Below are 98,826 nucleotides of genomic sequence, written 5' to 3'. Positions count from 1 at the left end.
TCGACATATCCCCATGATCCACCTCCAACGAGGTTGAATCACAAACTTCTCCGCTTGGGAATCAATCGATTCACAAAATCAGCGCGACGCTCTAGCGCTCCCTGATTCCTCCCCGAGCTTGCTCGGGGAGGAATTCCCCCTCGCTACCCGCGCGCGGCGGCGGCGAGTTCACCATTACGCCGCGCCGAAGCCGCCAGCGTGTCGCGCAAGAGCACCTTCAATGCGCCGTCAGCATCGAGAACATTGAGCCCTTCGCGCGTACTACCACCCGGGCTGGCAACGCGATCGGCCAGCACGGCCGGGCTTTCGGAGGATTGAGCGGCCAACAGGCCCGAGCCCTTGACTGTTGCTATTGCGAGCCGCGTCGCCTGATCGGCCGGCAAACCGAGCGCCGTACCCGCTTCAGCCATCGCATCGATGAAACGGAACAGGAAACCGGGTCCACAGCCCGACAGCGCCGTGACCGCATCGAACAGGTTTTCATCGGTGATCCACTCGATCAGGCCCAGTGGCGCGATCAGCGCCGCGGCATCGCCTCGCGTCGCTTCATCCGCATCCTTGCTGAACAGGGCGCTGACCCCCTCGCCAATCGAGACCGGCAGATTGGGCATGACCCGAACGGTCGCAACAGCCCTGAAAGCCGCGGAAAGCGTCGCGGTCTCGACGCCCGCGAGAATCGACAGCAGCAATCGTGGCGCGCCGGTCTTGGCCGCGAAGAGATCGCGGATCACCCCCAATTGTTGCGGCTTGACCGCCAGCACCATTGTATCGGGCTGCGCATCGCCTGCCGGCACCTCGCGCAACAGGGTCACGCCACCGGGAACGTCGGCGATATAAGGATCGATCACGACAATCTTCGTCGGATCGATGCCGGCCGCGATCCAGCCGCGCAGCATCGCGCCGCCCATATTGCCCGCGCCGACCAGCCACAGCGGACCGTTCACTGCCAGACCCGTCATGTCGTCGTCCCGTTCGATGAAAAGAGGATCAGGCCTCACCCTGCGTTTCGATCAGCGCCGACGCGATCGCGTCCTGCGGGCTCTTGTCCGCCCAGAGCACGAACTGGAACACCGGATAGAAGCGCTCGCATTCGTCGATCGCCGCTTCGACCAATGTCTCCGCCTGCTCCAGCGTCAGCGCGGCATCGCCCTGACCGTCGAGCAGTGCCGCGTGGCGGAACAGGATCATGCCCGAACTCGCCCACATTTCGAAATGGCCGAGCCACAATTGCTCGTTGATCAACCCCAGCGTTTCATAAATCGCCACGCGTTTGTCGCTGGTTACGCGGATGTCCGGCAGGGCCAGGAATTGCAGGACGCGATCTTCGTCCCGCCATACGGCGCGCAGCTCATATTGCGTCCAGCTGCCCTGAAAATGCGCGACGATTTCCTCATCACCCGCGCGTTCGCATTCCCAACCATGCGCCGTGAAATATTGCTCGAGCATGTCGATGGGGGCACTGGCATCGCGCACGGATTCGTAATCATCCACGTTCATATGGGCTACTCCGCTGCCCTCTATCCGACCCGTGACGCGAAATCAGCCCGGTTTCAAGCGGTAAGCAGGGAACTGGCCGATGAAAGCTGTGGATAGTACGCAAAAAGCAGCGGCTGAATTTCACGCTTTCTTCGCGATACCGGCCTCCAGGGCCTCGATTCGCGCTTTCAGCGCATCGGCTTCTTCGCGGGCCGCGACAGCCATGGCCTTAACGGCATCGAATTCGTCACGGGTCACGAAATCCAGGCCGCCGATCCAATCCTTGGCACGCTCTTTAACCGACGCCTCGGCCTCCCGACCCATCCCGGCCAAAGTGCCGGCGGCGCCGTTCATCATCTTGACGAGATCGTCGAAAATTCGGTTCTCGGATTGCATGATCAGATCCTCTGACTAAGTTCTTAAAGGGAGATTTGGGTATCGCCGCCCTGCGGCACAACCCCGGCATCGGGGTTGAGGGCGTGGATCTGCCAGTTGAGCAGCGCCGCGAAGACCAGCCAACCCAGATAGGGTAGCAGTAATATGCCCGCCATCCTGCGTATCCGGAAAAACAGAACCGCCGTTATCACCGCCAGCACGAAAATCGCGAGAATCAGCCCGAATGCCGGCATCACCCGATGCAGGGCGAAGAACAAGGGCGACCAGCACAGGTTCAGCAGCAACTGGAGCAGGAAGGCTGTGATTGCGGCAACGCGCCCCCGCGCCCCGCGCGCATTGAGAATGACGGCAAGAGCCAGCCCCATCAGAATGTATAGGATCGTCCACGCAACGCCGAATGCCCATCCAGGCGGCATGAAGCCCGGCTTGGCCAACGCGGCAAACCATGAATTGCCATTGCCCGAATTGGCGACGACTCCGGACAACGTGCCCAACAGGACGATCCCCGGCACCGTCACCAGCGCCCACCGCAGGTAAGATACGCGCAGTTGCGCGGCCGAAGCTATTCCGCCCATTACGAATTCCTCATATGTTCGCGTTCCATGCGACAGCGACGCTAAGGAGTCGAGTTTGGATTAGCGTCGCCGCGCGCCTCATCGGCAGGTTCACCTTATTTTCGCGCCGCCAGCAGAAACTCGACATTGCCTTCGGGCCCCGTGATCGGACTGGGCACGACACCCTCGACTTGCCACCCCAGTCCCGCGATCCACGCGACAGCCGCATCGCAGACACGAGCGTGAACCACCGGATCCCGGATGACCCCCCCCTTGCCCACCTCCTCGCGACCCGCCTCAAATTGCGGCTTGATCAAGGCCACCAGTCGCGCCGCGGGCGCAGCGAAGCTGAGCGGCTTCTCGAGCACCTTGGCCAAAGAGATGAAACTGGCATCGCACACGATGACGTCTATCGGTTCGCGGACCTCGTTTTCGGTAAGATAGCGGGCATTGGTCCGCTCATGCACGATCACCCGTGGATCCTGGCGCAATTTCCAGGCGAGCTGGTTGGTGCCGGAGTCGATCGCATAGACGCGCTTCGCACCACCGGCCAGCAGCACGTCGGTAAAACCGCCGGTCGACGAGCCGACATCCATCGCAACCGTATCGGTTACCCCCCAAGCGAAATGATCGAGTGCGTGGGCGAGCTTCAGGCCGCCGCGCGATACCCAGGGATGGTCGCGCCCACGCACCTCGATCATGGCATCGGCGGGCAGTGACTGGCCGGCCTTTTCGATCTTTCGCTCTCCCACGAAGACCAGGCCCGCAAGAATCAGCGCCTGGCCCCGCGCCCGGCTTTCGACCAGCCCGCGATCCATCAATAATTGATCGGCGCGAATGCCAGCGGCCATGATCGCTTATGTCTCCGGCGGCTGCGAGGTGCCATCCTGACCATGGTGGGCGGTGACGGGCTCGAACCGCCGACCCTCTCGGTGTAAACGAGATGCTCTACCAACTGAGCTAACCGCCCCCGACGTGGGGATGCCGGCCGAATAGCCGCGCTTTGGCGATGCGGAAAGCAAAAAATATTTGGGCGCGTATATCGATCGCCTCGCCCCGCGCCAGATAACGCCCACAAATCGATTTGATCGTCACGTTGCTGCACCGCCGCAATATAAATAGGATTGTTTGCAAAGCATTTGCTGGCAGGAAAAGGCCATTGTCCTTTTGCGCCGCACTATGTTAACGCTTCAGCCATGCGAGCGCTTTGAGATGGGGGCAGGCTCTTGCGGTGGGCTCGCGGCTGATGCCGAACAGGTCCGGCAACCGCGGCGGCAAACCCACAGATGATCCCGAAGCTGCATGCGTTGACCGGCGAATGCCGCCGACAGTTCGGGATGACGATGTTAGTATATTTGCTTTCGCACGCCGGAAAATTCCCCGGATCCACCATTTCCGCTTTCTGTCAAAAGCCTACCGTTAACGCCAAATTCGGCATCGCCTGCCATGGCTGCGCTTCCCATCGGTCAGGTGACTTGTTAGTCGGTGGTGAAGGCGGGAGACTGAAGGCATGACCAAGGCAGCGCGAGGCACGACGATTGATGCCGCTGCTGCGGATCTTGCGGCCATGAAGGCTGCAGATGCCAGTACCGATGATGCGGCTGCCGCCGCCGATACCGAAGCCAGCCTGACTCCCGCGGCCGAAGGCGGAAACCGTGTCACCAAACGCGTTTTTTCTAAGCCATTTTCCATCGACAGCATGCGTCAGTTCGGTTCGCATCTGGTTGTGCGACTATGGGCGGTCGATGCGACTGAATTCATTCGGATCATCGTTCGGACAAAAGGCGAGGCATCGGGCCTGACCCGCGTCAGCACATTATTCTATGCCCGCCGCGACGCCGAAGAGGCAGCAGGGCCGACGGCTCTGGGCCTGACAATCCTGCTGAAAGACCCTTCATTATCCGCCGGGGGCGAAGTGGAGGTGATGCTGGTCACGGTGCGCGACGAAATTCTCGTCCTGCGCGGCACGCCGGTTCGCGACAGCTTCCAGGATTTCTTCGCCGGCATCATGTACGATATACAGCGTGCCGGCCGGCCGATCGAGCAGCGGCTGCTCTTCGATCGTTCGCGCGCTTTGACCGAGCTGCTGCAGTCGAGTTGGGGCGAGTATCTGGCCGTTCAGAAAAAGGCCTATATCAGCTTCGGCAAAACCTATCGGCCCGCAACATTCTCGGTGATCACCGTCTTCTATCGCCGCCCGTTCATCGCAAGCATCTACGCGCTCATCGCCAAGATCCTCGAACTGCCGCCCGGTGCGGAGGTCGTGCTCTGCTTTCAGCAAGCGGCGGTATTCCAACAGCAGATCGATTATCTGGAAGGGCTCTTCCGGATGTTCCAGATCAATCACCGCTTCGTTCTGTTCGAGGAAAATGTCGGATTTTCTGCCGCCAACAATGTCGGCGTCGAAGAAAGCACCAGTCCCCGCGTCCTGCTCGTAAATCCCGATATCTGCTGCAGCGATGCCGGCGTCTATGCCCGGATCGCGCAGGCGGCCGACGATGGCAACGTTTATGGCGCCACCCTGCTGTCCGACGCCGACGAAGTGATGCACAACGGCATCGAATTGCTGGATCAAACGATCGTGTTCAAGACGAAGGCGCTCCGGGTGCTGCGGACCTCGCATATCGGCCGCCACTCGCCGGTCGACCTGATCGAGGAAGGGGAGATCACCGACGCAGAGGCCGTCAGCGGCGCGCTGATCGCCGTACGGCGCGACGTTTGGGACGAGTTGGGCGGCCTGCCCGAACATTTCGTGCTCGCCCATTTCGAGGATGTCGAATTCTGCCGCATGGCAACGAGAGCCGGCATGAGGGTGAAAGTGTATAATAGCCGGAAGCTGATCCACCTCGAATCCTATGGCGCGGGGGAAGATTCGCTGCTGCACGCGATCAAGCAGGTCAATTCGGCCATCTTCAACGCCGGAGCGAAGTGATGCGGGCGCTGATCCTCTCATTCCTGCATCCGGATATTGTGCCTGGCGGGGCCCAGCAGGTCGCCTACAACCTTCATCTCGGGCTCCAGCGCGCCGGCCATCAAAGCTTCTTTACTGCCTTTCACGACAAGCTGCCCGCGCGGTTGCGTTCGGATGCCACGCCGATCGTCAAGATGCCGCAACGCGACAACGAATATATCGTGAATGTCGCGGGCTTCGACTATGATCGCTACGTATCATGCAGCCGCTGGTTGCTCGAAGCCTATGTGCGGTTCGCGCGCGGCATCAAGCCGAACGTAATTTTCGTCCATCATTTCGTGCTCGTGGGTATCGATTTCCTGGTAGCGCTGCGCAAGGCGCTCCCCGAAGCGCGTTTCGTCTTCACGGCGCACGAGTTTCTGCCCATCTGCAAGCGCGACGGTCATCTGGTTCGGACCAACAACCAGCTTTGCACGAGCTATACGCCATTCGATTGTATCGGCTGCTTCCCCAATGCCGAGCCGAAGGACTTCTCGGTCCGGTACAAACTGTTCCAGAGCCTGTTCGACGCCTGCGACGTGGTAGTCACCCCCTCGCTGTTCCAAGGGGAGATATTGGCCGGCCACTTCGCGTTCGGCGACCGCCTGACCGTCGTCCCCAATGGCAGCTTCGATCAGGTCAGCCACTCGTATAATGGCGATGACCGCAGGCCGCGCGGCGATACCATCGCCTTTTTTGGCCAGGTGCTACGGGACAAGGGTATCGAGTTTCTGCTCAAGCAGATCCCGGCGATGCTATCCAATCACAAGCAGCTGACGATCCATATCTGGGGCAGCGGCCTCGACATGAATCCACCCGATTTCCAGCAGCAGGTCGAACAGGCGATGCTGCAGATCGGAGAGAATTTCGGCAAGGACCGGGTTGTATTGCGCGGCAGCTACGACAATCGCCGGGTCGTCGAGATCATGGCATTGTATGACTGCGTGATCTTCCCCTCTTTATGGCCCGAAACCTTTTCGATGGTATTCAGCGAAGCGCTGATTGCCGGCTGCAAGGTCATCGCCCCATCGGTGGGGGCGTTCAAGGAAAGACACGGCGAAGCCGGTGGCAATTGCCACCTCTACGAGCTTGGAGATGCCCTGTCATTTTCGGTCGCGATCAACACCGCCCTGTCGGCGCCGTACAAGCCATTGTCAGCGACCGCTGGCGATAATCTGGCGATCGGCGCGATGACCGAAGGCTATCTGGCGACCGTGCGCACGCAGAACGATGACGTTGCTGCTGAATTACGATCCGGTACCGAGCCGGGCGACGTGATTTCGGCCGCCGCGCCGCGCGTGCGGCCGCCGCTTGCACCAATCGACAACCCCCTTCCGGAAACAAATGCACCGGACATTTTCTCGGAAGATGAGCCCGCTATTCCTCGCCGCGTTCGAAAAAAGATCGCGGTCGATGAGGGCGAGCAGAAGAAAAAGCGTTCGCGGCTCGGCTCCACAACCTTTTGATGGCGGCTTTCGATAACAGGCATTTGGCTACTGGATTGTACATATGGCGACAGGCCCGGCGATGACAGGACATAGAGCGAGCGTGAGGCCAAGACTGATATCGGCATCGCTGTTCGACGAGGCGGACGAATCCATGCGGGGGCAGATCGACCGCTTCGATCCGGTCACGGGGATCGAAGGCTGGGCAATAGACCTCACCGATCCAGGCAGGATCCTGACAGTCGAACTGCTCATTGGCGACGCGATCGTTGCGGCCGTGCAAACTGATCATGTCAGGCAGGATATTGCCGAAGCACTCAACACCCAGGTGTTTGCAGGCTTCACATTCGACGACAACATTGGCGACATCATCTGCGATATGGCCGAAGGCGGCGTTCGGGGAGCGTTGCGGATTCGTATTGCCGAAACACCCTATCTCTTGCAATCAGTGACCCCGCCACCCGACGTCGACATCCTGACGTCAGGCCTGCGCGGCCTGCGCACCGAAGGCTATCGTGGTTTCGACATGATCGCGCGGCTGTCCGATCTGCGCACTCAGACCAGCCACCTTCTCCGCCAACCCCTCCGTCCGCTTCCCGAAAACTCGCTGGGGTTCATCGAATCGCTGGCGATCGACGATGCCGGACTGGTTTGGATCGGAGGCTGGATGAAGCGTTCGGTCGCCGCAGATCAGCCAGTCGTCATTGTCGACCGGCAAAAAATATCAGGCGCGATCGCGCTGACGATGTTCGAACGCAAAGACCTGGGCAGTGATGCTTATGGCATCATCGGCGTCCTGCAATCGGACTGGCGCCCGACCGCGACGTCCGAGTTGTTCATCTATCTCGCAGATGGAAAATCTTATCTCGAAAGCCTGCGGCCGCTCAACATCGTCACCAAGAAAAGCTTTGTCGAATATTTCGCGCATCACTGGGCGGCCTCCCACACCGGCCACAGCGCGACGCTCCGCTATCTCCTCGATCATCCCGAGAGCTGGCAGCCGACCGACGGGGGCGCCGGAGCGCAAGTCCGGGCTTCACTTGAAGAAGTTCTCGTTCTGCCCTCATTCGGCTGCATCGTAATCGGCTGGGTGCTTAGCCCGCTGAAGCAGATCGACACATTCGGAATGCGTTTCGGCTCGACGATTTTGCGTTGTGACGAAAATTCACTGGCCTTTCGATCGCGCCCCGATCTGAGTGGAATCGCGCCGGGCTGCTATCAGCTTACCGAACGTGCCGGCTTCGTGGCTGTCTTTCGCGGCGTCATCCCCCCGCGAGACCTGGAAGGCCCGGTGCTCAAAGTGCTGCTTGCCGATGGATCAGCCACCAATCACACCGTCGACATGAAGGTCGTCCGACGCCTGGGTCATGCGACGTCGATCGATCACATCCTTACACTCTATCCGTCGTTGAAATCGGAGTCCTTCTTCCGCGACTTTGCGGCCGCCGTACGACAGGATGCGCGTTCGCAGGCGGCCATATGCCGATCGTTCAAAGCGGCGCCTTGCAGCCGCGCCATCGTCTTGGGGGTTCCCGAGGAGCGCAGCGATGCCATGCTTCTGTTCGACCAGATCGGCCGTCGCGTCGAAGGCCGCAGAAACGGACCCGGCCTCGTTTTTGTCGCCGGCCGAGGCGTGGCGCGCACGGCAGTGGTCAGCCAGTTTCATCAGCTCGCCGCCAGAACCGGCCTTCCCTGCAGCCTCTTCTTCGCCGAGGACACCGCGGCGTACAACTACGCCCTCCCCACCATATTGAGCGAACTTGGCGCAGAGCGATTCATGTATTTTGCAGCGGGGCTTATCCCCACTGACGAAGGCTGGGCAACGGCGCGAGCGTTCGAAGACGGACTGACGCTGATGACGATCGCCGATGCTGCGAGCCCAGGATTAAATGGCCGACGATCGCTGGAATGCTTCGGCTGGAATCGCGAGAGCCTAGTGGACTGGCTGCGAATCGCGCCGTCGTTCCTGGGGGGACTGGCGGAAGAGGCCGCGCAAATGCTTGAGGGCGATGCCGCGAGGATCATTGAGGACGGAGCGCATTTCTTGCGCCCGCTGACAAGTTCTCCACTCGAACGGGCGATCAACAATATCGCGATGGTGGCATGAACATGGACGATTTTCTCCTCCCGGATACGCACGGCATTCGTCAGCGAAACTGCATTGCCATCGTCAGTCATGCCCACCCTTCAATTTCGAAGGGTGGTGCCGAGATTTCGGCTTATGCAGTCTATCAGGGGCTGCTTGCGCTGGGGCATGATGCCATCTTCATCGCCGCTGTGCCCGAAAACCAGGCGAAGCGCGTCGAGCTTGGATCCCGCAGGGAATATGCGATCTCCGTCGATTCAGCGGATTATGATTATTTCTACCACATCGGATCGTCGACGGTCACTGACCAGCTCGTCGACATTATCGAACGAAATAGTGTCAAGACGGTCAATTTCCACCACTTTATGAATTTCGGAACCAACAGTCTTCGAGCGGTAGCCGAGATGCCCGACATTCACACAGTGCTGACGATTCACGAATTTGTCGCCATCTGCCACCACCATGGACAGATGATCACGCGGCCCGCCCAGAATCTGTGTGAGAAATCATCAACCGCAAGCTGCGCCAGTTGCTTTCCCGAGAATAGCGGCCAGCAATTCGCCATGCGGCGGCGACATTTTCTCACCTGTTTTGCGGCTCTGGACGGCTTCGTGTCGCCCAGCAGATTCTTGGCACAGCGGTTCGTCGAGTGGGGTGCGCCCGTCGAACGAATGCGGGTCGTGGAAAACGGACTGGCGCATGTTCCCCCCACCGCCCCGCCCAGGCGAAAACGGGCCGGCGACGAACAATGGGTCTTTGGCTATTTCGGCCAGATCAACCCGTTCAAGGGATTGTCGACCATTTTGGATGCCGCCGATCTCATCGCCGAATATGAGGACCTGCCGGAGACGTTGAAGATCCGAATCCACGGTAATATGGTCGGGCAGAGTCAGGAATTCATCGACCGGTTTGAAGCCAGTGTCGCCAAGCACAGCTTTCTCACTTATGCCGGGGCGTATGATAATAGCGCAGTATCGCGGTTGATGTCGGATTGCGATTATATCATCATCCCCAGCAGTTGGTGGGAAAACTCGCCCGTAGTGATCCAGGAAGCCTATGCCGTCGGCCGTCCGATCATCTGCACCGGCATCGGCGGGATGGCGGAAAAGGTGGTCGATGGCGTGACCGGCCTCCACTTCAGCCTGCGCGACCATGTCGACCTGGTTCGCGTCATCGAGATTGCGGCGACGCAACAAATGAACGCCAAGCTGCGCTCCGGATTGCCGAAGGTTCCTGACTCGACCGAGATGGCCCAGAAATATCTGGAGGTTTTCGAGGGGCTTCCTCAAGCAGACAAGCCCTTTGTCGAGCTGGACGAACCGGAGCTTGAGGCCTCAGAATCAGATATTATACCTAGCGATGCCGTGGAAGCGCCCGAGCATATTGTGCAAAGCAGCGATCGCGGGCAGAGTGTTAACATCGATGGATTCGTCGAAGAGGAATTGCCGGCAGCAAAACTGATCCTGGCAGAGGATGGTCAGAACGAGGCAGATGTGATTGTGCCGAAGCGGAGTAAGGGCCGTGGTGCCAGACGCCGATAGGAATCGAATGACTGTAGATAGGGTGGGCACGAGAATATGATACGCGGAGCGATTGACTATACATCTTCGGATCGGATCGGCGGATGGATATATTCGCCGGAAAATCAGGTCCGCGGAAAGACGGTATTGGCATTTGTCGATAATACCTGCGTCGGCGCCGGATCGATCGACCAGTTCCGGGAAGACCTGGCCAAGGCCGGTCTCGGTGATGGATTCATCGGCTTCAATTTTGGTATCACGCCCGCAAAAGAAGAAGATCTGGGCAAACTGATCGTTAAGATTGAGGGCAGCGATTTCGCGCTCCTGCAAGCAGACAGCTTGGTCGCCGGGTCTGGTGGCGGAATGGGACCGTCAAGCGCCGCCGATCGCCCCATCGCATCGATCGAATGGATGCGGTCGCAAGGCTGGCTGGATCAACCCGAATATGACTTCCTGAAATTCCTCCGCCAAAGCGGTATCTACGATCGATCGTTGCGGCGGCCTCGCACGGCGACCACCCTTGGTGGACTGGATGAGCCAGATGTCGCGGCCACGAACCTGTTTTCTCTGATGACTCAGAAGCCGGTCCAGCCAATAACAAGCACGTTCAGCGACGCGGAAGATTTTGCTGTCCGACGCACCGAATTGCTTTCCGCGCTGGCGGAGCCAATTGTCGCAATCTGGGGTGCGAGCGCCGGCGAACTGCTCGTCGTGGAAGGCTCCCATATTGAATCGCCGGACAAGACTCGATCTTTGACGGGGGCGATCGCCCACAGCTTTGGGCCGGATCGCCTGCTGTTCATCGACCTGCGGTGTGACTTCGGCTCAAGCGGCAATCCGGGCGGCGAATTGCGGGTATTGGGCCTACCCGCTGAGTGAAGCTGGAACGGCGGCCGAATGAACTGCCGCCTGGCCAGAATATAAGTGTCAATTGCGGAGCGCCAACCGGCGCTCCGCCGGAGGGTTTCCATGGACGCGGTTCACATGGCCGAGGATATCCTGCCGGCGCTTTCTCAATGCATTTCCGTAACCGCCAGCAGCGATGGCGACGGCTTTTTTGAGTTCATGGCGGAAGCGACTGCCCTCGAGGAGCGCTTCGCCGGCCAATCGCTGGCATTGTTCTGCGGCACTACCAAGGTCATGGGCCTTAAATTTCCGTCGCCCCTCTCTCGACCGGACCGGCATTTCGGCCCCGCGCGCATTCCTGTCACCTCCCTTCGTCGAAATACCGGCTTCGCGCTCACTATTGTCGAAGAAGCCAGCGGCCAATCGTTGGAACTGCTCCCACAGCAAAGCGTGGGTGACCTGTTCGACGCGACGAGGATTGATACCGAACAGGATTTTCTGCACCGTATCCAGAATAACTTTACCAAATTTGCGTCACCGGACGTGCTGATGATCGGCGCGAAAAGCTATTATCATCGCAGCGAGTCGATCGAATTGCGGGCCGCCTGCCTCACCATCATGTTTCACCGGCTGATCTGGAAGGATCCAAAGCAGATCGGCAATGACGACCACAGCTTCATCCGCTGGCTGGTCGGCCAATCACGTTCGCTGCTGAAGGCCTGCCGAACCGAACTGAAGACGAAGCCTCCATCATGGTCTCTCGTCCGCTGGATGGTGTCGCTGGCAACGGTGGCGGGCCATGGCGCGCTGATAAATGGCGATGCTACCATCGCGCGCGATTGTTATGCAATTGCCGGCAGCCAGACAAACAATTTGAAGATCTCGCCCGTGTCGGGCCTCAACGTCATCAACGGCTGTTTTTTCAGCGGACTGCTGGCTGCGGCCACCGATAATATGGAAATGGCGAGCAAACAGTTGCGCAATGCGGTAAATGGACTTCGGGCCATGGTCCATGCGCAGGATCTGCTGGCCAACATATGGGTGACAGGCGACATATTGGACGCGGGGCGAACATCCCGTCAGGCCATGATCGCACTGGTACGGCTCGGGCTCCTGCCCCATCAAAACGAACCGAAAATTGGCCCTGCGCATCAACTCGATCTGAAAGCAGCGAAGTCGCCGGTCGGCAAGCTGGCCGAGGCCGGGTTTTGCCGAGAAGCTTGGGAAAAGCTGGAATCGATGCTCGACCGGGAAGTCACCTGATGTCGATCGCCATCAACTGAACAGGCGCAACAGCCCTGGATTGCTGACCTTTCCATCGTAGCGCGAACGCGCGCGCAAATGATAAAGCGTTCGATCGGCTGCCTCCGTCGATTGCCCCTCTTTATCCCAATCGACCTCTACCATGACCGCCGCCGGATCATAACGTAACAGTTGCTGCTGCATGGCGATGATCGTCAGTTCGGCATCGGCATAATGCCTCTTATATTCGGGCAAGAAGAAATCGCCGTCGTAATTCTTCAGCGCCCACGCCCGGGATGCAAGCCCGAACGCGGCCAGCGCTCCGTTCCATTTGCCATCGTTGAAGGCCAGCAATCCGCCATCCTTTTGCGCGAGGGCCGCGGATCCGATGGCCAGCCAGTTTCGGCCGGCAAAACTATCTTGCGCGACATAGGCGACCGTCGGCGCCAACGAACGGCGGAACACCGCATTCATCATCGCGACGAAGCCGAGCCTGCGATCGTCATAGACTGCGTATAGCAGCCCTTTCATTCCGGAACGCCGCGCCAGTTGAACCGCCGACCTTTTGGCGAGTTCGGGTACGATGAACGGCATGACCACCAACGGCGCATCCGCGCTGCCGATCTGATCGGGCAGCGCGGAATAGGCCTTGAACATGATCTCCAGCATATCCTGTTCAGGGAAACTTGATCTGCGTCGGCGTAATCGCGCGCAGATATTTCTGGCACCATTCACGTCCATGATGCTGACTGAAATATAGCGACCGATAATTAACCCAACAGGCCGCCAACCAAGGCGATTTGGTACGGATCGCTACGTCCTTCATATCCCGCAGCAAACGCAGGTGAATATTGAGCTCCTGTTCCTTGGTTGGCAGCACGATCCGGTGCCCCTTCAGCTTGGCGCCGATGGTCCGCATGAACAAAGGGAACAGGCGCTCGACAATGAACGGCAGATAGGTCGATCCGCCATGCAGTCCTCGATCATCCGCCGCCTGCGAATGCAGGAACTGCCGGACATTCGGCGCCAATTTCTGTTCGGCCAGGGTGATGACCTTGCGGATGAACGGCAGATAAGCCTCCCAGAACGCCGGTCGCGCGATAAAGTAATTGGCGGACGAAAAGCTCGCCGATGGCAAAATGAGATCGAACTCTGTGGTCGGCAGGCCTGTCGCTGTGAAGAGTGCCTTCGATATTTCGAGAAAGTTCACGTGGCAGGTTTCGCCCTGTACCCACATGTTGTGAAAAAGCGCCTCGTTGTTGACGTGCGGGTTGCAATAGAAGACGTCGACATCCGGATGCGCCTCCATGATCTTGATAAGGTCTGCACCCGTGAGGCCGGTCTTTTCGGTAAAGCGCCACGAAAGCGCCCCCCAATAGTCCGCCCCCTTAATGGCTGTGGATCGTGAGATGCGTTCGAAAACATCGAACTCCATCAGTTCGGCGGTGACGCCACAATTATCGAACGGCTCGAACGCGGGATCCAGCAGGTCGCGATGCCACGGCTCGTAAAAGATCTGGAAGATCCGCACCGGGCTATGCGGCGGAACAGCAGCCTGCGCCGCCACCTCGGATGCGAAGGCACTGTCGTCATTTTCGGGCGGTATCAGCGACGCTTTGGTTTTCACTGGCCGCTTGCTGATTGCGACCGCCGCGCTTCCCGCCGCCGCAGGAGCAACGGTGCCGGCCAGCGCCTCTCGGGACGCGGTGCCGTTGATCTTTACGGCCGGCTTGGTCACGGGGCGTTCGTCCACCGCGTCCTTGGCGGACCTGACCCGCGTGGCGCGAACAACCTTGGCCGGGGGCGATTGCTCGACCGCGGGTTTGTCTCCCGCTCCCGCCTTGCCCTTGGACCCCGTTGGTTTTCTGCTCATATTGCCCCCGATACGCGCGTGACTCTGATTCGATATTCGGCGCAAACGCCGGCCGAACACCAGCTAATTCATGACAAGATTCATTATCGCGCCGGCCAGTGCGGGATTGCGCCCCGCAGTAACGCGATGTGACAGATGGTGGCGCTCGCAAAACAGCTTGCCTTCACCGGGCTGAGTGATGATCTCCACGCCCAGTGCCATCGCCTCGATCGTCGTAAGCCCCCCGCTATAGGGCGCTGTGTTGATCACGGCTTTCATGCCGGCCAATGCCTTGAGATATTCGGAGTGCCCCTGCGGTACGATGATATCATCGGTACGCACGCCGGCGCTTTCGAGCAGAGCGGTCACCCGATCGCGAGTTCGCTGATGAACATATCGGCGATCGATCAACGTGACGCTAGCGATCTCTGCCGGCCACGCCGCGACAAGGCGATCGCCGATCTTGCAGGGATTGCCAACGAGACCGATGGCTTCACGTCGCCGGGGCGCACTGATGGCCTTCAGTTCGGCCGGCATCCGATAATCGCAATAACCACCTGCGATGTTGACGACCGGCTCGGCATAGAGGTGGGCGAAGGCGGCTGGCGATTGCCAGGCGTCGCCGATCCACCCGTCGAACATCTCCAGCCCGGTGGTCGCTGACTGGCCACCAACCCACGTGTACATGCGGGCTGCCGGGCGCGATGACAACGCGGCAAGCGCCACCGCATCGGTCCACCCACCCAGATCGAACAGAATGTCGGCCTCGGTATCGCGAATGGCGCTCGCCAGCGATACCGCATCATGGTGCGGGACATCACGCCATTCGGTGGCGATATCCGCGAAAGCGCGCGTCCCTGCATCCAGTCGTGTCCCACGATTGAAGCAGATGAGGTCGCACCGCTCAGCCAGCGCCTCGAACGCATTGAAGGTCATGAAATAGACTGGGGACAAGGAGAATAAGGGCGAGATCAGGGCCACTCTCGGTCGCAGCGGCGCGGTGCGAACCACCGATCGTTGACTCGGCAACCGCAGATGCTGGCGCGAGAAGGTGACAAGCCGCCGGGAGAGAGCCTCAGCGCTTTCTTCACCGAGATAGAGGTCGGCCATCAAGGTGGTCAGTTGCGCATCGACCGTCGTTTCTGGTCTCGACAATAAGGGGCGAACCCGCGCCACCGCTGACGCCGGATCGCCAAATTCATTGATCTCGAGATCCGCTAGCGCGACAAGAGCTGCAGCATTTTCGGGATCGAACCGAAGCAGTCTGAGCAACGCCGATTCCGCATCGGTCACGGCGCCTCGGGTCCGGTGCACCTTGGCTTCGATCATCATGCTCTGCCACAGATCCGGCTGGATCCGAACTGCATCGCGCGCATATTTGAGCGCGTCGTCGAGAGCACCGGCAGCGAAATGGCATAAAGCGAGATTATGACGCAGATGTCCTGACACAGGATCAAGCGCCACTGCCGTCCCGTATAGCCCGATCGCCTGCCGCCACTGCCCGGCATCGCGCGCCGCCTGCGCACTGGCTATGATCGAGTTCAGGCGCGCCGACATGTGCGCCCGCCCTTATTTGCCGAACAGGAATTTTTGCGTCACGTCCATCGCATCTGCCGTGTCGTCACCCGATACCAGCAGCAAAGTCAGCAGGTTGACAGCAACTTGCGTCGCCGATGTGACATAGGTGCTTCGCACGGTGTACAATGTCTGGATGGCGTTCACGACATCGACGGTCGTTCGTACGCCGCCCTCGAAGCTTTTCGTATTGGCCTCGACGCTCAACTGCGCACTCTCAATTGCTTTGGCGCTGATAACCAGGGCTTCCTGGCCACCGTTCACCTGTTCATAGAGGCGTTCGAGATCGACGCGCGCTTGCTGAACCGCTTGGCGCCGCTGCTCTACGGCGCTCCGAGCGGTCGCATTTGCGGCACGGACCTGGAAGAAACCGCCGGGTGCGATCGGAGCGGAAATCGAAAAACCGGCATATTTCGACGATCCGGTATTGCTCGCATTTGTATAGGTAGCCGACAAGCCAATCGTTGGAAGCAGCGATCCCTTTGCTTTCAAAGCCTCGAAGCGCCCGACCCTTTCATTCTGCAAGGCGACAATAATCGCCGGATTGTCACGAAGCTGCCGCTCGACATAAGCGGACAGCGAATCGAGGTGAATCGTGCCGAGCTTCTCCGGGAAACGGAAATCCTGCGGGCCGACCTTCTTGCCCGTTATTGCGGCAATGCGCGAGGCCGAAGCCCGTGCCGCGGAGGCCAACAGAATGCCGTTGGCCTGCGCCGCTTCATATTGCACCTGAATATCGCGAGCATCGGTAATCGTGCCCAGCCCGCTCTGATACATCTTCTGCGACCGATCGGCCTGCTTCTGAAGCGCATCGATCTTCGCATCGTTGGCGCGCGCATTTTCGACCGCCGCGATATAGGTCGTGATTTCGGTGAGCAGCCGACTTGCCAGGCTCTGGTCGGCCACCGCCAGCGTCGCATTAGCGAAACGTTTGCGCGGGGCGATCTCGCGGACTGTTGCGTAACGGTCGACGCTGAACAGCGGCTGCGTCAGCGTCACGATCTGGCGGGTCGTATTCTCTGTAGCGACGCTCGTCATCTGATAACTGGCCGACGGCAGATATTGCGTCAGCGCCTGATTCGCCGTCGCGATATTGACCTGCCGCTGCGCCACCGCTGACCGGTATTGCGGATCATAATCCCGCGCGCTGCGCCACGCCTCGACCAGATCCGACTGAACCGCCCCCTGCTGAGGGGCGGCCGCGGGATCGGGCAATCTGGCGATCATCTGGGCCTGGCAGTCCGCCATCACAGGCACGAACGCCACAGCCGATGCAGCAACGTGCATCAACGGCTTCATCATACGCAAACGGCCGTACCCCTTATTTGAACGCCAATGCGAATTTATCCGTCAATGGCTTCAAAAGATAGCTCATGAACGTACGCTCACCCGTCTTCACGATCACATCGACGGGCATTCCGGTCTGAACCTTCAGATCCGCAATTTTCTTGGCACCCTCTTCCGTTGTCTCGATTTGAGCGAGGTAGAAATCATCCTGCCCTGGTTTGGGTTCCTGCCCGGGCACCGATTTCAGGCGATCCACGCCGACGTTGAGCACCCGGCCATCCACCATCGGTGTGGTCGACGTATTGAACGCGCTGAAACGCAAACTCACGGGCAAGCCCACCTTGACCTTATCGATCGACTTCGACGGCACCTGCGTCTCCACCACAAGCTTACCGTGCGATGGCACTATCTCGGCCAGGACAGTGCCGGCACCAATCACTCCACCGACAGTATAGACCTGAAGGTTGACGATCGTACCGTCAACGGGCGCGCGCAGGGCTGTATTTGACTGGTCGAACTTAGCCGCCTGCAATTTGGCCACCGCCGCCTCGCGCGATTTCTGGACCGTGGCCGCCTCGTCACTGATCTCTTTGGCAAAAGCGGCATCAAGGCCTGCAATCTGGGCCTGAATGCTTCCAATCTGCGACCGCGTGCTCGCCATGGCAGCATCCTGATCCGCCTTCGTCCGCTCCGTCTGGTTCACCTGTGCCTGTGGCACAAAACCATCCTTCGCCAAGCGTCGCGTGTTATCGAGCTCCTGCCCTAGGGTGCGCAACTGCACCTGATGCGACACGATCGCCGCATTCAAACCGGCCGACTGTTCGCGCAACCCGGCGATCTGCTGCGCCTGAACATTTCGCCGCGCATTGAACAGGCGGACCTGAAATGCCTTGGCATCCTCGATCTGCCGATTATGGCCAAACTGCTCGAGTTCTGGCGCCCAACTGATCGAGGATGCCCCCGTACTCAATGCCCTGAGACGCGACTCGCGCACCAGCACGTCGACATAATCGGATTCCGCACCGGCCAGATTGGCATCGGCGGTGAGCGGATTGACCCGGATCAGCACCTGGCCCGCCTTCACCTTCTCACCTTCGTGGATCAGAATCGCCTGCACCACGCCGCCCGAAGCCGATTGAATCGCCTTGCGATAGCCAGCAACGGTCACATTGCCCTGCATCGTCACGCCACCATCAAGCGGGGCAACGCAGGCCCAGATGAAAAACAGCGTTGCCGCGATCATGATGAAACGCGTGACCTTCACTTTGACGACTTGTTCGTCGATCCGCATCGGTTCGATGTCGCGCGACATCAGCCGTTCCGGTCGATACGGATTCCAGCCCTGAATCCACTGATCGAATCGATGATCTGCACGCCGCACAAGCGCCAGCACGCCTTTGGAAGGCGTAACGGGCTGAAGGGAGTCGAGCTCTTGAGCCATGTTCAGCGCCCCGCCAAATTCGTAACATTGCCGCTCGCGACGGCCTTATCCGGTGACGGGACAGCGTCCCCTCCCGACTGCAGGTTACGCAGGGCGTTGATCATTTCACTTGCAGGCCCGTAACCGACCTGTCGGCCAGCGCGCAGAACCAGCAGATTGTCTGCCACGCTCACGACGCGCGGCCGGTGCGTGGTGACGACGAATGTCACGCCTCGCTCCTTGAGGGTAGAAATCGCCTCGATCAGGAAATTCTCACCTACGTCATCGAGGCTGGCATTGGGCTCGTCCATGACAATATATTTCGGATCGCCATAAAAGGCTCTGGCGATCCCGATACGCTGCTTCTGGCCGCCCGACAGCGCGAACCCGCTTTCGCCCAGCATCGTATCATAGCCCTCGGGAAGACTAAGGATGCTCTCATGCATCCCGATCAAGGTCGCGGCCTCTACAACCTTGACAGGATCGACCTCACCCAAGCGCGCAATATTCTGGGCAATCGTTCCTTCAAAAAAACTGACACTCTGGGGCACATATCCGATGTGGGGGCCGAGTTCATCGTGATTCCACTCGGAAATCTCGACCCCATCCAGTCGAACCGAGCCACGCGCCGGGGCCCATACACCCACCAGCATGCGAGTCAGCGATGTCTTGCCCGAGGCGCTCGGGCCGATGATCGCAACCGCCTGGCCAGGCTCGACCGAAAAGCTGATATCCTGAACGACGGCCCGATTGGACCCCGGTGGGACACCGATAGCGGCCAATACATCCAGCTTGCCCTTGGGAGCAGGCAGGGACATTTTCGCGGCCATCTTCCGGTCTTCGGACAGGAGCTTGTTAATACGCGCATAGGCGACCCGCGCGTTAACAATGGAACCCGCCTGATGCAGCAATGCCTGAATAGGGGATACAGCGCGCGTAATCAGCATACTGCCGGCGACGACCATGCCACCCGTAATCTCACCCTCGATCGCCAACCACGCACCCAGACCGATCTGGAGTGAAGGCAAAGCCCGGCTGAGAAACTTGGACAAACCTCCGACGAAGCCGCTCGCCTCGGTGGCGTTCACCGTATATTCGAGGAACTGCTTGTGGCGCGCATACCAGGTGCGGCGGATCGCCGGCATCATCCCCAAGGCCAGAGACGCCTCGGCGTGCCGCAGGCTCGCCTGCGCGACACGCTGGGCTTCTGCGCTTTCATCATTTGCGGCTTTGAGGATCGGCGATGAGATGCGCTGCGCCATATACGCGGAGAACGTCATCAAAACCGAAGCTACGGTGATGAACACCGCAAGGAACGGATGGAAAATGTAGCCGACGATGATGAACAGCACCGCAAAAGGCGCATCCATCAGCGCCAGCAGGGCCGGACCGGTAAGCATCTGTCGAATGGAGACCAGATCGTTCATCATCTGGGCGACATTGACATTTTGCCGCTTCACATGCCGCCTGAACGAAGCATCGAAAACTTCCGGTGCAAGGTCCCAATCGATTCGCATCGATACACGAATGAGCAGACGCGTCCGCAACCAGTCGATCGACTGCCAGAAAACATAAATGCCCATCATCAAGACGGTCATCGAAACGAGCGTGATGCCGCTTCGCGTGTTGATCACACGATCATAGATGCTCAGCATATAGAGCATGGGTGAGAGCTTCAGAAACTGAAGAGCCGCAGACATCCAGAAAGCAAGGTAAAAGGAATACCTGCACTGATCGAGCAGTTTGCCTACCGGCGATTCCACGGCCAGGCCTCGTTCTGCCGACGCCGCCATACACGATACTCCCTACGATTCACCGGTGACCACATATCGGTCACCGGTGAATATATCACTTATTGATGATGCAAGTGATCGTAAAGTTCCGCCGTATCGCCATCCGGGCCGATAATCTTGATCTCGACGTGCGGATCGTTGGCCAGTGCGTCCGGAACCTTGGTGCCATCGAGCACGTCAATCTCGGTAAACCCGAGATCAGCCAAATGTGTCAACGAACCGCTAACGCCCGCGAGCGCATCAAGTGAAGCCTGATCAACGACGAGGCCGACATGTGTGGCACCCGAGAAGAGTGGCTCATGCGCGCCGGCCGGATCGACCGTGTTCAGCAACTGCGTGAGTTCTGCCGTGGTCGGCGTCGCCGTGCCGAAGCCGAGATCGACATAGACCGGAGCATCGCCATGCGGGAGAAGAACACTATCGACCCCGAGATCGCCCAGCGATTTCAGCGACGTGAGCATCTTGTCGCCCGAGTCGGTTGCATCGACCACCAGGGTTTCGCCCAGGAAGGACTGCAGCGCACCCGACTGGATGAGCGACGCAGTAGCGGCATCCGATACCGCGACCACACCAGCAACGGTCGGTTCAACAGGCTGGACACCTTCAAGCAAGGACACCAGCGAACCGAAGTCCGGTGTCGCCGCCGCCGGTGTAGGATCATAGACGAAATTCAAGCCCGTATCGTGCTGGATCTGCGCGATGGTGGCCAGCTGATCGGCCGTAAGCGTGTCGAGCGGCTGCTCGATCCCGATATGATCGATACCAGCGGCCAGCAGCTTGTTCGCCGAGTCGGTCAGCGAAGCGATGTCCCCGTTGAGGAAATCCGTGCTGTGCGTATCCAGCGTGACATCGAGACCGCTGGCGAATTGCGGCAGGGCACTGTCGAGCGAAAAGTCGCCTGCATCCAGCTTGATGATATTGTGAATACCATCGCCCACCACCGTATCGACATGAAGCGCTTGCAGGCCACCCAGCGAAGTCGAAAGGTGCGTACCATGCGCCTGTACGGTAATATCGTCGGCCGTCGCGAAATCGAGCCCGTCGCCGATCAGCGTAGCCGCCTGCGTATCGTCAAGAACGACGTGGCCGGAGACATCGAGATGGTCGACATTGAGCGACGCAAGTTCACCGGCACTACCGATCGCCGCAGGCAGATTGGCCGCCGTCAGCGACACCGTAATGTCGGCCGCCGATGCGAAGTCGACGCCGGAATGGACGAAATCAAGCGCCTGCTCCGCGCTCAGAGTCAGATGGCCATCGCCCGACACCCCAATGTGGTCGATGCCTGCTGCGCCAAGCGCCGGCGCCAGGTGGAAAATATCCGTCGACGCTGGCAACGTACCGTCATTGATGGTGAGCGTGACATCAAGCGCCGCATCCGACTGGGCGATCGTGAAGGAAGGAAGATTGTCTGCCGATAGCGGACCGCTGCCGGCATCGATCGAAACGAAGCTGACATTTTTGACAGCGACGCTGTCGACATGCAGATCCTGAAGGCCCTTCAGGCTGGTCGAAAGATGAGTGCCGTCTACGCTCACCGTAACATCGTCGCCGGTCACGAAGTCGAGGCCCGCAGAGACCAGCGAGGAAGCCTGACTATCGTCAAGCGTGATATGATCACCGGTGACGTCGATATGATCGATATGCGCCGCACCAAGTGCGGAAGCACCGCCGACGACGGCAGCGATCTGATCGGCACCCGTCGTGATCGTGATATTATCGCTGGCGACGAAATCGACGCCGGCATGGGCAATATCCAGAGCCTGGCCCGCGCTCAGCGTGAAGTCACCGCTTCCGGTCACGTCGATATGATCGATACCGGCGCTATGCAAAGCAGGCGCCAGATCACCAAGACTTACGTCAGAACCCAGGGTTCCCGATGCGATATCAAGCGTAACATGCGCGGTCGCACCGCCATCCGTTACGAACTGTGGCACCCCACCTGCGCTGAGACCGCCAAGGCCACCCGAGCCGGCATCGATGCTAAGACCGCCAACCGCCTTGACCGCGACATTGTCAACGTGAAGATCCTGCAGGCCCTTCAAGGTCGTCGACGTGTGCGTACCCGCGACCTCGACCGTCACATTGTCCGAGGTTACGAAATCGAGGCCGGCATTGATCAGCGACGTCGCCTGACCATCGTCGATCGTCACACTATTGTCGGTAACATCGATATGATCGATATGCGCGGTGCCCAGGCCGCTTGCACTTCCGGTTACGACGCCGATCTGGCCTGAGGCGACGTTGAGCGTGATATCGTTGCCGGCAACGAAATCGACCCCAGATCCTACGAAGGACTCCGCCTGATCCAACGAAACCGAAAGATGCCCATCGCCCGTGACGTTGACATGATCAATTCCCGCAGCACCCAGCGCCGGAACCAAAGTCCCAAGATTCAGCGCCGGATCGAGCGTCCCCGAGCCGATGTTCAGCGTTACATCGACCGCCTCGCCTGTTGCCCCCGTGAAGGTCGGCAGCGATCCGGCAGTCAGTCCACCCAAACCGCCTGAACCGGCGTCAATCGAAACGCCGCCAACCGCTTTGACGGCGACGTTGTCGACATTCAGCCCCTCGAGCTGCTTCAGCGTCACTGAGGCCTTTTGAGAGGTTTCTTCAACGGTGATGTCGTCGCTGACGACGAAATCAATGCCGGCATTGGCAAGCGCACTCGCCTGCGCATCGGTGATTGTCAGCGGATCGCCATTGGGATCGGTACCGATGACATCGAGGTGCTGAACCCCGTCTGCAGCAAGAGCCGACGCATTCACAACCACCGTTGCGATGGTCGCCGCGCTGACACCGAGAGTCCCCGTGCTTGGGGCCACCGAAACCGAAACTTGCCCTGAGGCCGTCGCCGTCCCGTCCGAAGCGGAATAGGTGAAACTGGAAGTTCCAACAAAGGTGAACGACGGCGTGAACACCAGCTTGCCGTCAACAAGGCTGACACTGCCACCCGTTACAGACACCGGATGGCCAACCGAAATCGCGGTGTTATTGACCGTGAAAATGGTCAGTTTGTCACCGTCGACATCCGTGTCATTGGCAAGGACGTCGATCGTCACCGGCGCCTGGAACGCTGCCGAAGCAGCATCGGCATTAGCCACAGGCGCGTCATTAACCGGCGCAACCGTAAGCGTTATCGAGCCATCGGTCGCGTTACCCGCCGGATCGACCACCGTATAGGCGATCGCGGGCAGGCTACCGTTAAAATTCGCCGTCGGCGTATAGGTCAGTGAACCGTCGGCGTTCAGCGAGATCACGCCGCCCGGAACGGTAACCGGATGGGTGAAGTCAATCGCGGTGCCGTTGATTGCTGTGATGGTGAGGGACTTGCCCTCCGGGTCGGCATCGTTCGCACGCGGATCGAAGGTGATCGGCGTGTCTTCTGCGGTCGCCACCGTATCATCGGCAGCAACCGGCGCGAAATCATGGTTCGGATCGCCGGCATCGCCCTGCGCCTGCGACACATCTCCCAGCGACGTCGCGACATCCACCGAATGGTTGGACGAAGCTGTCTGGAGCGCAATCTTGCTGATATCCGCGTCGGAAAGGCCAACACCCGCAAAAAGCGAAGACAAGGTGTCCGGGTTGGTGAGATCGACCGGGTCGCCGCTGGAATAAGCGTTCGCCAGCTTCGCCAGCAATGCGCCCTGGTCACCACCGCCTTTCACAACCGCATCAAGGGTCAATGCAATTTCGACCGCAGCCTTCTGCGCGGCCAACTGCAGTGCCGGATCGGTATCGGGCGACAGAATATCAAGATGGAGCAGATCCGTGCCCGGCGGCAGGCCGAGCGACTTAATCAGCGCGGCCATCGCGTCGGCCGAACTCATGCCACCCGAGATCAACGCGGTAAGAACCGTTGTCAGCGGGTTAACCGCGCTCGCACCCGCAGGCGCCATCAGGACGAGATTGTTGGGCAGGCCTGTATCGAGGTTGGTACCACCAAAGGCGATCAGTGTCCCAGTACCGTTGCCGACGATCACATAGTGGCCGGTGCCGTCGCTGAAGCCCTTGGGCTCGCCATCCTCGTAAATGCCGTCGCCATTGACGTCGATGAAGACGGTCGCGCCTTCGATATAACCGTCCGACAACGCGATCGTCTGCGTTGCTACCTGGCCGATCGTCAGGTTGATCGTATCGGTGTCGGTCAGCAGACCATCACTGGTCGTGACGGTCAGCGTCTGCGTGCCGAACAGGGCCGGGCCGCCATTGAAGTTGATCGAATTCAAGGCCGCATTGATCTGCGCAGCCGTGCCGCTGAAGACCAATGTATCGGTGCCGCTGCCGGTAACGGTAGCTCCGCCCGCAACGGTTACGTAGGTCAGCAGGCCCGCACTGACATGCAACGTCGTGGTGAGCGACGTCGAGTCGACATCGCTGACAGTGATGCCCTTGATCGCGATCGTCGCGCTCTGCGACCCGCTGATCGAGGCCGGAACAGCGTTGACCGGCGCGTCATTGACCGGAGTTATCGTGAGATTGACGGTGGCCGTGCTCGTACCGCCAGCACCATCCGACAATGTATAGGTAAAAGTGGGCGTGCCGTTGAAGTTGGCATTCGGCGTGAACGTCAGCGTGCCGTTGGCATTCAGCGAAACGACACCACCCGTTACGGTGACGGGCGCGGTCGCGGTGATCGCTGTGCCATTGATCTGCGTGATGATCTTCGACGGACCATCAACATCGGTATCATTGGTCCGCGGATCGAAAGTGATCGGCGTGTCTTCCGCCGTCGTCACCGCGTCGTTGACCGCGACCGGCGCATCGTTGACCGCCGTAACGTTCACCGTATCGGTAACCGTGGAGGTCGCACCGCTCGGGTCGGCAACGGTATAGGTGAAGGTCGGCGAACCATTGAAGTTCGCAGCCGGCGTGAAAGTCAGTGTACCGTTCGCGTTCAGCGCAAAAGAGCCGACGCCAGCGACAGTTACCGGCGTGGTCGCCGTGATCGCCGTACCGTTGATCGCCGTGATCGTCAGCGCGTCGCCATTGGCGTCGGTATCGTTGGTGCGCGGATCGAAGGTGATCGGCGTATCTTCGTTCGTCGTAACGGTTTCGGTGATGGCAAGCGGCGGCGAATTGACCGACTGGCCACCCTGGCTTCCGCTCGAACTGCCACCCCCGCTGTTTCCGACCAGGAAACCAACACCCACGCCACCAGCGATAACGCCGCCGATGATGAGCGCCGGCGTGAGCATCGACTCGCTACCAGCACCAGCCGCAGCGCTGCCGCCACCAGCATCATCGGCAGCGAATGTCGCAACCGCCTTGTGAGCCGATTCGAATGATGCCAGGTGCAACTTGTGCGCAAACGCCGCCTCGAGCTTGGCGATGGCGGCTTTGGGGTCATGCTGGAGAAGTTCGGCGAATTCCTTGGCGTCGATACCAAGATCCGCGAGATGCTCTGGACTGAGAAGCGTCTTAAGCTCTTCCAACGACATCGTCTTGATATCGTTGGTGGCGACAGCCTCGCGCAGAAGCCCATTTACCTGATCGGCAAGCTTGGGGTCGCCCAGCCGGGAGAGGCCATCGAACTTGATGTCTTCCGCGCTCGCGGACCGCACCTCCAGCAGAGCTGCGGCGAGAACGCCGATAGCCAGATCTACCTGGCCACCCCGAAGACGCAATACGCCCCGAAGCTTCTTACCTTTTGCCGCCGCCATCACGCACACCCCAACTGAACTACACACACAACGGGCGATCAACCTCTGGAGGTCGAACCGTAACAGCCATCCGCGCCTGTTAGTTTTTTCCCGTTGGGTACTTGTTAACAGCCCGTTAACTTCTCGGCAATGTGATTTTGTTCCGCAGCGGAAAAAACTTCCGCCCGTCGGAAAATCGAACAATATGACTGAATTCCAATTGGTTAGAAGATCCTACCGAGGAACTTTTGTCATTCTCAAGCGAAATTCTGCTGCAATGCAATGCCGATTTGCCCCGGGATGGGACGGGTTGCAGCATGTTGGGAACAGCCCTTTTGGCGGATTTACGATGTTTTTCGGCTCCGCGATTCGCTGGAGTCTATGGCCGCTGATGTTTCGCCAACATGCGATTCGGATGGACCGAATCCGCTGCAGAAGCGCGTCGTCGTGTCAGTTTTTGCAGACGCGAAAATTCAATTTCGGAGAGTAATACTTTAAGCACGATTCATGATTAATTCGAGCTTGACTGAGTGATATTTCCTATTTGAGATTGAATAGGTATTGTTTACCATTCACCTTCTGAAGTTATACGGACTTTGGGCTCGACTGGATCGAGCGGCGGCGCAAAATCCGGTGTTTCTGAGAAGTCTCGCAATCTCGCGGATAGCGCGGATTCTGGGCGTGCCCTTGGTCCAATCGGAGCCAGGGCGGGCGTTTGCTTGACAACGGCACCATCAAGCGCAACGGAATTCGCAGGGTCTGGCGCGCGATTGCCTTTCGGCGAAAGGCGATCAGGACGAAAGACGCCGTTGGCGATCTGCCTGCAAACTGTCGGTCAGGCGATCAGATCCTTCATTGGCCTGATCCCGGCCGTGTCGGGAAAAATGTCGTTAGCAAGAGTGGCTTCGCCGACACCCAGATGATCGGCCAGCACACCCTTGAAAAGCGCTCTGATATCCGTTGTCGGCATCAGATCGCGCCCATCTAGCAGGTGACCGGGCCCAAGGCCGGGCCAATCTGCGATGACCCGCCCCCCTTTTACGGCGCCACCCAGCAGGAAGGCCACGGTGCCATTGCCATGATCGCACCCGCCATTGCCATTATATCGGACGGTGCGCCCGAACTCGGTGATGATCATGACGACCGTATCGGCCCAGGCCGTACCAAGCCCGTCGCGCAATGCCCCGATGGCATCGTCGAGCGAAGCCAGCTGGCGGTCAAGACGGTTATCCTCGACCGTATGGGTATCCCAGCCGAGCAGGTTCATCATACCGATTCTGGGTCCATCGGCGCGCGCCAGCAGCTTGGCGGCCGTGGCCGCATCGCTTGCGAAGTCGGGCCGGCCCTTCATCTTCATCGACTGGCCCGGCGCCACGCCGCGCGTCAGCCTGTCGAGGTCGACACCTTCTTTCAGGGCGTTCGCCAGTGCCTTGTCGCGCGCTTCGTAGAGACTCATCAGCCGTGCGATGGTATCATCATCGGCATAGGCCAGGCGCTGCTGCTGGAAGGTCTCAACCGGTGCGCGACCCTGCATCATCAGCGGAATCGTAGGGGCGATGGCCAATGCCGGTCGCATCGCAACCGGTGCCCCCGCAGGCAAGGCCTGCATCGCCCGGTTCAGCCACCCCCCGGGATGGCCGATGCTGGACGGCCAGACACCCGTCTCCATCACGTCCTGCGCGCTGAAATGCGAACGGTCGCGATAAGGAGAGGCAATCGCATGGAAAATCAGCGCCTGCCTGTCGTGAAACAGCTTGCCCAATCGCGGCATCGATCCATGCAACCGGAACATGTCGTCAAGCGCAAGCAGCGCCGCCGCTGCCGGACCGGCGGGCGCGCCGCGGGCGCCGACATATGCCGGGTCACCGACCGGCGGAACGGCGGCCAACCCGTCCAGCCCGCCGCGCAGGAAAATCACCATCAGCCTTGGGTCGCGGCTCCGCATCGCGGCAAAGCCGGGACTGTGGGCGAATGCCACCAGCGCTCCCGTTGCCCCCAATATGTCGCGACGGCGCAGCAGATGACGTGGCGTTGTCCGATCGGGCATGACAGCTACCTCCGCTGGAATTCAGGACTGAGCATCAACAGGGTCAGGCTTTGGGCAGCCGTTGCACCGCCCATTACCGCAGCACGCGTTTCCGCGGATGGCGCTTCCCCAAACGCCCGATCGATCAGTTCGGCAGGTGCCATCGGGCGCTCGACATGCGAACTCACCTGCGCGGCCCAGTCGAGCCGCGATTTCCAGGCGTCGGGGGCAGCCCAGGCCTCGTCGCCCTCCGGCCAGCCGTTAGGAGCCGCCGCATCCAGATAGGGCTGCCCCATTATCTTCAAGGATATCAGCGGCTTTGGATTCATCGGAACCGAACCGAGCAATTGTGCCGATGCGGCCATAAACTCGATCGGCGGCCGTATCTTGGCCGACGGTAGCGACCATAAGGCGTCGTCGCTCACCAACGCGCTCACCACCTTTATGAGATCGCCACCGGTATCGAGAAAGATCCTGGCAAGACGGGCTTCGAGATCGGGCGGCGCGCTGTCGCCGACAAAATGGGCGACCATATGGTGCGTGACATAGCGAGCCGTAGCAGGGTGCATGGCGACATCGCGCAGAATATCGATGGCCTGCTCACGGCCCGTGTCGGAATAGCGGCGGCCCATCACCGTCCGAACACCGGGCTCGTGGATCGACGGATCGAAGGCGCGGCGCTGGCCGGCGGTCGCTTCGCGCTTCGGATCGATGTTGATCGTCCACCCGGTCATCGCCTTCGCCAGTTCGATGATATCGGCCTGCGTATAGCCGCCGTTGACGCCGAGCGAGTGGAGTTCCAGCACCTCGCGGGCGTGATTTTCATTCAGCCCCTTTCGCCCACGCACCCCCCGCGCCGTGTGGGGGCCGATCGAATTGCGGTTGTTGAGATAGGCCAGCATCGCCGGGTGCATCGTCGCGGCGATCAACAGGTCGGCGAAACGGCCAAGCATATGCGGGCGGATCGCTTCGCGTTCGAATGAACTGAGGAAATAGCCCAGTGGCTGCTCCGCGAGCGCCGCCGTAAAATGGTTGAGCCAGTACAGCGCGAGACGCTCGATCAGCGGTCGATCGCCGGCGACGATGCGGCCGAGCCGCAGCTCCAGATCGCGTTCCAGCAATTGTCCCGTCGTGGGAAACTTCGCCAGCGCCGCCTTATCGCCGCCCGATTTCAGTACGGCGGCCCGCGCGACGAACAGATCCATCGCCGCATCGGTCGTCAGTAGGTCCGAAGCATCGAACGCCGAACTCTTCGCCAGTTGCGCGAGATAATAGCCCTTTGCGTCGGTGACCGCCGCCGGCGCTTTCACCGCGTCGACGCCGAAACCGAGCCTGCGCGCGCCAAAGATCGAAGGCTTCATATTGAGGGCTTCACCATCATGACCTTTCGCTTCTGACCGCCAGCCCCCTGAAACGGCAGAAATCGTACCCTTTATCTACACCAAGGCGATACCTGCCGCCAGCCCTGCGAAAAATCGATCAGCCCTGCCTCGCCAGCACGGCCAGAACTTTTTCGACATCATGCGGATGATCGACGGCAATCGAATCGGTCGACATTGCCAGCATTTGCACGTCGAAACCGAGTTCGAGAAAGCGCAAAATCTCGATATCCTCGATGGCTTCGATCGGAGTCTTGCTCGTCTGCGCCGAAAATGCCGCCAAAGCCTCGGGCGGAAAAGCATAGATGCAGACCTGCCGCCAGGCAGACACGAAACCGAGCGCCTTGTTGGTCGGCACCGCGCCGCGCGACATATACATCAACCGGCCATCGGGCCTGCAAATCGTTTTGGGAACCGCGGAACTGCGGAAATCCTCCTCGTCCAGGATCGGGCAATACCCGTTCAGGATCTTGCCGGGATGCTGCTGGGCGCCATCCAAAATGGTGCGAATGTCCGCCGGATTACACAAAGGCTCGTCGCCCTGCACGTTAATATAGATATCCGCCGGAATGAGCCGTGCAACCTCCGCCACCCGGTCGGTGCCGGTCAGGCAATCGGAAGAGGTCATCACATATTGCATGCCGGTATCCCGGCAGTGCTGTGCGATTCGCTCGTCATCGGTCGCGATGTATACCTGCTCGGCCGGCACCGCCGCCACCGCGCGAAGATATGTTCGGCGGATCATCGTTTCGCCGGCAATATCGATCAGCGGCTTCCCGGGCAGTCGGGTCGACTGATATCGGGCGGGAATTACGACAATCGCGTGCATTCATTTCTTCTCCAGGTCGCAGGCCGCTGCGATCGGCGGTTTCATGGGGTCAACGTCTCGATGATATGCGTGACTTTCACCTGCAATTGCTCATCTTTAAAAACACGCCTGAATGTCTTTGCGAAATCCTGCGGAATGCTGCGATCCGCCACATGCCGTTGCTGAGGCACAAGATACCTGTTTGCGACGAGGTAGGAAAGCTGCCCCGTGAACACGAATAAGGCGGCATTATCATAGTCGGCGGATCCCGATACCGGATAGGTCGCCAGCACGTGTTTGCACCAGGCCGTCTGATCGCGAAGGCTGCGATAGGCCGCGTCTGGCGCGTCCAGCGCCATCAGGCAGCCTGTCAGCAATCGCGCATCCCCCAGCATGCGCAAGGTCGGCCAGCTGACCATCAGCCGCTGCCGCAAACCGGCTTCATGGGCAAATAGCCCCGCGAGGCGAACGCCTGCCTGCTGGGCAAAGGACATGTCATCGCGGCACAGCGCATCTGCCACGTCCTTCCGAAACGCCGTCACGGCGTCGGCGAATTCGTGCCCTATCTCGTTCGATAGCCAGGTCTCTATCCGCCGCGACAGATCATCGCCCTCCGGTGCTGGCGCTGGCAGACCTTGTCGCGCGGCCGATATAGCCGCCGCTTCCTCGGCTTTGCGACGATTGCTCGTGGCCGACTTCGAGGCACTGATCTGGGCAAGGACAGCCGTCCAATGACCATCCACCTGCAAGGATTTGACGATCGGAGAGATGCTCGTCAGGGCTGTCGAAGCGGCGAATTCCGCCATCCGCCCCTCCTCTGCGGCCACCGCCAGCCCCGCCTTCAAATCGTCGGCCAGTTGGGCGACCTTCATCACCGCGAAAATCTCGCTATATTGGCTGCGGCCCCTGACGTTATCGTCGATCCACGAGCTCCTGACGCCGATACGGAACACCTGATCGATGTCATCCAGCGCCGCATAAGCGCCGACGGTATCGTGCCGCGCGGCACGAATCAGCGACAGCAACAGATTGCAGCGCGAAAAATTCGTATGGAGCAAGGAGAGTTGCGGCAAGAACGGCCGATAGGACAAGGTTTCGATAAGCTGCGCTTCGGTCTCGTCCGCATCACGCAGCAAGATGGCTACATAGGTGAGCACCATCGTCACCGAGGTAATCCAGCGGGCGTAACGCTCGGTGCGCGGTGCCATTGCCAGCGTTTCCCGTGCGGCTGATCGCAAAAAATCTATATCGCTATCCTGGGTGTCGCGTGCTTCGACGATACGATAGCCGATCGCGCAAATCGCCGCCGCCCGATCATCGAACCGCGAATCCGGCGTCATCAGCAGCCGGCGAGCGGCGAAGCGCACGGCTTCGCTATCGGTCATCCGATCGCGCAGCGACTGAACACGCTCGCTGAATTCCGCGCTCGTACGGATATCGACCTGCCGCAGCAGAAGCGGCAGGCTCAGTTCCTGACGATCACCGCCATCATCGCTGCGCACCCACAGTTTCGGATCAAGCGCCGCCAAACCGTATAATTCGGCATAGGCGACCGGGATCGACGCATGGCCGTCAACGGACGGCGCGCTGTACAGCCAATCCGCAAAACCGACCTCCAGCACATGACCTGACGGCAGAACCGACGATACAAGCAGCCTGTCTCGTTCGAATATGACCTCAGCCGCGATGTTGCCGGTCACTCTTTCCTCATTCGCTACGATCCCACTCGACGGTTGCACGTCTCTTCCTCTCAATCTCAAACCGGCCATCCGGTCAAGCCGCGTAACGTTCGTCTTCGTCGCTTTGCGCACGCCTTGTCGCCAAGGCGACGATCGGCGGTGGCCGCCAACGACGCGGAAATTCCTTCAAAATCTGTCCTGCCGTCCTTTACCCCTTGAAGGCGAAACGCTAACTTGCGATCCACTGTTGCGCAATGCAGCATCAGCGTAGGACGTGTATCATGGTTCAAGTGCTTGATTGTACTCTGCGGGACGGTGGCTATTACACCAATTGGGATTTCAAGTCTGATTTGGTCGACACCTATGTCGACAGCGTTTCGCGCTTGCCCATCGAATATGTCGAGCTCGGCTACGTTAACGATGATATGGACGGATATTACGGCGAATATTTCTTCCTTCGCCCGGCCAAACTCCAGGCCATTCGCAACAAGCTGCGCCCCGACCAGAAGCTGGTCGTCATGCTCGACGGCAAATCGGCGACGCCGGATCGGGTGGCTCCGTTGTTCGGCCATCTCGTCGGAATCGTCGATGGCGTGCGAATCACCGCCAATCCCGAAAAGCTGGAAGACGCGCTCGTGCTCGCACGCGAGTTCAAGAAGCTTGGCCTGATGGTCGGCTTCAACATCATGTATCTTTCCACCTATCAGGACGATCTGGCGAAGCTGCAGCTCGTGATCGACGAGCCAGAGTCCTATGATTCGCTCGCTCTGGTCGACAGCTATGGCGGCTGCGCGCCGGCCAAGGTGAAATATGCCATCGAAGAGATGCGCAAGCTGGTCCCCACGCGCGCGATCGGTTTCCATGGTCATGACAATATGTGCCTGGCCTTCGCCAATACGCTTGCCGCAATCGAAGGCGGCGCAGATATCGTCGACGGCACGTTCACCGGCATGGGACGCGGCGCCGGCAACGTCCGCACCGAAACCGTGCTGATCCACCTCGATCGCGAAGCCAGCAATCAGGATCTCGATTATCAGGCGCTCGCCAATGTCGTCGCGCCGTTCGAGGTCATGCGCAAGGAATATGAATGGGGCACCAACCTGCCCTATATGCTGTCCGGCGCGAACAGCCTGCCGCAGAAGGATGTGATGGATTGGCTCGCCAAGAGCCGTTATTCGGTGATCTCGATCATTCGCGCCCTGCAGCAGCAGAGCGGCCAAGATGTCGATCGCACACCCTATCCCGATGTCGGCCAGCTTGGCCTGTCACCGAAAAATGCACTGCTCGTCGGCGGTGGCCCGTCGGTCGCGCAACATGTCGATGCGATCCGGGATCTGGTCGAGCGTCACGATGCGGTCGTGATCTTCTCATCGTCGCGGCACCTTGCGCTGGCATCGGCGATTGGCGGACGGCAACTACTTTGCCTGCCGGGGCACGACGCCCTGCGCGCCGGCATGGACAAGCTGAGCCACATTTCCGCCGCCGTGGTGGCCGCCCCACCCCGCGTCCCCGGCTGCGTGCCCGCGGGCCTGTCGATTCCGGTATATCAGACCGCACCGCTCGCATCGCCCTATGAGGGACCGGACAAGGGGCCGGTTTCCGATAGCGGCCCGATGGCGCTGGGACTCGGCGTGGTCGAGGCGCTGGGCGCTGAAAACTGCTGGCTCGTCGGTTTCGATGGCTATGACACGGCTTCGCTGGCCGAGCAGGAACTGTCGCGTGAAGTGCAAGCGTCGCTCGACGCTTTCGCGGCCGCCCACGGTGCTGCATCGATCGCGAGCGTAACGCCGACCCGCTACCGGGTGAAACGCCGTTCGTTGCATGGCCTGGTCGCCGCAGTCTGACTGCGGAATGCTGAACCCTCCCTCGGACGCGCCCACTCCTGACAGCCCCGTCGTGATTTTCGATTGCGACGGGGTGTTGCTGGTATCGAACCGGCTGAAGACCCGGCTATTCGCCGAAGCCGCGCGACTCGCGGGCTTCGATCCTGCCGATGTTGGGCGGTTTACGCGATATGTCGCCGCGAACTTCGGCACCTCGCGATATCGGATGTTCGAAACGCTGTTGTCCTGGCAGGATGTGGTCGTTCGTCCCGATGTCGACGTAGCGGCACTCGTCGCGCTCTATGCCGAGCGCCTCTATGCCGAATATGTCCGCTGCCCGACGACCCCCGGCATGCTGGCGGTGCTACGCGAATTGCGGGATCGCGGAACACGGATGTTCGTCGTCTCGGGTTCCGATCAGCAGGAGCTGCGGCAGGTGATGGCGGAACGCGGCCTGGGCGACTATTTCGAGGGCATCTTCGGATCGCCGCGTTCGAAAACCGATAATCTCGCCGATGTCACAACCGGGCTTGGCATCACGGCGCCGGTTGGCCACAAGGTGATATTCATCGGCGATGCCGAGGCGGATTATAAGGCGGCGGATGCCGTAGGGGCGCGGTTCATCTACATGGATCATTTCTCGACAGCCAAAGGCAGGATGCGCGAATTGCAGATCGATCAGGGGTTCGAGCGTATTCGCGATCTTCGCGCCTTGCCGATTTTGCTGGAGGCCCAAGCCGGGACGTTATGACAGTCGTTGCTTTTCTACCGTGCCGTGCGGGCAGCCAGCGGGTGCCACACAAGAATACCCGGCCCTTCGGCAATCATCAGGACGGGCTGATCAGTATCAAGCTCGAACAGCTGATTGCGTGCGACAGCATCGACGAAATCGTGCTGTCGACCAATGACGAAGCCGTCCTGACCATTGGGCGAAAATGGCTGGATCGCGCGAACGGCCGGCTGCGAATCGATCAACGCCCTGAGCATCTCTGCACCTCCGCCACGAGCACCGATGAAGTCATCGGCTATGTTCCGACGATCATTGCGCAGGGCGATGTGCTGTGGACGCATGTGACCTCACCCTTCTTCGATACCGGCGATTATGCCGACGCGATCTCCGCTTTTCGTGCCGCTCAAAGCCTGGGCCGGCATGACAGCCTGATGGGCGTAACCAGCCTGCACAGCTTCATCTGGAACGAGGATGGGCCTATCGGCTATGATCGCACCGTCGAAAAATGGCCCCGCACCCAGACGCTGAAACCGCTGTTCGAAGTGAACAGCGCGATCTTCCTCGCGCCGATCGAAATTTACCGTTCCATGGGAGATCGCATCGGCAAATCTCCCCTGTTGCATGATGTCGGCAAGGCCAAGACCATCGACATCGATTGGGAGGAAGACTTCGAAATCGCGGAGACACTCTGGAACCGGCGCACAGCGAAACGATAGAAGGCAACGCTTCGCGGCGAAGCGGCGCTTCGCAAGGAACCCCCGCAACCCGTCGACGTTGCGACGGCCATGCAACCTTTCTTCGCGCAATTTGGCCTGTCGCCTGCATTGGCCAGCACAGTCGGCCTGATCGTGGCGATCGTTCTGGCCATCCTGATCGCCGTGCTGTTCCACAAGGTGCTGTTCGTGAGCCTCCGGCGAATCGCCACCCGGACCGGCGCGCCCTGGGACGATATCCTGCTCGATCGCATGGCCGGCCCGCTGCGCTGGATCCTGATCGGCCTGGCACTGAGCATCGTCGAAAGGGTCGTCGAGATCGCCGGCTGGGCGCATGCGCTATGGGCGCAGCTTGCCGGCTTCGCCGGTCCGGCGCTGATGGGCTGGCTGGCTATCGCGATCATCCATTCGTTCAATGACGTCGCCAACATCCGCCATGATATCAGCGTGGCCGACAATCTCTCTGCCCGCCGTAAACGCACCCGGCTGAGCATCTTGACGCGGATCGCCGTCATCGGCGTCACCTTCCTCACCATCTGCATGATGCTGCTCAGCATTCCCGGCGTGCGCAGCGTGGGGATCACGCTGATGGCATCGGCCGGTCTGGCCGGACTGGCGGTGGGCGCTGCCGCCCAACCCGCGCTCAAGAATCTGATCGCCGGCATCCAGCTAGCCTTTACCGAGCCGATCCGCCTCGACGATGTCATCGTCATCGACGGCGAATGGGGCCGCATCGAGGAGATCCGCCTGACCTATGTGATCGTGAAGATCTGGGACGAGCGGCGGTTGATCGTGCCGGTGGCGAAGCTCCTCGAGCAGTCGTTCCAGAACTGGACCAGATCGAATTCGCAATTGCTGGGTAGCGCTATGATTCCGGTCGATCTCGCGGCCGACGTACCCCGCCTTCGCGAACAGTTGCTGCGGATCGTGCAGGTCGATCCCAATTGGGACGGCCGGGTCGCCGGGTTGCAGGTCACCGATATCGGCATCGACACGCTGGAATTGCGCGCGCTCGTCAGCGCGACGGATGCTGGAAAGGCATTCAACCTGCGCTGCGCGGTGCGCGAAGCCATGATGGCCTATATCGTCCGCGATATGCCCGAAGCGCTGCCCCAGGGCCGCCCCGTTCGGGTTCAGCCCGCCATTTGAGGCACCCGTTCCAATGCGTCGGTGAAACGCTTGCGCCACCAGACGACGTCTTCGGCGATGATATTGCCCATCAGCTTTTGCCACCGGTCGATCCGCTCCTCCAGCGGCATCTCGAGCGCCAGCTTGATCGCTTCGGCAATATCTTCGGGGCTGTAGGGATTGATCAACACCGCGTCGGTCAATTGCTCGGCAGCGCCCGCGAAACGCGAGAGAATCAGCACGCCGGGATCTTCGGGATCCTGGGCCGCGACATATTCCTTGGCGACCAGATTCATGCCGTCGCGCAGCGGCGTGACCAGCCCGATCCGTGCCGCCCGATAGATGCCGGCCAGCCGATCGCGCGCATATCCGCGGTTGACATAGCGGATCGGGACCCATTCGATATCGGCGAAAGCGCCGTTGATACGGCCCGACAGCGCATCGAGCGACGCGCGGATTTCCTGATAGCTTTGCACATCCCCGCGCGATGGCGGCGCGATCTGCAGCAGGAAGACCTCGCCATGATAGGATTCGTTCATGCCAAGGAACCGCTCATAGCCCAGAAAGCGCTCTTCCAGCCCCTTGGAATAATCGAGCCGGTCCACGCCGACGATCAGATCACGGCCATTGGCACTCTGGCCCATGCGGTAGCGCGTGTAGCGCGCGGCGGAGGATTGGGCGGACTCGACGAATTCGGACGTGTCGATCCCGATCGGACAGGCGATCGCGACAAGCGAACGATCGCCGACCGTGACCACCCCGTTTTCGTCGACGCTGCCATCCATCTCGTGGGTAACATAATCGACGAAATTCTGCAGCCACGCCTGCGTCTGGAAGCCCACGACGTCATAAGCGAACAGCGTTTCGACGAGCTCGCGATGGTTGGGCAGCGACAGCAGCAGCCCATGCGGCGGCCAGGGGATATGGAGGAAGAAGCCGATCCGATTGGCGATCCCGCGATCGCGCAATCGCTCGCCCAGCGGAAACAGATGATAGTCGTGAACCCAGACCAGATCGTCGGCTTCGATCAAGGGCTCCAGCGTTTCGGCAAAGCGTGTATTGACCCGTTCATAGCCCCCGGCGAACCCGCTCTCAAACTCGGCCAGGTCCATCCGGTAATGGAAAAGCGGCCACAAGGTGCGGTTCGCATAGCCATTATAATATTCGTCGACGTCCTGCTCTTCGAGATCGACGGTCGCGCTCGTCACGCCGAAATTGCGCTGCAGGTTGATATGGCCGGTAAATTGATCGGTGGTCTCGCCCGACCAGCCAAACCAGATGCCGCTCGACTCCCGCAGCGCCGCGGACAAGGCCACCGCCAGCCCACCCTGATTGCCGGCCCCCTCGCCCGTCGGCGGCTGCACCCGGTTCGATACCACAATCAGCCTGCTCATCGCACCGAACTCCAGGGTTTGCTCAGCAGCACAGCACAATTGATCATGCCGACCAGCGAATAGGTCTGCGGGTAATTGCCCCACAATTCGCCGGTGGCCGGATCGATATCCTCCGACAGCAGCCCCGCCTGCGTCCGCCGGGCCAGCATTTCCTCGAACAAGGCACGAGCATCATCGGTGCGACCGGTCAGCCATAAAGCTTCGATGAGCCAGAAGGTGCAGACATTGAAAGCCGTATGCGGCAGACCGAAATCATCTTCGGTCGCATAGCGCAGCATGTGCGATCCGCGTCGCAGCCCTTGCTCGACAGCGGCGAGCGTCGCCTTGAACCGCGGATCGTCCGGCATGATGAAGCGCAGGTCGAGAAGCTGGATCAGGCTCGCATCGAGATCGTCCCCCCCAAACGTCGCCGATATCCGGTCCGAATCCGGCCGCCACGCCATCTGCTCGATGGTCTCGCGGATCTGGCCGGCGCGATCGCGCCAGAATGTTTCGCGCTCCGCAAGCTCCAGCGCGGCCGCGGCGTTGGCGAGGCGATCGCATGCCGCCCAGCACATGGCCGCCGAATAGGTGTGGATATGGCTCTTAGTTCGCAACTCCCAAAGCCCGGCGTCGGGCTTGTCATAAACCTGCCACGCCAGTTCGCCGATCTTCTCCAGTGCACGAAAATCCTCTTCTCCGGCCATCCGGTACAGCCGCCTGTCGAAAAAGGCCTGCGCGTTGGACAAGATGATCTGGCCGTACGCATCGTGCTGGACCTGCGCATAGGCCTGATTGCCGATTCGCACCGGCCCCATGCCCCGATATCCGTTCAGCGCGCTGGCGTTCCGTTCGGGCAGGTTGGGCTCGCCATCGACACCGTAAAGCGGCTGGATATGGCCGCCCTTCGCATTGTCGACGATGTTGCGCAGATATTCGAGATAGCCTTCGAGCACGTCGAGTGCGCCCAGCCGGTTGAGCGCCTGCACGGTGTAATAGGCATCCCGGATCCAGCAATAGCGATAGTCCCAGTTCCGGCCGGATCCCGAATGTTCGGGGATCGAGGTCGTCAGCGCCGCCACGATCGCGCCGGTTTCCTCATGCTGACACAGTTTGAGCGTGATCGCCGATCGGATCACAGCCTCCTGCCACTCCACCGGGATGGCGAGCGCGCGCGTCCAGCGGCGCCATTCATGCGCGCTGTGCTTGAACATCGTATCGATTGTGTCGCCGATATCGCCGGCAAAGCTTTCGTCGGGCCCGAGGAAAAAATGCAAGGTGCGTTCGAGGCGAAATGGCCGTTCATCCTCGATCCACCCGATCGGCGCGGTCGTTGACAGCCGCATCGTCAGTTCGCTGAGCATATAACGGATATGGTTCGATCCGCGCGTCCGTTCCGGGTCCTGCGCACCCCAATCATGTGCGGGCCGCAAGCGGACCCGAATGCGCGGACTGCCCTGTACCGGCCGAACGATCCGCGCGAACGCGACCGGACGATACATCCGTCCCGAACGGAAGAAGCGCGGACAGAAATCGACCACTTCGATCGCGTTGCCCGTGGAATCGACATGGCGGGTTATGAGGATCGGGGTGTTGCGCAGATAGGATTGCGTCGTCTCGATACAGTCTTCAAGATCGATATCCCAGAAGCCCCTGCCTTCCGGGCTGCCGCGCGGCACATCATCGAGCAATGAACAGAAAGCGGGATCGCCGTCGACGCGCGGAACGCAGGCCCAAACGAACCGGCCCGCACGATCGATCAGCGCCGACGTCTGGCAATTGCCGATCGGCCATAGATCAAGCGTCGCGGTCATGCGGTCATCTCCACCAATTGCCATAGCCAGCCACGCACCGCGCCGACATCCGCCAGCGTGTATCGCGCGGCAGAGGGGCGGTCGCCGCCGACCACGATCCCGATCCCGCCCATCGCGCGGGCCACGGCCAGCGCCGGCTCGTCGGTCAGGTCGTCACCGATGACGACCGGAACGGCGCCCGCCAGAGCCGGCCGTTCGAGCAGCGCGGCGACCGCGCTGCCCTTGTCGGAGCCGGGCCCGTGCATCTCCATCATCATCTTGCCCGGCTGCACCAGCAGCCCGTGGCGCGACGCAATCGCGCGCACGATGCCCGCTGCCTCGGCCGCCCGCGCTGGCACCATGCGATAGTGAAGCGCGACACCCAGGCTCTTCGTTTCGACGAGCAGGCCCGGATGTTCCACGGCATAGGACTCAAGCTCCGCCGATGCTTCGGCAAGGCCCGATGGACGGGGCGGGCTGGTCGACACACCATTATAGCGGAGTTCGGCGCCATGGCTGCCCGCCAGCGCAATCTCCTGCGCGATCGGCCCGATCATCCGATCGATCTGCGCGATCGACCGGCCGCTGACGATCGCGAGCCGCGGACCGCACCGGACGCGCAAAGCCTGCAGCAAATCGATCAGTTCGGCATCGGCACGGACCTGGTCGGGCCGGTCCATCAGCGGAACCAGGGTTCCGTCAAAGTCGATGAAAAGCGCGTGTCCGGGGGCGGCAATGCGAGGGGGCGGCAGGAAATCCGGTTGCTGGGGCCGGGCAAGCATTGCGTCTGTTTCCTCGCGGTCCGATTCGGCCGGATGCAGGGCATCCGCGGGATCGGCGATCGATCCGGAACCAATGACGCGGCAACCGCCCATCTGTTCCGCTGCGAATATATTTCGCGACGAAACGATCCTGCCTTTCGGCGGCCGGGGCGGGCATCACGCAGAAAAACACCCCCGGGCGGGGGAAGCCCGGGGGTGCTGGCACGCGGCGGCGAGGTGGCGAAGGACCGCGTGCTTTACGATCGATCAGATCAGTGTGCCGAGGCGAGGCTCGCTGAATTCTGGGCGACCTGCGTGCCGGCCTGTGCCAGCGCGAGTTCGACCTGCGGCATCGCTCTGGCGACAGCGAGACGCTGGCACTGCTTCGCCGCCATCACCGCCGAAAGGTCACGGTCGCTGGTCTGGCAAACCCGTGCAGCCGCACGCTTGACGCGCATCTGCAATGTCTGCGCACCTGCGGCATTTGCGAGGTTGATGTCACCGTAGCGAACCACAGCCGTAGGCAAATCGGCGGCAAAGGCCGGAGACGCGAAGCCGGTTACGGTAGCAGCAGCAAGCGCAAGCGAGGTGAAGATGGTCGTGGTCATTATAAACTCCCTGAGGTCCCGTTCGACATGGCCGCCATCGCGCCGCCATCTGTCGTTGAGAACTTTCTAGGCGGCCCGCAGGAGCTTCGCATGCAGGGTTCGACCGACGGGCGAGCCGCCTCTGCAAACCGCAAATCTGACGACGAACGACATATCGGAGCAGACGAAAGTCAGCGACGACCGCGCGGCCATGTTCCATTCCCAAGTCATCACCGTCAACGATGGGGGTGACCGACCATATCTCGCATTCTGCGCGTCGTCCGGCCGATCAGACGATCTGGCTGCGCTCATAGCCTTTTATCGCGCCGGCCTCCTTTTCATCGTCATCCCCGCGAAAGCGGGGACCCATGGATGAGGGCACCTTCCGATTCCCGTGCGCCTTCACTGTGAGTTTCCGCTTTCGCGGAATGACGGCGAGGCGGGGCGCTGCCGTGTTCTCCGGATTGCCCTCCACACAACCTCACCGTTCTGACGCGCATCGGCCGGACACGAAAACACCTCCGGGGAAGGAACCCGGAGGTGTTCGAGCGATCCTCGCGCGCAGGCGGGCTCTGCGTCAGTGCGCGGAAACGGCGATCGTTTCGGTCTTCGAATGCGATGCACCACCGGCAAGCGCCAGATTGATCTGCGGCTCGGCGCTGGCAATGGCGCCGCGCACGCAAACGGACGACAGTTCACCCGCACAGACCGTCGCAGCGGCATGGTTTACCCTTGCACGAAGCTCCCGCACGCCCTCAGAATTTGCAAGGTTCAAATCCTTATATCGAACAGTAACGCTGGCATCACTGGATGCAATAACTGGTGTAGCCATCGCCGACATCGAAAATGCCACAACTATCAAAGATGAAATAACGATCGGGTTTTTCATAAAGCCTCTCCTAAATTGCCTGGAAATATTCCAATAGGTTCGACCAATGAATATTTTGTTATGGCACCATAATGTTTTTCACATATTAACCATTTATATTTTAGCAAAATCTGAAAATCCGGAGAAAATAGCCGATTTTGAAGAAGCGGCGACAGCGCCGTCATGCATAGCCGTTATCGTCCGTGTCCGGTAAAAATGGCCACCGGCGTAAAAACACCCCCGGGCAAGGGAAAGCCCGAGGGTGTGTGCCACGCGGTGGAAATTGCCAGTCCGGCCGCGTGTACCTGTTGTGGGTTGGTCAGTGAGCCGCCACTGACACTCGACTGTTTTCCGCAACCCGCTGATTCTGGGCATTGGCGAGTGCCAGCTCGACCTGCGGCATAGCCCTGACGACCGCCACGCGGCGGCACTCGGCCGAAGCAGCACGGGCCTGCAGATCAACGACACCGTTGGTGGCGCAAACGCGACGCGCGGCGCGCTCGACGCGAACCTTCAGTTCCTGTGCACCCTGCGGGCCCCGCAGGCTGAGGTCATCATAATGGACATCGATACGGGGGGCTTCGGCCGCGAAAGCCGGCGCCGACGTCATGGCCGCCGCGGAAACCCCGACGGAAGCCACTGCAAGAAGAATCGAACGAATCATGGCGGAACTCCTCTGAAACCTCGCGCCACAACCCCTGCCGCGGCGCGCCTAATGTCTTTGCGGCGCACCGTGCATCCTGCTGCCGTCCGCCGTGGTAAAAGCTGTATGGCAACGCCGTTGACGGCACATGCGACGTTCGACCGACCGCGCCATCCCCTCCACAAACCTCCATGACCGGCGACGAACGACCGGCTTGCTTCGACCAACGACACCTCGATATCGCGATCCGCAAAAGTCGGGGCTGGCGATCCGCCAAGATTCGCGGCAATTGCAACCAAAGCGTCATAATCGGCCGGCACCCCGGCGAGAGGATCGATCATCAAGCAGGTTGCCGCCCTTCCCTACCGAACCGATGGAAACGGGGTGATCGAGGTCATGCTGATCACGTCGCGGGAACGGCGGCGCTGGGTGATTCCCAAGGGCAATCGCATCAAGGGGCTGCGCAGCCACGAAGCCGCCGCGCATGAGGCGTTCGAAGAGGCCGGGCTGGTCGGTATTCCGTGCCCGATCTCGATCGGCAATTACAACTATAACAAGTTGCGCCGAAGCGGCGACGCGCGGCTGGCGACGGTCGACGTGTTCCCGCTGTCGGTTACCGGCCAATTGCCCGAATGGCCTGAACAGCATGAACGCGAGGTGCGCTGGTTCTCGCTTGCGCAGGCGGCGGCTGCCGTAGAAGAGCCCGATCTCAAAATCCTGATCGCGCGGTTCCAGCCGCCGGTCTGGAAGCCCGGTTTTATCGAACATTGTCTCTCGGCGGTTCGCCGCCATTCCGCAGAAAGGTCCACGATCGTGCGCTGGTTCCAGGCTCTGATGCCCAAGCAAGGCCGCTTCTTCGAACAGTTCGAGGCGCATGCCGCATTGATCGTGGTCGCGGCTGACGCGCTCGGCAAGCTGTTGCAGGGCGGCCCCGACCTGCCGATCCACTGCAAGGTAATCGTCGATCGCGAGCAAGATGCCGACGACATCATCCGCGAGGTGCTGATGGATGTGCGCCGGACCTTGATCACGCCGTTCGATCGCACCGCAATCACCGGCCTGATCGGCGCGATGGATGACGCGATCGACCAGATGAACCAGACCGCCAAGACGATCATGCTCTACGAACTCGATACGTTCGAACCGCAGATGCGCGACATGGCCGGGCTGATCGTCGAATGCGCGCGGATCACCGCCGATGCGATGCCACTGCTGCGCTCGCTCGACCGGAACAGCGCACGGCTGCACGAACTGACCGAGCGGATCGTCAAGCTGGAGGGCCATGCCGACGACATTCACGACGCCGGCCTGAAGGCGTTGTTCAAGGCGCAGGCCGGGCAGAACCCGATGACCTTCATCATCGGCCGCGAAGTCTATGGCCACCTCGAGAAGGTCACCGACCGGTTCGAAGACGTCGCCAACGAAATCCAGGGCCTTGTGCTCGATCACGCCTGACGGCCCGGGAACTATTCAATGAGCGCCATTCTGAGTTTGCCGATGCTGATCGGTCTGATCGCCATCGCGCTCGCGTTCGACTTTCTGAACGGCCTGCACGACGCGGCCAATTCGATCGCGACGATCGTGTCAACGCGCGTCCTCAAGCCGCAATATGCAGTATTCTGGGCGGCCTTCTTCAACTTCGTGGCCTTCCTGTTCTTCGGGCTGCATGTCGCCGAAACCGTGGGCAAGGGCATCGTCGATGCCAATATCGTCGATGCGCAGGTGATCTTCGGCGCATTGATGGGCGCGATCTGCTGGAACATCATCACCTGGATGCTCGGCATCCCTTCGAGCAGCAGCCATGCTCTGATCGGCGGCCTGCTCGGCGCCGGTATCGCCAAGGCCGGCCTGTCGGCGGTGATCTGGGCAGGGGTGATCAAGACGACGGCGGCGATCATACTGTCCCCGGCCTTCGGGCTGGTGCTCGCGCTGTTCCTCGTGCTGGGTACCAGCTGGTTGTTCGTCCGCTCGACGCCAAAGGCCGCCGACCGGCGCTTCCGCAAGCTGCAGTTCGTCTCCGCCTCGCTCTACTCGCTCGGCCATGGCGGCAATGACGCGCAGAAGACGATGGGGATCATCGCCGTCCTGCTTTATTCGCAGCACCGGCTGGGCGGCAGCTTCCATGTGCCGTTCTGGGTCGTGATCGCCTGTCAGGCGGCGATGGGGCTGGGCACGTTGTTCGGCGGCTGGCGGATCGTGCACACGATGGGATCGAAGATCACCCGGCTCACGCCGGCACAGGGCTTCTGCGCGGAAACCGGCGGCGCGATCACCCTGTTCGCGGCAAACTGGCTCGGCATCCCGGTATCGACGACCCACACCATCACCGGCGCGATCGTCGGCGTCGGCGCGTCCCGCCGACTGGCGGCGGTGCGCTGGAATGTCGCCAGCAGCATCGTCATCGCCTGGGTGGTGACCTTGCCGGCGGCGGCTTTGATCGCCGCCGCATTCTACTGGATAGCGGGACTGTTCTGAGAACAGCCCCGCTCCCCCAACCATCCGTCAGGCCCGCCTGCGTTCGGCTGGCGGATGAAACGCGAAGCTACTGGTCATCGGCCGGTGCATCGCCCGGCCGATGTTCGCAGATTACGGCATCAGGACAGTATCGACGACGTGGATCACGCCGTTCGATTGCATCACGTCGGCGATCGTCACCATCGAATTGCCGCCCTTGGCATCGGTGAGCACCAACTTGTCGCCCTTCATCCAGGCGGTGAGCTTTTCACCCTGCACGGTGGTGAGTTCAGCCTTGCCGCCGCCCGCCTTGATCGCGGCAGCGATCGACTGCGACGTCATCGTGCCGGCAACCACATGGTAGGTCAGAATCGTCGTCAGCGTGCCCCTGTTTTCCGGCTTGACGAGCGTTTCGACCGTGCCGGCCGGCAGCTTCGCGAATGCGGCATTGGTGGGCGCGAAAACGGTGAACGGCCCGGGGCTCGACAGCGTGCCGACGAGGTCGGCGGCTCTCACCGCGGCAACCAGGGTCGTATGATCCTTTGAATTGACGGCATTATCGACGATGGTCTTCGTCGGATACATGGCCGCGCCGCCAACCATCGGATTGGCAAAGGCAGCGGGCGCCACCAGCGAGAGTGCGGTGGCGGCAAGCGCCGAGCGGAACATGGTCTTGATCATCTGAATTTCCTCTTCCTCACATCGCCTTCGGGGGATGCGCCCACAGCTACGGCGATGATCGGCGCCCGGTTGCAACGGCCCAGGATTCATTTTTGAGCCGTTTTGGAGATATCCCCACAACTAAATGCGACGCACATGCAAAAATCGTTGACTATCTTGCGACTGATTATCAATAGCGTCACACGTCAAAGATCGCAGCGCCTTCCATATCCTGACTAAAGAGGGGAAAAATCCATGCCACAGCCCGATCCCAGGATCGCCACCCGAACGCACCCCGCCTTTCTGGCACTCGGCTGCGTTGGCTTCATCGCCTCGGCGCCGGCCGCCGCGCAGAGCAACGAAGCTGCGTCGGCCGACGCCCCCAAGACGTTCAAGGGCGTCACCGTCACCGGAACCGCCATCACCGATGAAGGATATAAAGCCGAGCGCATCGAATCCCCCAAGGCGGTCGCGCCCTTGCTCGATACGCCGCGATCGATCGTCGTCGTCGACAAGCAGATCATCAAGGATACCGGCTCGGCCACTTTGGTCGATGCGCTGCGGACCGTGCCCGGCATCACCTTCGGCGCGGCCGAGGGCGGCAACCCGATCGGCGATCGGCCCTTCATTCGCGGGTTCGACAGCCAGGGTTCGACCTATCTCGACGGCGTCCGCGACATCGGCGCACAGACCCGTGAGGTATTCGCCGTCGAGCAGATCCAGATCGTGCGCGGTTCCGATTCGACCTTGGGCGGGCGCGGCAGCGCCGGCGGTTCGCTGAATGTCATCTCCAAGCTGCCGGAGCGCGAGACGTTCATCGCCGGATCAGGCAGCTATGGCACCGCCGATTACAAGCGTCTGACCGGCGATGTGAACTATCGGCTAAGCGACAGCATCGCCTTCCGCGTGAACGGTGCGTGGCATGATCAGGATATCGCAGGGCGCGATGCCATCTTCCAGAAGCGCTGGGGGATCGCGCCGTCGGTGACGATCGGCATGAACAGCAAGACCAGGCTGACGCTGGCTTATTATCATCTGCACACGAACGAGCTGCCCGACAGTGGCATACCCTATCTCTACGCCTGCTCGACGACGGTCTGCAACGCACCCAATGGCTATACATTGTCGCAGCCCGCGCTCGGCAAGGTGACGACCGCCAGCGGCACCACCGGTTATGTCGGCCGCGACACCTTCTACGGCCTCAAGGATCGCGATTTCCGCCACAGCAACACCGATCAGGCGACGATGCGGATCGAACATGATTTCGGCACGGTGAAGCTGCGCAACACATCGCGCTACAGCCACACCTATCAGGAATATATCTTCCTGCTGCCCGACGATTCGACAGGCAATGTCTATGGCAATCCGGCCAATCTCACCGGCCAGCCCGGCGGCCAGGTCTGGCGGCGCGCCAATACCCGCTTCGGCTATACCGACAGCATCATCAACCAGACCGATCTGTACGGCACGTTCGAAACCGGATCGATCAAGCACAGCTTCTCCGTGGGCGGCGAACTCTCCTGGGAAAAATCCGATCGCGGCGCTTATGTATTGGCGACCGGCTCGACGATCAGCCCGCGCTGCTCGGCGCTGGCCATCGCCCGCTTCTATTGCACGAGCCTGTTCACGCCGAACCCGAACGACGCCTGGCAGAATTACACCAACGACACCGCGGCGGGCACATTGACCGCGATCACCAAGGGCGCGTCGCCGACCCATACGATCAACAACGCCAATACCAAGTCGGTCTATGCGTTCGATTCGATCACGCTCACCGACAAATTGATCCTCAACCTCGGCGCGCGTTATGACGATTTCAAATCCAAGGTGACATTGCCGTTCTTCCTGATCGACCGGCCGATCGTCCGCCGCGACGACGGCATTTTCAACTGGCAGGCGGGCGCGGTCTTCAAGCCGACGCCGAACACGAGCTTTTATGCCTCCTACGCCACTGCCGCGATCCCGCCGAACAGCCTGATCGGCGAAGGCCAGGAGCAGAACAGCCTCGGCACCCTGCCCACCACCACCACGGCGGCGACCTATGCGAGCGCCGTCGCCGCGCTGCAGGCCGCGGCCAATGATGCGCTCAAGGTCGAAAAGACCAAATCGATGGAGATCGGCGGCAAGGCCGAACTGCTCGATGGCGCGCTGTCGATCAACGCCGCCATTTTCCAGACCAAAAGCCAGAACAGCCGCGCGATTGCCTCGGACGGCACCGTCCAGTTCATCGGCGCGAAGCGGGTGCGCGGTATCGAACTGGGGTTCAACGGCAACATCACCGACAAATGGAACGTCTTCGGCGGCTACTCCTATCTCGATGCCAGGATCACCGACGGCGGTTTCACCGCGCTGACAGTCGCGGCAAACGGCGCGGCTGCCGCGACGACGGTTGCGGTGCCGTCGGTCAACACCGGCCGCCGGTTCCCGCAGACGGCGAAGCATAATTTCACGATCTGGACCGACTATAAGGTCACATCGGCCTTTTCGATCGGCGGCGGCGCCTTCTATGTCAGCCGGGTCTATGGCGGCTATGGTGACAACCGGACGGCGACGCAGACGACGGCCGGCGTCATCACCGTGACCCCCGCCACCAAGACGATCGCGCGGTCGATCCCCGGCTATTGGCGCTTCGATGCCCGTGCCGGCTACAAGATCAACGATCATGTGGATGTTTCGGTCAACGTGCAGAACCTGACGAACAAGACCTATTTCAGCCAGGCCTACACCAGCCATTATGCCACCCTCGCGGCCAGCCGCTCCGCCTTCGCGACGGTGAACTTCCGTTATTGAAGGACGAACATCTTTTCTGTCCTCCCCCGCCAGGGGGAGGTGGCGCCGAAGGCGACGGAGGGGGCGGACGACGATCAACTGCTGCTTGACGCTCACCAGTCCCGCCCCTTGTCGGCGCGCGTTGTTGTCCGCCCCCTCCGTCAGCCTGCGGCTGACACCTCCCCCTGGCGGGGGAGGATCGGAATGTTCGGATGATACCGCAGAACCAAATGCCTTTTGACGGGGCTATTCTCTATAGGGTCGAATGATGGAACCGCTCACGATCGAAGCGATATCGGCGATGGACGCCGACACCGTCGCCCGCCACCTCGCCGGCCCGCCGGCAGAGCGCGCGTCGTTCGTGCTGGTGGCAGCACAAGCCGGCATAGCCGAGGCGCAGGCGATTTACGGCCAGATGCTGCTCGACGGCAGCGGAATTGCCGCCGATCCGCAGGCGGCTTTGGGCTGGTTCGCCAAAGCCGCGCAGCAGCAGCATGTGATGGCGATCAACATGGTCGGGCGCTGCTACGATCTCGGCTGGGGCGTGGGCGTCGACAAGGCCCGCGCCGCCGAGTGGTATAAGGCGGCGGCCGATCGCGGGCTCGATTGGGCGATGTACAATCTGGCGACGCTGATGACGCTCGGCGAAGGCGTGGCAGAGGATCGGCCCGCCGCGCTCGCTTTGTTCCGCAAGGCGGCGGCCATGGGCAACGCCAAGGCGATGAACTTCATCGGCAGCTTTTACGAGGATGGCTGGGTGGTCGAATACGATCTCGACAGCGCGGCCTCCTGGTATGAAAAGGCGGCTATCGGCGGCGATTTTCGTGGCCAGTTCAATCATGCCCGGCTGCTGGCCGATCGCGGCCGGATCGACGAGGCGGTCGCCTGGCTGCGCCGCGTCCCCGAAACCGCGACCGACGCCTTTCTCGGCAAGGCCCGCGATCTGCTCGCCCGATCGCCGATCGCCGCGATGCGCGACGCGGCAGCCATTCTCGTGCGTGATTAGCCAGATCGTCTCCCGCAACGCTGCGATCGGTTGGACAAGGCGATTACTCTTTTACAGAGGCTTGCACCTAAAAAGGTTCGTCCCGGCGAAAGCCGATGGGCGCTAAGACAAGAAATTATGCGGTCTGTTGCATAATATGCGGTGCCCTACCCCCAACCGTCATTCCCGCGAAAGCGGGAACCCACGGTAAAGGCACGCCGAAATCCGTAGGTGCCGCCGTCCATGGGTCCCCGCTTTCGCGGGGATGACGAGATGGGGAGGAGTCCCTCCCATTCACCCGATCATTCCACCCCATTCGCTATTGCGATTGATTTGCAATACAAACTGGAGTAGCGAATCACTCGCATGAACAATGCCTGAGCGGGGCGATTAAACAATGTACGCATATGAGGGCGGATCAATGGTGGGCCAGGGCGAAGCGATCCGCTTCGTCGAATGGCCGGCGTCGCCTTTGGCCCCGAAAGCCCCGACCGGGCCCGAACGATCGGGCTATGGCGAGCGTTCACGCCCGAACTGGGCGGTCATTGCCGCTATCGCCATCTTCCACGTCGTCGCGCTGATCGCGCTGATCAAGTTCGACGTCATCAGCATCGCCCGGCCCAAACCGCAATTGCTGGTCGTCAACCTGATGGCCGAACCGCCGGTGCCGGCCGTCGCCGCGCCGAAACCCGAAACCCGGGCCACAACCCGGGTTGAGCCGACGATCGTCACGCCGGCGCCGATCGTCGCCCTTTCCGCACCGCCGCCGGCGACGGTGGTGACCACACCCGTCCCTGCCCCCAAAGCCGTGGTGATCGCCGCCCCGGTCGCGGCGGCGCCCGCCCCGCCCCGGGCCGTCGACCTCGACGAGAATCGCATTTCGGGCAACCCGCCCAAATATCCGATCGAATCGCTGCGCAAGAAGGAACAAGGCACCGTCCTGCTCCACCTCACCGTCGGCCCTGACGGCAGCGTCACCGATATTGCGATCGCCCGCAGCAGCGGCTTCGAACGGCTCGACAATGCCGCGTTGCGCGCTGTCAGGGGCTGGCGCTGGCGCCCGATGATGCGGGGTGGCCAGGCCGTGGCCGTATCGGGCGACATGCCGATTCCCTTCACCCTGAACGCCTGATCCCCCCATGATGATTGCAGTTCCCGGCGTGCTCGATCCGGGCAGCCTCGCGCGCTGCCGGGCGCTGATCGACACGGCCGACTGGACGGACGGCAATGAAACGTCGGGGCACCAGTCGGCGCTCGCCAAGCGCAACCGGCAATTGCCCGAGGACGGCGCCGCCGCGCGCGAGGCCGGCAACCTCATCCTCGATGCGCTCAGCCATTCGCCCCTGTTCGTTGCCGCCGCATTGCCGCTCAAGGTCTATCCGCCCTTGTTCAACCTTTATGGCGAGGGCGAGGCGTTCGATACCCATGTCGACAATGCGATCCGCATCCGGCGCGGCAGCGATTTCCGCATACGATCCGATCTCTCGGCGACCCTCTTCCTCACCGATCCGGGCGATTATGATGGCGGCGAACTCGTGGTCGACGATCATCTCGGCACGCATGCGGTGAAACTGCCGGCCGGCGACATGCTGCTCTACCCCGCCTCCAGCCTGCACCGCGTCCAGCCGGTGACGCGGGGCGCGCGTCTCTGTTCGTTCTTCTGGATCCAGAGCATGGTCCGCGACGATGGCGCGCGATCGACCTTGTTCGACCTCGACAGCGCAATCCAGACGATCGCCGCCGATCGCGGACAGGCCGATCCGGCGATCATCCGGCTGACGGGCGTCTATCACAATCTGCTGCGGCGCTGGGCCGAGGTTTAGAGGCGGCGAATCGGGTTTCCAGATAATCGTCGATCACTGGGGTCACGATTCGCGCGGTGCCTGGTTCTGGCGTCAGGATGGTCAGAAGCTCTCCCACTCATCTTCCGGCTTGACGAGTTTCAATGCGGATAGCCCTTTTGAAAACGATGCGCGCGGCTGAGATCGCGCGACACGCACCGCGGCGGACCGCACTTCCGGTGGCCGCCCGGTACGAAACTTGTCGACAAGGTCGGTCAATTGCTCCGCTTCGTTGACCAGGCTGCGCGACGCCGCCGAGGATTCCTCGACCATGGCCGCATTTTGCTGGGTCGTGGCATCCATCGAAGCCACCACAGTGTTGACCTGCTGAATGCCCGTTGCCTGTTCTTGCGTGGTCCTGGCGATCTTTTGGATCCGTTCGGCCACTTCAGTGACTTGCTGCCCGATCCTGTTCAGCACGTCGCCCGTTTCCGCCACGAGACGAACGCCGGACTCGACCTGTCGCGAACTGTCGCCGATCAATTGCTTGATGTCCTTCGCCGCATCGGCCGAGCGCTGGGCAAGCGCCCGGACCTCATTGGCGACGACCGCGAATCCCCGTCCGGCATCACCTGCGCGTGCGGCTTCGACACCGGCATTCAAGGCCAGAAGATTGGTTTGAAAAGCGATCCCGTCAATGATCCCGATAATATTGCCGATCTCCTGCGAGCCCTTTTCGATCAGTTCCATTGCCGCCACGGCTTCGCCGACGACCTGGCCGCCGGTGGTCGCCTCGCGGCGCGTTTCGTCGACAGTAGAGCTGACGGCTGCGGCGCCGTCGGCGGTGGATCGTACCGAATTCGTGAGTTGCTGCATTGCGCTCGAGGCTTCCTGAAGCGCCCCGGCCTGCTGTTCGGTCCGCTGCGCCAGCTCGTTCGCCGCCGTTGAAATTTCGCTTGAGCCCGTACGGATGCTCCCTGCCGTATCGGTGACTTCATCAAGAGCGGCGCCCAGCGCGGCAACTGCCCTCTCAAAATCCAGGCCAAGCTGCTGATAGGTCTTCGGGAGGTCGGTCAGCCGCACGGTCAGATCGCCTGCCGCTACAGCGATCAATGCTTCGCCGACTTTATCCAGCACCATCTTCTGTTCGTCATCGCGCGTCTGGAAAATCGTCGTGACAGCGATATCCATGTCAAGCAGCGCGGTTTTGACGAGGGTTGATAGCGCACGCGTAAGCCGCTTTCCGCCAGGCATCCGGCCCATTGAAGATCCTGCCATCATCGCCTGCACCATATGTCCCAGTATCTGGGCATAGGCACCGAAATACAGCTTTGTATCGAGCCCGATGCGCGCATGCACCTTGCCGATGGTGGTGGCGCGATCCTGGTAGCGATCATCGATCGGATTGGCGAACAGCAACTGCCAGTGGCGGAGCTGTTTCTCGCGCGCATGCTGTATGATTTGGGGCGAGCCAAAATGGTTGGCGGCTGCCGGCGTTTGGGCCACTTTGCGGTAAAACGCATCCAATGCGTCGGGTGCATGACGGTCCACGATTTTGGCGATGTCCGCGAAGGCTTCGTGATGAGAGCCTTCAAGATCAAAAAATGTCAGATCTTCGTTCAGATTTATTCCCGTATCCGACATCTCAAGCGCTCCCGCAAACCTCGTCTTCCCGGGAGAATTACGTAATCAGACTCGGTTCACGAAAGATTAAATTTTATTGTACGCCTCCGCACAATTCCTGATCAATGTGGCATTTTTATTTAATACGAGTTTATACCGTAACGAGTTATAGTGAGCTCAAGGAAAACCTACGGTCCTATAGATGATCGCGACAACCTCATCGCATACCAATAGCTGCCATTACGGAATTCTCTCACGAAAAATGGCAGTCGTTCCGCTCGGACAGCGTCGCGGGCGGCGCGGAATGACCGAAGCTTACCGTCAAATGCCGCTGGGGCGATACAGGCCGGCCCGACGAGCGGGATGCAATAAGGCCGGGCAGGCTCGCCTCAGCGCCCCTGAAATATCGGCGCCCGTTTCTCGATCAGCGCGTCCACGCCCTCCCGGTGATCCTCGGTCAGATGCGACAGCGCCTGCGTGGCGGCGGCGAGTTCCAGCGCGGTGTCATAGGTGATCGTCTGTCCCTGGCGCAGCATCGACTTGGTCAGCCGCAGCGAATGCGGCGGCTGAGCCGCCATCGCTTCGGCCAGCGCGATCGCCTCGTCCATCAGCATCTCGCCCGGCACGACCCGGCTGACCAGCCCCCATTCGCAGGCCGTGGCGGCATCGATCACGCCGCCGGTGTAGAAGAGTTCGGCCGCCCGGCTCATCCCGATCACGCGCGGCAGCAGCCAGGTGCCGCCATCCCCCGGGACGAGCCCGAGCTTGAGGAAGGTCACGCCGAACTTCGCGCGATCCGATGCGATCCGCACGTCGGCCACGCACGCCACGTCGCAGCCGAGGCCGATCGCGGCGCCGTTCACCGCGGCGATCAGCGGGATTTCGAGGTTATATAGGGCCCGCAGCCCGCGGTGGATGTTGGTGCGATAATTGTCGCGCAGATCGATGCCCGATCCGGCGAAATTGCCGGTCCGCTCCTGCATCGCCTTGACGTCGCCGCCGGCCGAGAAAGCCTTGCCCTCGCCGGTCAGGATCGCGCAACGGATCGCGCGATCGCCGTTCAGCCGCGCGCACGCCGCCTCGATCTCCGCACCGTCCCCTTCCTGCCCGAGTGCGTTCATCGCCGCCGGCCGGCTCAGCGTCAGGATCGCGATCGATCCGCGAACTTCGGTTTGGACAAGCGACATCAGACACCCCCGATAAAACGATGCCTGCCTCTATCGCGATTGCCGGGGATGCGACAAGGGGCGCCGCACCGTCGCCTATCCGTTAACGATCGTTCCACCATTCGGGTGCAGCACCTGCCCCGACATGTAGCTCGAATCCGAACAGGCCAGAAACAGGAACGCCGGCGCCACCTCATTGGGCTGGCCCGGCCGGCCCATCGGCGTATGTTTGCCGAAGCTTTTGAGCTTTTCGTCGCTCGCACCACCCGAGGGATTGAGCGGCGTCCAGATCGGTCCCGGCGCCACCGCATTGACCCGAATGCCCTTGTCGACCAGATTTTCCGAAAGCGAGCGCGTGAAGGCCGTGATCGCACCTTTGGTGCTCGAATAATCGAGGAGTTCCTTGCTCCCCTCGTACATCGTCACCGACGTGCAGTTGACGATCGCCGCACCCGCGCCAAGGTGCGGGCGAGCCGCCTGCGTGATGAAGAACATGCCGAAGATGTTGGTCTGGAACGTGCGCCGCAACTGCTCCTCGGAAATGTCGGTGATGTCCTGGTCGGGATGCTGTTCGCCGGCATTGTTGACGAGAATGTCGAGCCTGCCGAACCGGGCAATCACTTCCGCCACCGCACGATCGCAGAATCCCTTGTCGCCGACGTCTCCCGCGATCGCGATCGCGCGCCGGCCTTCGCCGATCACGATCTGACGCGTCATCTCGGCATCGTCATGCTCGCACAGATAGAGGATCGCTATGTCCGCGCCCTCGCGCGCAAAAAGCGCCGCCACCGCGCGACCGATCCCGCTGTCCGCGCCGGTGATCAGCGCGACCTTGCCGGTGAGCCGACCCGATCCGGGGAAACGCGGCTCCCATTCAGGTTTCGGCTCCAGCCCGCTTTCATGGCCGGGAAGATCATCTTCATGGATCATCGGCTGCTGCTGGTCGATCATCATCGCCTCCTGTGTCGGAGGAAGAACGCGGCCGCGCGAAAGGGGTTCAAGCCGTTGCACCGGTGGAATGGCGATCGCGTCGTCCAGGAATTACCCAGCTTTTGGCTCCCAGGTCGGACTCTCAGATGATGCTGACGACGAGCTTTCCGGTTGCCGTGCCGTCGGTGATCGCGCCGTGAGCAGCCTCGGCGTCGGCAAGTGAGAACGCGCGCGGATCGACCTTGGGGATCAGCTTTCCCGCCTCGATCAACCGTGTCGCTTCGCCTAATATTTCGCCATGACGCGCGCGCCCAATACCGGTGAGCAACGGCAACAGTGTGAACACCCCCGAATAGGTGCCGCTCTTGAACGATAGCGGCGCGAGGGCATGCGTACCCCAACCAAGACAGCTCACCACGTGACCGAAACGACCGATAAGGTTGAACGCCGCATCAAGCACGGGGCCGCCAACCGTATCATAGACCAGGTCGAAGCCAATGCCGCCAGCATGGAGGGCAATCTGTTCCTCCGTGGGCAGGGCAGGATCGACGAAGGTGGCGCCGACCCGCTCAATGTCTGCCACGCGGCCGCTGCGATCGGTCGCGAAGACCTCAGCGCCCAAAGCCGAAGCAATCTGGACGGCGACCCGCCCGACGCCGCCTGCACCACCCTGTATCAGGACCTTCATGCCAGGCCTGACATGGGCGCGATCGACCAAGCCTTCCCAGGCGGTGATTACGACGAGCGGGAGGCTGGCTGCCTCGCGCATTGTTAGATTGGCGGGCTTGCGTGCCAGCAGATCGGCATCAACCGCGGCATATTGCGCCAGCGAACCCTGGATGCCGCCAACGCCGCCCGTCATGCCATAGACTTCGTCGCCGGGACGAAAGGCGCTGACGCCGGGCCCAACCGATTCCACCGTGCCGGCCATGTCGATGCCAAGGATATTGGGAAGCGGATGGCGGGCATGGGCAGCGGCGCCGGACCGGATCTTCGTATCGAGCGGATTGACGCCGCTCGCATGGATGCGGACGAGCACTTCGCCCGACTTCGGGGCGGGGCGGGCGATCTCGCGTACACGGAACGGTGCGTCATAATGATCGAGGGTAAGTGCTTTCATGGTCGGCTGGGCGGTCATAATGTGTCTCCTGCTCGACCATTGAGATGGACCCAAACATTATTGAATGAAATTGAAGATATCGGTATGATATCCATGCATTTATATTTGGATCTGCAATGGACTGGAGCGACCTTCCTATTTTCCTGGCGATCGCCCGCGATGGTTCGCTCGGCGCAGCCGCACGTCGGCTGGGCCAGACGCAGCCAACCATGGGCCGTCGATTGCGAGCGCTGGAGGCAGCGGTGGGGCAAACCCTGTTTCAGCGGACGCGCGACGGTTTCGTACTCACCGACGAGGGGCAGGCGATGCTCGGTCATGCCGAGCGCATGGAAGAGGAAGCACTGGCACTCCGACGCGAACTCGCGGGCGCCGATCGATCGCTGGAAGGGTTGCTGCGTGTCTCGTGCTCCGACTGGTTCGGCGTGAAAATGGTGGCACCCGTGCTCGCCGAGTTCGCGCAGATCCAGCCGCGTGTCGTGGTCGAATTGCTCACCGATCCAAGACTCTACAGCCTGCCGCGACGGGAAGCCGATCTGGCATTCCGGATCATGCCGTTCGACGAACCCGAAGTCGTCTCGCGCCGCTTGGCGCGGATCGAATATGGTGTTTACGCCAAGGTCGGCAGCCCACACCCGAAGCCGGGCGACGGACGCGGCTGTCCCCTCGTACTGATGGATAACGCGTTCGGAGGCATGCCCGACGTTGTCTGGATCACACGAATATTACCGAAGGCGCATATCGTTTCGCGCAGCAACAATCGCGAGGTGCAAGCGGCACTCTGCGAATTGGGCACGGGCCTCGCCGTGCTGCCGCGTCCGCTGGCCGACCCGATCGCCGGGATCGAACGCATCGATCTGGGCGAGGACCCGCCATCGCGCGAGACGTGGCTAGGCTATCATCGCGACATGCGCCGCCTCGCGCGCCTCCGTGCCCTGCTCGATCTGATCATCGCCCGCCTCGCAAACTAGGGTCACACCTCCTCGCTGATGAAGGTCCACAGCGGACCATTCGGATTACCGAGCGGGGACCCGTCGATGTCGCAAAAGTGATTAACGCGGTCGAGCAGAGCGGTTACGCGAGATCACACATCCGGCAGATGCTGGGCCGCGACGCCCCAGCCGCGCAGCGCCTTCGATCCCGCCCGTTCGATCAATCTGCCCGCATCGGCGATCGTGAACGCGCTGGCCTTGTCGAACCCGTCCAGTTCGTCCCACGTCACAGGCGCGGCGACCGGCGCCTGCTCGCGCGCTCGCACGCCATAGGGCATCACCGCGGTCGCGCCGCGCTGGTTGCGCAGCCAGTCAAGGAAGATCCGCCCCTTCCGCTTCGCCTTCGACATCGTCGCGACGAACCGTTCGGGCTCGGCCTGTGCGAGCGCGAGCGAGAAACGGCGGGCAAAATCCTTTACAGCGTCCCAATCGGCGTCGGGCGTGAGCGGCACCACCACATGGATGCCCTTGCCGCCGGAAAGCATCGCGAAGCTGATCAGGCCGATATCGGACAAAGCGGCGCGAATATCGTGTGCCGCCTTCCGCACATCGGCGAAATCGAGGTCGATATCGGGATCGAGATCGAAGATCATCCGATCCGGCTTTTCGACATCCTCGATCCGCGCGCCCCAGCCGTGAAACTCGATCGTCCCCATCTGGACGCAGGCGAGCAGGCCTTCGACGGTTCGGACATAGATATAATCTTCCTTATGGCCGTCCTTCTCGACGATCGGGATATGCGCGACATGCTCGCCGAATGTGCCGGCGTCGTGCTTCTGGAAGAAGCATTGCCGCGCGCGCCCTTGTGGGCAGCGTACCAGGCTGAGCGGGCGCCCCGCCGCCCATGGCAGCATCAGCGGACCGATCTTCTGATAATAATCGGCGAGATCGCCCTTGGTCGCCTTCGATTCCGGAAAAATCACGCGATCGCGATGGGTGATCCGGAATGCCGACTCGGCGGCCTCGACAGGCTTGGGCACTTCGCGCAGGACATCCTCCGCCTTTTTGTCGCTCCGCAGCGCGATGAAGCTCGCATGGCGCAGAACATCGTCGGCCGTATATTCGGCAAAGGCGATTTCGGCGACCAGGTCGGGCTTTATCCAGTGCGCGCCGCGGGCCTCCGGCCTCGGAACCAGCGCCGCCGGCGAGTCCTGCGCACGGACGGCGAACAGATCGGCCAGCATGTCGATCGTGTCGCCGTCAAAGCCGGTGCCGACCTTGCCGGCATAAACCAGTTTGCCGTCGCGAACCTGCCCGAGCAGCAGCGACCGGAACCGGCGGCTCTTCGCGCTGCTGGCGCTCCAGCCGATGATCACGAATTCCTGCCGCCGCGTGCACTTCACCTTGAGCCAGGCATTGGTGCGCGTGCCGCGATAGGGCGCGTCGGCCTTCTTGCTGATGATGCCTTCCTGCCCGGCCTTGCACATCGCATCGAACAATTTCTCACCGGCACCGATCACATGATCCGAAACGCGGATCACCGGATCGTCCGGTGGCAACAGCGCCGCCAGCCGTTCCTTGCGCTCGATATTCGGCCGCGCGGTCAGATCCTCGCCATCGGCCGAAAGCAGATCGAACGCGAACAACGTCAGGCCGCCCGCGCTGCCTTCGGATTTGATCGCCTTCTGCAACGCGGAGAAGTTCGGATTGCCGTCACCATCGAGCTTGACGATCTCGCCGTCGATCAGCGCCGGCGGCAGATCGAGCGCGGCGATCCGGTCGGCGATTTCGGAAAATTTATCGGTCCAGTCGAGCCCCGAGCGGGTGTATATCGTCACGGTGCTGCCGGCCGCCGCGATCATCGCGCGATAGCCGTCGAACTTGATTTCGTGCAGCCATTGATTTCCGGCCGGCACGTGATCGACCAGAGTCGCCAGTTGCGGCGCATGAAAGGCCGGCGGCCTGGCCGAACGCACCCGTTTCACCTTACGCTTCGTATGGCCATCGGCTTCGGCCATCGCTTGGTCGAACGCCTTGCCCTTCTTGCCCGCAAGCGGGGTTTCGCCGGCCTTGTCGGCGGCGATCTCGGCCATCGTGCGGCCGGTCTTCACGCTCGTCAGTTCGCGCGCGACCAGATCGTCGCTGCCGCCGGCTTCCTTATCATCGATCTTGCGCAGCAGCCAGTTCTCCCGGGCCTCGCCGGGCTTGCCCTTCATCCGCACGAGCAGCCACTCGCCCCGCATGCGCTTCCCATCCAGCGTGAAGTGCAGATGCCCCTTGTCGATATCCTTCGCGCTTTTGCCTTCGACGGGCGCCCAGATGCCGCTGTCCCACAGCATGACTGTGCCGCCGCCATATTCCTTTGCCGGGATCGTCCCCTCGAAATCGGCATAAGACAGCGGATGATCCTCGGTGCGCACCGCCAGCCGCCGGTCTTCGGGATTGAGGCTCGGCCCGCGCGTCACCGCCCAGCTTTTCAGCACGCCGTCGGCCTCGAGGCGAAAGTCGTAATGCAGCCGGGTCGCATCATGCTTCTGCACGATGAAGCGGTTGCCCGCGCCCTTGCCCACCTTCCCCGCGGGCTCGGCGGTCTTCGCAAAGTCGCGCTTGCGATGATATTCGGCCAGATCCGCCATCGATCAGGCCCGTTTGCGTGCCGGCGCCTTCTTCGCCGGCGCCTTGGCCTTGGCGGGCGCGGCTTTGGCCGGGGCGCCGCCTTCCACCGATTTGCGCAAGGCCGCCATCAGGTCGATGACGTTGCCGCGCTTCGATCCCGAAGGCTCCTCCTCGACATCCTCGAGGATCTTCTTGCCCTTCGCCTTCTGCTTCTTCGCGATCAGCCCCTTCAACGCATCGACATAGCGATCGTGAAATTCATGCGCGTCGAACGGCGCGGTCTTCTTGGTGATCAGGGTCTCGGCAAGATCGAGCAGGTCCGGATCGGGCGTCTCGTCGGGAATATCGCGAAAATAGCCCTGCGCCTTCTTCACCTCGTCGGCATAGCGCAGCGTCTCCAGTACCATGCCGCGCCCGCACGGCTTCAGGCTGACGACATATTCGCGCCCGCGCATCGCCAGCTGCCCCAGCCCCACCTTGCCGGTCCGCCGCAGCGCCTCGCGCAGCACGATGAACGCCTGTTCGGCCAGTTCGTCGGCCGGCACCACGAAATAGGGCTTCTCGTAATAGAGCACGTCGATCTCGTGCGCGTCAACGAACTGGGTCAGCTCCAGCGTCCGCTTGCTCTCCAGCTTGACCGCATCGATCTCGTCCTGCTCAAGCAGCACATAGCTGCCCTTCTCGACCTCATAACCCTTCACGATCTCGTCGACGTCGATCGGACCGATCCCCGGCACGACCTTTTCATATTTGACGGGCTTGCCCGACGGCTCGTGGATCTGCCGGAAGCTGACCTCGGCGGTGCTGCTGGTCGCGCTGTAGATCTCGACCGGAATCGAGACGAGCGCGAGCCTGATCTGCCCCTGCCAATATGCGCGCGCGGCCATGATGAAATCCTCATGCGAAGAAATATGCCGAGTCAAAGCGCGGCCGCTCAGGATGTTCCCAATGGCCGCCAACTATGGACGGCTGCCCGATTGATGATAATCTGTTCGTCGCGTTGGTTCGGGGGAACATATGGGCGGTATCATTGCACTCTGGCTGCTCTGCGGGATCTTGGGCGCCATCATTGCATCGAGCAAAGGCGGCAGCGCGATTGCCGGCTTCTTCGTGGCATTTCTGCTCGGCCCGATCGGGGTCATCATCACCCTGTTCATGGGCAACACCGCGAGGAAGGAAGCTGCCGAAGTGGCACAGGGCAGCGCGAAGAAGTGCCCTTACTGCGCCGAGCTGATCAAGTCCGAAGCCTTGGTGTGCAAGCATTGCGGCCGCGACATCGCCGCCGAAGCCGGAACGGCGCCAACGGACGCGTCATCACCGACCAGCTGAGGGCGGATTGCCAGCGGACCAGGCGATTGGGGCGGGCGCACGCTTGCGGCGTCACACAAAGAAGTCGTGCGCCTCGATATCCTGAATGCCGATCAGCTTGATCTCGAAATCGGCATGGCCGTCGCCGTCGATGTCGCCGCTGACCAGCAGATCCGATCCGCTGGTCGTGTAATGCACCTCGCCGGCGTGGCCGTCGAACGCACTGTCGCCGATGAAGGTGAACTTGCCGGGCAGCAGGCGCAGATCGATCCGGTCGTGCTCGGCGGAACTGAAGTCGGTGATGACATCGTCGGCGCCGACCGCGCTGTCGCTCGCGTGGGTCAGGACGAAGCGGTCGCCGCCGCTCCCGCCGGTCAGGATATCCGCGCCGCCGCCGCCGGTGATCACGTCATTGCCCTGCATGCCCGAGATCGTGTTCGCGCCCGCGTCGCCGGTCAACGTGTCGCTGAACCGCGATCCGATCGCGCCCTCGATGCCGTTGAAGCTGTCGCTGCCGCCCCCGCCCGTGGCCGTACCGGTTGCCAGTGAGAGCACAATTGCGCTCGTCGCATCGTCATACACCAACATGTCATAGCCGGCACCACCGTCGATCATGTCGTTGCCCAGGCCGGCATGGATGAAGTCGTCGCCGCCGGCCGCGAAGATATGATCGTCACCCGCGCCGCCCGTGATGACATTGGCGTCGTCGTCGCCGCTGAGCATGTCCGCGAAGGCCGAGCCGGTGAGATTTTCGAAGCCCGAGACCACGTCCGATCCCGCCCCGATCGTGCTCTGGATCCCCGATAGAGCGAGCGACACGCTGACGCCGGCATCCGCATGCGCGTAGCTCAGCGTGTCGAGACCCAGCCCGCCCGAGAGGATATCGTTGCCGCCACCGCCTTCGATCACGTCGTTGCCATCGCCGCCATCGATCGCATTGGCGCCGGCGTCGCCGGTCAGATGGTCGTCATGGGCCGAGCCCTTGAGATTCTCGATGCTGATCAACGTATCGTTCTTGCTGCCGATCGTATGCTGCAGGCCACCGATCGCCAGCGACACGGTGACGCCCGCGAGATCGTCGGCGTAGCTCGCCGTGTCGATGCCATCACCGCCGTCCAATATGTCGCTGCCAGCGCCGCCGATCAGCAGATCGTTGCCGGCGCCGGCGCGGATCGTATCGTTGCCGGCGCCGCCATTGATGATGTTGTCGCCGTCATTGCCGGTCAGAATGTCGCCGAAAGCCGATCCGATGATGCCCTCGATCGAGATAAATGTATCGTGCCCGACCAGCGTCTGCTGACTGGTGGTGATCGCCAGCGAGGCGCGCACCGCGGCAGTGGCATCCGCAAATGAGGCATAGTCGAAACCGTCGCCGCCGTTCAGCACGTCCTCGCCCAGCCCGCCCTGCAGTACGTCGTCCCCCGCGCCGCCGTTCAACACATTGTTGCCGGCATCGCCGGTCAGCGTATCGCCGAAAGCCGAACCCGTAAGATTCTCGATATTGGCCAGCGTATCGGTGCCATCGCCGATCGTATCCTGCGCGGCCGTGATCGCCAGCGACACGGTGACGCCGGAACCCGCATTGGCATAGCTCGCCGTATCGATGCCGCCGGCCCCGTCGAAGAGATCGTTGCCGGCGCCGCTGGTCAGCGTATCGCTACCCACAAAGCCGGTGATCGTGCCACCGCCCGAACCGGCGGTGAAGATCAGATGCTGGAAGCCGTCATAGCTGATCGTGCCGCTATCCCCGGCCAGGCTGTGGGTAATCGCATTTACGCCGACATTGGTGCTGGCGGTCACCGCCGAAGCGCCAAAATCGACGACGAGCGTATCATTGCCGCCCGCACCGATAAATCCCCACGATGCTACGCCGGCGAGGCGCACGCCGAGCACATCGTTGCCCGAACTGCCGATGATCTCGCCGGCTTCGATATTGGCGAAGCTGCTGGCGGCGATGCCGTTCACCGTTTCTGTATAGACCGCATCGGGAGTGCTCCCGATCACCAGATTGATATTGCCCGCGGTTCCGCCGAGATCGATATAGGCATAGTCGCGCCCATCGCCGCCATCGAGATGGTTGATGCCGGTACCGCCATCGAGATAGTCGCTGCCATCGCCGCCCATCAGCGTGTCGTTGCCGGTGCCGCCGAACAGATAATTGCCCGCCGCGCCGCCGATCAGCGTATCATTGCCGTCGCCGCCATAGACGCCGGGATTGCCGTCATAGGTGATCGTGCCGTCATAGCCCTGCGATGCATCGCCGACGGTGATCATATCGTCGAACGGCGTGCCGATGATCTGCACATATTGTTCGATGCCGGTGATCGTGTGACCGTTCAGCGTCGACGTGCTGCCTGAAAAGGCACCGGTCAGATCAAGTACCGCGCCGGCAGACGCGCCCGACAGGTCGAGGTTCAGCGTATCGATGCCCCCGCCGCCATCAATCGACCCGCCGCCATCCGAAAAGATGCGGTCATTTCCCGGACCGCCAATGAAATCCACCATACCCGGCCCCCGTCCTGACTCGTGCTGGCCAATGCTATGCTCGATTATTTCGGCCTGTTAACCGGATTTCGGAGCCAATCCGGACGCAGATGGCCCGGCGGGGAGCTAAACTTGGATCTTCGCTGGATATTATTTTCGCCCGACGCGCGCGCCGAAGATCAGGTTGTCCCGCGTTTGGCCGGGATGACGAACTGATGGACGAATCGGACCTCGATGCCGGGCAGACGGGATGCGAGCGCCGGATCGACGACCCGGCCCAATCCCAGCAACAGGCATTCGGTCTGCCCATCGTCCCTGAGCCTGCCCTCGCCGCGCATCTCGGTCTGCACGCCGCGCACCACGAAGCTCTGCGGCGCAATCGTCTCGTGCCGGGGCCAGGACTTCAATTCGCGCTCGACCAGCGACGTATAAGTCGAGAGACCCGAGAAACCGGTCCGCGTCACGCTGCGGACCGAGCAGGCATGATAAGGCGGATGCTCGATCAACACCCTGAACGTCGCGGCTTTGCCGACCAGGACCCAGCCCACACCCGCATCGTCATGCAGATAGCTGGCGACATCGGCCTCCGTCATCGGAACCGCTCCGCGCACCTTCATCATCGCCTCGACCTGACCGTCCTGGGGAAACGCCTTGAGGCAGACGGCATCGTATAAGGACGTCATCTCCTGAAGCTGCTCCTCATCGGTTCCGGTTATCGACGACGGATCATAATTGTCGCGCCCGCGATCCTGGCCGATCGCGACCGACGGCAGCGCCGCCCACAGCAACGCCACCACCATGGTTTTACCGAACATGCTCCCTCCCCCGCTTTATCCGGTGATCGGCATCCTTGTATAACGCCGTCCGCCCGGAGCAATATCGGCGCGCGGCGGCACCGGGGGAATCATATCCGTTTCGGATGCAGTACCGCGTTAAGACCCCTCGCGCCTGCCCGCGCTAAACGATGAGCTTGCGCAGCCCCGATATCCGATCCGCCTCCGCCGCCGGCTTGTCGCGCCGGATCCGCACGATCCGCGGGAAACGCATCGCCACCCCCGATTTGTGGCGCTTGCTCTCATGGATGCTGTCGAACGCCAGTTCGACCACCAACGTCTTCTCCACCTCGCGCACCGGCCCGAACCGGCCGACGGTGTGGTTGCGCACGAAGCCGTCGAGCCACTTCAGTTCCTCGTCGGTAAACCCCGAATAGGCCTTCGCGACCGGCAGCAACTCGCCCTCTTCGGACCAGCAGCCGAAGGTATAATCCGAATAGAAGCTCGATCGCTTTCCATGCCCGCGCTGCGCATACATCATCACGCAGTCGACGGTCAGCGGATCGCGCTTCCATTTGTACCAGAGGCCGGTGCGCCGCCCCGGCACATAGAGGCTGTCGCGCCGCTTGAGCATCACCCCCTCGATCGCCGCATCCCGCGCACCCGCGCGCCGCTCGGCGAGGTCGTCGAAATCGCGCGCCGGGATGATCGCCGACACATCGAACCGCTTGCGGTCGAGCGCGCCCGCAAATGCCTCCAGCCGCGCGCGCCTTTCGGTCCATGGCAGCTCGCGCAGATCCTCGTCGCCGTCGAACAATATGTCGTAGAGCCGCACGAATGCCGGATAATCGGCGAGCATCTTCGCCGACACATTCTTGCGCCCCAATCGCTGCTGGAGCGCGTTGAACGACGCTGCCCCACCGCCATGCTCGGCCCCGCCCTGCGCCTCGCCCTGCACCAGCATCTCGCCGTCGAGCACGCCATGCGCCAGGAACGCCGCCGCGATATCGGGGAAAGTGCCGGTCACATCGTCGCCCGCACGACTGTACAGCCGCACCTCGCCGCCGGTGCCGACGATCTGCACGCGGATGCCGTCCCATTTCCACTCGGCGGCATATTCGGTGAGGTCGACCGTCGTGTCTTCCAGCGGATGCGCAAGCATGAACGGCCGGAAGAAGGGCCTCCCCGCCGGATCGGGCCGTTCGCCGCCATGCTGCGCCCAGCGGAACAGATCAGCATAAGGCGCCTTCAGCGCATGCCACACCTCCTCGACCGCATCGACATCGAGCCCGAACGCCTGCGCAAACCCGGTCTTGGCCAGCCGCGCCGATATGCCGACCCGCAAGCCCCCGGTCGCCAGCTTGAGCAAGGCGAAGCGCCCGCTCGCATCGAGATGATCGAGCATCTCCGCCATCGCCGCGGGCGCCTGCGCGCGACCGAGCGTCGAGAGCCGATCAACCACCACCGCCAGCGTCAGCGATCCGTCATCGATCTCGGCGGGCTGATCGATCCGCTTCGGCCACAGCAACGCCACAGTCTCGGCGAGATCGCCGACATAATCGCGGCTCATGGCGAACAGCACCGGATCAACCCGCTCCTCTACGATCGCCCTGATCGCCGCCGCCTTCACCGCCGGCAGGTCGAGATCCCCGGTCAGCGCGGCGAGCGCCCACCCGCGATCGGGATCGGGCGCGGAGCGCAGGTAATCGGCGATCAGCGCGAGCTTGGCGTTGCGTGACCGCGTATAGACGAGCCCGTCGAGCAGTTGCGAGAAAGCGCGCATCAGTGAGCTCGACGATCGCGATCGAAGATTTTCGGGGAAGGCACCGCTCCACCCCATCCGTCATCCCCGCGAAAGCGGGGACCCATGGACAACGACCCGCTTGAGATGGGAATGCCCCGCAACCGTGGGTTCCCGCTTTCGCGGGAATGACGAAGGAATGGGCGGGGCAGCACTGCACGAGCCCCCATCACCCGTCATCCTCATCGTCCCGCCCCACCAGCTCGAGCGCCCGCGCCCGGATCTGCCGCGTGCCGCACCAATGGACCAGCGCCTCCTCGCGCCCATGCGTCACCCACACCTCGCTCGGCGCGATCTCCTGCACGGTCGCGGTCAGCTCGTCCCAGTCGGCATGGTCGGAGATCACCAGCGGCAGCTCGACATTCTTCTGCCGCGCGCGCTGCCGCACCCGCATCCAGCCAGACGCCATCGCGGTGATCGGATCGGGCAGCCGCCGCGACCAGCGATCGTTGAGCGCCGATGGCGGCGCCACCACGATCGCCCCCTGCAGTGCCTTCGCCGGCAGCCCGGTCGCCGGCCGCAATTCGCCCAGATCCACCCCGAAATCGCGATAGAGATCGCACATCCGCTCCATCGCGCCGTGGATATAGATCGGATCGGCATGCCCATGATCGCGCAGTTCGCGGATCACCCGTTGCGCCTTCCCCAGCGGATAGGCGCCCACCAGCACGCAGCGATCGGGATTGTCGTGGCAAGCCCCCAGCAGCCGATCGATCTCCTGCCCGATCGGCGGATGGCGGAATACCGGCAGGCCGAATGTCGCCTCGGTGATGAAAATGTCGCAGGGAATGGGCTCGAACGGTGGACAGGTCGGATCGGCGCGGCGCTTATAGTCGCCGGTCACGACGACGCGTTCGCCCGCATATTCGATCAATATCTGCGCCGATCCCAGCACATGCCCGGCCGGCACGAAACTGATATCGGCGCCGCCGATCCTGATCCGCTCACCATAGCCCACCGCGGTGCCGCCGCTGGTGCCGTAACGCAATCCCATGATGCCCAGCGTTTCCGCCGTCGCCCAGCATCGGCCATGCCCGCCGCGCGCATGATCGGCATGACCGTGGGTAATCAACGCGCGATCGACCGATACCGACGGATCGATCCAGGCATCGGCCGGGCGGACGTAGATGCCGGTGGGGGAAGGCTCGATCCAGTGGGGCATAAAAGCGGGACGATAGAAGGGGTGGTTTGTTCCGGGAAGGGCGCGCGCCCTTCATTCGCTCATACCAGCTCGGCTAGTGCCGATGCCGCGAACCCCTTCAGCCCGGCGGCATCGCCGGCCCGCACCTTTTCGGCCCAGTGCGCATCGCTGATCAGCGCGCGCCCGACCGCGATCAGATCGAACTCGCCGCGCTCCATCCGCGCGATCAGCCCGTCCAGCCCTACGCTCGTCGAGGCTTCGCCGCCGAACGCCGCGATGAATTCGCCCGACAGGCCCACCGACCCGACGCTGATCGTCGTCGCGCCGGTCAGCTTCTTGGCCCAGCCGGCAAAGTTGAGCCCCGCCTCACCATCGATCTCGGGAAATTCAGGCTCCCAGAACCGGCGCTGCGAGCAATGGAGGATGTCGACACCGGCATCGACCAGCGGCTGCAGCCAGTCCGCCATCAGCGCAGGGCTCTCGGCCAAGCGGGCCGCATAATCCTGCTGCTTCCACTGGCTCACGCGCAGGATGATCGGGAAATCGGGGCCCACCGCCGCGCGGACCGCCGCGACGACTTCGCCCGCGAAGCGCGATCGCGCCTTGATCGAAGCGCCGCCATAGCGATCGGTGCGCTGGTTGGTGCCGCTCCAGAAGAACTGGTCGATCAGATAGCCGTGCGCGCCGTGGAGCTCGACCACATCGAAGCCCAGCCGCTGCGCATCGGCCGCCGCACGGGCGAACGCCTGCACGGTATCGGCGATCGCCGACTCGCTCATCGCCTCGCCGCGCGGCTTGCCGGGTGCCAGCAGGCCGGATGGGCTTTCGACCGGCACGCCGGGCTCCCATCCGCTCATCCCCATCGTCGATGCGGTATGCCACAATTGCGGCCCCATCCGCCCGCCCGCCGCGTGGACGGCATCGATCACGCCCTTCCACCCGGCCAGCGCCGCTTCGCCATGGAAGAACGGAATACCCGGCTCGTTGCGCGATGCGGGGCGATCGATCACCGTGCCTTCGGACAGGATCAGCCCGACGCCGCCTTCGGCACGCCGGCGATAATAAGCGGCGTTGGCGGCGCCCGGGATGCCGTCCGGCGCCATCGCGCGGGTCATCGGCGCCATCACGATGCGGTTCTTGAGATGAAGCGATCGCACGCTGAGCGGCTGGAAAAGAATGTCGGCATGGGAACTGGCCACGTGATGATCTCCGCAGTGATGGACGCGCTTCGGTATATATTATAAACTTAGGATCAATGAGGCACTTTAACCAGCCCAAGGACGTGCGAGGATAGCTTTGATGGCCGAAAGCGATGTTATCCCCTTCGCCCGCAATTGCCCGTGCCGGCTGCTGTTCGATCAGATCTCGGATCGATGGTCGATGATGGCGCTGGCCGTGCTCGACGACGGGCCGCAGCGCTTCAACGCGATCAAGCGGTTGCTCGAAGGCATCACGCAGAAGGCGCTGACCCAATGCCTACGACGGCTGGAGCGCAACGGCCTGGTGACGCGGCGCGTGATTCCGATATCGCCGATCGGCGTCGAATATGCGATCACGCCGCTCGGGCGAACATTGCAGGCGCGGTTCAAGGCGCTCTATGCATGGACACAGGAGAATTTGGATACCGTAGAATCCGCACGCTTGGCCTTCGATCGGCGTATGTCGGCGTGATCCGAAAGGCGGCTTCCGGCGGCCTGTCCGCCGGGGCCCGAATTCGTCGAAGGGTGATTCATTGTAGTTACTATGGACAGGATCGTCGGTGATCCGCATTATGGGTGCGGGCGAAGCGAAAACGGTGCAAATGCGCTCGGGAATCGGCTTCGCTCCAATGGCAGGTTGAATTCTTAGGATTGGGAGACAGATTGAAATGACCGGTGAACTCGAAGGCAAGGTGGCGATCGTCACCGGCGGCGCATCTGGGATCGGCGCGGGGATTGTGAAGCTGTTCGTCAAGGAAGGCGCCAAGGTCGTCATCGCCGATGTCGATCAGCCACTGGGCGAGTCGCTGGCCGCCGAGCTTGGCGCCAGCACCGCATTCCTGAAGACCGACGTCGCAGACGCCACCCAGGTTCGCGCGCTTGTCGACCATGCCGTGAGCAAGTTTGGCGGCCTGCATGTGATGGTCAACAATGCCGGCATTTCCGGCGCGCGGCATCCGGGCCTACTGGCCGAAGATTTCGGCGATTTTCAGCGCGTCATGGGGATCAACCTGCTCGGCGTCATGCTGGGCACGCGCGATGCGGCCCGGCACATGTCGGCCAATGGCGGCGGCTCGATCATCAATGTCTCGTCGATCGGCGGCATCACGCCCGGCACCGGGCTGTGGGCCTATAATGCGTCGAAGGCGGCGGTGATCCACTTCTCGAAGAGCGCCGCGCTCGAAGTCGGCCCCCATGGCATTCGCGTCAACGTCATCGCACCGGGCAATATCGAAACCCCGATCATGGCGCGCGCCTTCGCCGACAACCTGTCGCCTGAGGACCAGGCCAAGATGATCGAGAAGATCCGCGCCTTCCTGATCGCGCGCTCGCCGATGCAGGTCCAGGGCGTGCCCGAAGACACCGCACAGGCCGCCTTGTTTTTCGCGAGCGACCGTTCGCGCTTCGTGACGGCCAATCTGATGCCGGTCGATGGCGGCATGGTCGCGGGCAGCCCGCCGTCGGTCAACGGGTTCCGCGATACCGTATCGCGCCCCGCGTCCTGAAGACAATAACTCGAGGCGAGGGACCGGGGGCATAGCGCCCGGCCCCTCGCCCGGGCGGGGCGGGGCGGCAGCAGCAGCAAAGGCGCGGCCACCCGACACGCCCCCACGCGTCACGCCGCGAGCAGCGGGCCCGTCGGTCTGGTCCTCACAGCCTCGATCAACGTTGCGGCGAGCGTGTCGGGACGGCTGATGAAGGGGGAATGCGATCCGTCGATCATCAGCGGTTCGACCCCGAGACGCGCGGCCACCGTCGCGCTCTTGCCGCGCGATTCCACGCGATCGTCACGGCAGGCAATATAGCTGCGCGGCGGCTGCGCGGCCCACAGGCGCGGCAATGATACGGTTTCGAGCATATAGCTCGATGCCATCGGCGTGAGCCTCGCATAGGCGGAGCGCGCGGTCGCCTCCTCGCAATCATGATAGAGATATTTGTACGCGCCCGCGAACCCGTCCAGCGCGACGCGCCCGTCCGGCAACGGCACCATGAAGCGGTGCAGATCATCCAGATCCTTCGGCATGCTGGCGAGCGGGCGATGCGAATCCGTTGTGCTTTCGGCGATCACCGCGCGCTTGCTGATCAGCCGTTGCCCCTCCAGCGGCAGGCCGGCGGCGAGAAAGACGAGATGGCCGGCCCGATCAGGCGCGGCATCGGCCGCGATGCAGATGTCATAGCCACCGCTGGAATGACCGACGAGCACATCGCCCGGCTCCATCACCGAAACGATCGCATCGCGGCGCCCGGCTACGGTCGTGCTGTTGTCACCATCGGCGGCATGGCCCGGCATCGTGACGGCGATGGCTTCATGCCCGAGCCGCGCCAGCGCGGATATCGTGTGGTCCCAGCACCATGGCCCATGAAAGGGCCCATGAACGAGCAAAAATCGCATCACCTCTCCTGTCTTTTTGACACCGAACCTTCGTGCGGGCGGCGTTGGTGTCAAGCGATAGCAGCTGCAGCGGATCCGATCGAATCGACGCTCGCTTCGGCCGGCCATCCGCCAGGATATGAGCCCCCATCGATCCTCCCCCGCCAGGGGGAGGTGTCGCCGAAGGCGACGGAGGGGGCGGGCGGCGACTAGCTGCGAGCCCTCCGGCGCACTGCCATCCGCCCCCTCCGTCAGCGCTTTGCGCTGCCACCTCCCCCTGGCGTGGGAGGATCAGTATGAGACAATTGCTACCATATGATCAGATTCTTGTGACCTATCTTAACGCCCATCGAAACCGCTTCGGCGTACACCCTAACGCCCCGCCCCCGCCCCGAACATCTCATCCCCAATCAGCGCCGGCGGCACGATCCCCGATTGCATGATCCGCGCGAACGCCTCCCCCATCACGAACGGCCTGCCCGCCTGCTCGGCCGCATGCGATTCCAGCGCAAACAGATGATCGAGCTGCATCTTGCCGACGATATAGCTGGGCCCATATCCCGGCTGGCGCAGATACAGTAATTGTTCGAACCCCACGAGCTTGCTCGACGCGTTCGACCAGTGCCGCGGTGTCCACTCGGCATGGAAGTGCCCCGCCTGCGCCAGATCGATCTCATTGGCCTGCACATGCAGCGAGGCCAGCCCGCGCGCCGCGCGGTTGGCGAGCATGATCCACACGATCTCGCGCCCGTGCGGGATATCGTCATACAGGCCGGCCTGCATGAGCATCTCCTCCATCGCGGTGGCGAAGCCTTCGGATCGGTCGGCGAAGATGTTGAACAAGGGTGGCACCTGCCGGATCGGGCTCGGCCGCGGCTCGTGCTTCAACCGGGCGAGCTCGATCCAGTGGCTCGAATGCGACAGCAACGGCAGCGGATCGAGCGCGGTGCCATGGCCGAAGAAATCCTGCTGCTCGGGCGGGATATAGCTGCTCGTCTGCGCCGCCATCGCCGCGCGAAAATAAGGCTTGTCGGGCATCAGCCCGGTATCGACCATGAAATCGTTGAAGCGCTTGGTCTTCGCCTCGGCCATCGCGCGATAGGTGGCCGGATCGTCGATCGGCGTGATCGGCGGCAGCTTGCGGTTGCGCAATTCCTCGAGCCGCAGCGAGGCGATCGCCCGATCGAGCTCGCGCTGGAGCAGGATCGCCTGCTGGTCCCAGCCATAAGGCGACAGTTGCACATGCGCCGCATACCAGTCGTAATTGGCCTTGCCGATGCCGGAAGGCCCGGTCTTGCGCGGCGCCTCGGCGGCGATCCACGCCGCAAACGCCTCGGTCGCGTCCTTCGCCGCCGTCACCGCGCGGCGCAAGCCGGGGCTGGCGCCGGCGAGCGAGGCGGGCACCTTGCCGTCGATCGTCCGCATCGACAGCGTGCCCATTTCGAGCGCATCGAGCACCTCGGCCTGCTCCCGGAACGCGCGATCGCCATAACGCCACAGGTCCGCGGCATTGCTCCCCGCCAGATTGCCCCGCGCCTGCGCAAGCATCGCCGGCACCGCCCCGATCAGCCCGGTCAGTTGCCGATCGTCGGCGCGCGACAGCGGCCAGCGATACGCGAAAAGATCGATCGTCGGACTGGCGGAAGGCCCCTCATGCGCGGGCACGTCGCTCTCTTCGCCGAAGATCGTCTGATAAAAACCCGGATCGCGCGCCCATGGCCGCAGTACCCGCAGGAAGAAATCGAACCCGTTCATCTCGGCCTCGACCAGCCGATAATCGCCGAGCGCCGCCTCGGGCCAGCCGGCGCGATCGATCGCGTTGAGCCGGTCGCGATAGCGGGGGAGGTCTGCTGCCTTCACGGCCATTGCGGCGGCGCTGTAATCGGGGACGCCGTTGCGGATCGCGGGGCGGACGAAGGCGCGCCAGTCGGCGAACAGGCGGACGAGATCGGTGTGGGTGGCCGGCATGGCGGGGGTGGCGGATGGGGTGGCAGGCGTTTGCGCGGGAGCGGGAGGGCCGGGCAAGGCAATTGCCAGCATTGCGCCCATCAGCAGGCCGGACGTGCGTCGCATGTCGATGTCCCCGGTGCGGTGCCGGAACGGCGTCGCGTGGGACGAACCTAGCCCACGGGCGGAGCAGGTCAACGTGGCGCGGAAATGCTTCGCGGGGGCGGGAGCCGACGGCCACGCTTCAGAAGTCGTACGCGGACGGCTGGGCCTCTGGCGGCGCATCAGGAGCTATTGCAGCTATTCTGCAATTACGCGGGTCAAGTCGCGACGATCGACATCAATGATCATCGCTCAGCAGACACTTCCGCTGTAGAGGATTCCCGACTACCCTGCGAAGGACCGCGGATGGCGGCAGGGTAGACAGTGGAAAAGGGAGGCGACCGTGGAACCGGTGGAGTATGTCTTCCGCATCGACGTTTTCACGCCAGACACTATGCCAATGGGCCGGCTGGCGGAATATCTCGGTGCACTCGCCCGGCTACTCGGACACCCCGAGCACACCCATTTCGTCAGGCTCGAAGAAGGCAGCGCCAAGCTGGTACACAAGGTCGACGCCGTAGACGTCCCCAAAGTTGAAACGCGCCTGAATGGCATTCGCGTTGGAGACGCACCAAAGGATGCGATGCAGGCGCAAAAAACGATTGAGGAACTGCTAGTCAACGACAATGCCGTAGCCACGCTAACAGAAGTTGCGACCGGCAAAGTGGTCATCCCTTTCATTGGCAGGAATCGTCCCAAGCCTATGGTCTTCCCGCCATTTCGCGAGGACACAACCATCGAGGGGCAAATAGTCAACATAGGCGGCCGCGACCCGAGCGCTCACGCAGTATTACAGGACGGAGACGTTTTTCATACACATATCCAGATGAAGCGCGATCTAGCGCGGAAGCTGGCGCAGCTTCTCTACGGCCCACCCGTAAGACTGCACGGGAATGGCCGATTTGAGCGGCAGCCGGACGGCGTGTGGAAGATGCTTGATTTCCGCGTAGAGAGCTTTGAACTTCTTGACGACCGGAGCGTGGCGGAGACACTCGCAGCAATCCGCGTTGTGCCCAACAATCGCCTCATGGATGCTGAAGCCTACAGAGACATCGCCCGGCTTGGCGGCGAAGAGGATGACACTCAGTGATCGTGGTGGTCGACAGCACAGCACTGTCCTTGCTGGTCAATCCTGCCGCAACCCCACCAAGCGATCCTGAAACGGGCCAACCTGTAACGCTGGCCCGAGAGCGCGTCGAACACATGATCGCTGGGCTGGGGACGAACGGCACTCTTATCATTCCGACGCCGGTCTTGGCCGAAGTGTTGGTGTACGCAGAGGTCGGCGCGCCCGGTGTTCTAGAGCAGTTGAACGGCCTCGCGCGCGTCCGGCTCCGGTCTTTCGATGTTCGCGCAGCGATTGAGACAGCCATGATGACTCGCGAAGCCATTCAAGCGGGGGACAAACGTGGTGGTTCGACCGATCCATGGCAGAAAGTGAAAATCGACCGTCAAATCATTGCGATCGCAAGAACGAACAATGCCACTCGAATCTATGCCGATGATCTTGGCCTCATCTCGTTCGCCCGTAGGCTGGGGATGGATGCGGTTAGCACTTGGGATCTCGCGCTGCCGCCTGCGGAGACCAACCTCTTCACTGCTATCGGGCTGCAGGCCGACGGAAGCCTTGCTGTTGCCTCTGAAGCGGTCGGGCAGCCTGAGCCGAAGCGCCGTTCACTTCAACTTGATGATGACACAGGCGAAGTTGGGGCCTGACACTGAATTTGGTGCCACATGCGCGCGCCCCAAATTAAGTCACGGGCATCTGTCAGGTCACGCGCTGTTTCGACCATCGCGCGGTTGTGGTCCGCCCCAACTAAGCGCCTTCGACGGCCCTGCGGATCAACCGCGGGATACGTCCCCACGCCAGAAACATGTTCATGCCGTAAAGCCAAACGAATGCGAATGCCGCATATTTAGTAGCCCCGACCGCGCCACCATTCGCCAGCCCAAAAACAAAGAAAATCGCAGCGGCGAACAGGCAGAAGATGAAGCCGTGCAGGCTCCGGAGATCATATTCAAGGATGCGGCCTCGCGGCCCTTGTTCAATCCAGAGATCTCCATGGTCGTATATTACCATCGCAAGCCAGTTCGGCCCAAAGGCATCGCCCCAAAGCGGAGCATGAAAAACCACGCCATTCAGGCTTCTTTGCGTAACCGGCTTTCTCTCTCGCTCGAGCATTCGCTCGATCCGGTCCAGCACCTCTTCATCGGGCACGATTTCCTCCAAAGGCATTGAACCGCGCAGATGCCAAATGAAATTCCACATATGTTGTTGCTAAGATGTTTCGGACAGGCCTGCTACCCGGTTTGACGGCCAGCTTCGCGGCGATCGAGGGCGGAGCCCTCCCCGCCAACGCACAAAAGCACGCCTCCCTTTCATACCGAGCGTCATAGTAGAGGTACGGAATTCATTGCGCGGCCGGGGGCAGATCGGTTATAATTGCGCATCGAGTTACGGTGACACGTGTGAAGAGCTTCCAACAGACGTCGCGCGTGACTTTGGACCTCCTCGACTGAAGACGAGGATTAATTCCACTCGCTCCTCCGGGTACGGCTGCATAATGGCGTGTGCTCTCGTACCTCTGCCGTCCGAGTCTCGATAACGAAGGCCAAAAGAGGCGTACGCCGACACGCCTCGCCCGTACAAGACGAGCCCCCCTATGCGCCATTGACTTATATGCCATTGACACATATATGGGCTCCATGACCAGCTTGCAGACCGTGGTCGAACTGCCCGAATTCCTGCGACGGGCGAAGGCGATTATGTCCGATGAGGAGCGCAGCGCGCTTGTGGACTATGTCGCCGCCAACCCGGAGGCGGGCGTTTCGCTAGGAGGGGGCCTGCGCAAGGTCCGGATCGCCCGCGAAGGCGGCGGCAAGAGCGGCGGGTATCGCACCGTCTATGTGTTCGGCGGTTTGCATGTGCCGATCTTTCTCGTCACGGTGTTCGCCAAGAACGAGAAGGACAATCTCGGCCGGGCCGAGCAGGCGGAGCTGATCATGCTGAGCAAGGCGTTGCTCGTTCATTATGGAGTCCGATCATGAGCGCATATGAGAGCATCCGGCAGGGCCTGACCGAGGCGCTAGCATTCGCGGAGGGCGGAGAGACCGGCGCGCGCGTCCATCAGGTGGAGGTGCCCGCCGTCGATGTGGCCGCGATCCGGGCCAGCACCGGCCTGTCGCAGGGCGCGTTCGCGCGAAGCATCGGCGTCGCCAAGGGCACCCTGCTCAACTGGGAACATGGCCGCCGCCGCCCGACCGGCCCTGCCCAGGTGCTGCTCGCTATGATCGCAAAGAAGCCTTCGCTGGTGAGCGAACTACTACGCTAACGCCCGTGAATGAAGCATGCACAGGGCAATCGGACGAACGGTTTGACGCAGACTTTGCGCGGCTCTTGACACGCCAAAGATCGTCATCCCGATGAAAATCGGGATCCAGATCCGCAACGAAGACGGACAGAAGCCACCCGCCCGGCATAATACCTCTTGTTCAGCGCATCTGGATCCCGATTTTCATCGGGATGACGAAAAATGAGACAGCCCCGCCGTTCACCCGATTGCCCTGGAAGCGCGCACGAACCAGTTGCACAAACGGACGAAAATCGGATATAATAGCCAGACTGACATGCCATCGGCGGCCTTCAGTGGTGTAAATTTTATTTTGTTGTGATTTTTACCGAAAATCCAACCATAACAATACCTTATACCGCAACCTTTTGTAACAACATTAAAAGCGGCCCAAATCGCGCCAAGACACGCGATGCCCGCCGATGCTCCACCCGAAATGCGCGGCCAGCCCCCACCGCCCCATATCCCTCTATATACAACGCCTTTTTAGTGACAGACCGGTACGTCCCGCTATAATATCCGTCATCCCCCCGGCGGAGCCGAACATGACCTACGCATTGAAAGTGAATGGCGTCGCGCGCAGCGTCGACGTCGATGAGGACACGCCGCTGCTCTGGGTGCTGCGCGACGAACTCGGGCTGACCGGCACCAAGTTCGGCTGCGGCGTCGCAATGTGCGGCGCCTGCACCGTGCATATGGACGGCCAGCCGCTCAGGTCCTGCTCGATCCCGGTATCGGCGGTATCGGGCGAGATCACCACGATCGAGGCGGTCGAGGGGCCCGAGGCGAAGGCGGTGCAGGCGGCATGGATCGCGCGCGACGTGCCGCAATGCGGCTATTGCCAGTCGGGCCAGGTGATGAGCGCGGTTGCTTTGCTCCGCGAAAATCCGAAGCCCGATGATCATGCGATCGATCTGGCGATGAACGGCAATCTGTGCCGCTGCGCCACCTATGTCCGCATCCGCGCCGCGATCCACGACGCGGCCAAAGCGCTGGAGGCCTGATCGATGACCGCCCATGACATCAAGCTCAGCCGCCGCGATGCGCTGAAGGGCGCGAGCGCGCTCGTCATCGCGATCTGCCTGCCCTCGCCCGCGGTGAAGGCGCAGGGCAAGGCCGCGCCGCTGCCGCCGATCAGCCCGAATGCCTTCATCCGCATCGGCGCCGACGACAGCGTCACCGTGGTGATCAAGCATATCGAATTCGGCCAGGGCCCGAATACCGGCCTGTCGACGATCGTCGCCGAGGAACTCGATGCCGACTGGAGCCAGATCCGCGCGACCAGCGCGCCGGGCAATGCGGCGCTCTACGGCAATCTGAACCTCGGCGGTATCCAGCTTACCGGCGGCTCCTCGGCGATCGCCAACAGCTATGATCAGATGCGCCATGCCGGCGCGCAGGCCCGCGCGATGCTGGTGCAGGCGGCGGCCACCGCGTGGAAGGTCCCGCCGGCCGAGATCACCGTCAGCAAGGGCGTGATCGCGCATGCGAAATCGGGCAAGTCGGGCCGCTTCGGCGAGTTCGCGGCCGCCGCCGCGCGGCTGCCGGTGCCGACGAACGTGACACTGAAGGACCCGTCGGCCTTCACGCTGATCGGCAAGGACAAGGCCAACCACCGGCTCGACAGCGCCGACAAGAGCACCGGCCGCGCGAAATTCGCGATCGATATCGCGGCGCCCGGCATGTTGACCGTGGTCGTCGCGCGCTCCCCGCGATTCGGCGGCACGCTCGCCGGCTTCGATGCCGCCGCGGCGATGAAGGTGAAGGGCGTCGTCGCGGTCAAGCCGGTATCGAGCGGGGTCGCGGTCTATGCGACCGGCATGTGGCCCGCGATCAAGGGCCGCAAGGCGCTCGATTTGCGCTGGGACGACAGCAAGGCCGAGACGCGCGGCAGCGACCAGATGTTCGCCGAATATCGGAAGCGCGCCGCAACGCCCGGCCAGACGCGCGGCCAGACCGGCGATGTCGATGCCGCACTGGCGGCGGGCGGCGATCTGGTCGAGGCCGATTTCAGCTTCCCCTATCTCGCCCATGCCCCGATGGAGCCGCTCGACGGCTTCATGATCTGGGACGGGACGACCGCGAAGGCGCGCTTCGGATCGCAGGGCACCACGCTCGATCAGGGCGCGATCGCCAGGACGTTCGGGATCGCGATGGACAAGGTGGAGATCGACGTGATGCTCGCCGGCGGCAGCTTCGGCCGCCGCGCCACCGCCAATTCGCATTTCGCGGTCGAACTGGCCGAGGTCGCCAAGGCGATGCCGAAGACCCCGGTCAAGCTGGTGTGGACGCGCGAGGACGATCTGCACGGCGGCTATTATCGGCCATTGTTCGTCCACCGGTTCCGCGGGGCGGTGAAGGACGGCCGGATCACCGCCTGGCAGAGCACGACCGTCGGCCAGTCGTTCATGGCCGGCACGCCATTCGTATCGAAGGACGGCGTCGATCCGACGATGACCGAGGGCGCGGCCGATCTGCTATACGACATCCCGGCGTTCCGCAGCGATGTGCACACCGTATCGTCGCCGGTGACGACCTTGTGGTGGCGATCGGTGGGGCACACGCATACCGGCTATGCGGTCGAATGTTTCGTCGATCTGCTGTTCGAGAAAGCCGGGCAGGATCCGGTGCAGGGGCGGCTCGCGATGATGGGCAAATCGCCCCGCGCCGCCGGCGTCCTGAAGGCGGTGGCCGACCTTGCGAAATGGGACGGGCCGAAGCCCGCGGAAGGCCGCGCGCGCGGCGTCGCGGTGGTCGAGAGCTTCAACAGTTTCGTGGCGCAGATCGCCGAGGTCTCGATCGACGACAAAGGCGAGCCGAAGGTCCACAAGGTCTGGTGCGCGGTCGATATCGGCACCGCCGTCAACCCCGATGTGGTGCGTGCGCAGGTGGAGGGCGGGATCGGCTTCGCGCTGGGCCATGCGCTCTATGCCGAGGTGCCGATCGTCGCGGGCGCGCCCGCCGTCTCCAATTTCAACGACTATCGATCGCTGAGGATCAACGAAATGCCCGAGGTCGAACTCGTCATCGTGACGTCGCCCGAAAAGCCGAGCGGGATCGGCGAACCCGGCGTGCCGCCGCTCGCCCCCGCGGTCGCCAATGCGATGGCGCGGCTGGGTGTCGCCCGGCCGAAACGCCTGCCGATGGTGCGGCCGGCATGAGCGCGCTCCGTATCGCTTGGGCCGGCGCGGCCCTTCTGCTCGCCGCTCCCGCCGGCGCGGCACCCGCGACCAGCCTGCAGCCGGTCTCGGCGTTCGCGTCTATCAAGGATCCGAAGGCGCGCTCGATCGCCTTGTTCGGCGAGGTCGGCAAGGTCATCCAGCACCCGCGCTGCCTGAACTGCCACCCGGCCGGCGACCGCCCGACCCAGACCGATCGCATGCACCCGCACATGCCTTGGGTGGTGCGCGGCGACGGCGGCATCGGCGCCACCGGCCTGCGCTGCACGACCTGCCATCACGACGCCAATTTCGATCCGGCCAACGTCCCCGGCAACCCGAAATGGTCGCTCGCACCGGCCGAAATGGCATGGGCCGGCAAGTCGCTCGGCCAGATCTGTACGCAGATCAAGGACAAGACTCGCAATGGCGGGCGCGACATGCCGGCTTTGATCCACCATATGGCCGAGGACGATCTCGTCGGCTGGGCCTGGCACCCCGGCGGCAACCGTACCCCGGCGCCGGGCACGCAGAAGCAGTTCGGGGAATTGTTCTCGGCCTGGGCCGCGTCGGGCGCTTACTGCCCGCCGTCCTAAATTCCTCCCCGAGCTTGTCTCGGGGAGGGTGACCATCCGCAGGATGGTGGAGGGGTCTGCGGTGCCCCCCGAATGTCGCGCATACCCACCACCGCCTTCGGCGGTCCCCCTCCCCGTTCCGGGGAGGAATTATGGGATGAGCCACACCAACCATGCCGCGAGCGACAGGAACGCGCCGAACGGCACCTTGCCGACCGGCCCCTTGCGGCCGACGACCAGCACCAGCGCCCATGCGAGCCCGGCAAGGCTGGCCATCAGCAGCACGATCGGCAAGGCACGCCAGCCAAGCCACAGCCCGATCGCCCCGAACAGCCGCACATCGCCGCCGCCCATCCCCTCGCGTCCGCGCAGCCAGCGATAGCCGAGCCGGATCGCCTCGAACACAACGAACCCGGCGATCCCGCCGATCAGCCGGTCGGGCAGCGGGGCCCCGATGCCGAGCCAGCCGATCGCGAGCCCGGCGATCGCGAGGCCGATCGTGAGCGGTTCGGGCAGCCAGAGGTGGCGCCAGTCGAGCAAAGCAAGCGTGAGCAATATCCACCCGAACAATGCGCCGGCGAGCGCGTCAGGCATCGGGGCGAGGCCGAATGCCGCGGCTCCAATCGCCGCCGCAAGCGCCTCGGTCAGCGGATGCAAGCCGGCGATCGGCGCGCCGCAACAGCGTGCACGGCCGCGATAGGCGACAAAGCTGGCCAGCGGAACGAGATCGATCGCCGACAACGCCTTGCCGCAGCCATCGCAGGCCGACCGCCCTCTCGCGACCGACTGGCCGGCGGGCCAGCGCAGCACGAGCGTCGCGACGAAACTGCCGATGATCGCGCCGAACAGCGCGCCGAAGAGGGCCAGGGACCAGATCGGTGGTATGGTGATCATAATCGGCCTGCCCCACCCCAACCCCTCCCCTGAAGGGGAGGGGCTTTTTTGCCACCCGCTCGCCTCAGCAAGCCCCTCCCCTTTAGGGGAGGGGTTGGGGTGGGGCAAACCGTCCAGCCAAACGAAGCAATCAGTCATCCCCCTGTCATCCCGCGATGCAATACGGCCTCTGCAAGGACAAAGGGGGCTAAGTTCATGCGCGACAGGAGTTCAAGTGGCTGTACGTTGCTGGTGCGATTGTTGGTCTTCGCGACCCGCAATGCCGGCCCGCCTCCTCACAAGTTGAGCAAGGCCGGATCGCCGCCCTGCGCGGTGATGTTGACCGAGACCGCGCGCTCGACCGCATAGCGCAATAACGCATGCGGGCCGCCGGCCTTCGGCCCGGTGCCGGACAAGCCCTCGCCGCCGAACGGCTGCACGCCGACGACCGCGCCGATGATCGATCGATTCACATAGACATTGCCCGCCGGCACCAGCGCGCGCACCTCTTCGGCGAAACGCTCGATGCGGCTGTGGATGCCGAGCGTCAGCCCATAACGCCGCGCGGCGAGCGCGCCGGCGACCTTCGCCAGATCGGCCGGATCGTAGCGCACGACGTGCAGGATCGGACCGAATATCTCACGCTCGAGGAAGTCGGCCGATGGGATCTCCGCCAGCAGCGGCGCGAAATAGTCGCCGCCTTGCGGGGCCGCACATTCGTGAAGGATCATAGCCTCGCGCTTCAGCCGCTCGCGGTGCCGCTCCAGCGCCGCACGCGCATCGGCATCGATCACCGGGCCGACATCGGTCGCGGGATTGGCCGGATCGCCGATCACCAAAGCCGCCATCGCGCCCTTCAAGGTCGCGATCATCTCGTCAGCACTGTCGTGCGCCACGAACAGCAGCCGCAACGCCGAGCAACGCTGCCCCGCCGAACCGAACGCCGACAGGATGACATCGTCAACCACCTGCTCCTTGAGCGCGGTCGTGTCGACAAACATGCCGTTGAGCCCGCCGGTCTCGGCAATGAACGGGATGATCGGACCATTGCGCGCAGCCAGTGCGCGGTTGATCGCCCAGGCTGTCTCGGTACCGCCGGTGAAGGCGACGCCGTCGATCCCCGGATGCGCGACCAACGCCGCGCCGACCGTCGCGCCATCGCCGGGCAGCAGCGTCAGCAGCGCCGGATCGAGCCCGGCCTTGTGGAACAGCCGCACCGCGCGCGTGGCGATCAACGGCGTCTGCTCGGCGGGCTTGGCGAGGACAGCGTTGCCGGCGGCCAGTGCCGCGACGATCTGCCCGGTGAAGATCGCCAGCGGGAAATTCCACGGGGATATGCAGGCGAACACGCCGCGCCCGGCCAGCTCCAGCTGGTTCACCTCGCCGACTGGACCCGGCAGCAATGTCGGCGCGCCGAACTGCCGCTCGGCGAGATCGGCATAATAACGACAGAAATCGATCGCCTCGCGTACTTCGGCGACGCCATCGTTAAGCGTCTTGCCCGCCTCCAACGACAGCAACGCCACCAGTTCGTCGAACTCCCCATCCAGCGCATCGCCCATCGCGCGCAGCACCACCGCCCGGCCCGCGCCGCCGGCCCGGTTCCAGCGCGGCTGCGCCTTGCGCGCGAGGATGATCGCAGCGTCGATATCGGCCGGGGTCGCGTCAGCGGTATGGCCGATCACGCGGGTACGATCGGCCGGACTGGTGACCGGCTGCGCGGGCGCCACGACCGTCTTGCCACCGACGATTGCGCCGGCCGCGATCCGTTCGGCCGCGACCAGACCGGTCAGCCGGTTGGCCGTAACGCGCTGTTCGTGGATACTATAGTCGCGGCCCTGCGGGTTGCGCCGGCTCGGGCCGTAGATATCGGCCGGCAGCGCGATCCGCGCGTGCCTGTCAGGATGCGCGAGCACCGCCACGATCGGATCGGCCACCACCAGATCGGCGGGCACCCGATCGTCGAGCAAAGCGTGAACGAAGCTGGTATTCGCGCCATTTTCGAGCAGCCGGCGCACCAGATAGGGCAGCAATTCCTCATGCCCCCCGACCGGCGCATAAGCGCGCAGACGGAGCTTGCCATAAAGCGTCTCGGCGGCGCGATAGAGCGCTTCGCCCATGCCGTGGAGCCGTTGATGCTCGATGGTGACATCGGCCTCGGCGGCCATATTCCGCACCGCCGCCAATGTGTGGGCATTGTGGGTGGCGAATTGCGGATAGAGCGCCGGCGCCGCATCGATCAGCGCCTTCGCGCAGACCAGATAGGCCAGGTCGGTCGCCGGCTTGGTTGTATAGACCGGATAATCGGGCCGGCCCGCGACCTGCGCGCGCTTGATCTCGCTATCCCAATAGGCGCCCTTGACCAGTCGCACCATGATCCGCCGTCCGCTGTCCTGCGCCAGCTTCGCGAGCGCCGCGATCACCGCGGGTCCGCGCTTCTGATAGGCCTGCACGACCACGCCCAGCCCGGTCCATTCGCCAAGCTCTGCCTCATGCGCGAGCCGGTCGATCAACTTCAGCGACAGCACCAGCCGATCGGCCTCCTCGGCATCGATCGCGAAATTGAGGTCATGGCGCGCGGCGATCAGCGCCAGCCGCCTGATCCGCGGATAGAGTTCCTCCCAGACGCGCGCTTCCTGCACCGCCTCGTAGCGCGGCGACAGCGCCGACAGCTTGACCGAAATACCATGGCCGAGTTCGGGCCCGGCGCCACCGCTCGCCTTGCCGACCGCCTCGATCGCCGCGGCATAGATATGTTCATAGCGCTCGGCATCGGCGGCGGTGCGCGCGCCCTCGCCGAGCATGTCGAACGAGCAGAGATAATTCTCCTTCTTCGCCCGGCCCAGCGCGTCGCCGATCGTGCGGCCGAGCACGAACTGCTCGCCCATCATCCGCACCGCGGCGCCCACCGCCTGCCGGATCACCGGCTCGCCGACCCGCGCCGTCACCCGCTTGAGGAACCCGCCGAGATCGCGCTTCGCTTCATCATCGACATCGATCAGCCGGCCGGTCAGCATCAGCCCCCAGGTCGAGGCATTGACGAACAGGCTGTCGGATCGGCCGATATGGCTCGCCCAGTCGGCCGATCCGATCTTCTCGGCGATCAGCCGGTCGCGGGTTTCGGCATCGGGGGTGCGCAGCAGCGCCTCGGCGAGGCACATCAAGGCGAGCCCCTCGCGCGTGCCCAACGAGAATTCCTGCAGGAAACTCTCGACCACGCCTTGTTTGCGGGTCGATGCCCGCGCGGCCTCGACCAGCGCGATCGCCTCGGTCACCACGCTCGTCCGCGCCGAGGCTGACAGCGGCTGACGCTCGATCAGGTTACGGATGACGCTCGCCTCATCGGCATATTTGCCGTCGTCGATGCGATCCCAGACCGAAAGCTGCTGCGCCATATGATTCTCCGCGGGCCGGCACCGATCGCCGTCTGAACATCATCATATTGCGAATATGACCGAAGGTGCTTCATATTACGGGCATCAAATCCGAAGAAGCGGGCGAACGATGGCAGCGGAACCGAAACTTCCTTCGATCGATGACACCGATCGCCGATTATTGCGCGTTCTCCAGGACGACGGGCGAATCACCAACCAGGCGCTCGCCGCCGCGTGCGGGCTGTCGCCGGCCGCCTGTTTCGACCGGGTGAAGCGGCTGCGCGAACGCGGGGTGATCACCGGCTATACCGCCTTGCTCGATCCCGAGAAGCTCGATCAGGCACTGATGATCTTCATCGAAGTTTTGCTCGATCGCACCACCGACGATGTCTTCTCGGCCTTCTCCGCCCATGTCCGCCGCGTGCCGCAGGTGATGGAATGCCATATGGTCGCGGGCGGGTTCGATTATCTGCTGAAAGTCCGCGTGTCCGACATGGGCGCCTATCGCAGCTTTCTCGGCGACATCCTGACCGCAATGCCCGGCGTGCGCGAAACACGAACCTATGCGGTGCTCGAGGAGGTCAAGCTCACGACCAAGCTGGCGTTGTGATGACAAAGCCCTCGCCCCCTTTAGGGGGAGAGGGTTGGGAGAGGGGGCAGTGCTGGAGGCTCCGTCGCGAACCTCTTCCCCTCGGCCCCCTCTCCCCTGCCCTCTCTCCCCCTAAAGGGGGCGAGGGAGTTGGCCCAACCTCTCCGCATGCCAGCGCAGATGATCTTCCATGAACGTCGAGATGAAGTAATAGCTGTGATCATAGCCAGGCTGCAGGCGCAGCGTCAGCGGGATCCGCGCATCGGTACAGGCGACCGCAAGCAGGTTGGGCTTGAGCTGTTCGGCCAGGAAACCGTCCGCGTCACCCTGATCGACGAGCAGATCCTTCACTCGTGCACCATCCTCGATCAGCGCCACCGCATCGTGCCTGCGCCACGCCGTCCGATCCTCGCCGAGATAGCCCCCGAGCGCCTTATGGCCCCACGGCACCTGCCCCGGCGCAACGATCGGCGCGAAGGCCGAAACCGATCGATAGCGATCGGGAAAGGTCAGCCCGATCGTCAGCGCGCCGTGCCCGCCCATCGAGTGCCCCATGATCGACTGGCGATCCATATCGGCCGGAAATTCCACGGCGATCAAAGCCGGCAATTCTTCGGTGATATAGCTCCACATCCGATAATGGTGCGCGAACGGCGCCTCGGTCGCATCGACATAGAAGCCGGCACCCAGACCGAAATCATAGGCGCCCGCCGGATCGTCGGGCACGCCTTCGCCGCGCGGCGACGTATCGGGGGCAACGAAGATCAGGCCGAGCTCCGCGCACGCCCGCCGAAATTCGCCTTTCTCGGTGACGTTGGCGTGGGTGCAGGTGAGGCCCGACAGGTACCATACGACCGGCAGCGTGGCGCCTTCGGCATGCGGCGGCACATAGACGCCGAATGTCATGTCGGTGCCTGTGGAGGTGCTGGCGTGCTTGTACACGCCCTGCACCCCGCCAAAGGCCCGGTTCGCCGATATGGTCTCGAGAGTCATGTCTTGTCTTCCAAATTCCTCCCCGGAACGGGGAGGAGGACCGCTCGAAGAGCGGTGGAGGGGGCGGTGGCGTAGCCGCCGCTGACACGGCGCCCCTCCACCATGCTGCGCATGGTCCCCCTCCCCGAACAAGTTCGGGGAGGAATGACCTTAGAACACCACCACGCTGCGGATGCTCTCCCCGGCATGCATCAGATCGAAGCCCCTGTTGATCTCCTCGAGGCTCAGCACATGGGTGATCATCGGATCGATCTCGATCTTGCCGTTCATATACCAGTCGACGATCTTCGGCACGTCGGTGCGGCCCCGCGCGCCGCCGAATGCCGATCCCTTCCACACGCGCCCGGTGACGAGCTGGAACGGCCGCGTGCTGATTTCCTTGCCCGCCTCGGCAACGCCGATCACGGTGGAGACGCCCCAGCCGCGATGGCAGGCCTCGAGCGCCTGGCGCATCACCGTCGTGTTGCCGGTACAATCAAAGGTATAATCGGCGCCACCATCGGTGAGCGCGACGAGATGCTGGACGATGTCGCCTTCGATCTGCTTCGGATTGACGAAATGGGTCATGCCGAAGCGCCTGCCCCATTCCTCGCGCGCGGGATTGATGTCGACGCCGACGATCTTGTCGGCCCCCACCATCTTCGCGCCCTGCAACACGTTCAAACCGATGCCGCCCAGGCCGAACACGATGACGTTCGATCCTGGCGTAACCTTCGCGGTATTGACCACCGCCCCCACCCCGGTCGTAACCCCGCAGCCGATATAGCAGCTCTTGTCGAACGGCGCGTCGTCGCGGATCTTCGCCACCGCGATTTCGGGCAGCACGGTGAAGTTCGAGAAGGTCGAGCAGCCCATATAATGGAAGATCGTCCGCCCCTTATAGCTGAAGCGGCTGGTGCCATCGGGCATCAGCCCCTGCCCCTGCGTCGCGCGGATCGCGGTGCACAGGTTGGTCTTGCCGCTGAGGCAGCTTTTGCACTGGCGGCATTCGGGCGTGTAAAGCGGGATCACATGATCGCCCGGCTTCACGCTGGTGACACCAGCCCCCACCTCGCGCACGATGCCCGCGCCTTCATGGCCGAGGATCGACGGGAAGATCCCCTCGCTGTCGAAGCCGTCGAGCGTATAGGCATCGGTATGGCAGATGCCGGTCGCCATGATCTCGACCAGCACCTCGCCCGCCTTGGGGCCCTCCAGATCGAGTTCGACGATCTCCAGCGGTTTCTTCGCTTCGAATGCGACGGCGGCACGCGTTTTCACGGGTAAACTCTCCCCAATCACCAAGCGCCTCCGGTAGCGCGTTCGATGGCCACGGAAAATAGCCGACAAAGAAAAACCCCGCCGCCCGGAAAGGCGACGGGGTTTTATCATTAGGAACTGGATCGATCAGAAGCCGACGCTGAGCGTTCCACTGAAGGTCCGCGGCGCGCCGACGAAAGCGAAGGGCGCCGAGGTCGAGATCAGGCTGCCTGAGAAACCCGCGACATACAGTTTGTCGAAGATGTTGGTCACGTTGAGCTGCAGGAAGGTTTGATCGTTCAAGCCCAGGAACTTGAGTGAAACCCGGGCATCGGCATCTACTACCGTATAGCCAATGGCCTTCGCGCCATAGACTTGGCCCGAACCCGCGATCGTGACCGGAAGGTTCTGGTCGTTGACGTAGCGCGAACCCGTGCGCTTCGCCTGGACGCCGAGCAGAACCGGTCCGAGCGTGCCTTCGACACGACCGCCGGCCGTGTAGATCGGCGCTGCCGATTCACGCTTGCCCGCCGTCAAAGCGAAGATGGTCTGACCGACCGTGGTGCAGTTGCCGACACCGGCAGACGCGCCCGAGGTGACCTGAGCCGCCGTGCACGCGCCGAGTTCGACATTGTCCCTAATTTTCGACTTCAAATAGGAGCCGAAGACATAGAGCGAGACTTCCGGGATTGGCTGATACGCAAGGTTGGCATCGACACCATATTTGTCGACCTTGCCGAGATTCCGGTAAATCGAGATGTTGAGATCGCGATCATAAGCCGAGGCAAGACGGTTGCTGAAAACCGTGTACCAGCCCGCAACCTGCGCCTGGATCTTACTCGACGTATAGCGCATGCCGACGTCGAAGTTGTCGGCTGTCTCGGGGACCGGGTTCGCCGTTCCTACAGCGAAGCCGAGCGACTGGTACAGGTTATCTGTACCAGGAACCTGCAAGCTCTTATTGTAGCTGGCATACATGCTGACCTTCGGCGCCAGCTTGTAGGTCAGGCCCGCGCTCGGCAGCACCTTGTTATATTTGATCACGCGATGGATCGGCGGAATGTAGGTCGGGTTTGCCGCGAGGAAGGCTGTCTGGCTCGTCGGGCTGTTGAAACAATCGACGAAGGTGCCGCCGGCCTCGGTGACGCAATAATTGGTCAAGTCGCGCTTGAAGAACGGCGCCTTCACGCCGAGCTTCACCGTCAACTTGTCGTCGAAGAACTCGCCGCGATATTCGCCCGACACCTGGTTGAGGATCGCCAGCGATTTGCGGTTCCGCTTCTGGATCGGCGCACCCGTGCTGTCCTTCAGCGGATTGTCGATCGGGAACACGTTGATGGTATGTCCATCCTCGGCCAACACCGTCACGGGTCCAGTCTGGCGATGGCGGCCATAATCCAGCGAATAGTTGATGCGGACGGTTTGCGTGTCGCTGAAGTCATAACGCAGCGAGCTGAGCACGCCGAAGCGATGCGTCTCGGTATGGCTGGGCGCATAGACTTCGACGCCACGGGTCGTGTTGACCGTGGTCGACGTCGGTGTATCGAGAACGTCACCGTCGCCATTCAGGTCGACGCCACCGAAATAAGGCTGACCGCCAATATATCCCGTCAGGCCAGTCGCGACCGTGCCGGTCCGGTTATAGAAACCTTCATTGCCCTTGACCGCACTGTTGCCGCCATTTGCCTTGGTATACTGAAAGCTGGGATCGATCGTCAGAACCAGGCCGTCAGCCAACGTGAACTTCGACTGGACACGAATGTTGCCGGTGTTCGAAGGGTTGAAACTGTAGTCGAACAAGCTGCCGCAAACGACGGAGACGCCCTGCACTACCGAGCTCTGCGGTACATCGGCTACGCCGGCTTGCGGCGTGTCGCCCTGACAGCTCGGAAGCGTATAATCGCGCTCTGCGCGGGTCAGCGGGAAGCGATTGCCGGCGTTAGAACCGACCAGACGCAGGGCCGGGTTCGTGGTCGACTGGACCTGATCGATACGCAGCGGCAATGATGAGAAATTCCCGTTGCGGTTCCGGTTATAATGCCCCGCGATGGAGATGAAGTCGCCGCTGTCGCCGATCGGCTGATAGATCTTGGCGTTATATTGGGTCTTATGCGTCTTGGACGTATGCTGGTACGGATTGTAGGAATCTGCCGAGCTCGCGGCGAAGAACGCACGCGTGCCGAATGGGGTGAACACACCGGTGTCGATAACGCCGAACACACGGAAGAAGCCGCTTTCGCCCGCCGAACCCTGAAGACGGATATGAAAATCCTCGGTCGGATTGCGGGTGCGATAGTTCACCGTTGAACCGGTCGCCGATGCGGTGGGGCTATCGATATCGGTGGTGCCGAGGTTGACGTTGACCTGCTCAATCAACTCGGGGTCGAGCTGCTGGTTGGAAAAAAGCGCGTAATTGCCGGTATCGTTCAGCGGCAGGCCGTCGAAGGTCTGCGAGATGCGCGACGCATCGAAACCGCGGATCGAGAGGGTGCCGCCCGACGAACCATAGGCATCGTTGTTCTGGAAGCTGACACCAGGCAGCATGTTAATGATTTCGTTGATCGACTGGCCGGGGCGCTGATTCTTGATGAAGGTTTGCGTCAACACGGCCTGCGTCTTGGTGCTGTCGGGTGTAACGACACCTGCGACGCCCTTGTCGGTCTTCGCGCCGGTGACGATGATCTCAGAATGATCAAAATCAACCGAACCCGTCGACTGACCATATGCCGCGGACGTAGCGAGCGCGGCGATGCCGCAGCTCAGCAAAAGTTTTTTCATGTAACAATTCCCCTGTTCTTTTCGCAATATAATTACGCCACGGCAGCACCTGATGCCCGATAGCCCCTCTATGCTGTCGCGATATGACGGTTTTGCTACGGAGAAACGTACCGCACTGCAATATTGAAGCGGCGCAAGGAGGAACAAGTCCGTAACGATCTGTAAATCTCCGGTTCATGTTGCAAATATGTCGCACTAGCGACAGGGCTTTGCGGCTTTCGGTCCCGCCCGCTCCGCTCTACAAGTCAGGCATGCGCTTTTTTCGCTTGCTGACACTCACCCTCCTGATGTTTCCGGCCGACCTTCCGGCGGCCGCGCCGATCACGACCTGCAACGCCATCTGGCTGGACACCTCTCGCAACCGCGAGGTTCCGGTGCGCATCCGCATGCCCGCCGGCAATGGCCGGGTGCCCGTCATCATCTTCAGCCACGGCCTCGGCGGATCGCTCGATGCCGGCGCGATCTGGGCGCGCGCGTGGGCGGGCGACGGGTTTGCGGTCGTCAACGTTCAGCATTTCGGCAGCGACAGCGCGGTTTTCGGCAAGCGCAATTTCCGCTCGGCGCTGAACGACGGGCAGCTGATCGTCCGCGCGCGCGATATCCAGTTCGTGCTCAACGAACTGGCGCGGCGGCCGATCGAGGGCGCGTGCGATCTTGCCCGGATCGACCACAAACGGATCGGCATGGCCGGGCACAGCTTCGGCGCGCTGACCACGCAGGCGATTGCCGGGCAGAGTTTCGAGCCGCGGTTCGAACCGTCGCTGGCCGATAGCCGGGTGAAAGCAGCGATCGGATTCAGCCCATCGCCGCCGCTGACCGGCTCGGCAGAGGCGGCCTTCGCATCGATCCGCATTCCCTTCCTGTCGATCACCGGCACCGCCGATGAACTGCCGATGATCATCCCGATCACCGCGCGGCAACGGCAATTGCCGTTTCGGCTGATGCCGCCCGGCAACAAATTCCTGCTCGTTCTGTCGGGTGGCACACATGTCATGTTCGCCGGCCAGTATCAGCGCACCGTCACCGGCGGACAGCCGACCGCGCATATCCGCAATACCGTGATCGCGGCGACGACCGCATTCTGGCGGGCGATGCTCGATGGGGACAAAGCCTCCTTGCGTTGGCTGGAAAGCCCTGCGGGATTGTGGGCGGGCCTCCCGGCGGAAGACGCTTTCGAAAATAAATAGGAAGGCGGGCCTGCGACCTTGGGCTGGATGACGGATGCCAGATCAGCTAGCAGCCCGGCGAAACGTGTACCGGAACAGCGCACACGCTTGACACCCCTCTCCCTATGCCTCTTCGCTGGGGTGACGATCGCCCGGCCGTGGGCCATGGGTTCGGATGGATTCGCGCCGGCACGACGGCCACACCGGACCAGTCACAGGGGAATTATACCATTGTCATCACCCACCGCCACGAACAGCGAACCCCGATCGGGCCACTTCACCTCACAGCGGTTGCGCCTTCATTATAGCGAGTGGGGCGATCCCGCCGCGCCGCCGCTGATCCTCCAGCATGGCGGCCGCGATCATGGCCGAAGCTGGGACGATCTGGTGCCGGTACTGTTGCCCCAGTGGCGGGTCATCGCGCCCGATCTGCGCGGCCATGGCGATAGCCAGTGGTCGCCCGACGCAAGCTATGGGATGAACGATTATCTCTTCGATCATGCGATGCTGTTCGATGCGCTGGAGATCGAAAGCGCGACCGTGATCGGCCACTCGCTCGGCGGCAATATCGCGCTGCGCCACGCCGCGATCAGACCGGAGCGGGTGGAAAAACTCGTCCTGATCGAAGGGCTGGGCCCGTCACCTAAAATCTATGCCGAACGCATGACGAAGCCTATCACCGAGCGGCTGGGAATGTGGATCGAGCAACGGCGCCGCGCGCTCGCGCGTCAGCGGCGCGTCTATCCGACGATCGATGAGGCAGTGGCGCGCATGCACGGCGAAAATCCGCATTTCTCGCCCGATCTCGCGCGGCGCCTGACGATCAACGGCACCGAACAGGTCGACGGCGGCTATTGCTTCAAGGCCGATCCCGCCATGGCGGCGCTGGCGCCGCACGATGTCAGCTGGGAGGAACGCCGCATATTGCGGGAGGCGATCGCCTGCGACACCTTGCTGATCTACGGCGCCGAAAGCTGGGCCTCAAATCCCGTGACCGACGGGCGCGCCGCCGATTTTCCAAGGGTGCGCACCGAAATCATCGAGAACGCCGGACATTGGGCCCATCATGATCGGCCCGGCGAATTCGTTGCTCTCATCCGAAGCTTTCTATAGCCCGGTCCTGGGAAAGCGGGAGAACCAGGTGACCGACCAGCAGGTGAATGAAGGTTTCAGGCAGGCGATGCGCCGGCTGGCGACGACGGTGGCTTTGGTCACGTCGGGCCAAGGCGACAGCTGGGCCGGAATGGCAGCCACGGCCGTGGTATCGGTCTGCGCCGATCCGCCCACCCTGCTGGTCGCCGTAAACCGCACCGCCAGCCTTCACCCGACCTTGCACGCCGAAAAGCGCTTTTGCGTCAACCTGCTGTCCGAACGACACCGCGATCTGGTTGGCATCTTCAGCGGCCAGGTGCGGGGGCGAGAGCGCTTCAAGCGTGGCAATTGGGTATCCGGTGCGGACGGGCTGCCAGTACTGGCCGATGCCCTGGCCAGCCTGAACTGCCGGACCGAGACGACGCTCGACGTCGGCACCCACACGCTGTTCATTGGCCGGGTCGAAGGCGTTCTCAATCATGACGATATCGATCCGCTCGTGTGGGTCGATGGCGGTTTCGCGACGGCGGCGCGGTAATCGACGCCATCTCCCTGCAAAGGGCCCTGGGGCATCGGTGCCAAATCAAGAGTCAGACTATTGGAATAGAACGCTTTTTGTCGATCGTCGACGGCCCCTTAGTCGTCATCCCTGCGAAAGCGGGGACCCATGGATGGAGGTACCGAAGGCCGTATCCGTGGGTTCCCGCGTTCGCGGGAGTGACGGAAGGAGGTAGGGGCGGGGTAAATTCGGAGCGCCTTTGAAAGGACATCGTCCCGCCCGTCAATATGATTCCGCACCGGGTTTCGCGCCCCCGCCCTGCCTGCTATCTCCGGCGCCATGTCTGCAAAGCACCTCTATCTCGTCGATGGCTCCGCCTATATTTTCCGGGCCTATCATCGGCTACCGCCGCTGACCAACCGGCACGGGATTCCCGCCGGCGCGGTCTATGGCTTCACGACGATGCTGTGGAAACTCATCAACGAGCTGCACGACGCCGACGGGCCAACCCATCTCGCCGTCATTCTCGATGCATCGTCGAAGACCTTCCGCAACGACATGTACGACAAGTACAAGGCCAATCGCCCGCCGCCGCCTGAAGATCTGATCCCGCAATTTCCGCTGATCCGCGTCGCCACCCGCGCGTTCTCGGTACCCTGCATCGAGACGATCGGGCTCGAGGCCGACGATATCATCGCCTGCTACGTGAAGGCCGCGCTGGCCGAAGGCTGGCAGGTGACGATCGTCTCCTCGGACAAGGATCTGATGCAGTTGATCGAGCCTGGCGTCGACATGCTCGACACGATGAACAACCGTCGGCTCGGCCGTGAGCATGTGATCGAGAAATTCGGCGTGCCGCCCGAGCAACTGGGTGAGGTGCTCGCCTTGATGGGCGATTCGGTCGACAACGTTCCCGGCGTACCCGGAGTCGGACCGAAGACCGCATCGCTGCTGATCCAGCAATATGGCAATCTCGAAACCGTGCTGGCCAGCGTCGGGGAAATCACCAAGCCGAAGCTCAAGCAGTCGCTGATCGATCATGCCGACAATGCCCGGCTGTCGCGCGAACTGGTGCGGCTCGAATGCAATGCGCCTTTGCCCGAGCCGCTCGACACGCTCGAACTGAAGGGCCTGCCGCCCGAGCCTTTGCGCGCCTTCCTGGAGGATCAGGGGTTCAAGTCGCTGCTGGCGAAGGTCGGCGCCCCCACGTCCGGAGGCCCGACCTTGCTGGCGCTGCCCCCGACCGGCACCGAAGCGCCGCCGCCCGCACCAGTGGAAGCTGTGCCGTTCGAGCATAAGAACTATGAGACCGTGGTCGACGAGGACGCGCTCGATCGCTGGATCGCCGAAGGTTTCAAATGTGGCCGCATCGCCGTCGATACCGAAACCGATTCGGTCGATCCGGTACGCGCCGAACTGGTCGGCATCAGCCTCGCGACCGCGCCCGGCAAGGCCTGCTACATCCCCATCGGCCATGTCGGCGACGGGCTATTGTCCGAAACGCCAAAGCAAATGCCCAAGGCCTTGGTGCTGGAGAAGCTCAGGCCGCTGCTCGCCGACCCGTCGATCCTCAAGATCGGGCAGAACATCAAATATGACATGATCGTTCTGGGCCGCTGTGGTGTCAACGTGACGCCCTATGACGATACGATGCTGCTGTCATACGACCTTGACGCGGGCTTGGGCGGGCATGGCATGGACGAACTGGCGCAACGCCACCTCGATCATGCGTGCATAGAGTTCAAGACGGTGTGTGGCACCGGCAAGGCCCAGATCAGCTTCGACAAGGTCTCGCTCGAGCGCGCCACCGAATATGCGGCCGAGGATGCCGACGTCACCTTGCGCCTGTGGCAGAAATTGAAGGGCCGGCTCGCCAAGGAAGCGGCGACGCGCGTCTATGAACTCGTGGACCGGCCGCTGGTGCCGGTTCTCGCCGAAATGGAGCGTGCCGGCATCCGTGTCGATCGCGAGGAACTGGCGCGGCTATCGGCCGAATTCGCGAAGGAAATCGGCCGGCTGGAAGGCGTGATCCACGAAGCGGCCGGCGGCCCGTTCACGATCGGCAGCCCCAAGCAGCTCGGCGAAGTGCTGTTCGAACGAATGGGCCTGAAGGGCGGCCGCAAGGGCAAGACCGGCGTCTATTCGACCGACGTCACCGAGCTTGAACGGCTCGCGGACGAAGCGCCGATCGCCCGGCTGGTGCTCGAGTGGCGCCAGCTCACCAAGCTCAAGTCGACCTATACCGATGCGCTGCAGGCGCAGATCAACCCGCAAACACAGCGTGTTCACACCAGCTTCAGCATGGCGGTCGCACAGACCGGGCGATTGTCATCGACGGATCCGAACTTGCAGAACATCCCGATCCGCACCGAAATCGGCCGCCGCATCCGCGACGCGTTCGTGGCCGAGCCGGGCAAGGTGATCCTGGCGGCCGATTATTCGCAGATCGAACTCAGGCTAGCCGCGCATATGGCCGACGTGCCGGCGCTGAAGGAGGCTTTCGCGAAAGGCGACGACATCCACGCGCTGACCGCGCAGGAAGTGTTCGGCGAGGTGACGCGCGATACCCGCGCCCGCGCCAAGACGATCAACTTCTCGATCCTCTACGGCATTTCGGCGTGGGGGCTGGCCGGACGGCTCGAAGTGCCGCGCGACGAAGCGCAGCGGATGATCGACCGCTATTTCGCGCGCTTCCCCGGCATCAACCAATATATCGCCACAACGCTGTCCGAAGTGCGCGATCGCGGGTTCACCACCACATTGTTCGGCCGCAAGACCCACCTGCCGTGGATACGCTCCCCCAAGCAGGGCGAGCGCCAGTCGGCCGAACGGCAGGCGGTCAACGCGCCGATCCAGGGAACCTGCGCCGACATTATCAAGCGCGCGATGCTGCGGATGAACCCCGCGCTGGCCGCCGCCGGCCTGCCGAACGTCCGCATGCTGCTGCAGGTGCATGACGAACTGGTGTTCGAACTGCCGCCCGAGGATGTCGAGGCGGCATCGACGGTGATCCGCTCGGTAATGGCCGGCGCGTGCGAACCCCTGGTGAAGCTCAGCGTCCCGTTGGGCATCGACATCGGCACTGGCAAGAGCTGGGGCGCCGCACATTGACGATGCCCCTGCACGCCGACCTCTGCCCGCCGGCCGGGGACGGTGACGATATCAAGGCGCTCGCCAAGGGCGGGCGGACCAACTTCTTCGGCTTCCTGCTTCGGCTCGCGGCGCGGCTGCCATTCCTGTTCATCGCTGGCCGCTGGTATGGCGCCGAAGCGCTGGGCCGCTTCGCTTATGCGGTGATTATCGTCGAGTTCGCAGCCCAGCTTGCGACCCTCGGCCTCAAGCGCGGCCTGGCCGAACAATTGTCGGCAACCGATCGACCGCATGTTCATGTGGTATGGGACGCACTGCTCGTCGGCGCGATTGCGTCGGCGCTCGCGGCGACCATCCTCGGCGCGGTGCCGGAGCTGATGTTTCCGAACAGCGGGATCAACGGGCTCGAATGGCTACTGCCGCTGACGATCTTCGCGCTCGTCTGGTCCGATATCGCGCTGGCCGCACTCGCCTACCGGCTCAATATCGCCGCCACGGTCACGGCGCGGTCGGTCATCGAGCCCTGGACGATCAGCATCGCCGCCTTCGGCCTGGCCTTTTATTCGCTGCGCGACGGGCTGATCATCTCCTATGTCGTCTCGATGGGGGCCGCACTGGTCGCCTCGATCGTGCCGCTGCTGCGCAGCTTCGGCTGGCCGTCGGGCTGGCGACCTCACCCGGCCGGACTGTTTCTGCTCGCGCGGCGCAATGCGCCGCTTGCGGCCGCCGATGCGATCGAATGGGGATCGCGCCGGCTCGACATCGCGATCCTCGGCCTGTTCTTCGCGCCGCCGATCGTCGGCATCTATTATGTCGCGCAACAGGTCGCTTCTTTGCCGCAGAAACTCAAGACGAGCTTCGATCCGATCCTGGGGCCCGTCATCACCCGCAATCTCGAGGCCGGCAACCGCCCGGCGGTGGCGCAACAGGTGCGGCAGGTCGGCTTCTGGATCATCGCCGCGCAGGCGGGGGTCGGGCTGGCGTTGGGGATTACCGGCGCGGGCGTGATGGGGCTGGTCGGCCCGAATTTCGTCGGCGGCAGCGGTGCGCTGGCCTTCCTGCTGTTCGCCGAAGTGGTGGCAGCCACCGCCGCGGTTTCCGAATCCGCCCTGATCTATGTCGCGCGGCATATGAACCTGATGATCTCGCTTGGTATGATCGGTATCCAGATCACCCTGAGCTTCGCGATCGTGCTCACCATGCGCGAACTGCAACTCCCCATCCTGGCGCAGGCCGCGGGCCCGGCCATCGCGCTGGCGCTGGCGCTCGGCATATCCTCGATCATGAAATCTCGCCTGCTGGCGCAATTGCTACAAGCGCCGGTTTCCGGCTGGCGCTGGCCGCTGATCTGGGCCGCGCTTGCCGCCGCCGTCGTCGGCTATTGGATGACGCGCCTGCCCGAATGGCTCGAACTGTCGGCCGGGATCCCGATGATCTTGCTCAGTTTCGGTATCGTGATCTGGAAATTCGGTTTCACCGCGGCCGACCGTACGCTGTTCCGGATGCGCGAAGCCTGAAGGCCTGTTTGAAACGCCCCATTCGACCTCTCAGGCCCCCATTTCGACGGTTGGCAATGGTGAGGCGATATCGCCGCCGCTGTCCGGCGTGTCCTCGGTCCAGCGCACCGATCCGAAAGGCCGCTCAAGGAAGCGCCGGACGCGCACGCCCCCCTCTTCCGTGGTGAAGGACATGGCTTGCGCCGTTTTATCATGTTCGGCCAGAGTCAGCCGGCTGCGCTGACGCAAATAATCGTGCCAGGTCGGCGCATGGTAGCGCTCGGTCCACAGCTCGGGATCGGTGACGTCGCGCGCGATCGACCAGCCATAGGCGCCCGTCCGTTGGCGGATAAGCTGGACCTCCTGCATCACGCCGTAAAATTCGCGTGCCCTGGCCACATCCACCCGATATTCGATCACGATCACCACCGGCCCGCTCCGACCGGTCAAATCGAGTCGGATTTCTGGAAGATCGCCCGCAGGATGGAGCGAATGGTCGGCCCGCTCATCGAGATCCGGGAATGGCAGCCACCACCGCGCCGATGCCGCCACGATCACAGCCAGCCCGGATGCCAACAGCGCCATTTCGTTGCTGTACGCGTGGGCGACCTGCCCCCAGGCCCAGCTGCCGACGACGATGCCCGCCGTCGACGACGATTGGAATATGGCAAGCGCACGTGCGCTGACCCAGCGCGGAGCGGTCAGCTGAACACTGATGTTGCACACTGCAATCGCCACCATCCATGCCCCACCCGCGATCAGCAGGACGAAGCCGCTAAGCGGCAACGATCGGCTCACCCCGAAAATGATCGTGCACAGGCCGATCAGGACCGTGGTAATCAGCGCGATATTCTCGCTGGACAAGCGCTGACGAAGCCAAGTCAGCGGAACGACGCCGCAAACCGCTCCGATCCCGAACATGCCGAGCAGGAAACCGAAGGTCGTAGCATCGCCGTGCAGCATTTCTCGGGCTATCAGCGGCATCAGCGCCGCGATCGACGACCCACATACCGTAATGAGCAGGGTGCGCAGGCAGATCGTGCGAATCGACGGCGAGTGCATCACGTAGCGCGCGCCAGAAATCACCGCGCGCGCCATTCCCTCGGGTGGCAAACGCGATCGCTCCGGCGTGCGGCGCCACAGATAGGTGACAACCAGCAGCGGCAGGAAGGACAATGCATTGATAGAGAAGGCGGTGGCAACACCGGCAGCAGCCACAAGCACGCCGCCGATTGCCGGACCGAAGCTGCGCGCAACGTTGAAACTGATACTGTTGAGCCCGATCGCTGCCGCCAGGTCCTTCTTCGGAACCTGTTCACGCACCGAGGATTGCCAGGCAGGATTGAAGAGAGCCGTACCGATCCCAACGATGAAGCAAAATGCCAGCAGGAGGATCGGCGTGAGCAAGTCGAACACGCTAAACGCTGCAAGACCAACTGCACCCGCCAGACAGATGGAAAGGGCGACTAGGGTGATCTTGCGACGATCATACATGTCCGCAATTGCGCCCGCCACAACCGCGCCGAACATCACCGGCGCATAGGTCGCCGACTGGACCATCGCGACAAGATCGGCGCGGCCCGTCATCTGCGTCATCGCCCAGGACGCACCGACACCCTGGATCAGCGTTCCGAAATTCGAAAAAAGGCTGGCGAACCAGATGCGGCGAAACAATGGCTCCGCAAGCGGCGCAAAGGGCCCTCCGGTGGTAACCTCATCCCCGCGCGTGGTTACGGTCTTATCCTTCGCTTCGGTCACCAAAATCTGTCTCCTGCTCATGACTTAGGCAATGGGCATGGACGTGGTCAATGCCGGACAGGGCGACAGGTTTCCCTCGCCCACGCCGCATCGGCAAAATTCGGTGACACAATATTAATTATTCAGGTTTCGAGGACGCAATACTAGGTCGTAGACTCATAAGCGCGCAGCCACAGCCGCATTGAGGCGAGCTGGACCATGGCGAGGAAGTTGGCCGCGAGCTTGTCATAGCGGGTGGC

At 62.3% G+C, this 98,826-nt stretch carries 76 protein-coding genes, 1 tRNA gene and 1 pseudogene; 33 read left to right on the top strand and 45 right to left on the bottom strand.

The window, feature by feature from the left end:
* Window positions 1-143: 143 nt before the first annotated feature.
* From proC to BLS13_RS16560, 6 genes are all read right to left on the bottom strand, one after another.
* Window positions 144-959 (bottom strand): pyrroline-5-carboxylate reductase, encoded by an 816-nt coding sequence (gene proC, locus BLS13_RS16585; protein WP_093453797.1) that lies wholly within the window; start codon window positions 957-959, stop codon window positions 144-146.
* Between the two features lie 28 nt (window positions 960-987).
* A complete protein-coding gene (locus BLS13_RS16580) occupies window positions 988-1,497 on the bottom strand; it encodes a type III secretion system chaperone family protein (protein ID WP_093453787.1) in 510 nt (169 codons plus the stop codon).
* A 120-nt stretch (window positions 1,498-1,617) separates the two neighbouring features.
* A complete protein-coding gene (locus BLS13_RS16575; protein WP_093453785.1) occupies window positions 1,618-1,872 on the bottom strand; it encodes an accessory factor UbiK family protein in 255 nt (84 codons plus the stop codon).
* Window positions 1,873-1,895: 23 nt separating this feature from the next.
* A complete protein-coding gene (locus tag BLS13_RS16570; protein ID WP_093453784.1) occupies window positions 1,896-2,447 on the bottom strand; it encodes a TspO/MBR family protein in 552 nt (183 codons plus the stop codon).
* A 95-nt stretch (window positions 2,448-2,542) separates the two neighbouring features.
* The gene (locus BLS13_RS16565; RefSeq protein WP_093453782.1) at window positions 2,543-3,277 is read right to left on the bottom strand and encodes a TlyA family RNA methyltransferase; all 735 of its coding nucleotides are present in this window, start codon (window positions 3,275-3,277) and stop codon (window positions 2,543-2,545) included.
* A 43-nt stretch (window positions 3,278-3,320) separates the two neighbouring features.
* Window positions 3,321-3,396: transfer RNA gene (locus tag BLS13_RS16560), tRNA-Val, on the bottom strand.
* 540 nt (window positions 3,397-3,936) lie between these two features.
* Here BLS13_RS16560 and BLS13_RS16555 point away from each other — a divergent pair.
* The 6 genes from BLS13_RS16555 (at window position 3,937) to BLS13_RS16530 (ending at window position 12,536) form a co-directional block, all read left to right on the top strand.
* Window positions 3,937-5,358, top strand: a complete 1,422-nt coding sequence (locus BLS13_RS16555) for a glycosyltransferase family protein (RefSeq protein WP_093453781.1) — start codon at window positions 3,937-3,939, stop codon at window positions 5,356-5,358.
* Window positions 5,358-6,842 carry a glycosyltransferase gene (locus tag BLS13_RS16550; protein ID WP_093453779.1) on the top strand — a complete coding sequence of 495 codons (1,485 nt, stop codon included), beginning with the start codon at window positions 5,358-5,360 and terminating at the stop codon, window positions 6,840-6,842. Before BLS13_RS16555 ends, BLS13_RS16550 begins: the two co-directional genes overlap by 1 nt.
* Window positions 6,843-6,924: 82 nt before the next feature.
* Entirely contained in the window at window positions 6,925-8,928 is a 2,004-nt protein-coding gene (locus BLS13_RS16545; RefSeq protein WP_093453778.1) for a hypothetical protein, read from the top strand.
* Between the two features lie 2 nt (window positions 8,929-8,930).
* Window positions 8,931-10,448: a glycosyltransferase gene (locus tag BLS13_RS16540; RefSeq protein ID WP_218123307.1), complete on the top strand. Its 1,518-nt coding sequence runs from the start codon at window positions 8,931-8,933 to the stop codon at window positions 10,446-10,448.
* A 126-nt stretch (window positions 10,449-10,574) separates the two neighbouring features.
* Entirely contained in the window at window positions 10,575-11,306 is a 732-nt protein-coding gene (locus BLS13_RS16535; protein ID WP_143011990.1) for a hypothetical protein, read from the top strand.
* Window positions 11,307-11,411: 105 nt separating this feature from the next.
* The gene (locus tag BLS13_RS16530) at window positions 11,412-12,536 is read left to right on the top strand and encodes a hypothetical protein (protein ID WP_143011989.1); all 1,125 of its coding nucleotides are present in this window, start codon (window positions 11,412-11,414) and stop codon (window positions 12,534-12,536) included.
* A gap of 12 nt (window positions 12,537-12,548) precedes the next feature.
* Here BLS13_RS16530 and BLS13_RS16525 read toward each other — a convergent pair whose 3' ends face one another.
* From BLS13_RS16525 to BLS13_RS16475, 11 genes are all read right to left on the bottom strand, one after another.
* Window positions 12,549-13,184, bottom strand: coding sequence for a hypothetical protein (locus BLS13_RS16525; protein ID WP_093453772.1), 636 nt, complete (start codon window positions 13,182-13,184; stop codon window positions 12,549-12,551).
* 7 nt (window positions 13,185-13,191) lie between these two features.
* Window positions 13,192-14,388: a hypothetical protein gene (locus BLS13_RS16520; protein ID WP_143011988.1), complete on the bottom strand. Its 1,197-nt coding sequence runs from the start codon at window positions 14,386-14,388 to the stop codon at window positions 13,192-13,194.
* Window positions 14,389-14,451: 63 nt separating this feature from the next.
* Window positions 14,452-15,924, bottom strand: coding sequence for a tetratricopeptide repeat protein (locus BLS13_RS16515; protein ID WP_093453769.1), 1,473 nt, complete (start codon window positions 15,922-15,924; stop codon window positions 14,452-14,454).
* A gap of 12 nt (window positions 15,925-15,936) precedes the next feature.
* Complete coding sequence (locus BLS13_RS16510) at window positions 15,937-17,229, bottom strand: TolC family protein (protein WP_176943640.1); 1,293 nt, start codon at window positions 17,227-17,229, stop codon at window positions 15,937-15,939.
* 34 nt (window positions 17,230-17,263) lie between these two features.
* Window positions 17,264-18,670, bottom strand: coding sequence for an HlyD family type I secretion periplasmic adaptor subunit (locus tag BLS13_RS16505; RefSeq protein ID WP_093453766.1), 1,407 nt, complete (start codon window positions 18,668-18,670; stop codon window positions 17,264-17,266).
* Window positions 18,671-18,672: 2 nt separating this feature from the next.
* A complete protein-coding gene (locus BLS13_RS16500) occupies window positions 18,673-20,442 on the bottom strand; it encodes a type I secretion system permease/ATPase (RefSeq protein WP_093453765.1) in 1,770 nt (589 codons plus the stop codon).
* A 59-nt stretch (window positions 20,443-20,501) separates the two neighbouring features.
* Complete coding sequence (locus BLS13_RS16495) at window positions 20,502-26,108, bottom strand: beta strand repeat-containing protein (RefSeq protein ID WP_093453763.1); 5,607 nt, start codon at window positions 26,106-26,108, stop codon at window positions 20,502-20,504.
* An 814-nt stretch (window positions 26,109-26,922) separates the two neighbouring features.
* Complete coding sequence (locus BLS13_RS16490) at window positions 26,923-28,134, bottom strand: DUF1501 domain-containing protein (protein ID WP_093453762.1); 1,212 nt, start codon at window positions 28,132-28,134, stop codon at window positions 26,923-26,925.
* A gap of 5 nt (window positions 28,135-28,139) precedes the next feature.
* Complete coding sequence (locus BLS13_RS16485; protein WP_093453760.1) at window positions 28,140-29,474, bottom strand: DUF1800 domain-containing protein; 1,335 nt, start codon at window positions 29,472-29,474, stop codon at window positions 28,140-28,142.
* A 118-nt stretch (window positions 29,475-29,592) separates the two neighbouring features.
* Window positions 29,593-30,321, bottom strand: coding sequence for a 3-deoxy-manno-octulosonate cytidylyltransferase (locus BLS13_RS16480; RefSeq protein ID WP_093453759.1), 729 nt, complete (start codon window positions 30,319-30,321; stop codon window positions 29,593-29,595).
* A gap of 41 nt (window positions 30,322-30,362) precedes the next feature.
* Window positions 30,363-32,000, bottom strand: coding sequence for a hypothetical protein (locus tag BLS13_RS16475; RefSeq protein ID WP_093453757.1), 1,638 nt, complete (start codon window positions 31,998-32,000; stop codon window positions 30,363-30,365).
* Window positions 32,001-32,260: 260 nt separating this feature from the next.
* Between BLS13_RS16475 and BLS13_RS16470 the strand changes: the two genes are divergently transcribed.
* From BLS13_RS16470 to BLS13_RS16455, 4 genes are all read left to right on the top strand, one after another.
* The gene (locus BLS13_RS16470) at window positions 32,261-33,823 is read left to right on the top strand and encodes a hypothetical protein (protein WP_176943639.1); all 1,563 of its coding nucleotides are present in this window, start codon (window positions 32,261-32,263) and stop codon (window positions 33,821-33,823) included.
* 7 nt (window positions 33,824-33,830) lie between these two features.
* A complete protein-coding gene (locus BLS13_RS16465) occupies window positions 33,831-34,553 on the top strand; it encodes an HAD family hydrolase (RefSeq protein ID WP_176943638.1) in 723 nt (240 codons plus the stop codon).
* Complete coding sequence (locus BLS13_RS16460; RefSeq protein ID WP_093453753.1) at window positions 34,550-35,248, top strand: acylneuraminate cytidylyltransferase family protein; 699 nt, start codon at window positions 34,550-34,552, stop codon at window positions 35,246-35,248. The genes BLS13_RS16465 and BLS13_RS16460 overlap by 4 nt, the downstream gene beginning before the upstream one ends.
* Before the next feature lie 69 nt (window positions 35,249-35,317).
* Window positions 35,318-36,394 carry a mechanosensitive ion channel family protein gene (locus tag BLS13_RS16455; RefSeq protein ID WP_093453751.1) on the top strand — a complete coding sequence of 359 codons (1,077 nt, stop codon included), beginning with the start codon at window positions 35,318-35,320 and terminating at the stop codon, window positions 36,392-36,394.
* Here BLS13_RS16455 and BLS13_RS16450 read toward each other — a convergent pair.
* The 6 genes from BLS13_RS16450 to BLS13_RS16425 all read right to left on the bottom strand — a co-directional run bounded on the left by BLS13_RS16450 (window position 36,379) and on the right by BLS13_RS16425 (window position 42,419).
* Entirely contained in the window at window positions 36,379-37,767 is a 1,389-nt protein-coding gene (locus tag BLS13_RS16450) for an alpha,alpha-trehalose-phosphate synthase (UDP-forming) (protein ID WP_093453750.1), read from the bottom strand. The genes BLS13_RS16455 and BLS13_RS16450 overlap by 16 nt on opposite strands.
* Entirely contained in the window at window positions 37,764-39,560 is a 1,797-nt protein-coding gene (locus BLS13_RS16445; RefSeq protein WP_093453748.1) for a glycoside hydrolase family 15 protein, read from the bottom strand. The genes BLS13_RS16450 and BLS13_RS16445 overlap by 4 nt, the downstream gene beginning before the upstream one ends.
* The gene (otsB, locus tag BLS13_RS16440) at window positions 39,557-40,321 is read right to left on the bottom strand and encodes a trehalose-phosphatase (protein ID WP_093453796.1); all 765 of its coding nucleotides are present in this window, start codon (window positions 40,319-40,321) and stop codon (window positions 39,557-39,559) included. Before otsB ends, BLS13_RS16445 begins: the two co-directional genes overlap by 4 nt.
* A gap of 251 nt (window positions 40,322-40,572) precedes the next feature.
* Window positions 40,573-40,908 (bottom strand): UrcA family protein, encoded by a 336-nt coding sequence (locus BLS13_RS16435; RefSeq protein ID WP_093453747.1) that lies wholly within the window; start codon window positions 40,906-40,908, stop codon window positions 40,573-40,575.
* Between the two features lie 556 nt (window positions 40,909-41,464).
* Complete coding sequence (locus tag BLS13_RS16430; protein WP_093453745.1) at window positions 41,465-41,776, bottom strand: UrcA family protein; 312 nt, start codon at window positions 41,774-41,776, stop codon at window positions 41,465-41,467.
* Between the two features lie 298 nt (window positions 41,777-42,074).
* Complete coding sequence (locus tag BLS13_RS16425; RefSeq protein ID WP_093453744.1) at window positions 42,075-42,419, bottom strand: UrcA family protein; 345 nt, start codon at window positions 42,417-42,419, stop codon at window positions 42,075-42,077.
* A gap of 318 nt (window positions 42,420-42,737) precedes the next feature.
* Here BLS13_RS16425 and BLS13_RS16420 point away from each other — a divergent pair, with 318 nt between their 5' ends.
* The gene (locus tag BLS13_RS16420) at window positions 42,738-43,853 is read left to right on the top strand and encodes a DUF47 family protein (RefSeq protein ID WP_093453742.1); all 1,116 of its coding nucleotides are present in this window, start codon (window positions 42,738-42,740) and stop codon (window positions 43,851-43,853) included.
* Between the two features lie 18 nt (window positions 43,854-43,871).
* On the top strand, window positions 43,872-44,873 hold the full coding sequence (locus BLS13_RS16415) for an inorganic phosphate transporter (protein ID WP_093453741.1): 1,002 nt from the start codon (window positions 43,872-43,874) through the stop codon (window positions 44,871-44,873).
* 111 nt (window positions 44,874-44,984) lie between these two features.
* Here the strand turns inward: BLS13_RS16415 and BLS13_RS16410 are convergent, their stop codons facing one another.
* The gene (locus BLS13_RS16410) at window positions 44,985-45,533 is read right to left on the bottom strand and encodes a fasciclin domain-containing protein (protein ID WP_093453739.1); all 549 of its coding nucleotides are present in this window, start codon (window positions 45,531-45,533) and stop codon (window positions 44,985-44,987) included.
* Window positions 45,534-45,767: 234 nt separating this feature from the next.
* Between BLS13_RS16410 and BLS13_RS16405 the strand changes: the two genes are divergently transcribed.
* The 4 genes from BLS13_RS16405 to BLS13_RS16390 all read left to right on the top strand — a co-directional run bounded on the left by BLS13_RS16405 (window position 45,768) and on the right by BLS13_RS16390 (window position 51,089).
* Window positions 45,768-48,302: a TonB-dependent receptor gene (locus tag BLS13_RS16405; RefSeq protein WP_093453738.1), complete on the top strand. Its 2,535-nt coding sequence runs from the start codon at window positions 45,768-45,770 to the stop codon at window positions 48,300-48,302.
* 244 nt (window positions 48,303-48,546) lie between these two features.
* Entirely contained in the window at window positions 48,547-49,287 is a 741-nt protein-coding gene (locus BLS13_RS16400) for a tetratricopeptide repeat protein (RefSeq protein ID WP_218123306.1), read from the top strand.
* A gap of 376 nt (window positions 49,288-49,663) precedes the next feature.
* On the top strand, window positions 49,664-50,398 hold the full coding sequence (locus tag BLS13_RS16395; protein WP_256325934.1) for an energy transducer TonB: 735 nt from the start codon (window positions 49,664-49,666) through the stop codon (window positions 50,396-50,398).
* A gap of 7 nt (window positions 50,399-50,405) precedes the next feature.
* The gene (locus tag BLS13_RS16390) at window positions 50,406-51,089 is read left to right on the top strand and encodes a Fe2+-dependent dioxygenase (protein ID WP_093453735.1); all 684 of its coding nucleotides are present in this window, start codon (window positions 50,406-50,408) and stop codon (window positions 51,087-51,089) included.
* An 81-nt stretch (window positions 51,090-51,170) separates the two neighbouring features.
* Here BLS13_RS16390 and BLS13_RS16385 read toward each other — a convergent pair whose 3' ends face one another.
* The 4 genes from BLS13_RS16385 to BLS13_RS16370 all read right to left on the bottom strand — a co-directional run bounded on the left by BLS13_RS16385 (window position 51,171) and on the right by BLS13_RS16370 (window position 55,904).
* The gene (locus BLS13_RS16385; protein WP_093453733.1) at window positions 51,171-52,691 is read right to left on the bottom strand and encodes a globin-coupled sensor protein; all 1,521 of its coding nucleotides are present in this window, start codon (window positions 52,689-52,691) and stop codon (window positions 51,171-51,173) included.
* 368 nt (window positions 52,692-53,059) lie between these two features.
* A complete protein-coding gene (locus BLS13_RS16380) occupies window positions 53,060-53,857 on the bottom strand; it encodes a crotonase/enoyl-CoA hydratase family protein (protein ID WP_093453732.1) in 798 nt (265 codons plus the stop codon).
* 75 nt (window positions 53,858-53,932) lie between these two features.
* Window positions 53,933-54,787, bottom strand: a complete 855-nt coding sequence (locus tag BLS13_RS16375) for an SDR family oxidoreductase (RefSeq protein ID WP_176943637.1) — start codon at window positions 54,785-54,787, stop codon at window positions 53,933-53,935.
* Window positions 54,788-54,908: 121 nt separating this feature from the next.
* The gene (locus BLS13_RS16370) at window positions 54,909-55,904 is read right to left on the bottom strand and encodes a zinc-dependent alcohol dehydrogenase family protein (protein WP_093453731.1); all 996 of its coding nucleotides are present in this window, start codon (window positions 55,902-55,904) and stop codon (window positions 54,909-54,911) included.
* A gap of 98 nt (window positions 55,905-56,002) precedes the next feature.
* Here BLS13_RS16370 and BLS13_RS16365 point away from each other — a divergent pair, with 98 nt between their 5' ends.
* A complete protein-coding gene (locus tag BLS13_RS16365) occupies window positions 56,003-56,854 on the top strand; it encodes a LysR family transcriptional regulator (protein ID WP_093453730.1) in 852 nt (283 codons plus the stop codon).
* 113 nt (window positions 56,855-56,967) lie between these two features.
* On the opposite strand, the gene ligD is transcribed toward BLS13_RS16365, so the two are convergent.
* Entirely contained in the window at window positions 56,968-59,451 is a 2,484-nt protein-coding gene (ligD, locus tag BLS13_RS16360) for a DNA ligase D (protein ID WP_093453729.1), read from the bottom strand.
* Between the two features lie 3 nt (window positions 59,452-59,454).
* Window positions 59,455-60,318, bottom strand: coding sequence for a non-homologous end joining protein Ku (locus tag BLS13_RS16355; RefSeq protein ID WP_093453791.1), 864 nt, complete (start codon window positions 60,316-60,318; stop codon window positions 59,455-59,457).
* A 130-nt stretch (window positions 60,319-60,448) separates the two neighbouring features.
* Between BLS13_RS16355 and BLS13_RS16350 the strand changes: the two genes are divergently transcribed.
* A complete protein-coding gene (locus tag BLS13_RS16350) occupies window positions 60,449-60,760 on the top strand; it encodes a zinc ribbon domain-containing protein (RefSeq protein ID WP_093453727.1) in 312 nt (103 codons plus the stop codon).
* A gap of 51 nt (window positions 60,761-60,811) precedes the next feature.
* Here BLS13_RS16350 and BLS13_RS16345 read toward each other — a convergent pair whose 3' ends face one another.
* From BLS13_RS16345 to BLS13_RS16325, 5 genes are all read right to left on the bottom strand, one after another.
* Window positions 60,812-63,244, bottom strand: coding sequence for a beta strand repeat-containing protein (locus BLS13_RS16345; RefSeq protein ID WP_093453726.1), 2,433 nt, complete (start codon window positions 63,242-63,244; stop codon window positions 60,812-60,814).
* A gap of 158 nt (window positions 63,245-63,402) precedes the next feature.
* On the bottom strand, window positions 63,403-64,038 hold the full coding sequence (locus BLS13_RS16340; protein ID WP_093453724.1) for a hypothetical protein: 636 nt from the start codon (window positions 64,036-64,038) through the stop codon (window positions 63,403-63,405).
* A 142-nt stretch (window positions 64,039-64,180) separates the two neighbouring features.
* Window positions 64,181-65,779 carry a cisplatin damage response ATP-dependent DNA ligase gene (locus BLS13_RS16335; protein WP_093453790.1) on the bottom strand — a complete coding sequence of 533 codons (1,599 nt, stop codon included), beginning with the start codon at window positions 65,777-65,779 and terminating at the stop codon, window positions 64,181-64,183.
* Window positions 65,780-65,966: 187 nt separating this feature from the next.
* Entirely contained in the window at window positions 65,967-66,959 is a 993-nt protein-coding gene (locus tag BLS13_RS16330) for a ligase-associated DNA damage response exonuclease (RefSeq protein WP_093453723.1), read from the bottom strand.
* A gap of 59 nt (window positions 66,960-67,018) precedes the next feature.
* The gene (locus tag BLS13_RS16325; protein ID WP_093453721.1) at window positions 67,019-68,137 is read right to left on the bottom strand and encodes an NADH:flavin oxidoreductase; all 1,119 of its coding nucleotides are present in this window, start codon (window positions 68,135-68,137) and stop codon (window positions 67,019-67,021) included.
* Window positions 68,138-68,237: 100 nt separating this feature from the next.
* Here BLS13_RS16325 and BLS13_RS16320 point away from each other — a divergent pair, with 100 nt between their 5' ends.
* Window positions 68,238-68,609: a winged helix-turn-helix transcriptional regulator gene (locus BLS13_RS16320; protein ID WP_093453720.1), complete on the top strand. Its 372-nt coding sequence runs from the start codon at window positions 68,238-68,240 to the stop codon at window positions 68,607-68,609.
* Window positions 68,610-68,805: 196 nt separating this feature from the next.
* Window positions 68,806-69,642 (top strand): SDR family NAD(P)-dependent oxidoreductase, encoded by an 837-nt coding sequence (locus BLS13_RS16315; RefSeq protein WP_093453718.1) that lies wholly within the window; start codon window positions 68,806-68,808, stop codon window positions 69,640-69,642.
* Between the two features lie 110 nt (window positions 69,643-69,752).
* Here the strand turns inward: BLS13_RS16315 and BLS13_RS16310 are convergent, their stop codons facing one another.
* Window positions 69,753-70,529 (bottom strand): alpha/beta fold hydrolase, encoded by a 777-nt coding sequence (locus BLS13_RS16310; RefSeq protein WP_176943636.1) that lies wholly within the window; start codon window positions 70,527-70,529, stop codon window positions 69,753-69,755.
* Between the two features lie 351 nt (window positions 70,530-70,880).
* Window positions 70,881-72,581 carry a DUF885 domain-containing protein gene (locus BLS13_RS16305; RefSeq protein ID WP_143011986.1) on the bottom strand — a complete coding sequence of 567 codons (1,701 nt, stop codon included), beginning with the start codon at window positions 72,579-72,581 and terminating at the stop codon, window positions 70,881-70,883.
* A 319-nt stretch (window positions 72,582-72,900) separates the two neighbouring features.
* On the opposite strand from BLS13_RS16305, the gene BLS13_RS16295 reads away from it, so the two are divergent.
* Entirely contained in the window at window positions 72,901-73,647 is a 747-nt protein-coding gene (locus BLS13_RS16295; RefSeq protein WP_093453711.1) for a hypothetical protein, read from the top strand.
* Window positions 73,644-74,273 (top strand): hypothetical protein, encoded by a 630-nt coding sequence (locus BLS13_RS16290; protein ID WP_093453709.1) that lies wholly within the window; start codon window positions 73,644-73,646, stop codon window positions 74,271-74,273. The genes BLS13_RS16295 and BLS13_RS16290 overlap by 4 nt, the downstream gene beginning before the upstream one ends.
* A 100-nt stretch (window positions 74,274-74,373) precedes the next feature.
* On the opposite strand, the gene BLS13_RS16285 is transcribed toward BLS13_RS16290, so the two are convergent.
* Entirely contained in the window at window positions 74,374-74,826 is a 453-nt protein-coding gene (locus BLS13_RS16285) for a hypothetical protein (RefSeq protein WP_093453708.1), read from the bottom strand.
* Between the two features lie 437 nt (window positions 74,827-75,263).
* Between BLS13_RS16285 and BLS13_RS16280 the strand changes: the two genes are divergently transcribed.
* From BLS13_RS16280 to BLS13_RS16260, 5 genes are all read left to right on the top strand, one after another.
* Window positions 75,264-75,605 carry a type II toxin-antitoxin system RelE/ParE family toxin gene (locus BLS13_RS16280; protein ID WP_093453706.1) on the top strand — a complete coding sequence of 114 codons (342 nt, stop codon included), beginning with the start codon at window positions 75,264-75,266 and terminating at the stop codon, window positions 75,603-75,605.
* Window positions 75,602-75,889 carry a helix-turn-helix domain-containing protein gene (locus tag BLS13_RS16275; protein ID WP_093453705.1) on the top strand — a complete coding sequence of 96 codons (288 nt, stop codon included), beginning with the start codon at window positions 75,602-75,604 and terminating at the stop codon, window positions 75,887-75,889. The genes BLS13_RS16280 and BLS13_RS16275 overlap by 4 nt, the downstream gene beginning before the upstream one ends.
* A 563-nt stretch (window positions 75,890-76,452) precedes the next feature.
* Entirely contained in the window at window positions 76,453-76,911 is a 459-nt protein-coding gene (locus BLS13_RS16270) for a (2Fe-2S)-binding protein (protein ID WP_093453704.1), read from the top strand.
* 3 nt (window positions 76,912-76,914) lie between these two features.
* Window positions 76,915-79,068, top strand: a complete 2,154-nt coding sequence (locus tag BLS13_RS16265) for a xanthine dehydrogenase family protein molybdopterin-binding subunit (protein ID WP_093453703.1) — start codon at window positions 76,915-76,917, stop codon at window positions 79,066-79,068.
* Complete coding sequence (locus BLS13_RS16260; RefSeq protein ID WP_093453702.1) at window positions 79,065-79,661, top strand: Isoquinoline 1-oxidoreductase subunit; 597 nt, start codon at window positions 79,065-79,067, stop codon at window positions 79,659-79,661. Before BLS13_RS16265 ends, BLS13_RS16260 begins: the two co-directional genes overlap by 4 nt.
* Before the next feature lie 129 nt (window positions 79,662-79,790).
* Here BLS13_RS16260 and BLS13_RS16255 read toward each other — a convergent pair whose 3' ends face one another.
* Window positions 79,791-80,534 carry a prepilin peptidase gene (locus tag BLS13_RS16255; RefSeq protein ID WP_093453701.1) on the bottom strand — a complete coding sequence of 248 codons (744 nt, stop codon included), beginning with the start codon at window positions 80,532-80,534 and terminating at the stop codon, window positions 79,791-79,793.
* A 275-nt stretch (window positions 80,535-80,809) separates the two neighbouring features.
* Entirely contained in the window at window positions 80,810-83,908 is a 3,099-nt protein-coding gene (gene putA, locus BLS13_RS16250; protein WP_093453699.1) for a bifunctional proline dehydrogenase/L-glutamate gamma-semialdehyde dehydrogenase PutA, read from the bottom strand.
* A gap of 109 nt (window positions 83,909-84,017) precedes the next feature.
* Between putA and BLS13_RS16245 the strand changes: the two genes are divergently transcribed.
* A complete protein-coding gene (locus tag BLS13_RS16245; protein WP_176943635.1) occupies window positions 84,018-84,497 on the top strand; it encodes an Lrp/AsnC ligand binding domain-containing protein in 480 nt (159 codons plus the stop codon).
* A gap of 111 nt (window positions 84,498-84,608) precedes the next feature.
* On the opposite strand, the gene fghA is transcribed toward BLS13_RS16245, so the two are convergent.
* The 3 genes from fghA to BLS13_RS16230 form a co-directional block, all read right to left on the bottom strand.
* Window positions 84,609-85,469: an S-formylglutathione hydrolase gene (gene fghA / locus BLS13_RS16240; protein ID WP_093453696.1), complete on the bottom strand. Its 861-nt coding sequence runs from the start codon at window positions 85,467-85,469 to the stop codon at window positions 84,609-84,611.
* A 150-nt stretch (window positions 85,470-85,619) separates the two neighbouring features.
* Complete coding sequence (locus BLS13_RS16235; protein ID WP_093453695.1) at window positions 85,620-86,729, bottom strand: S-(hydroxymethyl)glutathione dehydrogenase/class III alcohol dehydrogenase; 1,110 nt, start codon at window positions 86,727-86,729, stop codon at window positions 85,620-85,622.
* Window positions 86,730-86,855: 126 nt separating this feature from the next.
* On the bottom strand, window positions 86,856-89,486 hold the full coding sequence (locus BLS13_RS16230; RefSeq protein WP_093453693.1) for a TonB-dependent receptor: 2,631 nt from the start codon (window positions 89,484-89,486) through the stop codon (window positions 86,856-86,858).
* A gap of 251 nt (window positions 89,487-89,737) precedes the next feature.
* On the opposite strand from BLS13_RS16230, the gene BLS13_RS16225 reads away from it, so the two are divergent.
* The 5 genes from BLS13_RS16225 to BLS13_RS16205 all read left to right on the top strand — a co-directional run bounded on the left by BLS13_RS16225 (window position 89,738) and on the right by BLS13_RS16205 (window position 96,850).
* A complete protein-coding gene (locus tag BLS13_RS16225) occupies window positions 89,738-90,673 on the top strand; it encodes an alpha/beta hydrolase family protein (protein ID WP_176943634.1) in 936 nt (311 codons plus the stop codon).
* Window positions 90,674-90,883: 210 nt separating this feature from the next.
* Window positions 90,884-91,765: an alpha/beta fold hydrolase gene (locus tag BLS13_RS16220; protein ID WP_256325933.1), complete on the top strand. Its 882-nt coding sequence runs from the start codon at window positions 90,884-90,886 to the stop codon at window positions 91,763-91,765.
* A 28-nt stretch (window positions 91,766-91,793) separates the two neighbouring features.
* Window positions 91,794-92,282, top strand: coding sequence for a flavin reductase family protein (locus BLS13_RS16215; RefSeq protein WP_093453788.1), 489 nt, complete (start codon window positions 91,794-91,796; stop codon window positions 92,280-92,282).
* 300 nt (window positions 92,283-92,582) lie between these two features.
* Window positions 92,583-95,354 (top strand): DNA polymerase I, encoded by a 2,772-nt coding sequence (gene polA, locus BLS13_RS16210; RefSeq protein ID WP_093453690.1) that lies wholly within the window; start codon window positions 92,583-92,585, stop codon window positions 95,352-95,354.
* Window positions 95,355-95,356: 2 nt separating this feature from the next.
* Window positions 95,357-96,850: a lipopolysaccharide biosynthesis protein gene (locus tag BLS13_RS16205; protein WP_093453689.1), complete on the top strand. Its 1,494-nt coding sequence runs from the start codon at window positions 95,357-95,359 to the stop codon at window positions 96,848-96,850.
* Between the two features lie 30 nt (window positions 96,851-96,880).
* Here BLS13_RS16205 and BLS13_RS16200 read toward each other — a convergent pair whose 3' ends face one another.
* Together BLS13_RS16200 and BLS13_RS20445 are read right to left on the bottom strand one after the other, a co-directional pair.
* Entirely contained in the window at window positions 96,881-98,587 is a 1,707-nt protein-coding gene (locus BLS13_RS16200) for an MFS transporter (protein WP_256325932.1), read from the bottom strand.
* Window positions 98,588-98,730: 143 nt separating this feature from the next.
* Window positions 98,731-98,826: pseudogene (locus BLS13_RS20445) on the bottom strand (IS5/IS1182 family transposase); the annotation flags it as partial.

The organism is Sphingomonas sp. YR710 (assembly GCF_900101455.1).
In the GTDB taxonomy this organism is placed as follows: domain Bacteria; phylum Pseudomonadota; class Alphaproteobacteria; order Sphingomonadales; family Sphingomonadaceae; genus Rhizorhabdus.
This window is presented reverse-complemented; position numbering and strand designations above follow the sequence as displayed.

Bases quoted from the DNA above. Each gene is read 5' to 3' on its own strand.
- putA (WP_093453699.1), bottom strand. From the start codon at position 83,908: ATGGCGCAGCAGCTTTCGGTCTGGGATCGCATCGACGACGGCAAATAT.
- BLS13_RS16575 (WP_093453785.1), bottom strand. From the start codon at position 1,872: ATGCAATCCGAGAACCGAATTTTCGACGATCTCGTCAAGATGATGAAC.
- BLS13_RS16500 (WP_093453765.1), bottom strand. From the start codon at position 20,442: ATGGCGGCGTCGGCAGAACGAGGCCTGGCCGTGGAATCGCCGGTAGGC.
- BLS13_RS16555 (WP_093453781.1), top strand. From the start codon at position 3,937: ATGACCAAGGCAGCGCGAGGCACGACGATTGATGCCGCTGCTGCGGAT.
- proC (WP_093453797.1), bottom strand. From the start codon at position 959: ATGACGGGTCTGGCAGTGAACGGTCCGCTGTGGCTGGTCGGCGCGGGC.
- BLS13_RS16400 (WP_218123306.1), top strand. From the start codon at position 48,547: ATGATGGAACCGCTCACGATCGAAGCGATATCGGCGATGGACGCCGAC.
- BLS13_RS16320 (WP_093453720.1), top strand. From the start codon at position 68,238: ATGGCCGAAAGCGATGTTATCCCCTTCGCCCGCAATTGCCCGTGCCGG.
- BLS13_RS16470 (WP_176943639.1), top strand. From the start codon at position 32,261: ATGGTTCAAGTGCTTGATTGTACTCTGCGGGACGGTGGCTATTACACC.
- BLS13_RS16565 (WP_093453782.1), bottom strand. From the start codon at position 3,277: ATGGCCGCTGGCATTCGCGCCGATCAATTATTGATGGATCGCGGGCTG.
- BLS13_RS16465 (WP_176943638.1), top strand. From the start codon at position 33,831: ATGCTGAACCCTCCCTCGGACGCGCCCACTCCTGACAGCCCCGTCGTG.
- BLS13_RS16390 (WP_093453735.1), top strand. From the start codon at position 50,406: ATGATGATTGCAGTTCCCGGCGTGCTCGATCCGGGCAGCCTCGCGCGC.
- BLS13_RS16405 (WP_093453738.1), top strand. From the start codon at position 45,768: ATGCCACAGCCCGATCCCAGGATCGCCACCCGAACGCACCCCGCCTTT.
- BLS13_RS16395 (WP_256325934.1), top strand. From the start codon at position 49,664: ATGTACGCATATGAGGGCGGATCAATGGTGGGCCAGGGCGAAGCGATC.
- BLS13_RS16435 (WP_093453747.1), bottom strand. From the start codon at position 40,908: ATGACCACGACCATCTTCACCTCGCTTGCGCTTGCTGCTGCTACCGTA.
- BLS13_RS16310 (WP_176943636.1), bottom strand. From the start codon at position 70,529: ATGCGATTTTTGCTCGTTCATGGGCCCTTTCATGGGCCATGGTGCTGG.
- BLS13_RS16330 (WP_093453723.1), bottom strand. From the start codon at position 66,959: ATGCCCCACTGGATCGAGCCTTCCCCCACCGGCATCTACGTCCGCCCG.
- BLS13_RS16270 (WP_093453704.1), top strand. From the start codon at position 76,453: ATGACCTACGCATTGAAAGTGAATGGCGTCGCGCGCAGCGTCGACGTC.
- BLS13_RS16370 (WP_093453731.1), bottom strand. From the start codon at position 55,904: ATGACCGCCCAGCCGACCATGAAAGCACTTACCCTCGATCATTATGAC.
- BLS13_RS16280 (WP_093453706.1), top strand. From the start codon at position 75,264: ATGACCAGCTTGCAGACCGTGGTCGAACTGCCCGAATTCCTGCGACGG.
- BLS13_RS16340 (WP_093453724.1), bottom strand. From the start codon at position 64,038: ATGTTCGGTAAAACCATGGTGGTGGCGTTGCTGTGGGCGGCGCTGCCG.
- BLS13_RS16540 (WP_218123307.1), top strand. From the start codon at position 8,931: ATGGACGATTTTCTCCTCCCGGATACGCACGGCATTCGTCAGCGAAAC.
- BLS13_RS16550 (WP_093453779.1), top strand. From the start codon at position 5,358: ATGCGGGCGCTGATCCTCTCATTCCTGCATCCGGATATTGTGCCTGGC.
- BLS13_RS16365 (WP_093453730.1), top strand. From the start codon at position 56,003: ATGGACTGGAGCGACCTTCCTATTTTCCTGGCGATCGCCCGCGATGGT.
- BLS13_RS16350 (WP_093453727.1), top strand. From the start codon at position 60,449: ATGGGCGGTATCATTGCACTCTGGCTGCTCTGCGGGATCTTGGGCGCC.
- BLS13_RS16205 (WP_093453689.1), top strand. From the start codon at position 95,357: ATGCCCCTGCACGCCGACCTCTGCCCGCCGGCCGGGGACGGTGACGAT.
- BLS13_RS16505 (WP_093453766.1), bottom strand. From the start codon at position 18,670: ATGGCTCAAGAGCTCGACTCCCTTCAGCCCGTTACGCCTTCCAAAGGC.
- otsB (WP_093453796.1), bottom strand. From the start codon at position 40,321: ATGCTTGCCCGGCCCCAGCAACCGGATTTCCTGCCGCCCCCTCGCATT.
- BLS13_RS16530 (WP_143011989.1), top strand. From the start codon at position 11,412: ATGGCCGAGGATATCCTGCCGGCGCTTTCTCAATGCATTTCCGTAACC.
- BLS13_RS16450 (WP_093453750.1), bottom strand. From the start codon at position 37,767: ATGAGCAGGCTGATTGTGGTATCGAACCGGGTGCAGCCGCCGACGGGC.
- BLS13_RS16385 (WP_093453733.1), bottom strand. From the start codon at position 52,691: ATGTCGGATACGGGAATAAATCTGAACGAAGATCTGACATTTTTTGAT.
- BLS13_RS16305 (WP_143011986.1), bottom strand. From the start codon at position 72,581: ATGCGACGCACGTCCGGCCTGCTGATGGGCGCAATGCTGGCAATTGCC.
- BLS13_RS16510 (WP_176943640.1), bottom strand. From the start codon at position 17,229: ATGCACGTTGCTGCATCGGCTGTGGCGTTCGTGCCTGTGATGGCGGAC.
- BLS13_RS16315 (WP_093453718.1), top strand. From the start codon at position 68,806: ATGACCGGTGAACTCGAAGGCAAGGTGGCGATCGTCACCGGCGGCGCA.
- BLS13_RS16570 (WP_093453784.1), bottom strand. From the start codon at position 2,447: ATGGGCGGAATAGCTTCGGCCGCGCAACTGCGCGTATCTTACCTGCGG.
- BLS13_RS16515 (WP_093453769.1), bottom strand. From the start codon at position 15,924: ATGTCGGCGCGCCTGAACTCGATCATAGCCAGTGCGCAGGCGGCGCGC.
- BLS13_RS16490 (WP_093453762.1), bottom strand. From the start codon at position 28,134: ATGCCCGATCGGACAACGCCACGTCATCTGCTGCGCCGTCGCGACATA.
- BLS13_RS16520 (WP_143011988.1), bottom strand. From the start codon at position 14,388: ATGAGCAGAAAACCAACGGGGTCCAAGGGCAAGGCGGGAGCGGGAGAC.
- BLS13_RS16335 (WP_093453790.1), bottom strand. From the start codon at position 65,779: ATGCGCGCTTTCTCGCAACTGCTCGACGGGCTCGTCTATACGCGGTCA.
- BLS13_RS16415 (WP_093453741.1), top strand. From the start codon at position 43,872: ATGAGCGCCATTCTGAGTTTGCCGATGCTGATCGGTCTGATCGCCATC.
- BLS13_RS16480 (WP_093453759.1), bottom strand. From the start codon at position 30,321: ATGCACGCGATTGTCGTAATTCCCGCCCGATATCAGTCGACCCGACTG.
- BLS13_RS16260 (WP_093453702.1), top strand. From the start codon at position 79,065: ATGAGCGCGCTCCGTATCGCTTGGGCCGGCGCGGCCCTTCTGCTCGCC.
- BLS13_RS16225 (WP_176943634.1), top strand. From the start codon at position 89,738: ATGCGCTTTTTTCGCTTGCTGACACTCACCCTCCTGATGTTTCCGGCC.
- BLS13_RS16275 (WP_093453705.1), top strand. From the start codon at position 75,602: ATGAGCGCATATGAGAGCATCCGGCAGGGCCTGACCGAGGCGCTAGCA.
- BLS13_RS16445 (WP_093453748.1), bottom strand. From the start codon at position 39,560: ATGACCGCGACGCTTGATCTATGGCCGATCGGCAATTGCCAGACGTCG.
- BLS13_RS16380 (WP_093453732.1), bottom strand. From the start codon at position 53,857: ATGTCGCTTGTCCAAACCGAAGTTCGCGGATCGATCGCGATCCTGACG.
- BLS13_RS16345 (WP_093453726.1), bottom strand. From the start codon at position 63,244: ATGGTGGATTTCATTGGCGGTCCGGGAAATGACCGCATCTTTTCGGAT.
- BLS13_RS16430 (WP_093453745.1), bottom strand. From the start codon at position 41,776: ATGAAAAACCCGATCGTTATTTCATCTTTGATAGTTGTGGCATTTTCG.
- BLS13_RS16460 (WP_093453753.1), top strand. From the start codon at position 34,550: ATGACAGTCGTTGCTTTTCTACCGTGCCGTGCGGGCAGCCAGCGGGTG.
- BLS13_RS16455 (WP_093453751.1), top strand. From the start codon at position 35,318: ATGCAACCTTTCTTCGCGCAATTTGGCCTGTCGCCTGCATTGGCCAGC.
- BLS13_RS16265 (WP_093453703.1), top strand. From the start codon at position 76,915: ATGACCGCCCATGACATCAAGCTCAGCCGCCGCGATGCGCTGAAGGGC.
- BLS13_RS16495 (WP_093453763.1), bottom strand. From the start codon at position 26,108: ATGGCGGCGGCAAAAGGTAAGAAGCTTCGGGGCGTATTGCGTCTTCGG.
- BLS13_RS16245 (WP_176943635.1), top strand. From the start codon at position 84,018: ATGGCAGCGGAACCGAAACTTCCTTCGATCGATGACACCGATCGCCGA.
- BLS13_RS16230 (WP_093453693.1), bottom strand. From the start codon at position 89,486: ATGAAAAAACTTTTGCTGAGCTGCGGCATCGCCGCGCTCGCTACGTCC.
- BLS13_RS16425 (WP_093453744.1), bottom strand. From the start codon at position 42,419: ATGATTCGTTCGATTCTTCTTGCAGTGGCTTCCGTCGGGGTTTCCGCG.
- fghA (WP_093453696.1), bottom strand. From the start codon at position 85,469: ATGACTCTCGAGACCATATCGGCGAACCGGGCCTTTGGCGGGGTGCAG.
- ligD (WP_093453729.1), bottom strand. From the start codon at position 59,451: ATGGCGGATCTGGCCGAATATCATCGCAAGCGCGACTTTGCGAAGACC.
- BLS13_RS16580 (WP_093453787.1), bottom strand. From the start codon at position 1,497: ATGAACGTGGATGATTACGAATCCGTGCGCGATGCCAGTGCCCCCATC.
- BLS13_RS16355 (WP_093453791.1), bottom strand. From the start codon at position 60,318: ATGGCCGCGCGCGCATATTGGCAGGGGCAGATCAGGCTCGCGCTCGTC.
- polA (WP_093453690.1), top strand. From the start codon at position 92,583: ATGTCTGCAAAGCACCTCTATCTCGTCGATGGCTCCGCCTATATTTTC.
- BLS13_RS16410 (WP_093453739.1), bottom strand. From the start codon at position 45,533: ATGATCAAGACCATGTTCCGCTCGGCGCTTGCCGCCACCGCACTCTCG.
- BLS13_RS16375 (WP_176943637.1), bottom strand. From the start codon at position 54,787: ATGATCGACCAGCAGCAGCCGATGATCCATGAAGATGATCTTCCCGGC.
- BLS13_RS16485 (WP_093453760.1), bottom strand. From the start codon at position 29,474: ATGAAGCCTTCGATCTTTGGCGCGCGCAGGCTCGGTTTCGGCGTCGAC.
- BLS13_RS16525 (WP_093453772.1), bottom strand. From the start codon at position 13,184: ATGCTGGAGATCATGTTCAAGGCCTATTCCGCGCTGCCCGATCAGATC.
- BLS13_RS16285 (WP_093453708.1), bottom strand. From the start codon at position 74,826: ATGTGGAATTTCATTTGGCATCTGCGCGGTTCAATGCCTTTGGAGGAA.
- BLS13_RS16255 (WP_093453701.1), bottom strand. From the start codon at position 80,534: ATGATCACCATACCACCGATCTGGTCCCTGGCCCTCTTCGGCGCGCTG.